The organism is Pseudomonas sp. SDO5271_S396, assembly GCF_054071795.1.
Genome location: NZ_JBSVWB010000024.1, coordinates 1 through 89699, shown reverse-complemented (window position 1 = coordinate 89699; position 89699 = coordinate 1). Strand labels below are relative to the sequence as shown.

78 protein-coding genes and 2 pseudogenes are annotated in these 89699 nt (G+C 60.8%); 45 read left to right on the top strand and 35 right to left on the bottom strand.

Features of this window, described 5'->3' with window-relative positions; genetic code table 11:
- Positions 1-106: 106 nt before the first annotated feature.
- From ACW9IN_RS17425 to ACW9IN_RS17400, 6 genes are all read right to left on the bottom strand, one after another.
- Positions 107-1576, bottom strand: coding sequence for an efflux transporter outer membrane subunit (locus ACW9IN_RS17425; protein WP_457367046.1), 1470 nt, complete (start codon positions 1574-1576; stop codon positions 107-109).
- Complete coding sequence (locus ACW9IN_RS17420; protein WP_457367045.1) at positions 1573-4680, bottom strand: efflux RND transporter permease subunit; 3108 nt, start codon at positions 4678-4680, stop codon at positions 1573-1575. Before ACW9IN_RS17420 ends, ACW9IN_RS17425 begins: the two co-directional genes overlap by 4 nt.
- Entirely contained in the window at positions 4677-7778 is a 3102-nt protein-coding gene (locus ACW9IN_RS17415) for an MdtB/MuxB family multidrug efflux RND transporter permease subunit (protein WP_457367044.1), read from the bottom strand. The genes ACW9IN_RS17420 and ACW9IN_RS17415 overlap by 4 nt, the downstream gene beginning before the upstream one ends.
- Entirely contained in the window at positions 7775-9079 is a 1305-nt protein-coding gene (locus tag ACW9IN_RS17410) for an MdtA/MuxA family multidrug efflux RND transporter periplasmic adaptor subunit (protein WP_457367043.1), read from the bottom strand. Before ACW9IN_RS17410 ends, ACW9IN_RS17415 begins: the two co-directional genes overlap by 4 nt.
- Before the next feature lie 232 nt (positions 9080-9311).
- Positions 9312-9812 (bottom strand): thiol peroxidase, encoded by a 501-nt coding sequence (gene tpx, locus ACW9IN_RS17405; protein WP_457367042.1) that lies wholly within the window; start codon positions 9810-9812, stop codon positions 9312-9314.
- Between the two features lie 145 nt (positions 9813-9957).
- Positions 9958-10359, bottom strand: a complete 402-nt coding sequence (locus ACW9IN_RS17400; protein ID WP_457367041.1) for a hypothetical protein — start codon at positions 10357-10359, stop codon at positions 9958-9960.
- 237 nt (positions 10360-10596) lie between these two features.
- Here ACW9IN_RS17400 and ACW9IN_RS17395 point away from each other — a divergent pair, with 237 nt between their 5' ends.
- From ACW9IN_RS17395 to ACW9IN_RS17345, 11 genes are all read left to right on the top strand, one after another.
- On the top strand, positions 10597-11886 hold the full coding sequence (locus ACW9IN_RS17395; protein ID WP_457367040.1) for a glycosyltransferase: 1290 nt from the start codon (positions 10597-10599) through the stop codon (positions 11884-11886).
- A 72-nt stretch (positions 11887-11958) separates the two neighbouring features.
- On the top strand, positions 11959-12864 hold the full coding sequence (locus tag ACW9IN_RS17390) for a helix-turn-helix domain-containing protein (protein WP_457367039.1): 906 nt from the start codon (positions 11959-11961) through the stop codon (positions 12862-12864).
- 314 nt (positions 12865-13178) lie between these two features.
- The gene (locus ACW9IN_RS17385) at positions 13179-14462 is read left to right on the top strand and encodes an ABC transporter substrate-binding protein (protein ID WP_457367048.1); all 1284 of its coding nucleotides are present in this window, start codon (positions 13179-13181) and stop codon (positions 14460-14462) included.
- Positions 14463-14670: 208 nt separating this feature from the next.
- Positions 14671-15597: a carbohydrate ABC transporter permease gene (locus tag ACW9IN_RS17380; protein WP_457367038.1), complete on the top strand. Its 927-nt coding sequence runs from the start codon at positions 14671-14673 to the stop codon at positions 15595-15597.
- Positions 15598-15607: 10 nt separating this feature from the next.
- The gene (locus tag ACW9IN_RS17375; RefSeq protein ID WP_017848429.1) at positions 15608-16438 is read left to right on the top strand and encodes a carbohydrate ABC transporter permease; all 831 of its coding nucleotides are present in this window, start codon (positions 15608-15610) and stop codon (positions 16436-16438) included.
- A gap of 36 nt (positions 16439-16474) precedes the next feature.
- Positions 16475-17578: an ABC transporter ATP-binding protein gene (locus tag ACW9IN_RS17370; RefSeq protein ID WP_457367037.1), complete on the top strand. Its 1104-nt coding sequence runs from the start codon at positions 16475-16477 to the stop codon at positions 17576-17578.
- A gap of 18 nt (positions 17579-17596) precedes the next feature.
- On the top strand, positions 17597-19078 hold the full coding sequence (locus tag ACW9IN_RS17365) for a mannitol dehydrogenase family protein (RefSeq protein ID WP_457367036.1): 1482 nt from the start codon (positions 17597-17599) through the stop codon (positions 19076-19078).
- A gap of 80 nt (positions 19079-19158) precedes the next feature.
- Complete coding sequence (xylB, locus tag ACW9IN_RS17360; protein ID WP_457367035.1) at positions 19159-20640, top strand: xylulokinase; 1482 nt, start codon at positions 19159-19161, stop codon at positions 20638-20640.
- A gap of 12 nt (positions 20641-20652) precedes the next feature.
- Positions 20653-21591, top strand: coding sequence for a carbohydrate kinase family protein (locus ACW9IN_RS17355; protein ID WP_457367034.1), 939 nt, complete (start codon positions 20653-20655; stop codon positions 21589-21591).
- Between the two features lie 84 nt (positions 21592-21675).
- Entirely contained in the window at positions 21676-21945 is a 270-nt protein-coding gene (locus ACW9IN_RS17350; protein ID WP_457367033.1) for a DUF2790 domain-containing protein, read from the top strand.
- A gap of 193 nt (positions 21946-22138) precedes the next feature.
- On the top strand, positions 22139-22396 hold the full coding sequence (locus ACW9IN_RS17345) for a DUF2790 domain-containing protein (protein WP_457367032.1): 258 nt from the start codon (positions 22139-22141) through the stop codon (positions 22394-22396).
- Between the two features lie 89 nt (positions 22397-22485).
- On the opposite strand, the gene ACW9IN_RS17340 is transcribed toward ACW9IN_RS17345, so the two are convergent.
- Positions 22486-22755 (bottom strand): DUF1652 domain-containing protein, encoded by a 270-nt coding sequence (locus ACW9IN_RS17340; protein WP_457367031.1) that lies wholly within the window; start codon positions 22753-22755, stop codon positions 22486-22488.
- Between the two features lie 384 nt (positions 22756-23139).
- Between ACW9IN_RS17340 and ACW9IN_RS17335 the strand changes: the two genes are divergently transcribed.
- Together ACW9IN_RS17335 and map are read left to right on the top strand one after the other, a co-directional pair.
- A complete protein-coding gene (locus ACW9IN_RS17335; protein ID WP_003173664.1) occupies positions 23140-23340 on the top strand; it encodes a ParD-like family protein in 201 nt (66 codons plus the stop codon).
- Positions 23340-24095, top strand: a complete 756-nt coding sequence (gene map / locus ACW9IN_RS17330; protein ID WP_457367030.1) for a type I methionyl aminopeptidase — start codon at positions 23340-23342, stop codon at positions 24093-24095. The genes ACW9IN_RS17335 and map overlap by 1 nt, the downstream gene beginning before the upstream one ends.
- A gap of 620 nt (positions 24096-24715) precedes the next feature.
- Here the strand turns inward: map and ACW9IN_RS17325 are convergent.
- Entirely contained in the window at positions 24716-26194 is a 1479-nt protein-coding gene (locus tag ACW9IN_RS17325) for a RimK family protein (protein WP_457367029.1), read from the bottom strand.
- Between the two features lie 202 nt (positions 26195-26396).
- On the opposite strand from ACW9IN_RS17325, the pseudogene ACW9IN_RS17320 reads away from it, so the two are divergent.
- Positions 26397-26840, top strand: a pseudogene (locus ACW9IN_RS17320) (GNAT family N-acetyltransferase); the annotation flags it as partial.
- Positions 26841-26881: 41 nt separating this feature from the next.
- On the opposite strand, the gene sfnG reads toward ACW9IN_RS17320, so the two are convergent.
- Positions 26882-27967, bottom strand: coding sequence for a dimethylsulfone monooxygenase SfnG (gene sfnG, locus ACW9IN_RS17315; RefSeq protein ID WP_457367028.1), 1086 nt, complete (start codon positions 27965-27967; stop codon positions 26882-26884).
- A 254-nt stretch (positions 27968-28221) separates the two neighbouring features.
- On the opposite strand from sfnG, the gene ACW9IN_RS17310 reads away from it, so the two are divergent.
- Positions 28222-29463: an acyl-CoA dehydrogenase family protein gene (locus ACW9IN_RS17310; RefSeq protein ID WP_457367027.1), complete on the top strand. Its 1242-nt coding sequence runs from the start codon at positions 28222-28224 to the stop codon at positions 29461-29463.
- Between the two features lie 98 nt (positions 29464-29561).
- On the opposite strand, the gene ACW9IN_RS17305 is transcribed toward ACW9IN_RS17310, so the two are convergent.
- Positions 29562-30347: a sulfite exporter TauE/SafE family protein gene (locus tag ACW9IN_RS17305; protein WP_457367026.1), complete on the bottom strand. Its 786-nt coding sequence runs from the start codon at positions 30345-30347 to the stop codon at positions 29562-29564.
- Positions 30348-30640: 293 nt separating this feature from the next.
- Between ACW9IN_RS17305 and ACW9IN_RS17300 the strand changes: the two genes are divergently transcribed.
- From ACW9IN_RS17300 to ACW9IN_RS17290, 3 genes are all read left to right on the top strand, one after another.
- Complete coding sequence (locus ACW9IN_RS17300) at positions 30641-31162, top strand: DUF3455 domain-containing protein (protein WP_457367025.1); 522 nt, start codon at positions 30641-30643, stop codon at positions 31160-31162.
- A 65-nt stretch (positions 31163-31227) separates the two neighbouring features.
- Positions 31228-31746: a sigma-70 family RNA polymerase sigma factor gene (locus ACW9IN_RS17295; protein WP_457367024.1), complete on the top strand. Its 519-nt coding sequence runs from the start codon at positions 31228-31230 to the stop codon at positions 31744-31746.
- A complete protein-coding gene (locus ACW9IN_RS17290; RefSeq protein ID WP_457367023.1) occupies positions 31743-32411 on the top strand; it encodes an anti-sigma factor in 669 nt (222 codons plus the stop codon). Before ACW9IN_RS17295 ends, ACW9IN_RS17290 begins: the two co-directional genes overlap by 4 nt.
- On the opposite strand, the gene ACW9IN_RS17285 is transcribed toward ACW9IN_RS17290, so the two are convergent.
- Entirely contained in the window at positions 32412-33713 is a 1302-nt protein-coding gene (locus tag ACW9IN_RS17285) for an ATP-binding protein (RefSeq protein ID WP_457367022.1), read from the bottom strand. It lies immediately after the preceding gene.
- Positions 33714-33716: 3 nt separating this feature from the next.
- Positions 33717-34418 carry a response regulator gene (locus ACW9IN_RS17280; protein WP_457367021.1) on the bottom strand — a complete coding sequence of 234 codons (702 nt, stop codon included), beginning with the start codon at positions 34416-34418 and terminating at the stop codon, positions 33717-33719.
- Between the two features lie 164 nt (positions 34419-34582).
- On the opposite strand from ACW9IN_RS17280, the gene ACW9IN_RS17275 reads away from it, so the two are divergent.
- From ACW9IN_RS17275 to ACW9IN_RS17250, 6 genes are all read left to right on the top strand, one after another.
- Complete coding sequence (locus ACW9IN_RS17275) at positions 34583-35740, top strand: efflux RND transporter periplasmic adaptor subunit (RefSeq protein WP_457367020.1); 1158 nt, start codon at positions 34583-34585, stop codon at positions 35738-35740.
- A 12-nt stretch (positions 35741-35752) separates the two neighbouring features.
- Positions 35753-38857, top strand: coding sequence for a multidrug efflux RND transporter permease subunit (locus ACW9IN_RS17270; protein ID WP_457367019.1), 3105 nt, complete (start codon positions 35753-35755; stop codon positions 38855-38857).
- Positions 38858-39024: 167 nt separating this feature from the next.
- A complete protein-coding gene (locus ACW9IN_RS17265; protein ID WP_457367018.1) occupies positions 39025-39666 on the top strand; it encodes a DUF1345 domain-containing protein in 642 nt (213 codons plus the stop codon).
- 76 nt (positions 39667-39742) lie between these two features.
- Positions 39743-40582 (top strand): AraC family ligand binding domain-containing protein, encoded by an 840-nt coding sequence (locus tag ACW9IN_RS17260; RefSeq protein WP_457367017.1) that lies wholly within the window; start codon positions 39743-39745, stop codon positions 40580-40582.
- A gap of 54 nt (positions 40583-40636) precedes the next feature.
- The gene (locus tag ACW9IN_RS17255) at positions 40637-41227 is read left to right on the top strand and encodes a LysE family translocator (protein ID WP_457367016.1); all 591 of its coding nucleotides are present in this window, start codon (positions 40637-40639) and stop codon (positions 41225-41227) included.
- A gap of 186 nt (positions 41228-41413) precedes the next feature.
- Positions 41414-41872, top strand: coding sequence for a hypothetical protein (locus ACW9IN_RS17250; RefSeq protein WP_457367015.1), 459 nt, complete (start codon positions 41414-41416; stop codon positions 41870-41872).
- A 67-nt stretch (positions 41873-41939) separates the two neighbouring features.
- On the opposite strand, the gene ACW9IN_RS17245 is transcribed toward ACW9IN_RS17250, so the two are convergent.
- The 3 genes from ACW9IN_RS17245 to ACW9IN_RS17235 all read right to left on the bottom strand — a co-directional run bounded on the left by ACW9IN_RS17245 (position 41940) and on the right by ACW9IN_RS17235 (position 47913).
- Positions 41940-44207 (bottom strand): autotransporter outer membrane beta-barrel domain-containing protein, encoded by a 2268-nt coding sequence (locus ACW9IN_RS17245; protein ID WP_457367014.1) that lies wholly within the window; start codon positions 44205-44207, stop codon positions 41940-41942.
- A 266-nt stretch (positions 44208-44473) separates the two neighbouring features.
- Entirely contained in the window at positions 44474-46483 is a 2010-nt protein-coding gene (locus tag ACW9IN_RS17240) for a hypothetical protein (protein ID WP_457367013.1), read from the bottom strand.
- Positions 46484-46683: 200 nt separating this feature from the next.
- Positions 46684-47913 carry a hypothetical protein gene (locus ACW9IN_RS17235; protein WP_457367012.1) on the bottom strand — a complete coding sequence of 410 codons (1230 nt, stop codon included), beginning with the start codon at positions 47911-47913 and terminating at the stop codon, positions 46684-46686.
- Positions 47914-48135: 222 nt separating this feature from the next.
- Here ACW9IN_RS17235 and ACW9IN_RS17230 point away from each other — a divergent pair.
- Positions 48136-48246, top strand: a pseudogene (locus tag ACW9IN_RS17230) (transcriptional regulator); the annotation flags it as partial.
- 30 nt (positions 48247-48276) lie between these two features.
- On the opposite strand, the gene ACW9IN_RS17225 reads toward ACW9IN_RS17230, so the two are convergent.
- A complete protein-coding gene (locus tag ACW9IN_RS17225; protein WP_457367011.1) occupies positions 48277-49902 on the bottom strand; it encodes a methyl-accepting chemotaxis protein in 1626 nt (541 codons plus the stop codon).
- A gap of 236 nt (positions 49903-50138) precedes the next feature.
- On the opposite strand from ACW9IN_RS17225, the gene ACW9IN_RS17220 reads away from it, so the two are divergent.
- The 3 genes from ACW9IN_RS17220 to ACW9IN_RS17210 are packed head-to-tail and all read left to right on the top strand — an operon-like array spanning position 50139 to position 52598.
- Positions 50139-51566, top strand: coding sequence for a nucleobase:cation symporter-2 family protein (locus ACW9IN_RS17220; RefSeq protein WP_457367010.1), 1428 nt, complete (start codon positions 50139-50141; stop codon positions 51564-51566).
- Between the two features lie 13 nt (positions 51567-51579).
- The gene (locus ACW9IN_RS17215) at positions 51580-52041 is read left to right on the top strand and encodes an LEA type 2 family protein (RefSeq protein WP_457367009.1); all 462 of its coding nucleotides are present in this window, start codon (positions 51580-51582) and stop codon (positions 52039-52041) included.
- Positions 52042-52046: 5 nt separating this feature from the next.
- Positions 52047-52598, top strand: coding sequence for a GNAT family N-acetyltransferase (locus ACW9IN_RS17210; protein WP_457367008.1), 552 nt, complete (start codon positions 52047-52049; stop codon positions 52596-52598).
- 202 nt (positions 52599-52800) lie between these two features.
- Here the strand turns inward: ACW9IN_RS17210 and ACW9IN_RS17205 are convergent, their stop codons facing one another.
- Positions 52801-53727, bottom strand: a complete 927-nt coding sequence (locus ACW9IN_RS17205) for a carbon-nitrogen hydrolase family protein (RefSeq protein ID WP_457367007.1) — start codon at positions 53725-53727, stop codon at positions 52801-52803.
- Positions 53728-53809: 82 nt separating this feature from the next.
- On the opposite strand from ACW9IN_RS17205, the gene ACW9IN_RS17200 reads away from it, so the two are divergent.
- Complete coding sequence (locus ACW9IN_RS17200) at positions 53810-54706, top strand: LysR substrate-binding domain-containing protein (protein ID WP_457367006.1); 897 nt, start codon at positions 53810-53812, stop codon at positions 54704-54706.
- Here the strand turns inward: ACW9IN_RS17200 and ACW9IN_RS17195 are convergent.
- Complete coding sequence (locus tag ACW9IN_RS17195) at positions 54696-54950, bottom strand: hypothetical protein (protein WP_457367005.1); 255 nt, start codon at positions 54948-54950, stop codon at positions 54696-54698. The two genes, ACW9IN_RS17200 and ACW9IN_RS17195, sit on opposite strands and share 11 nt — an antisense overlap.
- Before the next feature lie 163 nt (positions 54951-55113).
- Between ACW9IN_RS17195 and ACW9IN_RS17190 the strand changes: the two genes are divergently transcribed.
- On the top strand, positions 55114-55434 hold the full coding sequence (locus tag ACW9IN_RS17190) for a DUF883 family protein (RefSeq protein WP_457367004.1): 321 nt from the start codon (positions 55114-55116) through the stop codon (positions 55432-55434).
- Between the two features lie 36 nt (positions 55435-55470).
- Here the strand turns inward: ACW9IN_RS17190 and ACW9IN_RS17185 are convergent, their stop codons facing one another.
- Positions 55471-56508, bottom strand: a complete 1038-nt coding sequence (locus ACW9IN_RS17185; protein ID WP_457367003.1) for an Ldh family oxidoreductase — start codon at positions 56506-56508, stop codon at positions 55471-55473.
- A 174-nt stretch (positions 56509-56682) separates the two neighbouring features.
- Between ACW9IN_RS17185 and ACW9IN_RS17180 the strand changes: the two genes are divergently transcribed.
- Together ACW9IN_RS17180 and ACW9IN_RS17175 are read left to right on the top strand one after the other, a co-directional pair.
- Complete coding sequence (locus ACW9IN_RS17180) at positions 56683-58386, top strand: hypothetical protein (RefSeq protein WP_457367002.1); 1704 nt, start codon at positions 56683-56685, stop codon at positions 58384-58386.
- Positions 58387-58390: 4 nt separating this feature from the next.
- Positions 58391-61522, top strand: a complete 3132-nt coding sequence (locus ACW9IN_RS17175) for a dermonecrotic toxin domain-containing protein (protein ID WP_457367001.1) — start codon at positions 58391-58393, stop codon at positions 61520-61522.
- Positions 61523-61543: 21 nt separating this feature from the next.
- Here the strand turns inward: ACW9IN_RS17175 and ACW9IN_RS17170 are convergent, their stop codons facing one another.
- Complete coding sequence (locus ACW9IN_RS17170; RefSeq protein WP_457367000.1) at positions 61544-61813, bottom strand: PepSY domain-containing protein; 270 nt, start codon at positions 61811-61813, stop codon at positions 61544-61546.
- Positions 61814-61964: 151 nt separating this feature from the next.
- On the opposite strand from ACW9IN_RS17170, the gene ACW9IN_RS17165 reads away from it, so the two are divergent.
- The 7 genes from ACW9IN_RS17165 (at position 61965) to ACW9IN_RS17135 (ending at position 67994) form a co-directional block, all read left to right on the top strand.
- Positions 61965-62960, top strand: coding sequence for a FecR family protein (locus tag ACW9IN_RS17165; RefSeq protein ID WP_457366999.1), 996 nt, complete (start codon positions 61965-61967; stop codon positions 62958-62960).
- Positions 62961-63289: 329 nt separating this feature from the next.
- Entirely contained in the window at positions 63290-63748 is a 459-nt protein-coding gene (locus ACW9IN_RS17160) for a hypothetical protein (RefSeq protein WP_457366998.1), read from the top strand.
- Positions 63745-64296, top strand: a complete 552-nt coding sequence (locus ACW9IN_RS17155; RefSeq protein ID WP_457366997.1) for an adhesin — start codon at positions 63745-63747, stop codon at positions 64294-64296. The genes ACW9IN_RS17160 and ACW9IN_RS17155 overlap by 4 nt, the downstream gene beginning before the upstream one ends.
- A gap of 67 nt (positions 64297-64363) precedes the next feature.
- Positions 64364-65110 carry a hypothetical protein gene (locus tag ACW9IN_RS17150; protein ID WP_457366996.1) on the top strand — a complete coding sequence of 249 codons (747 nt, stop codon included), beginning with the start codon at positions 64364-64366 and terminating at the stop codon, positions 65108-65110.
- 62 nt (positions 65111-65172) lie between these two features.
- The gene (locus ACW9IN_RS17145) at positions 65173-65853 is read left to right on the top strand and encodes a C39 family peptidase (RefSeq protein ID WP_457366995.1); all 681 of its coding nucleotides are present in this window, start codon (positions 65173-65175) and stop codon (positions 65851-65853) included.
- A gap of 40 nt (positions 65854-65893) precedes the next feature.
- The gene (locus tag ACW9IN_RS17140; protein ID WP_457366994.1) at positions 65894-66643 is read left to right on the top strand and encodes a hypothetical protein; all 750 of its coding nucleotides are present in this window, start codon (positions 65894-65896) and stop codon (positions 66641-66643) included.
- Between the two features lie 49 nt (positions 66644-66692).
- Complete coding sequence (locus tag ACW9IN_RS17135) at positions 66693-67994, top strand: hypothetical protein (protein ID WP_457366993.1); 1302 nt, start codon at positions 66693-66695, stop codon at positions 67992-67994.
- Between the two features lie 112 nt (positions 67995-68106).
- Here ACW9IN_RS17135 and ACW9IN_RS17130 read toward each other — a convergent pair whose 3' ends face one another.
- Entirely contained in the window at positions 68107-69432 is a 1326-nt protein-coding gene (locus ACW9IN_RS17130) for a sigma 54-interacting transcriptional regulator (RefSeq protein WP_457366992.1), read from the bottom strand.
- Between the two features lie 346 nt (positions 69433-69778).
- Between ACW9IN_RS17130 and ACW9IN_RS17125 the strand changes: the two genes are divergently transcribed.
- Complete coding sequence (locus ACW9IN_RS17125) at positions 69779-70039, top strand: hypothetical protein (protein ID WP_457366991.1); 261 nt, start codon at positions 69779-69781, stop codon at positions 70037-70039.
- 66 nt (positions 70040-70105) lie between these two features.
- Here the strand turns inward: ACW9IN_RS17125 and ACW9IN_RS17120 are convergent, their stop codons facing one another.
- Genes ACW9IN_RS17120 through gnd form a run of 3 tightly spaced genes read right to left on the bottom strand, consistent with a single transcriptional unit; the run spans position 70106 to position 73430 of the window.
- Entirely contained in the window at positions 70106-70930 is an 825-nt protein-coding gene (locus tag ACW9IN_RS17120; RefSeq protein ID WP_457366990.1) for an HAD family hydrolase, read from the bottom strand.
- On the bottom strand, positions 70927-72450 hold the full coding sequence (gene zwf, locus ACW9IN_RS17115; protein ID WP_457366989.1) for a glucose-6-phosphate dehydrogenase: 1524 nt from the start codon (positions 72448-72450) through the stop codon (positions 70927-70929). The genes ACW9IN_RS17120 and zwf overlap by 4 nt, the downstream gene beginning before the upstream one ends.
- Complete coding sequence (gene gnd / locus ACW9IN_RS17110; RefSeq protein ID WP_457366988.1) at positions 72447-73430, bottom strand: phosphogluconate dehydrogenase (NAD(+)-dependent, decarboxylating); 984 nt, start codon at positions 73428-73430, stop codon at positions 72447-72449. Before gnd ends, zwf begins: the two co-directional genes overlap by 4 nt.
- A gap of 272 nt (positions 73431-73702) precedes the next feature.
- On the opposite strand from gnd, the gene ACW9IN_RS17105 reads away from it, so the two are divergent.
- The 3 genes from ACW9IN_RS17105 (at position 73703) to ACW9IN_RS17095 (ending at position 76177) form a co-directional block, all read left to right on the top strand.
- Entirely contained in the window at positions 73703-73879 is a 177-nt protein-coding gene (locus ACW9IN_RS17105; RefSeq protein WP_457366987.1) for a DUF6026 family protein, read from the top strand.
- Positions 73880-74033: 154 nt separating this feature from the next.
- The gene (locus ACW9IN_RS17100; protein ID WP_457366986.1) at positions 74034-75800 is read left to right on the top strand and encodes a phosphoethanolamine transferase CptA; all 1767 of its coding nucleotides are present in this window, start codon (positions 74034-74036) and stop codon (positions 75798-75800) included.
- Positions 75801-75955: 155 nt separating this feature from the next.
- The gene (locus tag ACW9IN_RS17095) at positions 75956-76177 is read left to right on the top strand and encodes a hypothetical protein (protein ID WP_457366985.1); all 222 of its coding nucleotides are present in this window, start codon (positions 75956-75958) and stop codon (positions 76175-76177) included.
- 92 nt (positions 76178-76269) lie between these two features.
- On the opposite strand, the gene ACW9IN_RS17090 is transcribed toward ACW9IN_RS17095, so the two are convergent.
- From ACW9IN_RS17090 to ACW9IN_RS17075, 4 genes are all read right to left on the bottom strand, one after another.
- Positions 76270-76761, bottom strand: coding sequence for a GNAT family N-acetyltransferase (locus ACW9IN_RS17090; protein WP_457366984.1), 492 nt, complete (start codon positions 76759-76761; stop codon positions 76270-76272).
- A gap of 164 nt (positions 76762-76925) precedes the next feature.
- Positions 76926-78038 (bottom strand): cell division protein ZapE, encoded by a 1113-nt coding sequence (zapE, locus tag ACW9IN_RS17085; RefSeq protein WP_457366983.1) that lies wholly within the window; start codon positions 78036-78038, stop codon positions 76926-76928.
- 15 nt (positions 78039-78053) lie between these two features.
- Positions 78054-78389, bottom strand: a complete 336-nt coding sequence (locus ACW9IN_RS17080) for a nuclear transport factor 2 family protein (protein ID WP_457366982.1) — start codon at positions 78387-78389, stop codon at positions 78054-78056.
- 53 nt (positions 78390-78442) lie between these two features.
- Positions 78443-79159, bottom strand: coding sequence for a helix-turn-helix transcriptional regulator (locus tag ACW9IN_RS17075; RefSeq protein ID WP_457366981.1), 717 nt, complete (start codon positions 79157-79159; stop codon positions 78443-78445).
- A 159-nt stretch (positions 79160-79318) separates the two neighbouring features.
- On the opposite strand from ACW9IN_RS17075, the gene ACW9IN_RS17070 reads away from it, so the two are divergent.
- Positions 79319-80365 (top strand): aldo/keto reductase, encoded by a 1047-nt coding sequence (locus ACW9IN_RS17070; RefSeq protein ID WP_457366980.1) that lies wholly within the window; start codon positions 79319-79321, stop codon positions 80363-80365.
- Positions 80366-80400: 35 nt separating this feature from the next.
- Here ACW9IN_RS17070 and ACW9IN_RS17065 read toward each other — a convergent pair whose 3' ends face one another.
- From ACW9IN_RS17065 to ACW9IN_RS17035, 7 genes are all read right to left on the bottom strand, one after another.
- Positions 80401-81843 (bottom strand): serralysin family metalloprotease, encoded by a 1443-nt coding sequence (locus ACW9IN_RS17065; RefSeq protein WP_457366979.1) that lies wholly within the window; start codon positions 81841-81843, stop codon positions 80401-80403.
- Positions 81844-82031: 188 nt separating this feature from the next.
- Positions 82032-84689: an aminopeptidase N gene (pepN, locus tag ACW9IN_RS17060; RefSeq protein WP_457366978.1), complete on the bottom strand. Its 2658-nt coding sequence runs from the start codon at positions 84687-84689 to the stop codon at positions 82032-82034.
- Between the two features lie 13 nt (positions 84690-84702).
- Positions 84703-85533 (bottom strand): DUF2797 domain-containing protein, encoded by an 831-nt coding sequence (locus ACW9IN_RS17055; protein ID WP_457366977.1) that lies wholly within the window; start codon positions 85531-85533, stop codon positions 84703-84705.
- Positions 85530-85790 carry a YeaC family protein gene (locus ACW9IN_RS17050; RefSeq protein WP_457366976.1) on the bottom strand — a complete coding sequence of 87 codons (261 nt, stop codon included), beginning with the start codon at positions 85788-85790 and terminating at the stop codon, positions 85530-85532. Before ACW9IN_RS17050 ends, ACW9IN_RS17055 begins: the two co-directional genes overlap by 4 nt.
- 16 nt (positions 85791-85806) lie before the next feature.
- The gene (locus ACW9IN_RS17045) at positions 85807-86676 is read right to left on the bottom strand and encodes a rhomboid family intramembrane serine protease (protein WP_457366975.1); all 870 of its coding nucleotides are present in this window, start codon (positions 86674-86676) and stop codon (positions 85807-85809) included.
- On the bottom strand, positions 86673-87647 hold the full coding sequence (locus ACW9IN_RS17040; RefSeq protein WP_457367047.1) for a metallophosphoesterase: 975 nt from the start codon (positions 87645-87647) through the stop codon (positions 86673-86675). Before ACW9IN_RS17040 ends, ACW9IN_RS17045 begins: the two co-directional genes overlap by 4 nt.
- Entirely contained in the window at positions 87644-88534 is an 891-nt protein-coding gene (locus ACW9IN_RS17035; protein ID WP_003217892.1) for an NAD(+) kinase, read from the bottom strand. Before ACW9IN_RS17035 ends, ACW9IN_RS17040 begins: the two co-directional genes overlap by 4 nt.
- A gap of 144 nt (positions 88535-88678) precedes the next feature.
- On the opposite strand from ACW9IN_RS17035, the gene ACW9IN_RS17030 reads away from it, so the two are divergent.
- Positions 88679-89626: a DUF1853 family protein gene (locus ACW9IN_RS17030; protein ID WP_457366974.1), complete on the top strand. Its 948-nt coding sequence runs from the start codon at positions 88679-88681 to the stop codon at positions 89624-89626.
- Positions 89627-89699: the final 73 nt, after the last annotated feature.

The window sequence follows — 89699 nt, the reverse complement described above, 5'->3', positions numbered from 1 at the left end:
TCAGCGATTACAGCTCTAACTGATCCACCGCTTTCGCGAGCAAGCCCGCTCCCACAATTTGGATCTTCTATATGAGGTAGATATCAAGCTGCTTATGCACACCCAACTACTCTTTAGCAACCACCCCCGCGTGCCCATCCCACCCTCCCCCAAGCGCCGCAATCAACTGCACACTCGCCACCAACCGCGTCTGCAACAAGGTCAACACCGTCCGCTCATTGCTCAATGCCGTCGCCTGCACCGTCACCACGTCCAGATAAGCGATCAACCCCGCCTTGTACTGGTTCTGCGTCAACCGCAACGACTCACGGGCAGCCGCCAGCGCTTCGTTGCTGACCACCGCCTCATCCTCCAGCACCTTGAGTTGCACCATGTAGTTCTCCACCTCGCGAAAACCATCCAGTACGGTCTGGCGGTACTTGGCCACGGTCTCGTCATAGCTGGCCACGGTACGATCGACTTCCGCCGAACGCTGGCCACCATCGAACAGCGTCATCGCCAACTTGGGCCCGACCGACCAGAACCGGTTCGGCAAGCTGATCCAGTCGGCATAGGTACTGCTGGAATATCCCCCCGCCAGGCTCAGGGTCAGGTCCGGGTAATAGGCGGCCTTGGCCACGCCGATGTTGGCGTTGGCAGCGATCACCGAACGTTCCGCCGACGCGATGTCCGGGCGGCGCTCCAGCAATTGCGACGGCAGGCCAACCGGTATTTGCGGCAAGGCCGGGATGTCCTTGCTCACCGCCAGGCTGAAGTTGGCCGGCGCTTCGCCGATCAGCACCGCGATGGCGTTTTCCAGTTGGGCACGCTGCCAGATCAGGTCGATCAGGCTGGCCTGGGTGGTCTTGAGCTGGGTTTGCGCCTGGGCCACCGCATCCTTGCCGGACACTCCGGCACGGTACTGGTTTTCAGTCATTTGCAGGGAGCGCTGGTAGGTGTCCAGCGTCGCTTGCAGCAAGCGGGTCTGTTCATCCATGACCCGCAGTTGCAGGTAGTCCTGCACCAGTTCCGATTGCTGGCTCAGGCGCATGGCCGCCAGGTCCGCGGAGCTGGCTTCGGCGGTGGCCTGGTTGGCCTCCAGGCCACGGCGCAACTTGCCCCAGACGTCCGCCTCCCAACTCACGCCCAACTGGGCATTGAGGGTATCGCGGATACCGCTGCTGGAGCTGCTGAGGCTGGCGTTGCTGCTGCCGGTACCCTGGCTGGCCCGGGTCTTGCCGACGTTTGCGTCCACCGTCGGGAAAAACGCGCCTCGGGCACTGCGCACCTGGGCCTGGGCCTGGCGGAAGCGCGCTTCGGCCTGGGCCACGGTCTGGTTGGACGCGTTCAGGCGGGTCACCAGGTCATTGAGCTGGCGATCGCCGTAAAGCTCCCACCATGCCCCACGGGCCAGCGCATCGCTGGGCGTGGCCTGGCGCCAACCTTGCGCCTCCTTGAACTGAACGGGCTCGGTGACGTCCGGGCGCTTGTAGTCAGGCCCGATGGCACAGGCGCTGAGCATCACCCCGCAAAGCACCAGGCTCGCCAGGCGCGAACCGCGGAACATGGCCAATCGGGTAAAGGTTGAATCGGTCATAGCGCAGTGTCCAGGGCAGCATCGGTACGCACGCCGCGCCAAGCGTTGAAGCGATGGCGCGCGCGATCGAGGTAGAGGTAAACCACCGGGGTGGTGTAAAGGGTCAGGATCTGGCTGAAGACCAGGCCACCGATGATGGTCAGGCCCAGGGGCTGGCGCATTTCCGCACCGTCGCCCGCGCCCAGCAGCAGTGGCAAGGCGCCGAGGATCGCGGCGAGCGTGGTCATCAGGATCGGACGCAGCCGCAACAGGCAGGCGCTGCGAATCGACTCCAGCGGGCTCATCCCGTCATGGCGCTCCAGTTGCAAGGCCAGGTCGATCATCAGGATCGCGTTTTTCTTCACCACGCCAATCAGCAGGAACAGGCCCAGCAGAGAGATCAGGCTGAACTCGCCGCCCAGCAAGTAGATCGACAGCAAGGCACCGACACCCGCCGACGGCAGCGTCGAGAGGATGGTCAGCGGGTGAATGTAGCTTTCATACAGAATGCCCAGCACCAGGTACACCGCCACCAACGCGCCGAGGATCATGAACGGTTGGCCTTTCTGGGTGGCCGCAAAGGCATCGGCGGTACCGCTCATCTTGGCGATCACATCCTCCGGCAAGCCGACCTTGGCAATCGCCCGCTCGATGGCCGCCGTGCCCTGCTCCACCGTGAAGCCCGGGGCGATGTCGAAGGCAATGTTCTCCGACGCAAACTGGCCTTCGTGGCTGACCCGGTCATCGGCCAGGCTGTTTTCGTAATGGGCGATGGTCGACAAGGGCACCCGCGCGCCACTCGACGTGATGACCTGCATCTGGTTGAGGGTGATCGGGTCCTGGGCGTATTTGGGGTTGACCTCCATCACCACCTGGTACTGGTTGAGGCTGTCGTAGATCGTCGAAATCTGCCGCTGGCTGTAGGCGTTGTTGAGCACCGCCGTGACCATGCTCATGTCGATGCCCAGGCGCTTGGCCTCGTCGCGGTCGACGATCAGGGTCACTTGCGCCGCGCCCCGGCCTTCACGGGCGTCGATGGCCGTCAGTTCCGGTAGCTCGCGCAGCGCGGTGACCACCTTTGGATACCACAGGCGCAACGCCGCGAGGTCGCCGCTTTGCAGGATGTAGGAATACTGCGCAGTGGTCTGGTCGCGGCTGCCGCCAAACTGCAGGTCCTGGTCCGCCATCAGGAACAACCGGCCTCCCGGTACCAGCGGCACCTCCTTGCGCAGACGCTCGATCACCGCCTGGGCGGAGATCTTGCGCTCGGCGATGGGCTTGAGGCGTACCAGCATCACCGCGTTGTTGGTGCCGTTGTTGCCGCCGATGAAGCCTGCCACGCTGAGCACCGCCGGGTCCTTGAGTACCGCCTTGCGGAAGGTCTCCATCTTCGGCTGCATCACGCTGAAAGACAGGCCGTCATCACCACGCACGAAACCGATCAACTGGCCGGTGTCCTGCTGCGGCATAAAGGTCTTGGGCACCACCACGTACAGCGCAATGTTCACGCCGATGGTCAGAAACAGGCTGAGCAGGGTCAGGCGCCGGTGGCGCAGCACCCAGTCGAGGGTGGTGGCATAGCCGGCCACCATGCGGTCATTGACCTTTTGGCTCCAGCGTTGCAAGCCGGTCATGTGGCCTTTGACATGGGGCTTGAGCCAGCGGGCGCAGAGCATCGGCGTGAGCGTCAGGGACACCACCAGCGACACGATGATCGCCGACGACAAGGTGATGGAAAACTCGCGGAACAGGTTGGTGACGATGCCGCCCATAAACAGGATCGACAGGAACACCGCCACCAGCGACACGTTCATCGACAGCAAGGTGAAGCCAACTTCCTGCGCCCCCAGGTACGCCGCTTTCATCGGCGGCACGCCCTCATCGATGTGCCGGGAGATGTTCTCCAACACCACGATGGCATCGTCCACCACCAGACCGGTGGCCAGGATCAGGGCCATCAGCGAGAAGTTGTTCAGCGAAAACCCGCACAGGTACATCACCGCAAAAGTCCCCACCAGCGACACCGGCACCGCCAGGGTGGGAATCAGAGAGGCGCGGAAATTGCCGAGGAACAGGTACACCACCAGCACCACCAGGATCACCGCGATCAACAGGGTCATCTCGGCTTCATGCAGGGTGGCGGTAATCACCGGTGAGCGGTCCATGGCCAGGCTCAATTTGACGCTGGACGGCAACACCGCCTGCAACGCCGGCAACTGCGCCTTGATCTGCCTCACGGTTTCGATGATGTTGGCGCCGGACTGGCGGTTGATCACCAGCAGCACTGCCGCATCGTTGTTGAAGAAACCACTGTTGTAGCGGTCTTCCACGCCATCGCTGATTCGGGCCACATCGCCCAGGCGCAGGGCCGCGCCGTTCTGGTAGCGGATCAGCAGCGGCTCGTAGTCCTTGGCTTTTTCCAGCTGGTCATTGGCCTGGATCTGCCAATTGCGTTCGCTGTCTTCCAGGGAACCCTTGGGTCGCCGCTGGTTGGCGTTGGCAATGGTGTTGCGCACATCGTCCAGGGCCACGCCGTACTGGTCGAGCGCCTTGGGCTCCAGCTCAATGCGCACCGCCGGCAGCGAACTGCCGCCGATCTGCACTTCGCCCACGCCCGGCACCTGGGACAGGCTCTGGGACAGGATGGTCGAGGCCAGATCGTACAGCTGGCCCTTCTGTAATACGTCCGAGGTCAGCGACAGCACCATGATCGGCGCCTGGGACGGGTTGATCTTCTTGTAGGTGGGCATGCTGCGCATGCCGCTGGGCAGCAGGTTGCGCGAGGCATTGATCGCTGCCTGCACCTCCCGCGCCGCGCCGTTGATGTCACGGTCGGAATCGAACGCCAGAATCACCCGCGTCGAACCCTGGCTCGAGTTGCTGCTCATGGTGGTGATGCCGGCAATCGCGCCGAAAGAACGCTCCAGCGGCGTGGCCACGGTGGAAGCCATCACCTCGGGGCTGGCGCCGGGCAGGCTGGCCGACACCACGATCACCGGAAAGTCGATCTGTGGCAGCGGCGACACCGGCAACAGGTTGAAGCTCACGCCGCCGAGCAACAGGATCGCCAGGCTCAGCAGCATGGTGGCTACCGGCCTGCGAATGAACGGTCCGGACAGGTTCATGATTCAACCGGCTCCAGGCTTTGCGGCTCTTTGCGCCAGCGACGCCCCAAGCGGTCGAAGTACAGGTAGATCACCGGCGTGGTGAACAGCGTCAACACCTGGCTCACCAGCAGGCCGCCGACCATCACCAGGCCCAGGGGCTGACGCAGTTCCGCGCCGGAACCGGTGGCGAGCATCAGCGGTACCGCGCCGAACAGCGCGGCCAGGGTGGTCATCAGGATCGGCCGGAAGCGCAGCAGCGCAGCCTGGTAGATCGCGGTCTGCGGGTCCAGGCCCTGGTTGCGCTCGGCGTCAAGGGCGAAGTCGATCATCATGATCGCGTTCTTTTTCACGATGCCGATCAGCAGGATGATGCCGATGATCGCGATCATGCCCAGGTCATTGCCGCTGAGCAGCAGCGCCAGCAAGGCCCCCACCGCCGCCGACGGCAAGGTCGAGAGAATGGTGATCGGGTGGATATAACTCTCGTAGAGCACGCCGAGCACGATATACATGGTGACCACCGCCGCCAGGATCAGCAGCAAGGTACTCGACAGCGACGCTTCGAACGCCTGCGCCGCACCCTGGAACTGGGTTTGCACACCGATCGGCATGCCGATGTCTTTCTGCGCCTGGTTGATCAGTTCCACGCCCTTGCCCAGCGCCACGCCGGGCGCCAGGTTGAACGACATCATCACCGCCGGGAACTGGCCGATATGGGCAATGGCCAACTGCGCCTGGCGCTGTTCCACATGGGCCAGGCTCGACAGGCGCACCTGGCCGCCATCGGTGGTCTTCACATGGATCTGGTCCAGCGCCGCCGGGCCCAGGGTTTCCCCGGACTGGGCCTGCAGCACCACGCGGTACTGGCTGGCCTGGGTGTAGATGGTCGAAATCTGGCGCTGGCCGAACGCGTCGTAGAGCGCGTCGGTGATGGTCGACACGCTGACACCCAGCCGTGAGGCGGCATCGCGATCGATCACCAGGTACACCTGGAGGCCCTTGTCTTGCAAGTCGCTGGCCACATCGGTGAGCTCCGGCAGCTGGCCGAGGGCGTGCACCAGCTTGTCGCTCCACAGCGCCAGCAACTCGGCGTCCGGCGAAGACATGCTGAATTGGTACTGGGTACGGCTGACGCGGTCTTCGATGGTGAGGTCCTGCACCGGCTGCATGAACAGGCGGATGCCTACCAGCTTGTCCATCTCCGGTTGCAGGCGGGTGATCACTTGGGCCGCGCTCAAATCGCGCTGGCCATGGGGCTTGAGGTTGATCAGCAAGCGACCGCTGTTGAGGGTGGCGTTATCGCCATCCACACCGATGTAGGACGACAGGCTTTCCACCGCCGGGTCAGCCAGGATGATCTTCGCCAGCTCTTGTTGGCGCTGGCTCATCGCGGCGAATGAAATCGACTGCGGCGCTTCGGAAATCCCCTGGATCACCCCGGTGTCCTGCACCGGAAAGAAGCCCTTGGGCACCACCAGGTACAGAAACACGGTGAGGCCGAGGGTGGCGATGGCCACCAGCAGGGTCAGCGGCTGGTGCTTGAGCACCCACTGCAATTTGCGCCCGTAGGCTTCGATCAGCCAGTCGATCCAGGCCCCGCTGGCCTTGTAGAAACGGCCCTGCTCTTCTTCCTTGGGCTCACGCTTGAGCAAACGCGCGCACATCATCGGCGTGAGGGTCAGCGATACCACCAGGGAAATCAGGATGGCCACCGCCAGCGTGATGGCGAACTCGCGGAACAGGCGCCCGACCACATCGGCCATGAACAGCAGCGGGATCAGCACTGCGATCAGCGACAGGGTCAGGGACACCAGGGTGAAGCCGATCTGCCTGGCGCCCTTGAGAGCGGCGGCCAGCGGGGTCTCGCCTTCTTCGATGTAACGGGAAATGTTCTCCAACATTACGATGGCATCATCCACCACGAACCCGGTGGCGATGGTCAGGGCCATCAGCGTCAGGTTGTTGATGGAGAAGCCCGCCAGGTACATCACGCCAAAGGTGCCGACCAGCGACAGCGGCACCGCGATGGAAGGAATGATCGTGGCGCTGACCCGGCGCAGGAACAGGAACGTCACCATCACCACCAGGGCAATGGCGATCAGCAATTCGTGCTGTACGTCAGTGACCGAGGCGCGGATGGTCTGGGTACGGTCGGTGAGTACCGTCACGTCGAGACCGGCCGGCAGGTTGTCGGTGATGCTCGGCAGCAGCGCCTTGATGCGGTCCACCACCTCGATCACGTTGGCCCCCGGCTGACGCTGGATATTCAGCAACACGGCCTGGTTTTCATTGGCCCAGGCGGCCAACCGTTCGTTCTCGGCGCCGTCGACGATCTGTGCCACGTCCTTGAGCCGCAGCGGCGCGCCATTGTTGTAGGCCAGGATCAACTCGGCGTATTGCTGGGGCGAAACCAACTGGTCGTTGGCGTCGAGCATCGACACCCGGGTGGGGCCGTCGAAGTTGCCCTTCGGCTGGTTGACGTTGGAGGCGGCGATCAGGGTGCGCACATCCGACAGGTTCAAGCCGTTGGCGGCCAGTGCTTCGGGGTTGACCTTGATGCGCACGGCCTGGCGCTGACCACCGGCGATGCTGACCATGCCGACACCGCTGATCTGCGCAATTTTCTGCGCCATGCGCGTGTCGACCAGGTCATTGAGCTTGGGCAGCAGCATGGTCTTGGAGGTAATGGCCAGGGTCAGCACCGGGGTGTCCGCCGGGTTGACCTTGTTGTACACCGGCGGTGCCGGCAAGTCCTTGGGCAGCAGGTTAGTCGCGGCGTTGATCGCGGCCTGCACCTGTTGCTCGGCGACATCCATGTTGATGTCGAGGTTGAAACGCAGGGTCAGCACCGAGGCCCCGCCGGAACTGGTGGAGGCCATTTGCGTCAGGCCGGGCATTTGCCCGAACTGGCGCTCCAGCGGCGCGGTGACCGCGCTGGTCATGACGTCCGGGCTGGCGCCGGGGTACAGGGTCATCACGCGGATGGTCGGGTAGTCCACCTGGGGCAAGGCGGACACCGGCAGCAAGCGATACGCGATAAGGCCGGCCAATACAATGGCCAGCATGCTCAGCGTGGTGGCGACCGGGCGAAGGATAAACAGCCGCGAGAGGTTCATGAACCGACCTTTTGCGCCTTGCCGGCGCTGGTGCCGGTCTCCCCTTTGGCGGCGGGCTTGCCTTGCAGGTGCTCGGTCGGGGTCGTCGGTACTTCACTGCTGTCGTTGACCACCTCGATTTCGCTGCCGTCCTTGAGGCGGTCGGTACCTTCCAGTACCACACGGTCGCCGGCCTTCAGGCCCTCCTTGATCACGGTGTTATCGCCATCGGTGTCACCGACGACCAACGACTGCACCTTGACCTTCTTGTCGCCGTCCAGCACGTAGACGAAGGTGCCGTTATTGCCGAACTGGATCGCTGCGGACGGTGCCAGCACCACGTTATGCAGGGTGTCGGCAAGCAGGTGCACATTGACGAACTGGTTGGGGAACAGCGCCTGGTCCTTGTTATCGAAGCGCGCCTTGAACTTCAGGGTGCCGGTGGTCACGTCGATCTGGTTGTCCAGGCTTTGCAGCACGCCGGTGGCCTGTTGCTTCACATCGCCACGGTCCCAGGCTTCCACGGGCAGTTTGTTGCCGGCATGGTAGCGGGTGAGCACGGTTTCGAGGGTGTTCTCCGGCAGTGTGAAGGCCACGCTGATCGGCTGGGTCTGGGTGATCACGGCGAGGGACGTGGTGTCATTGGCCGTCACCAGGTTGCCCACATCGACCTGACGCAGGCCGACCCGGCCACTGATCGGCGCGCGGATCCTGGTGAATTCGAGGTTGAGTTTGGCATCATCCACCGCGCCCTGGTTGGTCTTGACGGTGCCCTGGTATTGCAGGACCAGCGCTTCGGCGGTGTCCAGGGTCTGCTTGGCGATACTGTCCTGGGCGTACAGGTCACGGTAACGCTGCACATCCACCTGGGCGTTCTTCAACTGGGCCTGGTTCTGCAACAAGGTGCCCTGGGCCTGGAGCAAGGCGTTCTGATAGCTGCGCGGGTCGATTTCCGCCAGCAGGTCGCCGGCCTTGACCATCTGCCCCTCTTCGAAGGCGATCTTCACCAGTTCGCCGCCCACCCGGCTGCGCACATTGATGGTATTGAGCGCGGTGACGGTGCCCAAGGCCTTGTAATAAACCGGGAAGTCCCCCAACACCGCCGGCGCCACACGCACCGGAATCGGGCCGGTGGAACCGCCGAAGCCGGGGCGCATCATTCCCGATTTACCGGCATGCCCGGCGGGCTTCTGTGCGTCGGCATCCTTGTGGCCGCCGGGCCAGAACTTCCAGCACAGGGCGGCGATGACCAGCAGCACCAGCAGGCCGAACAACCAGCGACGGGAATTGCGGGGGGAAGATTGCATGGATTGATCAACCATTGGGCACGAGAACTTCTTTTTAAGGAGGCTGAAAGATAAGCACTGGTGCGCGTTTAGAAAAGCGCCTTTACCGGCTATTTACCTTGGGCTTACAACTTTTAACTTCTGACCTTAGTCCATCGGCTAATTCAGCTAAGCGTTTGACCCCAAAATAAAAACGGCCTGGACTAGGCCAGGCCGCAATCATGTAGCACACGTGTGACTGCCGGGCGACAGTCACGCGTTGAAACAGTTACTTCAAAACAGCCAGGGCTGCTTCGTAGTTTGGCTCCTGGCCAATCTCCGAAACCAGTTCGCTGTGCAGGACATTGTTGTTTTCGTCCAGTACCACGACAGCACGGGCGGTCAGGCCGCGCAGTGCACCTTCGGCAATGGCCACGCCGTAGTCGACAGCGAATGCAGCGTCGCGGAAGTCCGACAGGTTCTTCACATTTTCCAGGCCTTCGGCGCCGCAGAAACGTGCCTGAGCGAATGGCAGGTCGGTGGAGATGCACAGGACCACGGCGTTGTTCAGGTCGTTGGCCTGGGCGTTGAACTTGCGCACCGAAGTGGCGCAGGTCGGGGTGTCGACGCTTGGGAAGATATTCAGCACTTTGCGCTTGCCGGCGAAGGTGGCCAGGGTCGCGTCCGACAGATCGCCGGCGGTCAGCTTGAAGTCAGGTGCCTGGGAGCCGACTTGCGGCAGATCGCCTTCAACCTGGATCGGGTTGCCACGGTGGGTGACTTGAGCCATGAACAGAATCCTTATGCTGGGTTTATTGAAACGAATTCGAGAGGCCGAAGTTAACCACAAACTGCGATAAGCACCTATGGGCAATTGGAAAACGCGGGAGCCAACCCGGGCGCCCCCAACGCCCGGGTCAGCGTTGGCGATCCGGCTAGATCGACACCGTGTGCGTAGCAGTCGCCCGATCATCCGGCCCGGACAGATCGAATACAAACTCTGAAGTGAACGTCACCGAGTTAGAACTCGGAGCAAGCGCTACAGAACCCTGGGTCGGCCAACCGTGCCATGAACCATCCTGCTTGCGATCATCCGGCGAGTTAATCTTCCACTCACCGCCCGAGCTGCTTTTGGCCTTGAAGTTGATATTGGCGCTGTTTCGGGAACCATTGCCGGTAATCATGTACTCCTCTGTGGTCACCGTCAGCGTATTCGCCACGCGGCGCCAACGGATTCGAAGGTTCCCGGTGTGGCTGCTGATGCCTTTTGTCAGCGTATAGCTGTGCCATTCGGTTTCCACCGAGGTACTTTCTGGATGTGGGTTGTCCGTAGTCATTTGAGGCGTCTCCCTGGAAACGGCTGGTTTGGGCTCCCCCAACAACCTGCGTCAGGGCAGCCAACCGAACCTATCACCCCTCCCAAACGCCTGAATACTGTGATACCTGACAGTACCAAAGCTCAATTCGGCATGAGCAATCAAAGGCTAATCGCATTTGCCCACCACGCCATTTGCAAAAATCAAATGTGCTTTAATCGCCGCTTTTTTGCCGCCCCGATCAAGGATCCATGCTCAATGAATCAACCCGCCACCAAAGTCCTGGTCATTGGTTATGTCTGGCCGGAACCCCGCTCTTCAGCCGCAGGCGGGCACATGATGCAAATCCTTGAGAGCTTTCTGACGCAAGGTTGGGACATTACCTTCAGCAGCCCCGCCACAATCGGCGAACACAAGGCCGACCTGCCCGCACTCGGCATCGCTGAATGCGCCATCGAGCTGAATAACAGCAGTTTCGATGATTTTGTCCGCGAACTCGCCCCGGATATCGTGCTGTTCGACCGTTTCATGATGGAAGAGCAGTTCGGCTGGCGCGTGGAAAAATGCTGCCCGAATGCGCTGCGCGTGCTTGAAACTTCCGACCTGCAAAGCCTGCGCGACGCGCGCCATCAGCGCTTCAAGGACCACCTCAAGGCTCATCCCGACAGCGACGACTTCACCGTCCTGTTCGCCCCGGCGCTGGAAGATGAGTTCCGGCTGATGGCCGAGACCGACCTGGCCAAGCGCGAAATCGCGGCGATTTACCGTTGCGATATCAGCCTGATCATCTCCGACGTGGAAATCCGCCTGCTCACCGAACAGTTCAAGGTGCCTGGCGCCCTGCTCCACCGGTGCCCGTTGATGCTGGAGCCACCGACCGACGCCTTCGCCCCCTTTGAAGACCGCGCGCACTTCCTCAGCATCGGTAATTTCCGTCACGCGCCCAACTGGGATGCGGTGCTGTGGATGAAGAACAGCCTGTGGCCGCTGATCCGCCAGCAACTGCCGGGCGCCCACCTGCACATCTACGGCGCCTATACGCCGCCCAAGGCCACCGCGCTGCACAACCCGGCGCAAGGCTTTCATGTGATGAACTGGGCCGAAGACGCGCTGCACGTGATGAGCGCCGCGCGCATCTGCCTGGCGCCGCTGCGCTTTGGTGCCGGGATCAAAGGCAAGCTGGTGGACGCGATGCTCTGCGGCACGCCGAGTGTCACCACACCCATTGGCTGTGAAGCCATGGGCGACGATCAACCGTGGCCAGGCGTGATCGAACAGAGTGCCACTGCACTCGCCGCCGCCGCCGTGGCGCTGTACCAGGACCGCGAGCGCTGGACCGAGGCCCAGGAAAACGGGCGCCAGTTGCTGGCTCGCCGTTATGACCAAAACCTGCATGGCCCGGCGCTGGTGGCGTGCCTGGAGCGCTGCCGCAGCCGACTCGCCGCGCACCGCCGCGACAACTTCACCGGCAGCATGCTGCGCCATCACGCCCATAAAAGTACGCAGTACATGTCGCAGTGGATCGAGGCGAAAAACCGCATCGTGTAAACATCGATGCTGGCAGGTGCGCGCGCAAGGAGGCATTATCCTACGCAGCGACCACAATAAAGCGACGGCAGCATGACCCGAGCAGCGCGTATCACCGACCCTTCCTACGAGCTGATGGACGACCACAACGGCCTGTCCATCATCTATCGCCAGCACGGCTTCCCCTGCCCGCTGGTACGCTGGCACTTCCACAAGGAATACGAGCTGCACCTGATCGTCGCCAGCTCCGGCAAGGTGTTCATCGGCGACTATATCGGCAACTTCTACCCGGAAAGCCTGTTTCTCACCGGCCCCAATCTGCCCCACAACTGGATCAGCCAGGTGGAGGAAGACGAGGTGGTACCCAAGCGCGACATGCTGGTGAACTTCACCGACGAGCTGTTCGACAGCGGCTGCCAGATCTTTGGCGAGCTCAAGAGCCTGGCGCCGCTGCTGGAGCGGGCGCAATACGGCATCGAGTTTCGCTGTAAAAAGACCATCGCCCAGGCCATGACCTTGATGCAACGCATCGAAGAATCCAAAGGCATGGCGCGTCTGGGGCACTTCTTTATCCTGCTGGAGGCGCTCAGCGCCTGCGAGGACTACCAACTGTTGTCCGGCGTAACCACCCCGCAACTGGCGGATGAACACAGCATCGACCGCACCAACCGGGCGGTGGACTACATCTTTGCCCACTACGCGCGGGAATTGTCATTGGAGGAAGTGGCGGAATACCTGGGCATGAAGCCCACCTATTTCTCCCGGGTGTTCAAGCAGGCCACGGGGCGCACCTTCATCGAGTTCGTCAACCGACTGCGCATCAGCAAGTCCTGCGAACTGCTGGCCGACGGCGACAAGGCCGTGACCGATGTGTGTTTCGAGTCGGGCTTCAACAACATTTCCAACTTCAACCGGCGCTTTCAACAGCTCAAAGGCATGACCCCTTCCCACTACCGCCGCCTGGCGGTGCAGCGGTTGACCGAGCAGAACCTGGCCTGAGCGCAGCACTGAACTGCTTTTCTGTGGGAGCTGGCTTGCCTGCGATGCAGACACTCAGGAGTGTCAGGTGGACCCTGTCGATGCCATCGCAGGCAAGCATGCTCCCACAGCCAATCAAAACGCAGTGCAAAAAAGTATCAGTGCCAGTGCTCCCAAGGATTTGTCACAACGTCGTTTGAAGGCTGTAATCAACGCACACTCTTCCAGCTGTTGTGGAAGACACAACAACAATAACTGTCCTTCTGTAGCCCCTGGGCGCAGAAATGGAGTGCGCGATGAAGTTCACAGCAAAAGCACTGCTTGTTTCCACCTGCATGACCACCTGCATGACCCTCAGCGCCGTCAGTTTTGGCGCGCAGACCCTGACCATTGCCACCGTCAACAACAGCGACATGATCCGCATGCAAAAGCTCTCGAAAACCTTCGAGACCGAGCATCCGGAGATCAAGCTGAATTGGGTGGTGCTCGAAGAAAACGTACTGCGCCAGCGCCTGACCACCGACATCGCCACCCAGGGCGGACAGTTCGACGTGTTGACCATCGGCATGTACGAAGCTGCACTCTGGGGTGCCAAGGGTTGGCTGGAGCCGATGAAAGACCTGCCGGCGTCCTACGACCTCGATGACGTCTTCCCATCGGTACGCGACGGCCTGTCCGTCAAGGGTTCGCTGTACGCCCTGCCGTTCTACGCCGAAAGCTCGATCACCTATTACCGCACCGACCTGTTCAAGGACGCCGGTCTGACCATGCCCGAGCATCCAACCTGGACGCAGATCGGCGAATTCGCCAGCAAACTCACCGACAAATCCAAAGAGCAGTACGGCCTGTGCCTGCGCGGCAAAGCCGGTTGGGGCGAGAACATGGCGCTGATCACGACACTGGCCAACGGCTACGGCGCACGCTGGTTCGATGAGAAGTGGCAACCGGAATTCAGCGGTCCTGAATGGAAGGATGCGCTGAACTTCTACGTCGACAACATGAAGAAATCCGGCCCGCCGGGCGCTTCCAGCAACGGCTTCAACGAAAACCTGGCGCTGTTCAACAGCGGCAAATGCGCGATCTGGGTCGATGCCAGCGTGGCCGGTTCGTTCGTGACCGACAAGACTCAGAGCAAAGTGGCCGACCACGTCGGCTTTACCTTTGCCCCTCACGAGAAGACCGACAAGGGCACCTCGTGGCTGTACTCCTGGAGCCTGGCGATCCCGACCAGTTCCAAGGCCAAGGACGCCGCCAAGGTGTTCACCAGCTGGGCGACCTCCAAGGAGTACAGCCAGCTGGTGGCCAAGACCGACGGCATCGCCAACGTGCCGCCAGGCACGCGCAAGTCGACCTACAGCGATGAGTACATGAAGGCCGCGCCGTTCGCCAAGGTGACGCTGGAATCGCTGAAAGTCGCCGACCCGACCAAACCGACCCTCAAGCCGGTGCCGTATATCGGTATCCAGCTGGTGACCATTCCTGAGTTCCAGGCCATTGGCACCTCGGTGGGCAAGCTGTTCTCCGCGGCCCTGACCGGCCAGCAAACGGTGGACCAGGCCCTGGCCGCTGCGCAAAACACCACCGAGCGTGAAATGAAGCGGGCCGGCTATCCCAAATAAAGCGGACACGCCGCTGTAAATGTGGGAGCGGGCTTCATGCAGGAACTGCTTTTAGGTGGGAGCTGGCTTGCCTGCGATGCAAGCACCTCGGTCTGTAAGACAAGCCGAGTTGAGGCTATCGCAGGCAAGCCAGCTCCCGCAAAAGCCCGCTCCCACACTGACCGCGCTTCGACTTTAGTTCTGCATGTACCTGACTGGTTGTGACCCTATGAATACCAACACTGCCCAAGTGCAAACCGCCGTGCCGGCCACGCCGCGCAAAACCCGCGTGGCCAACCCGGGCTGGTTTCTCGTCAGCCCCTCGGTGGCCTTGTTGCTGCTGTGGATGATCGTGCCGCTGGGCATGACCCTGTATTTTTCGCTGATCCGCTACAACCTGCTCTATCCCGGCGAAAACGAGTTCGTGGGCCTGGAAAACTTCACCTATTTCATCACCGACTCCGGGTTCCTGCCCGGTGCCACCAATACCTTGTTGCTGGTAGGCAGTGTGCTGCTGATCAGCGTGGTGTTCGGCGTGTTGATCAGTGCCTTGCTGGAGGCCAGTGAGTTCTTCGGTCGTGGCCTGGTGCGGGTGTTGCTGATTTCGCCGTTCTTCATCATGCCCACCGTCGGTGCGCTGATCTGGAAGAACCTGATTTTCCACCCGGTGTCGGGGATTCTCGCCGCCGTGTGGAAGCTGTTCGGCGCCGAGCCCGTGGACTGGCTGGCCCATTACCCGCTGCTGTCGATCATCATCATTGTGTCGTGGCAGTGGCTGCCCTTCGCAATCCTGCTGCTGATGACCGCCATGCAGTCCCTCGACCAGGAACAAAAGGAAGCCGCGCGCCTGGACGGTGCCGGCGCCATCGCGATCTTCTGGCACCTCACCCTGCCCCACCTGGCCCGCCCGATTGCCGTGGTGGTGATGATCGAAACGATCTTCCTGCTCTCGGTGTTCGCTGAAATCTTCACCACCACCAATGGGGGGCCGGGCTACGCCTCGACCAACCTCGCCTACCTGATCTACAACCAGGCGCTGGTGCAGTTCGACGTGGGCATGGCCTCGGCCGGCGGCTTGATTGCCGTGGTCATCGCCAATATCGCGGCGATCATCCTGGTGCGGATGATCGGCAAAAACCTGACTGACAAGCCTTGAGGGCCGCGCCATGACGCTTCAACAATCCCGCCGCCTGCAAAGCCTGTTGCTCGGCACCCTGGCCTGGGCCATCGCAATCCTGATTTTCTTCCCGATCTTCTGGATGGTGCTGACCAGCTTCAAGACCGAAATCGACGCGTTCGCCACACCGCCGCAGTTCATCTTCACGCCGACGCTGGAGAACTACCTGCACATCAACGAGCGCAGCAACTACTTCAGCTATGCGTGGAACTCGGTGCTCATCTCGTTCAGCGCCACCGCCCTGTGCCTGTTGATCTCGGTGCCGGCCGCCTACTCCATGGCGTTCTACGAAACCCAGCGCACCAAGGGCACCCTGCTCTGGATGCTGTCCACCAAGATGCTGCCGCCGGTGGGCGTGCTGATGCCGATCTACCTGCTGGCCAAGAGTTTCGGCCTGCTGGATACCCGCATCGCGCTGATCATCATCTACACCCTGATCAACCTGCCGATCGTGGTCTGGATGGTTTACACCTACTTCAAGGACATTCCCAAGGACATCCTCGAAGCCGCCCGCCTGGACGGCGCCACCCTGTGGCAGGAGATGGTCCGCGTGCTGCTGCCGATCGCCAAGGGCGGCCTGGCGTCCACCGTGCTGCTGTCGCTGATCCTGTGCTGGAACGAAGCGTTCTGGTCGCTGAACCTGACCTCGTCCAACGCCGCGCCCTTGACCGCACTGATCGCCTCCTACTCCAGCCCCGAAGGTTTGTTCTGGGCCAAATTGTCTGCCGTGTCGACCCTGGCCTGTGCGCCGATCCTGATCTTTGGCTGGATCAGCCAGAAACAGCTGGTGCGCGGTTTGTCGTTCGGCGCCGTGAAATAACGGCCTTTCAATAAAAATTCCAAGCGGAGGCCCATCATGGCCAACCTGAAAATCAAGAATCTGCAAAAAGGCTTCGAAGGCTTCTCCATCATCAAGGGCATCGACCTTGAGGTGAACGACAAGGAATTCGTGGTATTCGTCGGCCCTTCGGGCTGCGGCAAGTCCACGCTGCTGCGCCTGATCGCCGGCCTGGAAGAAGTCACCGACGGCACCATCGAGCTGGATGGCCGCGACATCACTGAAGTGACCCCGGCCAAGCGCGACCTGGCGATGGTGTTCCAGACCTATGCCCTGTACCCGCACATGAGCGTGCGCAAGAACATGTCGTTTGCCCTGGACCTGGCCGGCGTCGACAAGAAGCTGGTGGAAAGCAAGGTCAGCGAGGCCGCGCGCATTCTGGAGCTGGGCCCGCTGCTGGAGCGCAAACCCAAGCAACTCTCCGGTGGTCAGCGCCAGCGCGTGGCCATTGGCCGCGCCATTGTGCGCAACCCGAAGATTTTCCTGTTCGACGAACCGCTGTCCAACCTCGACGCCGCCCTGCGCGTGCAGATGCGCCTGGAACTGGCGCGCCTGCATAAAGAGCTGCAAGCCACCATGATCTACGTGACCCACGACCAGGTCGAAGCCATGACCCTGGCCGACAAAGTCGTGGTGCTCAACAGTGGCCGCATCGAGCAGGTCGGCTCACCGCTGGAACTGTATCACCAGCCGGCCAACCTGTTCGTGGCGGGTTTCCTGGGTACGCCGAAAATGGGTTTCCTCAAGGGCAAGGTCACCCGCGTTGAAAGCCAGGGCTGCGAAGTGCAACTGGATGCCGGCACCACCATCAGCCTGCCCCAAAGCGGCGCCAGCCTGAGCGTGGGCAGCGCCGTGACCCTGGGGATTCGCCCGGAGCACCTGGAAATCGCCGCCCCGGGCCAGACCACCCTGACCGTCACCGCCGACGTCGGCGAGCGCCTGGGCAGCGACACCTTCTGCCACGTCGTCACCGCCAACGGTGAGCCGCTGACCATGCGGATTCGTGGCGACATGGCCAGCCAGTACGGCGAGAAGCTGCAGTTGCACCTGGACCCGGCGCACTGCCATCTGTTCGACACCGAAGGCAAAGCCGTGGCCCGCCCACTGCGCGCCGCCGCCTGATTTCGCGAGACTTTGCCGATGAAACTGAATAAACAGAACCTCACCCAACTGGCACCGCAAGTGAAGCTGCCCGCCTACGCGATTGCCGACACGCGCCAGGGCATCGCCCATATCGGCGTCGGCGGTTTCCACCGCGCGCATCAGGCGTATTACACCGACGCGCTGATGAACACCGGCGAGGGCCTGGACTGGAGCATCTGCGGTGTCGGCCTGCGCGCCGAGGACCGCAAGGCCCGCGACGACCTGGCCGGCCAGGACTACCTGTTCACCCTGTACGAACTGGGCGACACCAACGACACCGAAGTACGCGTGATCGGCGCGATCAGCGACATGCTGCTGGCCGAAGACAGTGCCCAGGCGCTGATCGACAAACTGGCAGACCCGGCGATTCGCATCGTCTCGCTGACTATCACCGAAGGCGGATATTGCATCGACGACAGCAACGGCGAATTCATGGCCCACCTGCCGCAGATCCAGCATGACCTGGCACACCCGGGCGCACCGAAGACCGTATTCGGCTTCATCTGCGCCGCGCTGACCCGGCGGCGTGCCGCTGGCGTTCCGGCGTTCACCGTGATGTCCTGCGATAACCTGCCGCACAACGGCGCCGTCACCCGCAAGGCCCTGCTGGCCTTCGCCGCCCTGCACAATGCCGAGCTGCACGACTGGATCAAGGCCAACGTGAGCTTCCCGAATGCCATGGTCGACCGCATCACACCGATGACCAGCACCGCCCACCGCCTGCAACTGCACGACGATCACGGTATCGACGACGCCTGGCCGGTGGTGTGCGAGCCCTTTGTGCAATGGGTGCTGGAAGACAAATTCGTCAACGGCCGCCCCGCCTGGGAAAAGGTCGGCGTGCAGTTCACCGACGACGTGACGCCCTACGAAGAAATGAAGATCGGCCTGCTCAACGGCAGCCACCTGGCCCTCACCTACCTGGGTTTTCTCAAGGGCTACCGGTTTGTGCACGAGACCATGAACGACCCGGTGTTCGTCGCCTACATGCGCGCCTACATGGACCTGGACGTCACGCCGAACCTGGCGCCGGTGCCTGGCATCGACCTGACCGACTACAAGCAGACGCTGGTGGATCGCTTCTCCAACCAGGCGATTGCCGATCAGTTGGAGCGCGTTTGCTCCGACGGTTCGTCGAAGTTTCCCAAGTTCACCGTGCCGACCATCAACCGCCTGATCGCGGATGGCCGTGAGACCGAGCGCGCGGCGCTGGTGGTCGCAGCGTGGGCGCTGTACCTCAAAGGCGTGGATGAGAACGGCGTGAGCTACAAGATCCCCGATCCGCGTGCCGAGTTTTGCCAGGGGCTGGTGAGTGATGACGCGTTGATCAGCCAGCGCTTGCTGGGAGTGGAGGAGATTTTCGGCACAGCCATTCCCAACTCCCCTGAGTTTGTGGCAGCGTTCGAGCGGTGTTTTGTGAGCTTGCGTGACAACGGCGTCACCCAAACCCTGCAAAACCTCCTGAAGAAACCGGCTTGAAAATGTGGGAGCAGGCAAGCCAGCTCCCACAGCCGATCGGGTTTCCACTTCAACAAAACAATACTGCTGAGCACTCCACCATGACCCAGCGAAACCTCTACTTGGGCATCGACTGCGGCACCCAAGGTACCAAGGCCGTTGTCCTCGATGCGTCCAGCGGCCAGGTGCTGGGCCTGGGCGCTGCGGCGCACACGCTGATCAGCGGCGTCAATGGACGTCGCGAACAGCACACCCAGGAATGGCTCAACGCCTTTACCGAAGCCACCCACCGCGCCCTGCAACAGGCCGGCGTGGATGGCCAGCACATTCTGGGCATTGGTGTTTCCGGCCAGCAGCACGGGTTGGTGTTGCTGGATGACCAGGGCCAGGTAATGCGCCCGGCCAAGCTGTGGTGCGACACCGAAACAACGCCCGAGAACGATCGTCTGCTGCAACACCTGGGCGGTGAAAGCGGCTCACTGGAGCGTCTCGGCGTGGCCATTGCGCCGGGCTATACCGTATCCAAACTGCTCTGGACCCGCGAACAACACCCCGGCATCTTCGAGCGCATCGCCCATATCCTGTTGCCCCACGACTACCTCAACTACTGGCTCACCGGTCGTGCCGTGGCGGAGTACGGCGATGCATCGGGCACTGGCTATTTCAATGTGCGCAGCCGCGAATGGGATGTGGCGCTGCTCCAGCACATAGACCCCAGCGGGCGTCTGGAAGCGGCATTGCCCGAGCTGATCGACGCCAACCAGGTGGTCGGGACGGTGCTGCCAGCCGTTGCCGAACGCTTGGGCATCAACCCCGATGCCATCGTTTCCAGTGGCGGCGGCGACAATATGATGGGAGCGATTGGCACCGGCAATATCGCCCCCGGCGTGATCACCATGAGCCTGGGCTCTTCGGGGACCGTCTACGCCTTTGCCGAACAACCGAACGTGAGCCCCGAGGCCTCGGTCGCCACCTTCTGTTCGTCCAGCGGTGGCTGGCTGCCGTTGATCTGCACCATGAACCTGACCAATGCCACTGGGGTGATCCGCGAGTTGTTCGACCTGGACCTGACGGCCTTCAATGACCTGATCGACCAGGCCCCCATCGGCGCCGACGGCGTGACCATGCTGCCGTTCCTCAACGGCGAGCGCGTACCCGCCCTGCCCCACGCCACCGGCAGCCTGCACGGGTTGACCATGACCAACCTGACCCGCGCGAACCTGTGCCGCGCCGTGGTCGAAGGCACCACCTTCGGCCTGCGCTACGGCCTGGACCTGCTGCGCCAGACCGGCCTGCAAAGCCAGAGCATCCGCTTGATCGGGGGTGGCTCGAAAAGCCCGGTGTGGCGGCAGATGGTCGCCGATATCATGAACACCGAAGTGATCTGTACCGAACAGAGCGAAGCCGCGGCCTTGGGCGCGGCGATCCAGGCGGCGTGGGCCCGGACCGGCGAGCCCCTGGCCAGCCTCTGCGACAAATGCGTAAGCGTCGACCCGGCCAGCCGAACCCAACCGGTGGCCGAGCATGTGAGCGCCTATCAACAGGCTTACGAGCGCTATCAGCAGCTTGTGGCAACCCTTTAAGAGCGAACGACTATGTATCTGGTGTGCGGCGAAGCGCTGTTCGATTTTTTCAGTGAGGAAGATGCCAGCGGGCAGGCTTCCAAGGTCAATTACAAGGCGATTGCCGGCGGCTCGCCGTTCAATGTGGCGGTAGGCTTGCGCCGCCTGGGCATCGAGGCCGGGCTGTTCGGCGGCCTGTCCACCGACTTCCTCGGCCGACGCCTGTTACAGGTGCTCAAGGATGAAGGCGTCAGCGAGCGCTTCCTGGTGGAGTTCGCTGCGCCGACCACCCTGGCGATGGTGGCCGTGGGTGCCAACGGCTCGCCCCAGTACAGCTTTCGCGGTGAAGGCTGCGCCGATCGGCAACTGGACGTCGTGCACCTGCCGACGCTGGGCGATGACATTCGCGGGCTGCATGTGGGCTCGTTCTCGCTGGTGGTGCAGCCGATCGGCGACGCCCTGCTGAACCTGGTCAAGCGTGAGAGCGGCAAGCGCCTGATCAGCCTGGACCCGAACGTGCGACTCAACCCGCAGCCCGACATCCAGCTGTGGCGCGACCGCGTGGCCGAACTGGTCAAGCATGCCGACCTGATCAAGGTCAGCGACGAAGACCTGCACCTGCTCTACCCCGACCAGTCGCCGGAGAGCGTGTTGCAAGGCTGGCTGCAACACCGTTGCCAACTGGTGTTCCTGACCCGCGGCGGCGATGGCGCCAGCGTGTTCAGCCGCCAGCACGGGCACTGGTCGCAGCCGGCGGTGAAGGTGGTGATGGCCGACACGGTGGGTGCCGGCGATACCTTCCAGGCCGCCCTGATCGCTTGGCTGACCGAGCACCAGCTGGATTCGGTGACTGGCCTGCAACAGCTCAGCCGTGGACAGATCGACGCAATGCTCGGCTTCGCGATCCGCGCCGCCGCCCTGACCTGCGGCAAGACCGGCCCGGACCTGCCGTATCGCCAGCAGCTTGGATGAAGGTTTTGTCAGCCAGGCAAACTTTAATCGATGGTTAATCCCGCAAGCCGACAGTGAAGTCCTACCTGCTTGCGGAGATCCACCATGAAACTGCGTACTTTGATACTGGGCGGCGCACTGGCACTGGCAACGGTGTCAGGCCTGGCCCAGGCTGACGATCAACAACCCGATGCCAAACCGGTGCCCTACCAGTACGGCATGCCGCTGAATATCGCCAAGGTGCTGGCCATGAACGAGGCCCAGACCAACGACTGCAAGGTCATCGACGCGGACATCAAGTTCGTGGACACCGCCGGCAAGGTGGAAGACGTGGGTTACCGCAAACTGTCGGATGCTTGCAGTTTCCAGAACTGAACCTGGAAAAAACCGGCTATTTCGTAGGACGCTTTCCTCTAAAACGTAGGGAAATTCTCAGAAACTTCAATTTAATCAATGATTAAGCTTGATGAACAACAGTGAGCTCGACCGCCCCTGCACCGGTTGCAAACCGACGGGGCGGCCACCGTTTCATCACGTCGATGAGGCGGATCACTGATGGAGAAACCCCATGAAACTGCGCAACCTCTTCCTGCTTGGCGGCATTCTGACAATCACTACTCTGGCGACAACCGCACAGGCTGAATCAAAGCCCGTGCCGTATCGCTATGGCATGCCCCTGGATATTCGCAAAGTCATTGCCATGAACGAACCGAACACTCCCGAGTGCAAGGTCATCACGGCGGACATCAAGTTTCTGGACAAGGCCGGTGAAGTCCGACATGTGAGTTATCAGAAATTGTCCGACGCCTGCATGCTTCAGAACTGAGTGCGGGGCGCGAACGAATGGCAAAACGATGATGGAGCCGTATTGGGCCTGGCGTTTCTCCAGGCCCTCCGGTTTTTTGCACAGCCTGCCTAGTAGTAGCCTCGCCCTCCCACGCGTTGCAGGATCGGCGCTTGGGTATGTTTCAGGTCTTCGCGCAACCCGGTGATCAGGTTGCAAATGGCTCGACTGCTGTCGAGTTTTTCGGCATTGATGCCTTTGACTTCCAGATCCACTCGGTCACGGTCGCGGTCGTCATAGACCTTGATCGTCAGCGAAGCATCTTCGGCTTTGGTGCACTCGCACCGTTTAGGCAGGAAACTTCCTTCAATAATGCTGCGAAGTTCTAATTCCGAAAGCATGGCCAACCTCTCCTTTTTTGAGACCGCCAATCGATTTTATGAACCGCCGGACTGCTCGCAGGCGCCTTGCCTGCCACGTCTTGCCAGCCTTGGAAGACGCTTACAACACCCAAGCCTACTCGGCAAAATCCTACAGCGTTGTAACCTTTCCTCATAACCAGTGCGGTTTTTCAGCTAACTCGCTGCGTTTTTACATTCAGAAACCAAACCTTCGTCGAACTCCCGGGATTAAACGTTTAATCCAAGCGTTCCTGACAGCCCACCTGCTGGGTCATCCCTCAGCCGGCAACATGTCGCAAACTTTCAACCCGTTGATGAACGGGGGTTTACTCGAGATATACGAAACATATACGCTTTGTATATCCACCTGACACAGTGAACCCTATGGGCATCGTCAAAATCACCGACCAACTGCACGAACAACTGCGCCTGGCCAGCGCGGCCATGGACCGCTCCATCAACGCCCAGGCTGAGTTCTGGATCAAGATCGGCCTGCTCGCCGAACTCAACCCCAGCCTGCCTTACAACGAGTTGATCAACAAACTGTTGCTGGACAAACCTGATCTGATCCGAGGGCGCAGTTGATGATCAAGACCGCCCCGCAATTGGCCGTGATGCGTGAATCCGGGCGCCTGCTGGCGCAAGTGTTCAGCATGCTCGACGGTTTTGTCGCCGCCGGCCGCTCCACCCTGGAGCTGGATGCCGCTGTCGAAACCTTCATCCGCAAAGACCTCAAGGCCCGCCCCGCCAGCCTGGGTCAGTACGACTACCCCTTCTGCATCAACACCTCGATCAACGAGGTGGTATGCCACGGCATGCCCAACGCCAGGGACGTGCTCAAGGACGGCGACATCATCAATATCGACATCACCCTGGAAAAAGGTGGCTTCATCGCCGATTCCAGCAAGATGTACATGATCGGCAACGTCTCGCCCAAGGCACGGCGCCTGGTGGAACAGACGTTCGAAGCGATGTGGGCCGGCATCCGCCAGGTCAAGCCTGGCGCGCGCCTGGGCGATATCGGCCACGCGATCCAGAGCCACGCACAGGCCAATGGCTACAGCGTGGTGCGCGAATACTGTGGTCATGGCATTGGTCGGCAGATGCACGAAGAACCGCAGATCCTGCATTTCGGCCGCCCCGGCACCGGGCTGGAACTGCGCGAAGGCATGGTATTCACCGTGGAGCCGATGCTCAACCAGGGCAGTGCCAAAGTGCGCAACCTCAAGGATGGCTGGACAGTGGTCACCCGTGACAACAGCCTGTCGGCGCAATGGGAACATACCGTGGCGGTGACGGCGGACGGTTTTGAGGTCTTGACCCTGCAACCGTCCAACTGAGCGACCCTACACCCTATGGGAGCAATTGTCTTGGCAGATTCTCTGTCAGCCCTGCCACCGTCATCGCAGCGGTGCGGCGATCCGACAAGCCAGCTCCCACAGAACCTCTCTATTATTGGCGAGAAAACGCCCGGTGCGATGGCCCTGCTGACAGCATTTCTCTAGCCTCTGCCTATCCCTGTGGGAGCTGGCTTGCCTGCGATAGCCGTACATCAGCCAACAACGTTGGCGACTGACACTCCGCCATCGCGGGCAAGCCCGGCTCCCACAGTTGGCCTCTATTACCTGTCAGATTGCATTCCAGATTCAGTCGAGGAATCTTGCCAGTCGGTCCGCTTCCGAGCCGAGCACAAGCCCGCTCCCACACTGGATCTCTATCGCTGGTGAGAATGCACCCGGCGCGATGGCCCTGTTGACGGAGCTTTTTCAGCCAATGCCATCCCCTGTGGGAGCTGGCTTGCCTGCGATACGGTACACGCGGTGTTTCAGGAGCACCGCAGTGATGCCATCGTAGGCAAGCCAGCTCCCACAGGGGATCAGTGGTCACACAACATTGGCGCCACCCGCTATTCGTTTCAGCCCCAATACCCTCAGCCCGAAAACGCTGGATCATCGCCGGCTCACCAGACCTGGCCCTGACGCTTGAGCTCCAGGCGCCTGACGAACTCCTCCAGCACCAGGCCATAGAGGTCGTCCTGCAAGTAGGCGTCTTCGATACCGGCGTCCAGGTTGGGGTTGTCGTTGACTTCGATCACCACCACTTTTTCGCCGGATTGCTTGAGGTCGACGCCATACAGGCCATCGCCGATCAGGTTGGCGGTCTTCACCGCCAGTTCCACCACTGCCCGGGGCGCTTCATGGACAGCCAGGGTTCGGCATTCGCCGTTGATGTCCTGGCCGATAGCCTTGTGGTTGTAGATCTGCCAATGGCCCTTGGACATGAAGTACTGACAGGCAAAGATCGGCTTGCGGTTGAGCACGCCGATGCGCCAGTCGTACTCGGTGTAGAAAAATTCCTGCGCAAGCAACAGCACCGAATGCTCGAACAGCTCGGCGGTGGCCTTGAGCAGCGCGGCCTGGCTCTCGACCTTGATCACGCCACGGGAGAAACAACCGTCGGGGATCTTCAGCACCAACGGGAACCCCAGGCGCTCGCCGACCCGCTCGAAGTCTTCCGGTCGTTCCTTGTAGAGAATTTCGGTGGCGGGCATGCCCAGTTGATGGCTATTCAGCAGATCCGTGAGGTAAACCTTGTTGGTGCAGCGCAGAATCGACGTCGGGTCGTCCATCACCACCAGGCCTTCGCTTTCGGCTTTTTTGGCGAAACGGTAAGTGTGGTTGTCGACGCTGGTGGTCTCGCGGATCAGCAGGGCATCGTATTCGGCCAGGCGGGAATAGTCCTTGCGTTCGATCAACTCCACGTCGATGCCCAACCCTTTGCCTACCCGGATGAAATTGTCCAGGGCGCGGGCGTTGGACGGTGGCAACTGTTCCTGGGGGTCGTGGAGGATCGCCAGGTCATAACGGGCCAACCGGCGTGAACGGGGCTGGCGCCAGATCTTGCGGCTGAAGTTGTCAAGGGCGTGGGCGAACTGATCTTCCTGATCATCGCGCAACTTGTGCAAGACCCCGGACTTGACCCCTTCGATATGCCAGCCGTTATTGCGTTTGAACTCAACTAACAGAATCGGGCAGGGAAATACTTCAAATAACTGACGGGCCAGCTCCTGCAACGGTTCTATTGTGGTTTTTCCAAAATAAAGGGTCAGGGTAAACCCTTCGGTATTGCTGTAAAGATGATGACTCAAGGCTTTATCCAGGGTTTTATCCAAGTCATCCAGCGCCAGACCGTACAGCGACTTCCTGGTCAATTCACTGATCGTGCGTACCGACGGGATCACCTTGTGGCCACGGGCCTCAGCCAACAGCGAACAATAGTAGCCATGCCCCAGGTACTTGTAGCTGCGGCACAGGTTGATTACCTGGACGCGTTTGCCCGCTTCGTTTTCCCGAGACTGCTCCAGGTATTCCTGGGCCGTGACAATGTCTTCGCTGGGGAAGTAAGAAGCCCAATCTTCCTTGCGCTCGACAATAATCATGACCTGACTTGCGCCTTTGGAGGCAGCCGAAAAATAACCCTGGGAAGTGATTGTCGTTGCGACGGTTTGCCCGGATACTTCACGCCAATGACCTTGTACCGCCGACATAGTATTTGATCCGCTTTAGAGAACTCGACCTTTTCTATTAAGCACGATCTTTTGGAGAAGTCCCGTTTCGTTACGCAACTTTTACGGCGGTCATATGGCTCTTCTCTTTCGTGTTGCAACCCCCGGCGATGTGCCTGAATTAATAGCACTGGAACAACACTGTTTTATCAGCGACCGACTGTCATCGCGCAGTTTTCGGTGGATGGTCAGCCGCGCCCATGGGCGGCTGCTGGTGGCGGAAAGTGACGGACGCTTGCTCGGTTACGCCCTGGTGTTGTTCCGTCGCGGCACTCTGCTGGCGCGGCTGTATTCCATCGCCATCGCCGAGCCTGCGCGCGGCCTGGGCCTCGGCAAACAGTTGCTGGCCCGGATCGAGGCGTGTGCCGTTGAACAGGGTTGCACCGGCCTGCGCCTGGAAGTGCGCACCGACAACCCCAGTGCGCTGGCCCTGTATGAACGCAACGGCTACCGGCGCTTTGCCCTGGTCGACGACTATTACGAAGACCACACCCCGGCGCTACGCCTGGAGAAGCGCCTGGAGCGCTGAGCCGCTGTAGTGGCAGCGGTCCCAGAAGTGCATCAAGCCACCTGCCTGGCACCGGCCTTGGCCTCCAGTTCGCGCACCAGCGGCAACACGCGCTTGCCGAAGTATTCGACCTCTTCCTGAAAGTGCAGGAAGCCCGCCAGCACCAGGTCCACCCCCACAGCCTTGAGCGCGACGATGCGTTCGGCGATCTGCTGCGGGGTGCCGATCAAATTGGTCTTGAAGCCGTCGTTGTACTGCACCAGGTCCTCGAAGCTCGACTTGGCCCAATTGCCCTCGCCCTCCGGCGAAGCCCGGCCCGCTTGCCTGGCGGCGTCACCAAAGGCGTTCACCGCGTCGGGGTCGGCCTTGTCGATGATTTCTGCCAGCACTGCGCGGGCTTCTTCCTCGGTGTCGCGGGCGATGATGAACGCGTTCACGCCGACCTTGACCGAATGCTGATTGGCGGCCGCCTTGGCACGAATATCGTCAACCTGTGCCTTGATGCCCTCAGGCGTGTTGCCGTTGGTGAAGTACCAATCCGATACCCGCGCCGCCATGTCCCGCGCCGCGCGCGAACTGCCACCCTGGAACACTTCCGGCCGGCCGATGGGCTTGGGCTTGAGGGTGTAGTGGTCGAAGCGGTAGAAATCGCCCTTGAAGGTGAACGCGTCCTGGCTCCAGATGCCTTTCAAGGCCCGGATGAACTCTTCGGAACGGCGATAACGCTCGTCGTGCTCCAACCAGTGTTCGCCGATGGCCTGGAATTCGCCCTTGAACCAGCCACTGACAATGTTCACCGCAATGCGGCCATTGGTCAGCTGGTCGATGGTCGCCAATTGCTTGGCCGCCAGCGCCGGTTGCCAGGGGCCGGGCAGGATCGCGGCGATGACCTTGAGTTTGCTGGTCGCAGCCAACAGCGCATGGCTGAACGCCACCGACTCATGCTGATTTTCCGCACCGTAGCCGGCGGTGAAGCGGATCTGGGTGAGGCCGTATTCAAAGCCGGCCTCTTCAGCCAATTGCGCCAGTTTGCGGTTGTAATCGATACCCCAGTGGGTGCGTTGTTCGATCTTGCTCACCACCAGACCACCGCTGACGTTGGGCACCCAATAGGCAAATTTCACAGCTTGCTGACTCATCGCACGGTACCTCGCACAAGGGGATGTACCCAGGCTTGAGCAGCAAGCGTGCCAGCGCGGGGAAACGCCCATGCCAGGGGCATTCGGGATGATTGCGGGGTACCGACGCCCCTGTCGCAGAGCGTGCCGGTTTGTCGATCAGCTGTTGCCAGGGCAACAGTGGACGACCGTCACGTCCCGTAAATATGCATGCCGGAGCCCGGCACGGACTGTGCAATCCCCTTTGCATCGATCACTGCCCAGGAACCTTGCCCATGACCGAGCAACACGTCATCAACCCGCTGTCCACCGGCGTCGACTACCCCACGCTGGCGGCGCGCTTTCGACCCATCTTCCAACGCATCGCCGATGGTGCCGTAGCGCGCGAGCAAACGCGCACCCTGCCCCACGAACCGATCCAATGGCTGAAAGAGGCCGGGTTCGGCGCCGTGCGCGTGCCAGTGGAATACGGCGGTGGCGGCGCCTCGCTGCCGCAGTTGTTTGAGCTGCTGATCGAGTTGGCCGAGGCCGACTCGAATGTGCCTCAGGCGTTGCGCGGGCATTTCGCGTTTGCCGAAGACCGCTTGAATGCGCCGCCCGGCGCTGGCCGCGACCTGTGGTTCAAGCGTTTCGTCGACGGCGATATCGTCGGCTGCGCCTGGACCGAAATCGGCAACGTCGCCATTGGCGATGTGGTCACCCACGTCAGCCCCGATGGCGACCGCTGGACGCTCAATGGCGAAAAGTTCTACAGCACCGGCAGTCTGTTTTCCGACTGGATCGATGTGTACGCCCAGCGCAGTGACACGGGCGCCGATGTGATCGCCGCCACCCGTACGCAGCAGCCGGGCGTGGTGCAGAGCGATGACTGGGACGGTTTCGGCCAGCGCACCACGGGCAGCGGCACCACACGCTTCAGCGATGCAGTGGTGGAGGCGGAGAACGTGATCGACTTCGCCACGCGGTTCAAATACCAGACGGCGTTCTATCAATTGGTGCTACTGGCCAGCCTCGCGGGCATCGGCCGCGCCGCACTGCGTGATGTGGCCCATCAGGTGCGCAGTCGCACACGCATCTACAGCCATGGCAATGCGCCCCATGTCAGCCAGGACGCGCAGGTTCAGCAGGTGGTGGGTGAAGTGGCTGCACTGGTTTACGCCGCCGAGGCCAGCGCGTTGAAAGCGGCAGTGCCGGCGCAGCGGGCGTATGTGGCACGGTTCGGCGGGGATGCGGCGCTGGAGCGCGAAGCCAATGTGGCTGCGGAGATTGAATCGGCGACGGCGCAGGTGGTGGTGTCGGAATTGATCCAGCGAGCGACCAGCGAATTGTTCAATGCGCTGGGGGCTTCGGATGTGCGTCAGGGTAAAGCGCTGGATCGGCATTGGCGCAATGCGCGGACGGTGTCTTCACATAACCCGGTGATTTACAAGGCGCGGATTGTGGGGGATTGGGTGGTGAATGGGACTGAGCCGCCGTTTGTCTGGCAGATTGGGAATGGGCCGGGGGTCACGTCGTGAAGGAGATAGACGCCTCGGTGAATCAGGCACACCCCGTTGAAAGCATCGCAGGCAAGCCAGCTCCCACAGTTGCCTCGCATCGACGGCTATCCCTTCAATCAAAACGCCAACTTATACCCAATACTCATCAACATCACCGCCAGACAAGGTCGCAGCACGCCATCAGGCACTTTGCCCGTCATATGGCTCCCGAGGTAAATGCCGGGCAACGACCCCATCAACAGGAAACCCAGCAACTGCCAATCCATATTGCCCATGCTGGCATGCCCCAACCCCGCCACCAGCGTCAAAGGCACGGCATGGGCGATCTCGGTCCCCACCAACCGGCGGGTCGCAAGAAACGGATACAGGATAAACAGCGCCACCGTACCCAGAGCCCCCGCACCAATGGACGTCAGGGCCACCATGGTGCCCAGGATCGCTCCGGTCATCACGGTGAGCGCGTTGAGATTACGCGGGTTCATGCTGTAGTCGTCGCCGGCATGGCGCTGGGCAAACGCCAACAGCCGGTTCTTGAACAGAATTGCCAGGGCCGTCAGCAGCAACACCACACCGAGGGCCTGCTTGATCACCGCGTTCATGGCACTGGGGTCGGTGTGCAGGCTGGCCAGGAACCACAATGTCAGCAGCACCGCAGGCACACTGCCCAGGGTCAGCCAGCCGGTGATCGACCAGTCGATGTTCTTGTTCTTGCTGTGCACCAGCACCCCACCGGACTTGGTGATGGCGGCGTACAACAGGTCGGTGCCCACGGCGGTGGCCGGGTTGATGCCAAACCACAACAGGATCGGCGTCATCAGCGAGCCCCCGCCCACACCGGTCATGCCCACGATAAAACCCACGATCAGGCCCGCAATTACGAAACCACCATTACCCACATCCATTACAGCTACCTGCGGCCTTATAAATTTCTGGCCGCAGGATAGCGATTTTTCTTATAACGACTTATATCAATATGATCTGACTTTATGCCTTTCAGTCCAGGCGGCGGAAAACATAGGCCCGGGTCCTTGTTGAGCAGACGCATGAACTCCCGTCGTTGCCAATCTCTCCTCGGGTAACGCGGGCCCCCTAGTGCACACTCGCGAGTTTATTTTTTGATGGCTGCATCCAGTCCGGCGGCTCAGGGGTAGTCCTGTCAGCAACCCTGCTGTTCGACTGAAATGGAGAAGCACCCATGAACGCTAAAGCATTGTTCTGCCTGACCGCCCTGCTCGCCGCAGCACCCGCCGCCTTCGCCCAGACCGGCTTGCCCGACAGCATCAAGGTGCCGGACGGCCACAAGGTGGCGCTGGAAACTACCGGCGTCGGCGAAATCACCTACGAGTGCCGGGACAAGGCCAACGCCGCCGGCCAGACCGAGTGGACTTTCGTCGGCCCCAAGGCCGTGCTGAATGACCGCAGTGGCAAGCAGGTGGGGACTTACTTCGGTCCGCCCGCCACCTGGCAGGCCCAGGACGGGTCGAAAATCACCGGCACCCAGTTGGCAGTGGCGCCGTCGGGAGCGGGCAACCTGCCGTATCAGTTGGTCAAGGCCAACCCGGCTGAAGGCAAGGGCGCCATGAGCGGCGTGAGTTACATCCAGCGTGTGGCGCTCAAAGGCGGTGTGGCACCGAGCAGTGAGTGCACGGTGGCCAATAAAGGCAAACAGGAAGTGGTGAAGTACCAGGCCGATTACATCTTCTGGGCGGCCAACTGAGCAAAGTCGACTACGCTGCCCCCACAGGTGATCAAAGCGCGGTTCGCCGCCTGGGGTAGCACGACGTGTTTGAGTTCGACTACGAAGCTTGTCTGCTGGCCTGTGCACAGGGTGATCAGCGCGCCTTGCGCAGGCTCTATGAACAAGAGAGCAGCCACTTGCTCGGCGTGGCGTTGCGCATTGCACGGAACAAGGCCCTGGCCGAAGACATCGTGCATGACGCATTCATCAAAATATGGCGCGGTGCCGGCAGTTTCGACCCCGCGCGCGGCTCGGCCCGTGGCTGGGTATTCAGCGTGACCCGGCACCTGGCGCTGAATGGGGTGCGCAACCATTACCGGGAAGTCCCGCTGGGCGAAGAGCACGAGCAAAGCACCACCGATACCTTTGAATTCAGTGCACGTACCGGGCAGATTCACACCTGCCTGGCGCAGCTCGACCCGGTCCGTCGCACCTGTATCCTGCATGCCTATGTCGACGGTTATTCCCACAGCGAAATCGCCCGGAAACTCGACACCCCGCTGGGGACCGTCAAAGCCTGGATCAAACGTAGCCTCGCCGCGCTGCGGGAGTGCATGGCATGAACAGCCCGTTGGATGAACTCGCCAGTGAATATGTGTTGGGCACCCTGCCCGCCGAACAGCGCGCCGAGGTGGAACGACGCCTCACCCACGACGCCGAATTACGCGCGGCGGTGGATGCCTGGGAGCAGCGCCTGCTGCCCCTGACCGCGTTGGCCGAGCCAGTGCCTCCCTCCGCCGAGCTGTGGCGCCGCATTGAGCGTGCCATCGGCCAGGCCCCCGCTCGTTGGTGGGACCTGCTTGTCGTGTGGCGCGGACTCGCCGCTGCCGGACTGGTGGCCACCCTCACTTTGGCCACACTGCTGCTGATCCGCCCGCCCGCCGCTGAGCCGTCCTTTGTAGTGGTGCTGATGGCACCGCAAAGCCAGGCACCGGGCTGGGTGATCCAGGCCAGCGATGACCAGCGAATTCAGTTGATTCCGCTGGGCGTGATGGAAGTACCTGCCGACAAGGCCCTGGAGTTCTGGACCAAGGCGGATGGCTGGCAGGGGCCGGTGTCCCTGGGGCTGGTCAAGCCGGGGCAGACGCTATCGCTGCCGCTGGACAAACTGCCGCCGCTTGCCCACGACCAGTTGTTCGAGATGACCCTGGAAGACGCACGCGGCTCACCGACCGGCAAGCCCACGGGGCCGATCCAGGCGATCGGCCGCGCGGTCAAGGTGCTTTGATCAGCTGACGCTGGGCAACCACACCCGAAAGCGCGCGCCCCCCAAGGGCGACGCCAGGGCCGTCAACGTACCGCCCTGGGCTTCCAGGGCGCGTCGGCTGATGGCCAGGCCCAGGCCGAAGCCGCCCGTGGCGCGGTCGCGGCTGCGGTCGAGACGGTAGAACGGTTCGAAAATGCGTTCGCGCTGGTCCGGCGGAATGCCGATACCGTCGTCATCCACCCAGATTTCACAGCCCCTGGGACACACCTTCACGCCCACCTGGATGCGTTTTTCGCAGTAGCGCGTGGCATTGCGCAGCAGGTTCTGCAGGGCACGGGCCGTCAGGCGCGGGTCGAGGCTGAAGCGCTCTACCGCGCAGTCGAGGACCACGTCGATGACGATCTCGGGGTTCTCCAGTTCGTCGTCGACACTGCCCAACACGCTGTCGATAAACTCATCGAGCATCACCTCGACCCGTTCCGGCAGTTGCGCGGGGTTTTGCAAGCGGCTGTAGGACAGCAATTCCAGCACCAACTCGTCCAGCTCGCGAATATGCGCCACCAGGCTTTGCAGGCGCTCGCGGCTGGCGGGAGGCTGGTCTTCGGACAACGCCAGGGCCAGGCCGAAGTCCAGGCGCGTCAGCGGCGTGCGCAGTTCGTGGGACACCGCATTGAGCAAGTCGCGCTGCTGGTTGAGCAGGCGCTCGATGTCGTCGGCCATGGTGTCGAACACCGACGCCAGGCTACCGATGCTGGAACTGGCCGGAATGCGTGTGCGCTCGGTCAGGTTGCCCTGGCCCAAGTGCGCGGCGGTGCTCTTCAGGCGCTCCAGGTCCCGCCAGTGCGGCCGCAGCCACGCCAACAGGCAGGCCAGCAGCGCGGCACCGATCAAGACATTCATCGACCAGTACAACAGGTTCATGTCCAGCGGATCGGGCGGAATGGTCAGCTTGACCACGAACTGCTGGTTGATTGGCGAACTGACTTCCTCCATCCAGCCCCAGTCGCCCAGGCGAATCACCGGTTTGCCCTGCTCCAGCAGTTGCTCTTCTTCCGGGGTGTAGCTGGCGTCCTGACGCAACAGCAACTGCACTTTCAGCGGCGCAAAGTCGCGGCCCAACTGCTCGGTCACCTGGGACCAGCGCTCCACCGGCGCACGCAGGTATTGTTTGACGATGAGCTTTTGCGTCCCGCGGGACTGCTCGACGTTGTAGTCGAGGTAGCGATGTTGGAAGACCTGGATCACCAGCTTGGGGATCAGGAAGATCGCCGCACTGTAAGTCACGATGGTGATGAGGTAGAGCCGCAGCAGCACACGAAACATGGATCAGCATTCCCACTCGGAGCGGCTGAACAGATAGCCCTTGCCCCACACCGTCTTGATCTTGCGCGCTTCGCCGGCATGGTCGTCGAACTTGCGGCGCAGCTTGGAGATGGCCACGTCCACCGAGCGGTCGGTACCGTTGAACTCGATACCGCGCAGGCGTTGCAGGATCTGGTCGCGACTGAGCACTTCACCGGCATGCCGCGCGAGCACCACCAGCAGGTTGTATTCGCCGCTGGACAACTCCACCGGCTGGCCGCGCCAGGTCACCGTGCGCTCCGACAGGTCGATGCACAGGTTGCCCATCAGGATCTGGTCATTGGCCACCTGCGGTTCGGACAGGCTGCTGCGGCGCAGCAGCGTTCGCACACGGGCCAGCAGCACACGCGGCTCGCAGGGTTTGGTCACGTAGTCATCGGCGCCCATCTCCAGGCCCAGCACCTGGTCATGGCTGTCGTCGCGGGCGGTGAGCATCAGGATCGGCAGGCCCGCCGAGTCGGCGCGCAGCAGACGGCACACCTGCAAGCCGTCGAGGCCGGGCAACATCAGGTCGAGGATCACCAGGTCCGGCGGGTCGAGCCGCGCACGTTCGCGCACATGGTCGCCCCGGCTGAGCACGCTGACTTGATAGCCATTGCGCTCCAGGTAGCTGGCAATCAGCTCGGAGAGTGCGGCGTCGTCTTCCACCAGGAGGATGTTGGGCATACAGATGTTTCCAAAAAATACGATTTTGCAGGATTGTGCAAGGATATACGCCCGCAGCCGGCTGTGGGCCTTGCCTTACATTTCTTCACAGACGCTGTACACAGCTTCACAGCACCCCGATAACCACGACCTTAGGATGCACCGGTCACTATCGGGATAAGAGCATGTCGAAGAATCTGTTTGCGCCGTTTTGCCTGCTGGCCTTCACGCTGGCCTTGACGGGCTGTGGCCGTTCCGACGCCGAGGCGCCGCAAATGCCCCTGGCCAAGGTGCGCGTCGAAACCCTGCAAGCCAAGCCGCTGTCCATCAGCAGCGAACTGAGCGGGCGCATCGCCGCGCCGCGCATCGCCGAAGTACGTGCACGGGTGGCGGGCGTGGTGATGCAGCGGGTGTTCAAGGAAGGCCACGATGTGAAACAGGGCGACGTACTGTTTCGCATCGACCCGGCGCCGTTCAAGGCCGACCTGGACAGTGCCCGGGCGAATTTGAGCAAGGCCGAGGCCAACGCGTTCCAGGCACGCCTGCAAGAGCAACGTTACAGCCAGTTGGTGGAAGGCAACGCGATCAGTGGCCAGGACTACGACAACGCCCGCGCCGCCGTACGCCAGACCAACGCCGAGGTCGCCGCCAGCCAGGCCGCCGTCGAACGCGCCCGGCTGAACCTGGGCTACGCCACCGTGACCGCACCGATTTCCGGGCGCATCGGCCGGGCGCTGGTGACCGAAGGTGCACTGGTGGGCCAGAACGAAGCCACGCCCCTGGCGATCATCCAGCAACTGGACCCGATCCACGCCGACCTCACCCAGTCCACTCGCGAATTGAATGACCTGCGGCGCGCCTTCCGCGCCGGCAGCCTGAAACAGGTGGGTCAGGACCAGGCCAAGGCCACATTGATCCAGGACGACGGCAGCCTGTACCCGTTACCGGGCAAATTGCTGTTCGCCGAGATCAGCGTCGACCCGGGCACCGGGCAGATCATCCTGCGCAGCGAGTTCCCCAACCCGGACCTCGACTTGCTGCCCGGCAGTTTCGTGCGGGTACGCCTGGAACAGGCGGTCGACAAGCAGGGCCTCAGCGTGCCGCAACGCGCCATCACCCGCGACAGCGCCGGTGTGCCCATGGTGCTGTTGCTGGACGCCACGCAGACCGTGAGCCAGCAACCGGTGGAACTGGGCGCGGTGATCGACGACCGCTGGGTGGTCAGCAGCGGCCTCAAGGCCGGCGACCGCATCGTCGTCGAGGGTTTGCAGCACGCGCGCCCCGGCGACAAGGTCGAGGTGGATGACAGCCCCGCCCCGCTTGCCCAGGCCACCGGCCATTAAGGATCATTGACCATGCCGCAGTTCTTTATCGACCGCCCGATCTTTGCCTGGGTGGTGGCCCTGTTCATTCTGCTGGCCGGGGTGCTGGCCATCCCGCAATTGCCGGTGGCCCAGTACCCCAACGTGGCGCCGCCGAAAGTGGAAATCTACGCGGTGTACCCGGGCGCGTCGGCCCAGACCCTGGATGAAAGTGTGGTCAGCCTGATCGAGCAGGAGCTCAACGGTGCCGATCATTTGTTGTATTTCGAATCCCAGAGCAGCCTGGGTTCGGCCACCATCACCGCCACGTTCCAGCCGGGCACCAACCCGGAAATGGCCCAGGTGGATGTGCAGAACCGTCTCAAGGCGGTGGAGCCACGCCTGCCCCAGGCGGTGACCCAACAAGGCTTGCAGGTGGAGAAGGTGTCCGCCGGTTTCCTGTTGCTGGTGACGCTGACCTCCAACGACGGCAAGCTTGATGACGTAGCGCTCAGCGATTACCTGGCGCGCAACGTGATGAACGAACTCAAGCGCGTGGAAGGCGTGGGCAAGGCGCAACTCTATGGCGCCGAACGCGCGATGCGCATCTGGATCGACCCGCAGAAGCTGATCGGCTTCAACCTGACCCCGGCGGATGTGAACGCCGCGATCAGCGCGCAGAACGCCCAGGTATCGGCAGGCAGCATCGGTGATCTGCCGGGTACCCACACCCAGGAAATCACCGCCGCGATCCTGGTCAAGGGCCAGTTGTCGACCCCGGCGGAATTTGCCGAGATCGTGCTCAAGGCCAACCCGGACGGCTCCACCGTGCGCATCGGCGATGTGGCGCGGGTAGAAGTCGGCAGTCAGGAATACCAATTCTCCACGCGCTTGAACGGCAAGCCGTCCACGGCGGTCAGCGTGCAGCTGTCGCCCGGGGCCAACGCGTTGAACACCGCAACGCTGGTGCGCGCGAAGATGGACGAGCTGTCGCGCTACTTCCCGGCCAACGTGGAATACAAGATTCCGTACGACACCTCGCCGTTCGTCAAAGTCTCGATCACCAAAGTGGTCTACACCCTGCTGGAAGCGATGGCGCTGGTGTTTGCGGTGATGTTCCTGTTCCTGCAGAACGTACGCTATACGCTGATCCCGACACTGGTGGTGCCGATTGCACTGATGGGCACCTTCGCCACCATGCTGTTGCTGGGCTTCTCGATCAACGTGCTGACCATGTTTGGCATGGTGCTGGCGATCGGCATCCTGGTGGACGATGCGATCGTGGTGGTGGAAAACGTCGAGCGGATCATGGCTACCGAGGGGCTGTCGCCCAAGGACGCGACCAAGAAAGCCATGGGCCAGATCACCGGGGCGATCATCGGCATTACCCTGGTGCTGGTGGCGGTGTTTCTGCCGATGGCGTTCATGGCCGGCTCGGTGGGGGTGATCTATCAGCAGTTCTCGTTGTCGATGGCGACGTCGATCCTGTTCTCGGCGTTTCTCGCCCTGACCTTGACCCCGGCCCTGTGTGCCACCCTGCTCAAGCCGATAGCCCCAGGCGAACACCACGCCAAGGGCGGCTTCTTCGGTGCGTTCAACCGACGCTTCGAACAACTGACCGACCGCTATGAGGGCTGGGTTGCCTACGCCCTCAAGCGCAGTGGCCGTTACTTGCTGATCTATCTGGTATTGCTGGTGGGCCTGGGCTGGATGTTCAGCCGCCTGCCCTCCTCGTTCCTGCCGGTGGAAGACCAGGGTTACACCATCACCGATATCCAGCTACCGCCAGGCGCCAGCAAGAACCGCACGACGCAGGTGGCCGAGCAGATCGAGGCGCATAACGCCAGTGAGCCTGGAGTGGGCGATACCACCATGATCATGGGCTTCAGCTTTTCCGGCTCGGGGCAGAACGCGGCGCTGGCGTTTACCACGCTCAAGGATTGGTCACAGCGCAGCAGCCAGGATTCCGCCTCGGCGATTGCCGACCGCGCCAACGCAGCCTTCAGCGAACTCAAGGATGCGATTGCCTATGCGGTGCTGCCCCCGCCAGTGGACGGCCTGGGCACCTCCAGCGGTTTCGAGTTCCGCTTGCAGGACCGTGGCGGCGTTGGCCATGCGGCATTGATGGCGGCCCGTACCGAATTGCTGGCGGCTGCCGAAAAAAGCCCGATCCTGGCCAACGTGCGTGAAAGCGCCCTGGCCGACGCCCCGCAAGTGCAGCTGGAAGTGGACCGCAAGCAGGCCAATGCACTCGGTGTGTCCTTTGCCGATGTGGGCAATGTACTGTCGTCGGCCATCGGTTCGAGCTACATCAACGACTTCCCCAACCAGGGCCGTATGCAGCGGGTGGTGGTGCAGGCCGAAGGCGACCAGCGCAGCCAGGTGGCCGACCTGATGAAGATCCACGTACGCAACAATGCCGGGAAGATGGTGCCCTTATCGTCCTTCGTCGAAGCCCGCTGGACCCAGGGCCCGACGCAATTGACCCGCTACAACGGCTACCCCGCCATTGCGATCTCCGGCGAAGCGGCGCCGGGGCACAGCACCGGCGAAGCGATGGCGGAGATCCAGCGCCTGGTCAACCAGTTGCCGGCAGGGCTGGGTCAGGAGTGGACGGGCCTGTCATTGCAGGAACGCCTGTCGGGCAGCCAGGCGCCTTTGCTCCTGGGCTTGTCGTTGCTGATCGTGTTCCTGTGCCTGGCGGCCTTGTATGAAAGCTGGTCGATTCCCACATCGGTGCTGCTGGTGGTGCCGCTGGGCGTTCTCGGTGCGGTCATCGCGGTGGCATTGCGCGGTATGCCCAACGATGTGTTCTTCAAGGTGGGCTTGATCACCATCATTGGCCTGTCGGCGAAGAACGCGATTCTGATCATCGAATTCGCCAAGGATCTCTATGACCAGGGCGAAGACCTGCTCGACGCCACATTGAAAGCCGCGCGCCTGCGCCTGCGGCCGATCATCATGACGTCGCTCGCCTTCATCCTCGGCGTAGTGCCCCTGGCAATCGCCACCGGCGCCAGCTCGGCGAGCCAGCAGGCGATTGGTACCGGGGTGATCGGTGGGATGATCACGGCGACCCTGGCGGTGGTGTTCGTACCGGTGTTCTTTGTGGTCGTGATGAAACTGGTGAAGAAACGCCCCCGCCAGCCTCATTCTTGAAGAGGACACGGTCAACAATGTGGGAGCGGGCTTGCCCGCGAATGCGTAGTGTCAGGCGATACCTATGTCACTGGCCCTCCGTCTTCGCAGGCAAGCTCCCACAGAGGTTATGGGTCGTGTTCGGGATCAGGTACAGTCTGCTGACACATAGTCAGTTGTGAGCCGCCATGTCCTTCCTCGCCCGCACCCATCCTCGCCTCTCCGCCGCTGCCGTACTGGGCATTGCCGTGGGCTTGCTGGCGCCGGCCGACACCGTCATCAGCAAAATTCTCATCGGCTGGAACGCCGGCGTCTGGACCTACCTGCTGTTGATGCTGTGGCTGACCATTCGCGCCAAGGCGCCGGACGTCAAGCGCATCGCCGAGGTAGAGGACGAAAACGCCGGGCTGGTGCTGTTCATGGTGTGCATCGCCGCAATTGCGAGCCTGGCCACCATCACCTTCGAACTGGTGGGCAGCAAGGACCTGGCAACCTCCGAACGCCTGTTGCATTACGGCTTTACCGGGTTGACGGTGATCGGCTCGTGGCTGTTGATCGGGGTGATCTTCAGCGTGCATTACGCCCGCCTCTATTACACCTGGGACGGCAAGGAACCCGCCCTGCGGTTTGCCGAGGGCCTGACGACCCCCAACTACTGGGACTTCCTGTACTTTTCCTTCACCATCGGCGTGGCCGTGCAGACCTCCGATGTGGGCGTCGCCACCCGGGATATGCGCAAGGTGGTGCTGGGGCAATCGTTGATCGGCTTTCTGTTCAACACGGCGATTTTGGGTTTCTCGATCAACATCGCCGCCGGGCTGTTCGGCTGACGCTGCACAAACCTTCTAGACGCCTGACGAATGCCCGGCGCCCAATGAGCCTCACGTATTCCCGACCCGGTGATTTATGGCCGCGCACAATTGGATCGACCTGTCCCAGGACGCCGACACCGGCATCGAGACCCTGCGCGCGCATTTCGAGGGTCACGCCTACGACCCGCACTGGCACGACAGTTATCTCATCGGCGTCACCGAGCAAGGCGTGCAGCAGTTCAATTGCCGTCGCACCCGCCACCACAGCGTGCCCGGCCAGGTGTTTCTGGTAGAACCCGGCGAACTGCACGACGGCGACGCGCCCACTGTCGACGGTTTTACCTACCATATGCTCTACCTCGACCCGCAGTGGTTGTCGCGGGAAGTGAGTGCAGTGTTCGAGAAGGCACCGGCGAACAGCCAGCTGAGTGTTGTCAGCACGTTGATCAATGATCCACGCCTGGCACACGCCACCAGCCATGCCTTCCAGACCCTGCACAGTGGTGAACTGCGCATCGTGCGTCAACGTGCCATGGACCAGTTGTTGGAACAGCTCACCGGGCAACTCCATTGGCGCTCTCGCTACCGCGACGACCCGCGTCTGCCGCTGGTAGCCCATACGGCTCGAGAATACCTGCATGCGCACCTGCACCAGGACGTGGGCATGGATGACTTGGCGCTGGCTTGCGGTGTCGATCGCTTCCGCCTGACCCGTGCATTCAAGAGCGCATTTGGCCTGCCGCCCCATGCTTATCTGGTGCAATTGCGCCTGGCCCGCGCCCGGCACCTGCTGGCCAAGGGGGAGCAACCCGTCGACGTGGCGATTGCCTTGGGTTTTGCCGACCAGAGCCACCTGGGCCGCTGGTTTGTGCGTGCCTATGGCCTCACGCCCGCTGCGTACCGCAAGCGCTGCTCAAATCTTCCAGACAGGTGACACGTCCGCTTGTGAAAATCGACGCCCTCGATTGATCTTGCGGAGTCTCCTGCGATGCTGGCGTTTATCTTGTTCGCCTTTGTTGCTTCAATTACCCCCGGCCCCACCAATATCCTGGTGTTGAGTCACAGCGCACGTTACGGCTTCAAGGCGGCGTTGCCGATCATACTGGGGGCTTGCGCGGGTGCAGCAGGGATCGTGCTGTTGGTGGGCAGCGGCGTCGGCCAATCCCTGGTGCAGGCGCCCCGGGTACAAGCTGCGATGCAATGGCTCGGCGTGGCCTGGTTAAGCTACCTGGCGTGGCAGATATTCAGCGCACCCGCGCAGGCCATTGATGTGCCGTCCGCACAAAAGCGACTGGGTCTGAGAAGTGGCGCCAGCCTGCAGTTGATCAACCCCAAGACCTGGATGATGGCCTTGGCGGTGGTCAGTGTGTTTGCGAGTAACGAAGCGGGTCGCCAGGAGCAGGTGTTAACGTTGTCGCTGGTATTTTTTTTGACTGCCTTGCCCTGTCTCATGACTTGGGCAGTACTGGGTGCGAGTTCGAGTAGGGCGTTGCGCTCGACAACGGCCATGCAATGTTTCAACCGTTGCATGGGTTTGCTCCTGCTGGGTTCAACTTGGCTGAGCGCACTCATCTCATAATAAAAAAGACCTCGTTATCAACTTACTACGTCAACCTGCGCAAAAAGGAGCAACAGGCACGGATTGCCAATGGTGTGTACCTGTTAGATCTGACAGTTTACAGGGCCGACACGCTGTTATCTGATGCTCGTACAGAGCCCTCGATGACTCTGGAACGCCTACATCAACGGCCAAGGAGAAGTCATCATGCCCGCAACTTCCCAAGCACTAACGTCAGCCCAACAAGCGAAAATACTGCCTAAAAAACGCTCGGCAATCGGTAAGTATGACGTCATCATCAATTCACAGCCTGAAATCTTTCAAACAAAAACCCTGGTGCATGATGCCCAATACGCCATCTATAAGCTAAAAGGACGGCAGGCGGACAACACGACAATCATCAAGGAAATACTCATTCAGTTACCCGACACCACTCGCCCCGCCAGCATAGATCTGGCCAAGCAGGATGAGCATGGTGCGCAGGTTTGGTTCTCGGCCAAATCACCCGACGGGCATTACACCTTGAAGTGCATTTCAGGGACATTGATCATTTCAACGATATCCGGTGGTCCCCTTGCGATGAAAGGTTCACTGGCTGCGCTTACTGAGAAGACGACCTTCGGGCAAGAATTTTTCGTCCAGGTTTCCTTTGACCTAACGACCTGATGATGTCACTGCACAAGCAAACAAACGCCCGTCTCTTTCGAGACGGGCGTCATAAACGGATAAGCGCTTACCAGGTGTAACGAACACCAACGTTGGCGCCCCACGGCTGTTCTACTTTACCGCCGCTGCTGTGTTCGAGGTCCGCATGCAGTTGCAGGTTTTTCGAGAGTTTCACCGCGACACCCGCTCCGAATTCAGCGCGAGAGCCGGAAAGGTCGTTGTTGAACACATTGTTGTTCACCTCAACCTTATTGTTATTGGCAAACTCATGCACCATCGCTGCACGTAAGTAAGGCTGCAGTACACTGCCGCTGTCGAGCTGGATATCACGCCCTACTGTCGCACCTGCCTTGGCCATGATCGAACGCGTACGCTCACCGTTGGCTTTGAGACCGTTATCCAGATTGTAATTAGCCCCCTGGATCACTACCGTAGACATCTGGGCGTAAGGTTCTACGAAGAAACCATCGTCCAATTTGATGTTGCGACCCACTTCTGCGGACAGCCCGCCCCCCGTGTTGCTGTAGGAGCCTTTGGTAGTGGTGCGGTCGCTCAAGCCCACCTTGGACTCGTTGTTGAATCGGTTGACCTTCGCCACCGCATCAAAGTAGAAACCACTCTCTTCGTCCATCCAGGTGGCATAAGCACCCACGTAGTAGCTCTTCACGTTGCCGGAAGTACCACGGTTGAGGTCCAGATCCGAGGTACTGTGACCGGCCATCACACCTACCAGCCACTGGCTGTCGGTCAGCGGCATATCGGCACCCAGCGTGAAGCCTTGCTGATTCTGTTTGTAGCCCACGCCTGTGCCCTCGGCGACTGTGTATTTATTGCCGTAAGCACGTACCCACATGCCAGCCTGACCAGGCTCGAAACGCAACTCACCCATACGCGTACGCAAAGACGTTGCTTCGCCATACCAAACGGTCGGAGCCGTGTTGAACAGTGCCAGGACCGAACGGGTGCCCGGGCTGATCACGCGATTGTTAGGGTCGAGGAACCAGTCGGTACCTTCCTTCTTCAAACCGTACGAATAGGCCCCTACGTCCACCACATCACCGACCAGGGAAAAGTTCGCGTCACCGCCGCCGGTATGCACCACGCGGATTTCTTCCGGGTTGACCGGCTCGGCACCACTGGCCGCGAGCAACAGGCTGTGATCGCCCGTGGCGTTCCCGGTGATGTTCAGGAAGTCGGTGGTGCCATTGGCAAAATCGGTCCCCATTACGAAGGTACCGTTGCCATCGAGGCTATCCAGATCCAACTGGTAAAACGCATCGGTATCACCGAATTTAACCGTACCACCTGCCAGGCTGAGAGCGCCTACCTGGCTGTCGCCGGTCATCTCCCAATAGGAGGCGTCGCCCACGCTGAGCGTAGAGACATTCTGCAACTGCCCCGTCAGGCTGGCGTTATTTTGCAGGCTCAGATGCGCAGTGCTGCCGGCCTCGACTATCACATTTCCCGTCAAGTGGCTGTTGTTTACGTTCATGGTGGCCGTTGCGCCGCCATCCACTTCCAAAATCGTGCCATTGCCGCCGGTCAAGGTGGACCCATTGCGCACCTCAATCTCGACAGTCGGCATATCCCACGGACTACCGCTGACCAGAATGGCCGAACCGCTGCGCCCTTCGACATGGGAATTATCCAGCACCAAATGGCCGACATCGTCGCCGTTGGGTTGGTTGCCCACCACAACACCGTTCTTGCCACCGATCACAGTGCTTTGACTGGCAGTTACCGTCGCCGCGCCGTCCAGCCAGATACCAAAACTGTCAGCGCCGGTGCCTTCCACCAACGTGTTTTGATTGAGGTGCAACTCACTGTTGCCAAAAACCAATGCGCCGCCGAGCGCGCCCTTGATCGTGCTATTGAATACGTTTGCAACGCCCCCCTTGAGGGAGTCGTAGCTCTGAAATGCCTGCAGACCGAAATTCGAATGGCTGATCAGGTTACTGTTGGTGATAGTCGCATTACTATCATCCAGGCGCACTGCGCCCCACAACGTATTGTTCGACTCAACGTGCGCGCCATTCAGGTCGACGGTGGAGCCCTGGGTGGCGCGAATGTCGTCCACTCGGCTGCCAGCATTTACGATCAGCGCCGAATCATTGACCACAATACGATCTGCAGTAGCGCCATTGAGCGTTAATACAGATTTGTCATCCAATTGCCAATCATTGACAACTTCGCTGCTATCAATGGTTTTTTCTTCGCCGATTAAATGGCCTGCCTGTGCAGTCGTTTGAACCGATACAAACATAAAAAACGAAAGGGTTGGAACTTTCATCATCTTGCTCAAGGGTTTGAGCTCGAAGTTAGCTAACATAGACATGGTGTTCACTCTTTGGGTAGAGCCTCTGAAAACGGTTTGGCTCGTTCTCTCGGAATGGAGCCTTGCCGGTGCGACGCAGAGGTTACGCAGCGAACATACCCAACACTGTAGGAATAATCTGAGTAACAAATTAAACGTACTGAAGTGATAAAAGCACTGACCCCATCAGGTGAAACACGCAGGAACAGCCAACCCAGACAATGAACAACTGGCAGATGCACAACAGGGAAGCCAATGCTTCCCTGTTGTTTTCCATTTGAGTAACGTTAAGGGAACGCAACACCGTCGCAATACGAGTCAGCCTCCGAAAAAATCGTATACACCTCTGCCATAGCCCCGTGACCGGTCGCCCCACTCGAAAGTACTGTCGTATAAGTCATCTCGATCGGCCCATAAACTGCCTGCGCCAGGAATGGGCGGTAAGGCACCCGGACAACCCGGTCGGTGGTCAAGTCAGCGGCGTTGACTGTAATGGGGACAGCCAGCGTGAATGGGCCTGTCGGAAGCGCCGGGTGCTGGTTAGTCAAGGTAAGGTTTATCGTCAATGTATTACCCGCCACCAACCTTGTGTCGGCAGGAATCACGACCTCGACATAATGGGTCGTGGCTGGCGATGGGTCGGCTCTCAACGATGCACACGTCCAAAGACCAAAGGCGAGGTTACCGAACTCAGCAGCATCGAGTTCTTCCGTCACTGCGTCGATCACGTCCACAAGGGTGTCAAGGGACAGGTTCTCATTGGTCGTGCCGGGGCCGGTAACAATGTAACGCACCGGTATGTCCTGGCCATTGCCGTGATTGACTAACAGGCTCCAAGGCACCGTGAAGGTGAAATCCCCGGTTATCGTGCCACCCAGGTTGAACGGTCCGACTCGCTCGCGGCTGGCGCCCCACTCCACCCAGATATCGTTCATGCCGTGGGGCAGCGCAGCGACGGTCCAGAGTGGAATGGTGATGGTGACCGGTTGATTCGCATGGGCGATTCGCAGCGTGTTCAATTCGGTGGATCCTGCACCGAATACCTGCAGCAGATTCAAATTGGGGTTTGGGTCACCTGGCTCGAGAGTGCCTGGCAGTGTTGCCCCTTCCACCGAAAAATCAAATCGCCGGGTGATGGGGGGAATAGGGATAAACAGGCCATTGCGTTCAATGCGACCGTCAAACGTGACTGGCATCGGGCCCAGTGTCGCCGTGTAGGCGGCCTTTAGCGCAGCGTTCAGACCGTAACCAGTATTATCGAAGGTCACCGGGAACGTAATGAGCGCGGGAGATTGCGCGAGATAGGGTTGTGCTGCCACGCGCATTTCGTACAGGTCCAACCCTGGGACAGCATCGGGGTGATCAATGACTAAAGCTGTAATTCCCGCGACATAGTCATCTATATCGAGCAAATCATCCGTACTACCGCCATCGGGTGCATCAGCCAAGGGGAAGAACAAGGGAAAAGGCACCGGATCGGGCAACAGGAGCACCGTGCGAGAGTCTGCAATAGAGGGCCGACTGAGGTTACCGGCAAAGTCTTCAATGACGTAAATAAGGTAATACAGCCCACCGAGGACAATCGTCGAAGAAGGTATCAAAAAGGTGGCACCTGCCGCGGTCATGGGCACCCCGGCACCGCTGACCAGGCTAGGGGGAGTCGGGAACATATCCGGACCAAAGTAAATATGGACACGATCGCCGTCTTCGAATCGGCCGCTCACAGGGCCGTAGGAATTCGCAGGGATACCTACCTCCACGCCGGCATGAGTTGCCAGAAAAGCACTGTCAATTACCGTTCCCACAGGAACGTTGTCGAAGGTGGGAACGTCCGGTTGCTCCCTCGTCAGCGCTACGGCGTAAGGGGCAATGACATCCACATTCAGTGGGCAAGGGAAGGATTCCTCGCCGGTTGGACCTGGCACGCCCCCCGCATTTCGGTACTGAACCGTCCTGAGTTCGTAGCGGTTGTGAGCAAACTCCGGCGCGGGTGCAGGCACAAACTTGTCAATCGTTGTGATCGGGGGATTCGGCGGAGCGGGTGTGCTACCTGGTTCAATCTGGAAGGGAGGCAGGAGAACAGTCCAGGGCCCTGTGCCACCCGAGGTTGTACGCCACTCGATACTGATCCAGTCATTTCTTAGCGTAACAGCTCCGACACGGCACTCCACGGTGATGCCAACACTCGCATTCGAACTATGAATCAAGCCGTCCGCAGTCCTGATTGTCTCAGCAATGGTGGGCGCATTAACAATCAGCGGCGCTTTAGGGTTAGTGACGATTGGATTGCTGCTCATTTTTTGCTCTCCTGTGCATTTTAAGTAGGCGTCGCCTAAACACTCAAAAGTCCCCAAGGGCCGACATCATTGTTTCAACCCGATAAACAACTGACCGATATTCAAACTGCGGCAACACTGCTCCAACTGCCAGTGATTCAGATCCTGGTCGAAGGCTTTAAGAACGCTGCGGCTAGGCTCCTGCGGCGATAGCGGCCGGATCAAGGCTCCGGTGCATTGCCATCGATCCAGCAATACAGCGTGGGTGGATCCGTTGTAATCACCACCCGATCAAGTTTCGTGTATCTAAACGCAGATATCCCCACCACGAACTGTCCCCTGGACACCACGAAGCAGGCCCTGCCCCCCGCAGTGTCTTTCAGTGGTCGAATCACACGTTCGACGTCAAGGATGTCGAACGTGCAGCCCCCCGCGTCGGCCACTTCGTCCCAAAAATGTGTGAGGGTCAGCGCGGTATCGGCAATTGGGTTTTGATCTGGCGCGCGGGCATACCCCTGAAACCGCATCGTGAGCAAATCCCCGTGCTCGAAAGCAGGATCAGCATCAACAAGAACCTGGACCCTGGTCCACATCGGCGGCTGGCTGGTGCACGTTATGTAATACGCGTGATGCGTTTCTGCCTGCGGAAAACGTGGGCGGGCAAACAGGATGGGGGGCCCCGTCAGCTGAAGCGTCGCCTGTGCTACTTGAGAGAATTGCGGGTTGAGATTGCCCGCATAGTCCTGCAAGCGATAGAAACAAAAAATCAGCAGGGCACCCGGGAAACTGCGAAATACATCCGCAGGAACAAGCACACTAATCGGCCCGGTTGCATTCGCAATTGGAGGAGAAATCAGGGTTGGAGCACCTGTTGGCAGCGTGTCCATATCTGAAAAATAAAGCAGGACTCGGTCATTTGCTGCCCGCCCTGAGTAGCCCTCTGGAATTTGCATCGGCACAAAAGGGTTACTGATCAAATAGGCGTCAGTAATGGGATCGGCGGGATAGATGGCGGGGGCAAGCAGACCGACTCCGGGGAATTCCCGGTCGATCGTAAACGTTACGCTCTCAGACGGTTCAAACGTCGGGTTGGACGGGTCCAGGTTGTGGACGCGAAAGCTTAATTCAACCACTGCACTGCTCAACAAGTAACTGGCAGGGATGGTTGCGTAAAGTGGAAACGGTGTGGTGTCTAGCACCTCAATGGTTGATTCCGGGACATCAATGGGGTTCGCACCGACCACATGCCAGACAAATACAACGTATTGACGCATTCCAGGCGGTCTGATGGGCCATGGTATTTCAATTTCTACTTCCAAGTCGGTGTCGTTATACAACGCAGGAAGCACATTGCCCGGCAGTAGGCGAATCACGTCTGGCGCATCCAGAACCAACACCCCGCCTGAAGGGGGTCCACCAACATTTGCCTGGCCTGAGCTTGAAGCTTTCATCCCAACCTCCTGTCCATTCACATCGTGCTTGCAGCAACAAAGTGAGGGTGTTTGAGGTTGATTGAATACCTGAAGCACGCTTGCGGATACTGTCAGAACTCACAGGTAGCTCTACCGTTTGTCGCGGTCCATCAAAAGGATGAGCTTTCTTCTGGTTCGAGATTGTTTTGACAAACCGGCCCGACCGATGCGCTTCTGAAACCGGTTTCAAGCCTGGTGGCGTGCAACACCGAAGGCTTAATCGCAAATACCCTGGGCCATCACCTCGACCAATTGCTCGAACTGCAAAGGGAGATGTTCCTGGTGCTGGTGGATCGTAAGGTCGACCCCTTGCAGGAGTCGACTCCTACAAGGGGGGGGCTGTCAGATCACGAACCGCGCCACCATCGCGTTCAGGTCCACCGCCAGGCGCGACAGCTCATGGCTGGCCGCACTGGTCTGGTTGGCACCGGCTGCCGACTGGGTCGCCAGGTCACGGATGTTCACCAGGTTGCGGTCCACTTCGCGCGACACCTGAGCCTGCTCTTCCGACGCGCTGGCGATCACCAGGTTGCGCTCGTTGATCAGGCTGATGGACTGGGTGATCTGCTCCAGGGCCACACCGGCAGCACGGGCCATTTCCAGGGTGTTCTGGGTGCGCTGGTTGCTCTGCTGCATCGACTGCACCGCTTCGCCGGTGCCGTTCTGGATGCCGGCGACCATCTTCTCGATCTCCTGGGTCGACTGCGCCGTGCGATGGGCCAGGGCCCGCACTTCGTCGGCCACCACCGCAAAGCCGCGCCCGGCCTCGCCTGCCCGTGCCGCTTCGATGGCGGCGTTGAGCGCCAGCAGGTTGGTCTGTTCGGCAATCGCGCGAATCACGTCCAGCACTTTGCCGATGTCACGGCCCTGGGTGGCCAGACCTTCGATCAGGGTGGCGGTGTTTTGCACGTCCTGGGTCATGGTCTGGATCGCGCCGACGGTTTCCACCACGCGATCACGCCCTTCCCGCGCGGCCTGGTTGGACTGGCCGGAGGCTTCGGAGGTCGACACCGCGTTGCGCGCCACTTCTTCCACGGCTGCGGTCATCTCGTTGACCGCCGTGGCGGCCTGGTCGATTTCGTTGTTCTGTTGTTGCAGGCCCTTGGAGGCCTCTTCGGTCACGGCGCTCAGTTCTTCCGCTGCCGAAGCCAGTTGCGTGGCCGAACCGGCGATGTGCTGGATGGTCTGGCGCAAGTTGGCTTGCATGGTAGCCAGGGCGCCCAGCAAACGTGCCGGTTCGTCCTTGCCATCCACATCAATGGTTTTAGTCAGGTTGCCGCTGGCGATGGTTTCGGCCACCTCCACCGCTTTGCGCAATGGCGTAACGATGCTGCGCGTCAGCAACCAGGCGAGCAGGACAGTCAGCAGCGCGGCAACCACCGACACGGCAATCACACCGCTGATCGCACCCTGGTAGCTCTGCCCGGCCTCCTCGTCGGCCTCCTTGGCGTCGGCGGCGTTGATGGCGATCAGTTTGTTCAGTTGTTCGCCCATCTGGTCGGTGCCGTCCTTGATACGGGAGTTGATCAGGGCGCGCATCTCATCGACCTTGTTCTGCCTGGACAGCGCCAGCATCTCGGCCTGGGCCTTCAAGTAGTTCTCCAGCGTGGCCACGAACGTCTTGTACAACGCCGCTTCTTCGGTGCCGGCAGGCAGTGCCGCATAGCCGGCCTGGGCGGTTCTGACCTTGTCGGTCAAGACGCCCATGCGGGTTTCGGCCTCCTGCAGGCCGGCAGGCTCGCGGTTGACCAGCACACGGAACGACAGGATGCGCAGGCGCAGGACGTTTTCCGTGATGTTGCCAAGGTAGGTGACGCTGGGCAGTTGTGTGGCGCTCATGTCCACCGAAGACTGACGGATCTGCGTCATGCGGTTGACCGCAAACACCCCCAACAAAACCACTAACAACGCAATGAACGCGAAACCGAGGAAGGCTCGAGGGGCAATATTCAACTGACGGAGGGACATAGGGGCTGCTCTCAAGAAGTAGTGTTTGCGAGCTTCCCTGCCGCGAAACGCTCAGTCAGCGTCAACGCGCCGCTCTGAGCTTTGGCCGCCACTGTTGTCATTGGTCTGTGGGCCTAAACCAGATATCGGCAGGGCCCGGGATTTTATGCAGGGTCTTCATAAATAATTTTTTACACTTCTGACGACCGGTCATTTCTGGCATCCTGCGCCTCCATTTTCTGACCCGAGCCCGCATTTTGTCTGACGCTCAAGCCCCCCGCCCGCGCTATAAATCCGACCTGATCTACGGCCTGGAAGACCGCCCGCACTTCACGGCGGCGATTTTTGCCGCGCTGCAACACGTGCTGGCCAGTTTTGTCGGCATCATCACCCCGACCCTGATCGTCGGCGGTGTACTTGGCCTGGAAAGCGAAGTGCCGTACCTGGTGAGCATGGCGCTGTTCGTATCGGGGTTGGGCACCTTCGTGCAGGCGCGCACGTTCGGCCCGGTGGGCTCAGGGCTGTTATGCCTGCAAGGCACCAGCTTTTCGTTTATCAGCGTGATTCTCAGCGCCGGGTTCATGGTCAAGGCGCGAGGCGGCGGCACCGATGAAATCCTCTCGACCATTTTTGGCATCTGCTTTTTTGCCGCTTTTATCGAAGTGGTGCTCAGCCAGTTCATCGGCAAACTGCGCAAGCTGATCACCCCGGTGGTGACCGGCACCATCATTACGCTGATGGGCCTGTCGCTGATCAAGGTGGCGGTCACCGACATGGCGGGCGGTTTCGGTGCCAGCGACCTGGGCGCCGCCGGCAATATGGGGTTGGCGGCCCTGGTGCTGCTGACCATCGTGGTGCTCAACCGCTTCAACAACGCGTTTTTGCGCCTGGGCTCGATCGTGATCGGCCTGACCCTGGGGTTCGTGGTGGCCTGGTGCCTGGGCCGTGTGGACATGGCGGCGTTGCCCCAGGTGCCGCTGATCAGCGTTCCCGTACCGTTCAAGTACGGTTTTTCGTTCGACTGGGTGGCGTTTATCCCGGTGGCGGTGATTTTCCTGATTTCCCCGCTGGAAGCGGCCGGTGACCTGACCGCCAACTCGATGATTTCCCAGCAGCCTGTCAAGGGCCCGCTGTACATCAAGCGCATCAAGTCGGGCCTGTTGGCCGACGGCCTCAACTCGGCGATGGCCGCCACCTTCAACAGCCTGCCGATGGTGACCTTCGCCCAGAACAACGGGGTGATCCAACTGACCGGTGTGGCCAGCCGCTACGTGGCGTACTTCATCGCCGGCCTGCTGGTACTGCTGGGCCTGTTCCCGGTGATCGGCGCAGTGCTGCAACTGATGCCCAAGCCGGTATTGGGAGGCGCGACGCTGATCATGTTCGGCACCGTGGCGGTGGCCGGGATCAAGATCCTCGCCGAAGCCGGGTTGCACCGACGCAACGTGCTGATCGTGGCGATTTCCCTGGGCATGGGCCTGGGCGTGGCCGCTGTGCCGGAAGTACTGCGCGAACTGCCCAAGGCGCTGCATAACATTTTCGAATCGCCGATCACCGTGGGTGCGTTCTGTGCAATCCTGCTGAACATTTTCCTGCCGGAAGAGTTCATAGAGCTGGAAGAAGATGAATTCGATCCGGAGTCCTCTACCCTCAAAGTGATGCAGGATCCGGACGTCACAAAATAGGAGCACCCCGTCGATGCGCAAACTCATGGTTCTATCGTTACTGCTGCTGACCCTGAGCGCCTGCGCCCTGTTCCCCAATCGCGACCCGGTGAACATCAACGTGGTGGGCATTGAGCCCCTCCAAAGCCAGGACCTGGAAGTGCGCTTCGCCGTCACCTTGCGGGTGCAGAACCCGAATGAAACGGCGATCGACTACAACGGCGTGGCGCTGGACCTTGAGGTCAATGGCCGGCCTCTGGCCTCCGGGGTGAGTGACCAGAGCGGTACCATCCCGCGCTTTTCCGAGGCGACGTTGAGAGTACCGGTGAGTGTTTCGGCGTTTTCCGTGCTGCGTCAGACCCTGGGGCTCAGCCAGACCCAGAGTTTGAACAACCTGCCCTACGTGCTGCGCGGCAAGTTGGCCGGTGGCCTGTTTGGCACCCAGCGTTTTGTCGACCGTGGCACGCTTGACCTGCCGAACACAGCCACTTGGTGATCGCCATGCAACCGACGCTCTACACCGAACGATTGATCCTGCGCCCACTGACCCTTGACCATGCCGACGCCATCCAGCAGATATTTCCCCACTGGGAAGTGGTGCGCTACCTCAATGACGAAGTGCCCTGGCCTTACCCCGCTGACGGTGCGCGCAGCTTTCTGGAAAACGTGGCCTTGCCCGGCATGGCACGAGGCGAGCAATGGCACTGGGCGATCAGCCTGAAGGACTCACCTGACACGTTGGTCGGCAACATCAGCCTGTTCGATACCGAAGACGACAACCGTGGCTTTTGGCTCGGCCAGCCATGGCACGGCCAAGGGTTGATGACCGAGGCTTGCGCGGTGGTGACTGACTACTGGTTCGGCGTGCTCGAACGCGCGGTGTTGCGCGCGCCCAAGGCAGCCCCCAACCAGGGCTCGCGGAGGATTTCCGAACGTGGCGGCATGCGCTTGGTCAAGACGGTTGAAGGCCACTTTGTCGAAGGCAGTTTCCCACGGGAAATCTGGGAAATTACCCGCGAAGAATGGCTGAACTCCAAATCCTCCAATCCATGAAGATCCACTCTGTGGCTTGTCGGATCGCCGCACCGCTGCGATGACGGCGGCACAGCCGACAGAGATGCTGTCTGACCCACCGCTTTCGCGGGCAAGCTCCCACAGGGGATTGAGGGTGGCTGGAAAAACGCTGCTAGCAGCGCCATCGCGCCGGGCGCTTTCTTGCCAACAATAGAGCGCCCACATTTTCCCCACCCTATTGTCAGTCCTTGATGAAGCGCACGCCCGGTTTGGCCCGCTCATCCACACTCAACTCGAACACATCCGGCCGCGCATAGTGCCCCACCACGTCATAGTCATAGCGCGCCCGCACCAATTCATCGGTGTCGATCCGCGCCGTCAACAGCCCCGCTTTCCCCACCAGTGGCCCGGCCAGGATGTCGCCCATGGGCCCGACAATCACACTACCGCCGGCAATCAATGGACGGTCTGACGGCCAATTGGCAATGTCGACACCCAGCGCGTCCGGCGAAGCCTGCACCTGGCACGCGCTCACCACAAAGCAGCGGCCTTCATGGGCCACATGGCGCATGCTCACCTGCCACATTTCGCGTTCATCCACGGTGGGTGCACACCAGATGTCCACGCCTTTGGCGTACATGGCCGTGCGCAGCAGCGGCATCATGTTTTCCCAGCACACGGCGCCGCCGATACGCCCCACCGCCGCATCGATCACTGGCAATGTCGAGCCGTCGCCCTTGCCCCAGATCAAACGCTCGGTGCCGGTGGGCATCAACTTGCGGTGCTTGGCCACCAAGCCACCGGTAGGCTCGAAATACAGCACCGTGCAATACAGTGTGTTGCCACTGCGTTCGATCACACCCACTACCAGGCTTGCGCCCGTGCGAGCCGACAAGCCGGCCAAGGCGTCGGTCTCGGCGCCGGGCACATCGATGGCATTGGCAAAGTAGCGAGCAAAGGCTTCGCGGCCTTCCGGCAGGCGGTAGCCCAGTTGAGTGCCGAAGGCTTCACCTTTGGGATAGCCGCCCAGCAGCGCTTCTGGCATGACCACCAGCTGCGCGCCGCTACGGATTATTTCGTCCTCGTAGCCGAGGATTTGCGCCAGAGTCTCGCCCTTGCCGCCCGGCAAGGCACCGATTTGCAAGGCCGCCACAGTAGATACAGGCATTACGATCACTCCAACATCAGGGGGTTGCCCATTCTCCGGCCAGCCAGGATCATGAATAAAGCCCACCTCAGTGCTGAATGATATGAACCAGACAAATATCGCCCAAATTGACCTGAACTTGCTGAAAACCTTTGAAGCGCTGCATGACGAGTCCAGCGCCAGCCGCGCCGCCGTGCGTCTGGGCGTGACGCAGTCGGCCATCAGTGCAGGGTTGCGGCGTTTGCGCGAGGTGTATGGCGACCCTTTGTTCGTACGCACCGGACGTGGACTGGCGCCGACATTGCGCGCCAATCAGTTGAAACCGGTGATCAGCGAGGCACTGGAGCGCTGCCGGCAAAGCCTGGCCATGGTCAACCCGGATAACCAGCAGTATCAGGGCCGTTCCGTGGTGCTGGGGTTGTCGGACGATTTCGAGATTGCCTACGGCCGGCGACTGATGGAAGAGATCGCCCGGCGCGCGCCGAAACTGCGGGTAATTTTCCGTCAGACCCATAGCCAGATCGTCGCCGGCGCCCTGCTCGACCGTACGCTGGACCTGGCGATCACGGCGGGTGGCTTTGCCCACGGCAGGCTTAGCCGGCAGGTGCTGGGAGAAGGTGATTACCGTTGTCTGGTGGATTCAGAGCAGGCCAGCATCAGCCTGGACGAGTTCGTCGCCCGTGAACATGTGCTGGTGTCATCCGGTGGGTTTATCGGGATTACCGACGAAGGGCTGGCTGCACAGGGGTTGAGCCGACAGGTGTGCGCCTCCACCAGCCACTTCGCGGCGCTGCCGTTTCTGCTCAAGGGCAGCCGGGCCGTGGCGACCATCCCGGGGCATGCAGCGCAGGCCATTGCCGACCTGACCGGCCTGCACGTACTGCCCTGCCCGCTGGCATTGCCACGCTACCCGGTGGAGTTGGGCTGGCGCACCCAGGCACAGCTGGATCCGGTGATGCTGAAAGTACGCGAAGCGATTGTGGCGAGCTTTACTTGTTAGCCGCCATCAGCTTGTTGACCTCACTGCGCACCATGTTGGAGAACTCCGGTGGAGACATGCCGTCGAGTTCGGCGCGGACCCACTCGGCCCATTTGCCCTTGCGCTTGGCACGCTCGCCGAACAAGCGCGTCGCTTCGCCCTTGGCCTTGCCCAGGTTGGTTTGCCACAGCTCATAGAGACGGGACTTTTCATCCTCCAGCTCGGCGCGCTCGGCGAGGGTCTTGTTGGCCAGATTGAAGCTCATGTTGAATTACCTGCTGCACAAATGGAGGACATCTTACACTGTAGGTCGAAATTTCCTGATTCGGATTTTGCCCGGAACCACACCCGGGCAAAAAAACTGCAACTTTTGCCGCCGCGCGACACTCCATTGTTCACTGTCACATTCACCTGCAAGGAGACACCCAATGGCTCGCAAATCCGCTGCCCAAGCCGTCGAAGACCAAATCAAGGATCAAGCTTTCAGCGAACTGGCCGCGCTGATCGAGGAATCGGACAAGCTGCTCAAAAGCAGCGCTTCCCTGGTGGGTGAAGAAGGTGAAACCCTGCGCGAGCAGGTCGCCATCAAGCTCAAGCAAGCCCTGGACTCGGTGTCCAACGTGCGCGAGCGCAGCAAGCCGGTGGTGGATGCCACCGAAACCTATATCGGTGGCCATCCGTGGCAGACCGTCGCGATTTCCGCCGGCTTTGGCCTGGTGGTTGGCCTGCTGCTGGGTCGCCGCAACTGATCGACGCCGGCTGCGCCTGAACGGGCGCAGCCGGTTTTACTGTCCGGCCAACGCCCGCAAGCGCGCCAACTCGTCAGCATCCACCTCGATACCCCGCTCGTCAGACTTCACCCGCGTACGGTGACGCCGATCCCCCGGCAAGCGCCGCAACCCTGCAGCATGCATCTGCCGCACCAGTTCCTGGCTGCGCTCGGCGAACGATTGCCCGGCGGTCTTGCTCGGGTCGATCACGATCAGCAATTGACCGGTCCACGGCGTGCGCGCGCCGGGATGGTCGGCCCAGCTGAATTCGAACGAAAAGTTGCCTCCGGTCAACGCCGCCGCCAGCAGCTCGACCATCATCGACAAGGCCGACCCCTTGTGCCCGCCAAAGGGCAGTAATGCGCCACCTTCCAGCACGGCTTTCGGGTCCTGGGTCGGCTGGCCAAGGCTGTCGACGCCCATGCCCGGTGCCAGTCGCTCGCCCTTGCGCGCAGCGATCTGGACATCGCCGTGGGCGATGGCGCTGGTGGCCAGGTCGAACACGATCGGTGGGCCATCGGCACGGGGGGCGGCAAAGGCAATGGGGTTGGTGCCGAACAAGGGACGGTCGGCGCCATGGGGCACCACGCAGGTCATGCTGTTGACCACGCTCAGCGCCACCAGGCCCTCCTCGGCGAAAGGCTCGACGTCAGGCCACAAGGCGGCGAAATGGTGGGAATTGTGGATGGCCAGCAAGGCGATACCGGCGCTGCGGGCCTTTTCCACCAACAACGGGCGCGCCGCTTCCAGGGCCGGCTGGGCGAAGCCATTGCCGGCATCCACGCGCACAAAGCCGGAGGCCACATCGCTGACCACGGGCACGGCCTTGCCATTCACCCAGCCGCTGGCCAGGGTGCTGAGATAACCGGGGATGCGAAAGATACCGTGGCTGTGGGCGCCATCGCGTTCGGCGCTGGCGCAGTTGTGCGCAAGGATCGCGGCCACATCGTCGCGGGTGCCGTGGCGAACGAAGATGGCGTGGAGCAAAGCCACCAGCTCAGCGAAGCCGATAATGGCGCTAGAACTGTCAACTACCGTGGGCTGGGTAGACATCTGAAGCTCCGATTTTATGATTGGAAGGGGCTACGGGCGTGAAATCCAGACCTGTGATTAAACAACGCGGCCAGCGCCTGCTGTCAATGCCGATCACGGCAAATATCTACCGTCCTGGCCCTCACCTGCCGGTCTAGCCTGTGGATCCATTTTCCCCGGCACTGGAGACCGGACATGGCGCGGGTCAATCCCCCCTATTTTTTCGATGAATTCCTCAGGCCGCACAAACGCAACCAGCCCACACCCCGCGAGCGCCTGCTGGGTTTGACACTCAAGGACCTGGACTGGCTGAACACCCTGTATTACGCCACCGACAAGGCTCGGCAGAACCCAACACTGCGCGAGGCGCCCATGAAGGTCGAGAAGCTGACCCTCAGCCAGGCCGGCGGTGTATCGGTGCCAGTGGCTGGGGTGTTCATGATGAGCCCCAGCCCGGATGAAAACAAAGCCGTGCTGTACACCCCCTACGGTGGAATCGAGGTGTTCGACAGCCGTGAGTCACTGCTGAACAGCCTGACAATCGATATCAATAGAAACCCTCAAGTCAATGATTTACTTAAATTTATAGCCATAAGAAAGCGCCGTTCCATTGTTCCCGGCACGGCACTGACCTTGACGCCCGAGACGATTGAGGGCGCGGTCATGGAAGACCAGGAGCAATCGATCCAGGCCAGTCAGCAGCAGAACCTGCGCGACATGCTGGACGCATTGCGCCAGATTCCTTCCCTGCAAGAGATGCTGGATACCCTCCTGGGCATCATGGCACGCGCCGACTTTCCGGGCCTTGATCAACGCGATACGCGCATGGATGTGTACGCCACCGACGCGCTCGATTCGGCCTGGATCGCATCGATGCCATTGAGCCAGGCACTGTTGCAGTTCTACGTAGCGCAAGAATGGCCCACGGGGCAAACCCGCCGTTTTATCAACCCGCGCCACGTTACCACTGATCACAATCAAACCCAGGCGCGCTGGCACCGCCTGGTGGAACAGACCTGCGGCACGTTCTCGGCGCTGCTCGACAGCCTGTTGCAGACCTACTGGAATACCGAAGTCAGCCCACACTTCTCTCGCCTGGCATTTTTTGCCGAAGTGCTCAGCGAGGCCTTTCGTGCCGACCTGCTGCTCAAACGGCAGGCGGGTATCGTGTCGTCGCAGGACAGCCTTCGGCTGCAAGCCCTGATCTCACCCGGCCAGAGCACCGGTACCGCACACAGCAATGCATTGCGCGTTGAAAAAGTTCGCCTCGACGCCCCCTACCAGCCGGCAGTCGAGCTGGCAGGAACCTTGATGATGGGCGGCAGTCCTGCCTACCTGTATACCCACTCGCGGGGCCTTCAGGTGCTCCACGACCTCGACGACCTGCAGGCGACCCTGCTCAGCCTGCTCAAGGCCGACGGTCATCAGGATGAGTGGCTCAACTTTCTGTCCCTGGACGAGCGCGCGGTGTTTCTCGACCTCGATCCGGTGCGGGTCAGCGGAACACCGATCGACGGCGATGTGTTCAAGACGCTGGCAGAAGACATCATGATCAAGCAGTCGAGCAACCTGGAGCATGCGCTGGCGCTGTATCGTCGCAGCGACGGCAACATTGATCCGGGCGCCTTGCTCGACTGTGCCCTGGACGTGCGCAGCCTGCTCGACCCGCGCCTGCGGGCGCTGGACGCAGGCGGGCGCTGGAGTCTCAACCCGGTGTCCCGCCAGGAGGGGCGCCTGGCTACCGTCAAGGCTGAACACGCCAAACGTGCACTGCCTCGTCTGCAGGCCATCGACGCGGCCCTGATGGCCAGTTTCAACAACCCCCCCCACATTGCAGGCGCTGACCGCCCATGCGTTGTGCCGGCAATTTCTCGCCCATCACCAACCTCACCTCAGTGACGGAATGCTGGCGGGGCTGCGCAGCGAAAGCGAACTGGCGCGCCTGGACAATACACTGAGCCTGCGGGCCCACGACATACTCCACACGGTGCTCAACCCCGAAAGCCTCGTCCGGCTGACGCGCCACGGCTTGAACGGCTTTTTGCCGGACGCTTTTGGCTTGACGCTGAAGGTGGGCGCCGCCCCTTCCCTGTTGGCCCTGGCCAATTGTTTTGTCCTGACCGAGCGCGGCGGTGTTGACCCCAGGCAGTCGGGACAGGCCCTGCTATGGACACCGGGGCGGGGTCATGAAGCCTTTGCCTCGCTTGACCACCTGCGCGAGACATTGAGCCAACGCCTGAAACATCCCGACCAGCGTCAATACTTGCTGGAAAACCTGCCTGCCAGCCAGTGCGTGCCGCACCAACCTTATGAGCCGGGTCCACTGCAGCGCATCGATGAAAATCTGCTGCACAACCGCCTGCGCAGCTACGCCGACACGGTACACGACGGCATCGCTCATCGGCTGGGCATGGGCCTGAGCGCAGGGGCGCTACAGGGCAGCCTGAACGATATTCTGCGGCATGCGCCCCCCACCAACCTCACGCGCGCCATGGCACTGGCGCAGTCCATCATTCATCGACAGGCCCTGCCCGCCTGGTTGGGCATGGCCGCGCCCGATGAACAACTGCTGCACGCTCAGTTGCTGGAGCAACAACGCCTCAGTGCTGTCGGAGGGCAGGATTATCTGCATGGCATCGTCCCGTTGCGCGAGCATGTCAATCACACCCTGACAGCACTGCTCAACGCCCGGTTTCCGGAACAGGAGAACAATCCCGACCATGTGCTGATCCCCACGCGGCTGGGGCTGGAGGGCACCGCTCAGACACTGACCGATTTCGCCATGGGCCACTTGCCGAACCTGACGGCCGACCACATTCGCCCGCGCTCCCGTAGCGCTGCGCCATTGCCGACGGGGCTGGACGGGCACGCCGTGATGCAACTGGTGCAACAGTTGGGCCTCAAGTCGTTCTACCAGAAATGGCTCGACACTCACCTGGACACCCAGGCGGTTGAGCGGCGTCAACGATGCACGCTGTTCTGTCGGCAACTGCCGTGGCAAGTGTTGCGACACGCCCATGAAGAGCACTTGGAGGAGCGATTGTCCGACGCCGCCTGGGGATTCGTCCGGCAGATCTTCGATATGCCCGACGCCGTCGCACGCGATGCCATCAACGGTGTCACCGCCCTCATTCGCCCACTGGAGTTGATCGCCACCGCAGGGGCTGCCGTGGTGCGCGCGACCGGTCTCTACCTGATCGGCCCCCGCCCCGGCGAACCTGGCCCGCAGGTGCTGTACACCCCCTATCGCGCCAGGCGGGTATTACAGGAGTACACCGATGAAGCAGACCTGCTGCGCGAACTCAACAGCCCCGGTGAGTTGCAGGACTGGATCGCGCTGAACCTTGACGCCGCGCATCAGGCGACTTACCGCAATCTCTGGCGGGAGGCGCTGCACGGTTCGGTGCCGGACATTCGCTTGGGCAGCCATCCGATCGCCGGCAGTGCGCTGTTGCGTCTGTTCGACGACAACACCATGCTGCTGAAGCGAATGTTCGAGAACCAATTCGAACCGCTGGGCCGGCGGCAATGGGAGGCGGTGGTACGCCTACTGGAGAAAGGCGCTCCCGGCGCTGTGTCATTCATGGCCGGCAAACTCGAAATTCCAAATGTACTCTGGCGTAGCTACTCACTGTTCAAGGACGCCGCCGAACACTTGCAACAACGGCGCTGGAACGAAGGTTTGCGCGCGTTTATCCGGGGCGTGGCGCAGATGGCCGCGCTGCGCAAGGAGGCCGATTACTTTTTGCCTGACACCGACGCCGCCCCAGCGCCCACAACCATCAGTGACTGGCTGAAGGCGCCGCCACCCACCGCCGCGCACTGGGGCGACATTGCCTTGACCGCGCCTCTGCGTACACGCCTGCAGCGATTCGAGACCCACAGCGTCGCCCTGAATACCCTGACAAAAAGCCTGTCGACCCATGTTTATACCGACAACTCGACCCGACAGGCCTATGTACCGGTGGCGGGCAAGGTCTACCCGGTCAAACGTGGCGGCACGCGCTGGTGCATACACGACGGCGAACAGCAGGGCCCTTGCGTGCAACACAACGCCGAGGGCAAATGGGTGCTCGATCTCGACAGGCTCGACCCGCGCTTCGGCAAGACCCTGTCACGCTACGCGGACCGGGTGAATACCCGCATTGCACAGCGCCAGACCATCAATATCGAAGCCCATGGGATGCGCGAAATTGCGGCGCTGTCCAGCTGGAAAGCCCGCTGCATCAATGAAGCGCTGAACGTCGCGACCTACTACGCGGTGACCAGCAAGCGCAACCTGGTTCACTACGCTGGCGAGCGGGATCCTGCCAGCCGTCTGGGGCGCTTTTTCAGCGAACTGTTCGGCGTGCATCGAGTGACGCCAGCACAATTGATCCGCATCGAAACCAGCCTCGATGCCGTGCTCAATGCGCTGGTGGATCCGACGCTGACGCGACCGGACTCGATGCGTTTCGTGACCGGCACCAGCCGCTGGTCTCCGGAAGACACCTACGCGTTCACCCTTCCGGACGACGCCGAACACAAGATCTATCTGGTGGACCGCTTTTTCGACCCCAGGATGGATATCTACCAGAACCGGTTGACCGTCCCCTTCGACATCTCTGCGCATGCCCGCGCGGCCACGTTGATTCACGAATTGACGCACGTGACGTCTCAAACCGAGGACATCGCGTACCTGGACAGCATGCGCCCATTCCATGACCTGATTAACACCAACGTGCTGGGTGCCGCCGTGCTTCGCACCGACCTGCGGGTATTGCGCAGTACCGCGCTGTCCACCCTGACGCCCGTCGATATGCTGTTCAAGAGCTGGGACGCCTACGCCGAGACGTGGGAAGACCTGGGCAGCCATTCACTGACCCGATCAGCGCGCAACACTGTTCTCAAGCTCGCGGGTGCCAAGACCCTGGATGAGGCCAGACACGTGTTCATGAGTGACGAAGACAAGCGCATCGACATCATTCTGGCCAATGCCGACTCGATAGCCTACTTGATCACGCAGTTGGGACGGGAACTGGAGGCAGGGGCCTGAAGCGGCCCCTGGCGAGGGGGATCAGTCTTTTTGATCACGCAGGATATTGCCGGAGGTGCCGTCGATGCGTGCTTCATACACGGTGCCATCGGACTTACGCCCTTTGACTTCCCAATAGCCGTCGTTATCGGCTTCAGCCTGGTAGACCTCGATGTAGCCAGCCTTGGTCTTGGCCACTTCGATAGCCTTTTCGATGGTGATCCAACCCGCTCCGGGCTTGTCTGCCAGGGCTGCGCCAGCGCTCAGCAAGGCGGAGGTTGCACACAGGGCGATTAAGGTTTGCTTCAACATACTCGTACTCCTTGGGGGATGACTGACAAATGTCCTGAATTTTTTAGGTGCTTTCAAACGAGAATAAGTTCCAATTGATGTGCAATCGCCATGACGGCTGTTCTCGCCGTCGGCCTGTGGAGGTTAGAATGCGGGAAATCAGGATGAGTCAATGAGCGAAAAGTCCCTTTCCGAAGCCGAATACGACGCTATCACCGACGCCGCCGCGCATTGGTGCATGCGTCTGCATGCAAACGATTGCACGACGGCGGAACGTCAGGCCTTTGAGCAATGGCACGATGCCCATCCCCTGCATGCGTTTGAATACGCGGCCATGCTGGAAATCTGGGACGTCGCCGATCATCTGCCCCGCAGCGCACCTGCACCGATGGTGATGCCCCTCAAGCCGCGCCGCCGCTTGCGTACCTATGCAGCGGCGGCTGCGATTTGCCTGGCAGTACTGCCATTGGCGGCATTTACCGGTTGGGAAGCCGGTTGGCTGCCGAGCGCCTATCAACGTTTCGACGCCTCGAACGGTCTGCGCCAGATCACCCTGGGCGATGGCAGCCAAGTGGAACTCAACGTCGGCACCGAGTTGGTCTACAGCAATTACAAGGACCAGCGCCGTGTCACGCTGAACAAGGGCGAGGCGTTTTTCAAGGTCAGTCATGACAGCACGCACCCGTTCATCGTGCACGCCGGCGAGGGGCAGGTGCGTGTCACCGGCACCCAGTTCAACGTGTGGAAGTACGAAGACCAGGTTCGGGTGATGCTGCTTGAAGGCTCGGTGCAGATTTCCAGCAGCCCGTTGCACGCCGGTGTCCCCCTGACACCCGGCATGCAGGCCAGCTATCAACACGGGGACGCCAGCCCCCGTGTCGCTGCGATCAACCCCAATGACTCCGCCCTGGCCTGGCGCCAGGGCAAGCTGATTCTCGACAACCTGGCCTTGGCCGATGCGTTGCCGCTGATCAATCGCTACCTGAACAAGCCGGTAATGCTGGCCGATGCCAGTACCGGCGCGATTCGTATCGGCGGCATCTACAACATCAATGAGGTCAACAACCTCGTCCCGTCCCTGCCCAAGGTTCTGCCGGTCTACCTGACCCAGAACCAGGACGGCAACCCCGTCCTCAACGCCATCCCGCGTAAAGCCCCCAAAGGCTGAGCCCTTGTCGTCAGGCCCAGGCGTATACGCGCCTGAAGTGTCCATTTTTTTTACAGCGCCCTGCCCTGAACCGCCCATGGTGTACGGATTCATGCTTTTGTCATGGGCAGTGTTACAGCGTTGATACAGGCAGGTGAAGCGGTTGCGCAGTGGCTGCGCAGACAGGCGTTCGAAGGGCGCTGTCTCACGGCTGATACAGCCTCGTGATCATTTTGCCGCGAACTTTTCGCAACGCTTTGATTAATCAGGACAAATAAAAAGCGGCACGGCTTCTGCTCTATCCCTGACAGCGCTGTTTAGGGTCAGCGCGAAGAATAAGGAAGGCCGCCGTGATGACACTCACTCAAGGTTCGATGAACGTACTGCTGGCCAGCTGTGTACTCAGCGCCAGCATCAGTCTTCCGACCCTGGCGGGTGACGGCGTGATCGTGACAGGCCGCGATGTACAGGCCCACATGTATGGCCGCGCCGCCTTCGGCCCGGACCCGTATCCCCAGACCGCCAATGTGAACCCCAGCCGTGAAGTCCTCGGCGCCCTGTCGGGCGAGCTGAGTGACCGTGACTTCGGCAGCGTCAACAGCGGTTTGAGCATGACTCGCGCACTCCAGCCCACCGGCAACCTTTCCACCTTGAGCGCCACGCAAAACAGCATGTCCACGCTGGGCGCCGGCGCAGCCGCCAGCCGCTCGGGTGGCAGCGGCAGCATGGGCGGACAGATCAGCGATTCGATCCAGCGTGGCCTGGCGCCCCTGAACAACATCGGCGGCATGCTGGGAGGCAAACAATGAACCGTTCCCTGCTCCTGCTGGCCCTGCTGACCAGCGCCTCGGTGATGGCGGACAACACCGCCGTGATCAACAACAGCGGCAAGGCCTACCAGGGCAACGTGATGATCAACCAGGCGGCGGGCAATCAGCAGCAAACCACCAACAATCGCGCCGTCGCGCTCGGTGGCCAGGCCACCACCCGCACCATCCAGAGGATGGACGGCACCGTCGACCCTTCCCTGAACGCCAAGGCGGCGATCGAGGGCACCTCTTTTACCAATGGCAACGGCATGTTGGGCGTCAACCAGTCAGCCGGGGCCAATAACCAATTAGTCAATGCGGTGCGGATCAGCGTCAATCCTGGCCCGCAAAGCGTTGATGACAGCGTCCTGTTGCAACAGAACACGACGACGCTGGCAACCGACTCAGGGCTCACCCCCACCACTGGCAGCCGCCAGGTCGTGACAAGCGACCAGGCCTTCACCGGCAGCCGAGGAGTGATACAGGTGAACCAGAGTGCCGGGGTGGGGAACCGAGTGGCTAACACCCTGGGCATCACTATCAAGTAAGCGCTTGGTAGCACTAGCTAGACCGTACCAACACTTAACCAACTAATTAGAAGCAAGGAGAAACACCATGAAACCTCAAATGGCTCTGAAACCAATGGTTTTCGCTCTGGCCGCACTCATGGCTGCTGCTGCTCAAGCAGGTGGTGGCTGGCATCCTGCGCCTCAACCTACCGGCGTGGTTGCCTCAGTGGTTACGGATGTGCAAAACAGCATCGGCAACAAGTATGACGACACCAAAACCGAAAACAACGCTTCTGCCGATGGCTCGGTGACTTTCAACAGCGGTAATACCGGGGTCAACGTTCAAGCCGGCAGTGGCAACCAGGCCGACAACTCGGGCGCGATCTCCAGTGCCAAGGGCGACTTTGCCACCGTGTTCGCCGTGGTCGATGTGAACCAGAACAGCGGCCTGAACAACTTCGTCAGCAAAGGCATCCAGAACAACGCCTCGCTGGATAATTCCGCTAACCATAACTCGGGCAACCTGGGCTACAACGGCCAGGCCGGTCAGGGCAACCAGGGCAAAAACAACCTGGCGATCACCACAGCAGATGGCAAAAACATCGCCGCGGCCGCCAACACCGAGCAAAACTCGCTCGCCAACAACTACCTCAACACTGCGGCCACCAGCCACGGCTATGGCCATGGCAGCAAGCCTCAATACGTGTCGAATAACGCCAGTCTCGACAACTCGGTCAACAACAACGCCGGCAACGTGGGTGTGAACCTGCAATCCGGTTCTGGCAACCAGGCCAGCAACAGCCTCTCTGTAGGCCAAGGCTGCAGCGTCTGCTCCAGCGGCGTGCGCTTCTGATGCAACGAGGGCCTTGGCAACAAGGCCCTTTTTAATTCCAGTGTCCATCAGGTCATACGATCATGCGCCTCGCGACCCTCACCCTCTTGATGTTGCTCACCGGCCCGACCTGGGCAGGCACCATGGCGATCTCCGCCATGCCTGGCGGTGCAGTCATCTACAAGAAGGTCGAGAGTATCCGGGAACGCCGGTTCGCCAACCTGGTGGAACAGAAAACCGATTTCAGCTGCGGTGCTGCGGCACTCGCCACCATCCTGCGCCAGGGCTACTGGCTGGACGTCGACGAAGACCACGTCATCAAAGGCATGCTGGTCAATGCAGACCAGGACCTGGTTCGCACCCAGGGTTTTTCCATGCTGGACATGAAGCGCTACCTCGAAAGCATTGGCATGCGTGCCCGGGGCTACAAGATCGGGCCGGAAACCCTGGTGACCGTGAAGATCCCTGTGGTGGTGCTGCTGGAAATTCGTGGCTACAAGCACTTCGTGGTGTTGCAGCGCGCGGACAAGGACTGGGTCTATATCGGCGACCCGGTGCTGGGCCACAAGCGCTACGCACTCGATGACTTCGTCAAGGGCTGGAATGGCATCGTCTTCGCCGTACTGGGTGAAGGCTATGACAAGGCCAACGCCCTGCTCGACCCGCCGATGCCGCTGACCGCCAAGAACCAGTTGAATGAGTTCAGGCCCGTAGGCGATGCCGAGCTGATGGATTTCGGTTTCATCCAGAGCGACTTCTTCTAAAAGAAGCGCAATAAGGGGCAGGACGCTCCAGGAGCTGAAGATGAACACTTCCCGTTGGCTGACGGTCTTGTGTCTGGCAGCCTCAATGCCCGCTTATGCTTCATCGGGGTTCAAGCCGATCGAGCTCAAGGATTCGGAAATGGCCGAACTGCGCGGCCGCTACGTAATGCCGGGGCGAATCATCAGCTTCGGTATCGTCATGAGCAGCACCTGGACCAACGCCGTGGGTGACACCATCACCGGCACGGCCAGCATGCAGGTCGACAAGACCACCATCACTCCGCAGTTCTACGTCCAGACCTATGGTTCCTCCGGCACCGGCAATGGCCAGCAGCCAACGGGCACCGGCACCGTCGTCGGTGGCGCCGGCCTGGGCAGCGGCCAGGGCGTGACCCAGAGCGTCCGCGCGGCGGGCGATGGCAACACCGCCAACAACAATGTGGGCATCACCGTCACTGAAAACGGTTTTGCCCCGTCCAATATCGCGCAATCCGGCCAGGTGCTGGTGGCGGGCGGCGTGGTCACCGGCACCAGCGCTGCCGGCGACATTGCGGTTTCCGCCAAGAACGGCGGCCTGCAGATGGCCATTCAGGCCAAGAACAATCAGGGCAACAGCCTTCAACAGATCGGGGGCGGCAACGTCTTGCAGGGGACGGTACTGACCGGCAATACCAACTTCGTCAATAACATCACCCAATTGAATGTCGTGATGGGCAATAACGGACTGAACAACCCGGCGTTGAACTGCAACCTGGATCAACTCAAAGGCCTACGCACTCTCGGTTATTGAACTACGCTGACCCTCGACACTTAAGCATTAGAAAAGGACGGCTTATTTCATGCATCGATCGTTATCGCTACGTGCGGTGGTCTGTTTAAGTACGCTCTTGCCCGCATCCGTTCTGTATGCCGCGCCAGATGCCGATATCGAGACCCTCAAACAGGAACTTCTGGAACTCAAGCAGCGGTACGAAGTGCAACAGAAAGCCCTGGCGGTGCTGGAACAACGGGTGCGCCAGGTAGAGGATCAGCCGGCCACTCCGGCGCCCAAGCGCCTGGCCAAGTCCCCGGCTGACTTTCAGCGAGCCAGCGGCGCGACGGTCGCCGGTACCGGCGCCGCAGCGGCATCGGGCGGTGCAGGTGGCGGCAGTTCCTATGGCCAGGCCCTCAAGGACGATTCGGCGCCCGCGCAAAGCGTCAGCAACCTCTACAACGAGGCCAGCGGCTTTTTCGGCAATGGCAAGTTCAGCTTTGAAACCGGCATCACCTATGCGCGTTACGACGCTCGCCAGCTCACGCTCAACGGTTTTCTGGCACTGGACTCGATCTTCCTCGGAAACATCAACCTGGACCGGATCAAGGCCGACAACTGGACCCTGGACCTGACCGGGCGCTACAACGTCGACAACCGCTGGCAGTTCGACGTGAACGTGCCAGTGGTGTACCGCGAATCCACCTACCAGTCCGGTGGCGCCGGCAACAACGCCAACGCCACCTCGGAAGAATCGGTCAGCCGCGACCCGACCATCGGCGACGTCAACTTCGGCGTGGCGTACAAGTTCCTGGATGAAACCCCTTCCCTGCCGGATGCGGTGGTGTCCTTGCGCGTCAAGGCGCCTACGGGTAAAGAACCGTTTGGCATCAAGCTTGTGCGTTCCACCGCCAACGATAACCTGTATGTGCCGGAAAACCTGCCGACAGGCAACGGCGTCTGGTCGATCACGCCAGGCATCTCGCTGGTCAAGACGTTCGACCCGGCCGTGCTGTTTGGCTCGCTGTCCTACACCCACAACTTCGAAGAGTCGTTCGACGACATCAGCAGCGACGTCAACCAGAAGGTCGGTGGCAAGGTTCGCCTGGGCGACAGCTTCCAGTTCGGCGTCGGTGTGGCCTTCGCCCTGAACGAAAAGATGAGTATGTCGTTCTCGGTGTCCGACCTGGTGCAGCGCAAGAGCAAGCTCAAACCCGACGGCGGGGACTGGCAGTCGGTGGTGTCCAGCGATGCCAACGCTGGCTACTTCAACGTGGGGATGACGATCGCGGCGTCGGATAACCTGACGATCGTGCCGAACCTGGCGATCGGGATGACGGATGATGCGCCGGACTTTACGTTTAGCCTGAAGTTTCCGTATTACTTCTGACTTGGCGGGACACGGAGCGTCCAGGGAGGCGTTCCCACGCAGAGCATGGGAACGCTCAAGGAAAAGCCCCGCAACGATAAGGGTCGTTGCGGGGCTTTTCGGTTTACCCGCCCTAGCGGATCTGGTGTTTGTGCAGCAACCGGTAGAACGTGGGCCGGGAAACCCCCAGCACGCGGGCCGCGACACTCAGGTTGTCACTGTGCCGGTTGAGCACATCGCATAGCGCCTGGCGTTCGGCGCGGTGCTTGTAATCTTCCAGTGTAGACATCGGGGGCACGATTGCCTGTTCGCCTTGCAAACCCAGATCGACGGCTTCGATCTGTCGCCCTTCGGCCAGCACCAGGCCACGGCGCACGCGGTTCGCCAGCTCACGCACATTACCCGGCCACGGGTGCTGCCCCATGGACACCAGCGCGTCTTCACTGAAACTGCGCGGGCGACGTCCGGTTTCCTGGCTGTAGAAGCGTGAAAAATGGTTGGCCAGCAGGGCCACGTCGCCATGACGGTCGCGCAACGGCGCGGTCACAACCTGCAAGACATTGAGTCGGTAGTACAAGTCTTCACGAAAGCTGCCCTTGGCCACAGCCGCTTCCAGGTCGACGTGGGTGGCGGCCAACACTCGCACATCCACCGGGATGGGTTGGCTGCCACCCACGCGCTCGATCTGTTTTTCCTGGAGGAAACGCAACAGGTTGGCTTGCAGCTCCATCGGCAAATCGCCGATTTCATCCAGAAACAGCGTGCCGCCATGGGCCGCTTCTATGCGCCCGACCTTGCGCTGATGAGCCCCGGTAAACGCGCCTTTTTCGTGGCCGAACAGCTCGGACTGGATCAGGTGTTCGGGGATCGCCCCGCAGTTGATCGCCACGAACGGCTTGGCATGACGTTGGGATTGACGGTGCAGGGTCTTGGCCACCAGCTCCTTGCCAGTACCGCTGTCACCGCGGATCAGCACCGGAGATTCAGTGGGCGCCAACTTGGACAGCAATTTGCGCAGTTCACGGATCGGCCGACTGTCCCCGAGCAATTCATGCTCGGGCTCGTCCACCGCCACGGGGCCCTTGCCGCGCAGCCGCGCCATGCCGAAGGCACGGCCCAGGGTGACCTGAACCCGGGCCACATCGAAAGGCAAGGTATGGAAGTCAAAGAACCACTCGCAGACGAAATCCCCGACGTTCTGCAAGCGCAAAACGTCCTGGGTGAGTACGGCGATCCACTCGGTGCCACTGCGGCCAATCAGCTCCTTGACTGCTTCGGGGCGCTCCAGATGGTAAGGCTGCAGGCGCAGCAAACCCACGTCACAGGAACGATCACCGACCGACTCCAGGGCACAGCTGTCCACTTCCCACCCCGCCGCCCGTAAACCCGGCAATAACCCATGGCAGTCGGCGCACGGGTCGACCACAAGCAAACGGCGCTGAACGGGTGTGACAACCATGACTAATCCTTGGCGTCAAAATTGTTAAAGTTATTAAGAAACAAAGGTTTGTAACGCCTGATGCTAACCCTAGCAAGGTATTGACGCTTCTCTTGTACCGTTTCGCTATAAGTGTTGGCAAAAAGCCATTTAGCGCTGTATCAGCCGATAAAAAGTTGGCGCGCGCCGAAACTTTCATTCAGCTTTCAAAACAGCCGCTTACATGACTTTGATCAGGGAAAGTTAAAATTTATCGCTCTAACATGTGACCCGTACCCCCGCATCGCGCATCAGTACAAGTAACCCGCCGCACGGTCAGCCCAACCGCCGGCACTCACTTGAATGGGCAATGAGAGAGAAGACCCACATGAACGCCCCGCTCCGCATCAACGAAGCTCTTTTGATCGCAGACCGTGCTTTCCAGCCCTTTCAGTGCGTGGCCTGGCACGATGGACATGGCGCCCTGAGCCTGAGCGTCATCGACCGCACCAACAACCGCATCGGCAGTCAACAACTGCCTTCGAGCGCCTATACCGACCCGGCCCAATTGGAAGACTTGCTGTTGCAGGCCCGCGCCGAGCTCGATAAAGATGGCTACCGGCTGCAATCCTGGGCAATGCCCAAGTAAGCCTGTACAGCAACTTGCGCTCGGAGGGTTCACTGAGCGCAAGTTGCCGCGTTAGAGCAACTATCGTTATTGCGTGGCGAGAATAAACCGCTCGATGGCTTCCGCCGCACCGTCCTCGATATTGCTGCCGGTGACCACATTGGCCTGACGTTTGACGGCTTCTTCCGCCTGCCCCATGGCGATCGACAAGCCGGCGACATGAAACATCGCCGGATCATTGCCACCATCGCCAATCGCCACTGTCTGCTCGAGCGGTACCCCCAGGTGCGCAGCCAGGGTTTTCAAAGCCTCGCCCTTGTTGGCCAGCATGGCCGTCACATCCAGGTACACCGGCTGCGAGCGCGAGACTTGCGCCAACCCTTGCACCTTCGGCTGTAACCGAGCTTCCAGCTCAACCAGCAGCTGAGTGTTGTTACTCGCAGCGACGATCTTGTCGACCCGGTCCAGGTACGGCTCGAAACTTTCGACCACTCGCGGTCCGTAGCCCAGGCCATCGGCCTCGCGCGCCACCATGGGCCCGGGCGGATCGCGGCGCAGCCACTCCCCGTCCGCGAACAACCAGACCTCGACGTCCGTTTCCGGTGAAAACAGCGCCAGGGTCACCAGCGCCGCTTCTGCCGGCAGATAGTGCGCCACCAGCACACTGCCATCCGGGTTGATCAGCGTGCCGCCATTGAAGCCTGCCACCGGAATATCGATGCCGAACGCTTCCACCATCTGCAACATGGCCCTCGGCGGCCTGCCACTGGCCAGGCTGAAAAACACCCCGGCGTCGCGCAGCGCGCGCACCGTGTCGATGGTGCGCTGGCTGGGCAGGTGATCGGGACGCAGCAGAGTGCCATCCATGTCACTCAACACAAAACGGATGGGATGAATCGCTGCATCACTCATCCGAGGCTGTGCCAGGTGCGGCCGTCACGGGCCAGCAGCGTGTCAGCCGCCGCCGGGCCGTCCTCACCTGCCTTGTAGGTCTGGATTCCGCCATCCTCCTTCCATGCATCGAGAAAGGGTTGCACCGCCCGCCAACCGTTTTCGATGTTGTCGGCGCGCTGGAACAAGGTCTGGTCACCGGTCATGCAGTCGTAGATCAGGGTTTCGTACCCTGTCGACGGCTGCATCTCGAAGAAGTCCTTATAGGCGAAACCCAACTCGATATTGGCCATTTCCAGGGTCGGCCCAGGCTTCTTCGCCAGCAGATCGAACCACATGCCCTCATTGGGCTGGATCTGGATTTTCAGGTAGGTGGGCTTGAGCTCATCGACATCGGTGTCGCGGAATTGCGCATAGGGCGCCGGCTTGAAGCAGATGACGATCTCGGTGTCGCGGATGCTCATGCGCTTGCCGGTGCGCAGGTAGAAAGGCACGCCCACCCAACGCCAGTTATCGATCATCACCTTGAGCGCCACGAAGGTTTCGGTGCTGCTGTCCGGCGCCACGTTGGCCTCTTCGCGATACCCCGGGAGCTGTTTGCCGCCGATTTCACCGGCGGTGTACTGGCCGCGCACCGAATTGGCCCGCGCCTCTTCCAGCGACCAAGGACGGATCGCGCCGATCACCTTGGCCTTTTCGCCCCGCACGGCATCCGCGCCAAACGCCGCCGGCGGCTCCATGGCGACCATCGCCAGCAACTGGAACAGGTGATTGGGCACCATATCCCGCAAGGTGCCGGTCTTTTCGAAGAAATTGCCTCGGGTTTCCACACCGACGGTTTCGGCCGCGGTGATCTGCACGTGGTCGATGTAGTGGTTGTTCCAGAACGCTTCGAACAGCACGTTGGAGAAACGGCTGATCAGAATGTTCTGGACCGTTTCCTTGCCCAGATAGTGGTCGATTCGATAGATCTGCTTCTCGCTCATCACCTTGAGCAAGCTGGCGTTCAGTGCTTCGGCGGTGGCCAGGTCGGAGCCGAAGGGCTTTTCGATAACCACGCGACGGAAACCCTCTGCGGTCTCCGCCAACAGGCCGGCGCTGCCCAGGCGCTGAACTACGTCGCTGAAGAAGCGCGGTGCGGTGGCCAGGTAGAACACGGCGTTGTCGGTGCCACTGTCGGCGATTTTCTTGCCGATGTCGGCGTAGGTGCTGTCGTCGAGGAAGTCGCCCTCGACGTAGCTGATGCCTTTGGCCAGCTGGGCCCATAGCTGCGGGTCCAGTGCGTTATCCGCGTTGCCGCGAACCTTGCTCGCGGCTTCGGTGCGAATGAAGTCTTCGAGTTTCTTGGCAAAATCGGCATCGCTGATGGCGTTGTGATCGACCCCTACAATGCGCAGGCCGTCGCCCAGCAGCCCGTCACGGCTAAGGTTATACAGCGCCGGCATCAGCAGACGCTTGACCAGGTCGCCATGGGCGCCAAACAGAAACAACGTGGTAGGTGGGGCAGGTTCGGCCTTGGGTTTCTTGCCGTGGGTCGTCATTTTTTGGGCGTCTCCACGTGACCACCAAAGCCGAAGCGCATGGCAGAAAGCATTTTGTCGCCGTAGGTGCTCTGTTGGCGCGAACGGAAGCGGGCGAACAACGACGTGGACAGCACCGGTACCGGAACGGCTTGCTCCATGGCGGCCTCGATGGTCCAGCGACCTTCGCCACTGTCGGCGACGGAACCGGAGTAACCGTCGAGTTTCGGGTCGGTGGCCAGGGCATCGGCGGTCAGGTCCAGCAGCCACGACGACACGACGCTGCCACGGCGCCAGACTTCGGCGATGTCGGCGACATTCAGGTCAAAGCGCTGGTCCTCTGGCAGGTTTTCCGAGTTTTTGGTCTTGAGAATGTCGAAGCCTTCGGCGAACGCCTGCATCATCCCGTATTCGATGCCGTTGTGGATCATCTTCACGAAGTGCCCGGAACCTGCCGGGCCTGCGTGGATGTAGCCGTGCTCGGCGCGGGGATCGGCGCTGGCGGAACGGTCCTTGGTGCGCGGGATGCTGCCCAGGCCCGGGGCCAGGCTCTTGAAGATAGGGTCGAGGCGTTGCACGGTTTCGGTGTCGCCACCGATCATCATGCAGTAACCACGCTCCAGGCCCCAGACACCGCCAGAGGTACCGACGTCGACGTAGTGCAGGCCTTTTTCCGACAGCGTCTTGGCACGACGCACGTCATCCTTATAGTTGCTGTTGCCGCCGTCGATGATTGCGTCACCGTCTTCCAGCAGCGTACTCAGCTCGTTGATGGTGTCTTCGGTGGGCGCGCCCGCCGGCAGCATCACCCAAACGGTGCGCGGCTTTTGCAAACCGGCGACCAGGGACTTGAGGTCGGCGACGCCCGTAGCGCCCTCCTCGCTCAAGCCTTTTACAAAGGCTTCGTTACGGTCATAAACAACGGTGGTGTGCCCATTGAGCATCAGGCGCCGCGCAATGTTACCGCCCATGCGGCCTAGTCCGATAATCCCCAGTTGCATGTGCTGATGCTCCTAACTACTCAAAAAATGTGTGACATAGTTTATAGCGCAATGACGCCAATGAGGGTTAGTCCAGAGCGGATACGTGGAGTTTCATGACAATAAAGTGGCCATCGTTTCACCATTACGGCAGGCAAAGTCACACGACCATCAAAAATAAAAAAGTTCCCTTGATCCAAAAAAGAATTCAGAATTACCTCCGACTGCTGCCGAGAACCTCGACTCAAGCGTTCTGGCACACCGCGACACACCGGCTATTTGCGAGGTAAGCAATGAGCACAGCACAAATGACCCGCCCGCCACAGACCCTCTACGTCACCATCCGCCGTGATGAATTGCGCCAGTTGAAAGACGAGCGCGATCAGTTGCAACAGGAAGTCATGCGTCTACGCTCGCACCTGCAAGGCCAGCTGGACCAGCCGTCCAGTGCGACACCGGCACTCTGCTGAGCCGCGTCATCGTTTTGTAAGATTACCCTTACAAAAATCTCACAAAGTTTTCACACGCCCCTCCCGATACTCCCGGCCCCAACGGCCACCCCGTGCAAGGGTGGCCTCTGTTGCGTGCATCCCTGCGCGCCACTTGGCATTTATCGGGCTGGAGATGGCGATGTTCAAACGCAGCACCACGACTGCGAAAGGCTTTGATTGGTCTGGCCTCGGCTGGCTGTTCCTGTTTTTCTGGTACTTCTCGGGGATTACCCAACTGCTGATCCAACTGACCGGTACTTCCGGCTTCAGTGGTTTCCGTCAGGCCTTCTTCATGAGCGCGCTGTGGTTGGCGCCCATGCTGTTGTTCCCACGCCGCACTCGCCTGCTCGCCGCCTTGATCGGCGTGGTGCTATGGGCGTGTTCCATGGCCAGCCTGGGCTACTTTTTTATCTACCAGCAGGAATTTTCCCAAAGCGTCATCTTCATCATGTTCGAGTCGAACATCGCTGAAGCCGGTGAATACGCCACCCAATACTTTGCCTGGTGGATCGTGCTGGCGTTCATCGCCCACACCGCCGTGGCGATCTTCCTGTGGAGCCGCCTGCGCCCGGTGTACCTGCCTCGCGGTCAATCCTGGCTGGCAGCGGCGGCCATTGTACTGGCCGTGGTGGGCTACCCGCTGGTCAAGCAGATCGCTACCAGCGACAACATGGAGCAGGCCATCGACCGCTTCGAAACCCGCATCGAGCCGGCGGTGCCCTGGCAGATGATTGTGGCGTACCGTCGTTACACCGAGCAGTTGGACAACATGCAAGGCATGCTCACCAGCGCCAGCCAGATCCCGCCCTTGAAGAACCTCAAGGATAGTATGGCCGGCCAGCCCTCGACCCTGGTGCTGGTGATCGGCGAATCCACCAATCGCCAGCGCATGAGCCTCTACGGCTATCCACGCAACACCACGCCGGAACTGGACAAGTTGCGCGACCAATTGGCGGTGTTCGACAACGTCATTACCCCGCGCCCCTACACCATCGAAGCGCTGCAACAGGTGCTGACCTTCGCCGACGAAGAAAACCCCGACCTGTACCTCAAGACACCGTCGATTGTCAGCGTGATGAAACAGGCCGGCTACAAGACCTACTGGATCACCAACCAGCAGACCATGACCAAACGCAACACCATGCTCACCACCTTTTCCGAACAGGCCGACGAGCAGGTATACCTCAACAACAACCGCAACCAGAATGCTCGCCAGTATGACGGCGACGTACTGGAACCGTTCGCCAAGGCCATGGCCGACGGCGCCGAGCGAAAATTCATCGTGGTGCACCTGCTCGGCACACACATGAGCTACCAGTACCGCTATCCGCCGACCTTCGACAAGTTCACCGACCGCCAGGGCGTGCCTGCCGGGGTCAGCGACGCCCAGTTGCCCACCTACAACAGCTATGACAATGCGGTGCTGTACAACGACTTCGTGGTCTCGAGCCTGATAAAGAGCTACGCGAAGGCCGACCCCAATGGCTTCCTGCTGTACCTGTCTGACCATGGCGAGGATGTGTTCGATTCCGCCGGCCACACCACCCTGGGGCGCAACGAAGGCAAGCCGACCGCGCCGATGTACACCATTCCGTTCATGGCCTACGCCTCACCGAAATGGCGTGAAAACCACGACTGGAATTTTGCCGGCGACCTGCAGCGCCCGTATAGCAGCTCGCAGTTGATTCACACCTGGGCTGACCTGGCCGGATTGAGCTTCGATGAACTGGACCGCAGCCGCAGCCTGGTCAGCGACAGTTTCAAGCCGCGCCCGCTGATGATCGGCAATCCTTATGAGCGCCAGCAGAAAGGTTTGATCGATTTCAGCCTGATCAAACCCAAGAAGGTCAACACCACGGAAGTCGCGATTCGCGAAGCGGCACCCGCTGCCGGCAAATAACTCAATCACACTTTCCCCCGCCCCAAAGTTAACGAAATCGTTAACTTTGGGGCTGCCTTGAATTAATTCCCACTTAATAAGCCCCGTTCATAGTTGCCCCATGAATCTGATCAAGGACCGACCGGATACCGATCACTTCTAATGGGAACACTGCCATGAAACTCTCCACCTTGATGCTTGCCAGCCTGATGACCCTGACTTCCGTTGCCGCCTTTGCAGAAGGCAGTTCGGAGCGTTCGAAGGAGTTCTACAACAACTTCACCTTCATGCAGCAGCAACTTCACGGCACTAACGAGCAAACAGCATCTGCAGACGGCAAGAACTTGCAGCCGACCACGGCAGAACAAGCCGGTGCCGAGCAACAACCGAACAGCTGATTCAACGGTAATACCCTGTGCCACTCCGCTCCTGTGGCAAAGGTTAATTTGGCGCCATTTAATGGCGCCTTTTTTTGTTTTTCATACGGACCCTAGAGCGGTTTGCTCCAGAACAACATGCCGCCATACGCGGGATCGAAGGTCGAATCGCCAAAACCGAACTTGCGATAGGCCGACTGCGCCACCGCATTGCCCTCAAGCACCTCCAGGGTGATCTTGCAGCAACCGCGCTGCCGGGCGATTTCCTCGACCTTCTGCAACATCTTCTGACTCAGGCCCAGGCCACGATAAGCGTCCATCACGACCACGTCGTGGACATTGACCAATGGGCGACAGGCGAAGGTCGAAAACCCTTCAAAACAATTGACCAGGCCCGCCGGCACGCCGCCGACAAACGCCAGCACACTGAACGCATGGGGACGTTTGGCCAACTCGCCCGGCAACTGCTCCAACAAGTCGGCCGGCAGGCCGTGCCCTCCACCCATCGGATCCTCTGCATAATGGTTGAGCACCCGGCCAATGGCTTCGGCATGCACGGGGTTGGTGTAGCTGGCTTGCAACACCAGAATGTCTGGGGTGTCCATGTGCGTCCTCAATCACGACTGCAAGGGAATCGGTTCCCTTTGAGGGGCATGATTGTAAGCGTGGACCCGACAACAGATGAAGGAGATTAACCACAAATCACTGCCTGAAAATGCGAAGGATGCGCACTGCAAAACCCGTGCTGGGGCCGTTTCTGGACTCTTTCCTACAGGCTCGAACCAAAGCGGCTCAGTTGCATTTCCTGCAAGCGGCTCAGGGTGCGACGAAAGGGAAACTCCAGGTAACCTTCGGTGTACAAACGTTCGAGCGGCACCTGTGCCTCGATGAATAACGGCACCTTTCGGTCGTAGCACTCGTCCACCAGCGCGATGAACCGCCGCACACTGTCATCATGCACCGACAGCTCCGGCAATTCGCGATCACCCGCCACCACCCGTTCTACGCCATCTTCCGTGCCTCGGGCGATCCGCCCCGGACGTTTTTGCGCGCTCAGGCACGGCACTTCGCCCAGCAGGATCGCCTTGAAGCGGTCACACAACAGCATGAAATCCATCGCCGCCAAAGGCTGCTCGCAAAGATCGGCGTAACGGCACCAGAGCAGCGAGTCGCTGGATTGCACCGTGACCAGTAAGCGATGTCCGACGGCGATCGGGCCACGGGTCACCACCTGCCCTTCAGCCAGTTGCCTGAACAACGTTGCCAGTGCCTCGGGCTGGTTAACCCAGTACCGCTGCACGCCAGCCCCTGGATGCAGGCGATGATCCTCACCGCCATCCACGGCAACCACCTGCATGTGCCGTTTGATCGCGGCAATGCCTGGCAAAAAGCGCTCACGGTTGAAACCATCGGCATATAGCTGATCAGGAGGCTGATTGGACGTGCAAACCATCATCACACCTTCCTCGAACATCACCTGAAACAACCGGCCCAGGATGATCGCATCACCGATGTCATTGACGAACAACTCGTCGAAACACAGCACGCTCACTGCCTGGCTCAGCTCTCGAGCCAGCACCCGCAACGGGTCCTGAACACCGGTGAGCTGGAACGAGCGCTGGTGTACCCAGCCCATGAAATGATGAAAATGCTGACGCCGCGCAGGCACGCGCAGGCTCTGGTAGAACTGATCCATCAACCAGGTCTTGCCCCGCCCTACCGGGCCCCACAGGTAGACACCATGGATCGCCGAACCGCCCTGATGCAACGCCTGGTGACACGCCTGCAAGACGCCCACCGCCTGACGCTGAGCATCGTCGGTCACGAAGCCCTGCTGGGAGATGGCATGTTGATAGGCGGCGAGAGGCGAGTCGAAAGTCATGCCTGCCAGTATGACTTACAGGGAGATATCCAGCCGCGAAATCTTGCCCTGCTCATTCAGGCGAAAGGTATAGCGCAGTTCCAACGGGCTGCCAGGGAAGTTGCCGGACACGATATTGCTGACCAGTACTTTGCCCGTGCGATGCTGCACGTTGAGCACTTCGACACGCGGTTGATAACGGCGCCCGGTGTCCTCCATCCAGCGAGCAATGGCTGCCGCACCGACCTGATGCTGCCCTTCATCGAACACGTTGGCATCCTCGGCAAAGCACTGGGGAATCGCCGAAGTGTCGCCCGCATTGGCCGCCGCGATATAGGCCACGATGGCCGGGGCCAGTTCTGGTTGAGACATGGCACAGCTCCTTTTTTTGATCATTTGTGGCGCCATGCTAAATCAGCGGTGTGTCAGTTTTTGTCAGGAGTGAACGGGCCGGATTCGTTCTGCTCCATCAACTTGCGCCAGTTGCGCAACAGGTCGCTGCGTCGCCCCGGATAGCGCTCGCCCTGGGCGTCGGCCGAAGCCACACGGTCGGTGCGAAAGGTGCGGTAGGCACCGCGCAATTCGCACCAGGCGACGATCACTCGCACCTCATTGAGAAAGCCCAGCGCCAGGGGCCAGATCAGCCGCTGGCTCTGGGTCTGGCTGGCGTCTGCGTAATCGATGTGCAACTTGGCCTGACTGCGAATGGCATCCCGAAACACATTGAGCGGTACGCGGTTTTCCGGGTAGCCGAACCCCGGCGGGCCCGGCAGCACCGTGGGGTTGCGCAGGGCTTCCTGGGCCACGGGGTCGAGCACGTCGGCGATTTTCGCCAGGGCATTGGCAGCGGCGCGGCTCAGCACATCATCCCCGCGCTGGTCGACGTAGCGCAGGCCCAGCACGATGGCCTCGGTCTCTTCGGCGTTGAGCATCAACGGCGGCAGGAACAGCCCGCTGCGCAGCACATAGCCGACACCCGCCTCGCCGAAGATCGGCGCGCCCAACGCGGTCAATTCGGCGATGTCGCGATACAGGGTGCGCTCGGACACCTCCAGCTGCGCCGCCAGTACAGCCGCAGTGACCGGACGTTTCTTGCCGCGCAGAGCCTGGAGCAAGGTCAATAGACGAGTGGTACGCGACACGTGGAAGCCACCTGAACGGAAAAGATGGCGCAGCTTAACAGAGGCCCCTGTCAGGAAATGTCAGCAGTAAAAATGCCCCTTGACGGAATAAATGAGCGCGATCATATTAATTACATGTTGCCAAACATTTAATCGAGTCGATCTGTCAGGAGTCTATGCATGCGCAATAAAGTCTTTGGCCGCCGCAGCGGTCTGCAGGTTTCCGAACTGGCCCTGGGTACCGGTAATTTCGGTACGGGCTGGGGCCATGGCGCCGAACGCGATGAAGCCAAGGCGATGTTCGACGGTTTCCTTGAGGCCGGCGGCAATTTCCTCGATACCGCCAACGGCTATCAGTTCGGCCAGGCCGAAAAGCTCTTGGGGGAATTTATCGCCTCGGAACGCGACAACCTGGTGGTGGCCACCAAATACACCTTGCGCACCCAACCTTCCGATGACGGCACCCTGCGGGTGGGCAACAACCGCAAAAACCTGGTGCGCTCGGTGGAGGAAAGCCTCAAGCGTCTGAATACCGACCGCATTGACCTGCTGTGGACGCACATGAGCGACAACGTCACGCCCATGGAAGAGATTCTGCGCGGCCTCGACGACCTGGTACGCGCCGGCAAGATCCACTACGCAGGCCTCTCCAACTTCCCCGCCTGGCGCATCGCCCGCGCCGATCTGCTGGCCGAAATACGCGGCTTCGCACCCATCATCGGCATCCAGGTGGAGTACAGCCTCGTCGAGCGCAGCGCCGACCGCGAACTGTTGCCGATGGCTGAAGCATTGGGTCTGGGCGCCACACTGTGGTCGCCACTGGGCGGTGGTTTCCTTACCGGTAAATACCGTGAAAGCCAGGGCGACGACCGCGCCAGCAAACTGGGCATACTGGTCCACGCCGAGAAGAGTGCACGTGAAACCGCCGTGCTCGACGCCCTGCTGGCGGTCGCTTCAGAGCTGGACGCCACACCCACCCACGTCGCGATCGCCTGGCTGCGTGAAAAAGCCCGACGCTCCACCACCGCGCTGATTCCGATCCTCGGCTCACGCACCCGCGCTCAGTTGGACGCCACCCTCAGTGCCTTGACCGTGCAATTATCCGCCGAACAAGTCACGCGCCTGGACACCGCCAGCGCTATCCCGCTCGGCGTCCCGCACGGGATCATCACAGAGCGCTTTCCCGTCGGTAAAGGCCCGGACCAACAACGACCGCCGGTAATCTGATCACCTGGGCTACTCCGCTAAGAAAGCCCATTTCATCAGGCGACGATATCACTGCGCTTCACATGCCCCTTGACCAGCACTTCGAAGTCTGGCTTTGCGTTGCCAGTGGTATCGATTTTCAGCGTACTAAAGCGTGTCTTGGCGTCGTAAGTCAGCATTGCCTCACCTGGCCGCCCTGTGAATGCAGCGACATACTTCAATTCAGGCTGGCCGCCAGCGAACCGAACGCTGGATACATCGATTTTGTCCTCGCCGCTGCGAAAATCCATGATGCGATCAGGCGCATCGGGCGTTGAATGGCTTGCGTCAGAAAACAAAAACGTGTCCTTACCCCTACCCCCCCAAAGCGTGTCTTGTCCAGCCCCACCATCGATCACATCGTCACCGGGGCCACCGTTCAGCCTATTGGCAGCCGGGTTACCGAGGATCCAATCATTACCCTCACCGCCGATAACATCCTCGATGACCACGCCCGGCGCAATGGATAAGTTGCCCTTCATCCCCCCAACGTCCGAATACGAACCCGCATTGAGGTTGATTTTCTGATCATCGCGATAACCGCTCAGGTTCAACGTGTCATGCCCGCCGCCATCCCAGATCGACGCCACCAGAGGATCGCCGGCGGATTTGACGGTGTAATAATCCCGGCCAGTATTGGAACCAAAGCCGTAGACGGTGTCACCTTTGCGGGTTTTTCTGTTCGGCCCGTAGAGCTGCTGGGCCGCGACGATATCGTCCATTTGCGGAGCAGACGCATAATACTGTTTTCCCCTTTTACTGAAATCCTGCCCCGTGTAAGTCTCATCCCAATAACTCATGATCGAATGCCCCTGAGTATCCTGGCCATACTCGGCCTCCTTCGTATACCCGTCACTTGGTCCACCATAGTGTCCAGGATGGGATAAGCCGATTTGATGCCCAGACTCATGGGTAAAGGTGTTGCGACCCTTACTGTTCACGCTAGGTGCGCGGTTGGCGTCATAGCCGCCTATTCGAAACCAGGCTTGCTGCTCATGCCCCAGCGGGTCATATACGGTGATAGCCTTTCCATTCGGGGCTTTCACACCCTCGATTTCCTGAAAGTTGCCAAACCGCAAATGTCCGTCGCCCGTCCCGTCATTTTCCTTCTCGGTAAATTTGACATTGGCGACATCTGACCAGGACTGTAGGGACCGTCGCATCTGAGCCTTCTGCTCAGGATTGAACTCACTGAAACCGATGAGCCTCGGCTGACTGAACGTCACACCAGGGAACTTGGCGAACGAATAGGAAAAGGTTGCCTTGCCGTCGCCGTCGCGGTCCGGCCAACGCTCTCTGCCCTTGAGATTTATTTGCTCGGCGGCCTGATCATGGGAGAAAGATGGTTTGCCATTAAGAACTTGACCCGGCACGCGCTCATCACGACGGGCGAACGCCTGCATCCGTTCGAATGCAGTACTGGGTGGAGTTGACGCAGGAGCCGCCTTGGTAATAGCCATATCAATATCCTTCTTTACAATCATTGAAGTGATTGAGGAACATGACATTGGTCTGTGAGGTGAACTGTAGGCGTTGTCGTCCACCTCAGTGGATCGAGCTGAAAAAACGTAGGAAAATCATCGGTATTGATGTAGGAAACAGATCAAAAAAGGCCTGCCATCCAGAGGGCAGGCCTTGGGATAGGCGCTTAAGCCAAGCTCTTGCTTACCACCTCGAACACATCGCTCGACAGTTCGCCGGACGCACGGATGCGCTCCAGCTCAGCTTTCATCAGCGCCTGACGTGCGCTGTCGTATTTGCGCCAGCGGGTCAGCGGCGCCAATTGACGCGAAGCGATCTGCGGGTTGAAGGCATTGAGCTGGATCACCAGGTCCGCCAGGAAGCGATAGCCCGAGCCGTCCGCTGCATGGAAGTTGATCAGGTTCTGCCCGGCAAACGCGCCGATCAGCGCGCGTACCTTGTTCGGGTTCTTGATGTTGAACGCCGAATGTTCCATCAGCGCCTTGACCCGCGCCAGACCGCCCGGCAAGACACTGCCGGCCTGCACGCTGAACCACTGGTCCATGACCAACGGGTTGTCCTTGAAGTTCTCGGCAAACACGGCCAGCGCCTGGGCCTTCTCTGCCTCGAACGGCGAATTCACCAGCACCGCCAGTGCGGTCAGGCGCTCGGTCATGTTGTCACTGGTGTCGAACTGCTCGATGGTCGCCGCCAACACTTCCGGCTTGCCGCTGAGCATCAAGTACGACAACGCGATGTTCTGCAACGCGCGACGGGCGAAATGCTCGGCCGCGGCGACGTACGGCGTCTGCCTGGACAGCTCGCGATTGGCCTGGTATCGCAACCACAGCGCTTCATGCAGATTGTCCGCCAGTTGCTTGCGGGCAAACTCGCGGGCGGCGTGAATGGCGTCCACATCCGCCACCTCACTGATTTCAGTCAGGTACGCTTCGCTTGGCAACGACAGCATTTCCGCGACCATCGCCTGATCCAGGCTATCGTCGCTCAATACCGTGCGCAGCGCGTCGATCAGGCGCTGATCCAGCTTCAGCGGTTGGCCCGCCTGATGCTGCGCGATCAATTCCTGCAACACCTGCACCGACAACTGCTGGCCAGCATCCCAACGGTTGAAGCCGTCGCTGTCGTGCTGCATCAGGAACATCAGTTGGTCGCGGTTGTAGGGGAAGCTCAGTTTCACCGGTGCCGAGAATCCGCGCAGCAACGAAGGCAATGGCTGCTCGGCAATGTCCACGAAGGTGAAGGTCTGCTCGGCTTCAGTCACCGAAATCACACGAGACGCACCACCCGCCGCGGCTTCACCGGCCAGGCGCAGCGCGATACCGGCGCCCTTCCCGTCCAGCAGGCCCAATTCCACCGGGATCACGAACGGCAGTTTTTCCACCTTGTCCGGGGTTTGCGGGCAGCTTTGGCGGAAAGTCAGGCTGTAGGTTTTGGCCGCAGCATCGTAGGACTCGCTGACCACCAGTCGCGGGGTGCCGGCCTGGCTGTACCAACGCTTGAACTGCGTCAGGTCGGCACCGTTGGCGTCCTCCATGGCTTTGACGAAGTCGTCGCAAGTCACGGCCTGGCCATCATGACGCTCGAAATACAGGTCGCTGCCTTTGCGGAAACCGTCGGCACCCAGCAAGGTGTGGATCATGCCGACCACTTCCGAACCCTTTTCGTACACGGTCAGAGTGTAGAAGTTGGAGATCTCGATAAAACTGTCCGGGCGCACGGCGTGAGCCATGGGGCCGGCGTCTTCGGCGAACTGGTGGGTGCGCAGGTACGCCACGTCCTGGATGCGCTTGACCGTGGCCGAGTTCATGTCGGCGGAAAAACCCGAATCACGAAACACGGTGAAACCTTCCTTGAGCGACAACTGGAACCAGTCGCGGCAGGTCACGCGGTTGCCCGACCAGTTGTGGAAGTATTCGTGGGCAACGATCGCCTCGACACGCTGGTGCGCGGCGTCGGTGGCGGTTTCGGCGCGGGCCAGCACGGCGCTGGAGTTGAAGATGTTCAGCCCCTTGTTTTCCATGGCGCCCATGTTGAAGTCATTCACGGCAACGATCATGAATATGTCGAGGTCGTACTCGCGGCCATAGGTTTCTTCGTCCCAGCGCATGGACTTCTTCAGGCTGGTCATGGCGTGCTGGCACTTGTCGATGTTTTCCGGCTCGACGTAGATACGCAGCGCGACTTCACGATCAGTCATGGTGGTGAAGGTATCTTCGACGCACCAAAGGTCACCCGCCACCAGCGCGAACAGGTACGCCGGTTTCTTGAACGGGTCTTCCCAAGTCGCCCAATGACGACCGTCTTCACCCGGCCCGCTGGCAATCGGGTTGCCGTTGGACAACAGGATCGGGTAGCGATGCTGCTCGGCAATCACCGTGGTGGTGAACGTGCTCATCACATCCGGGCGGTCGAGGTAATAAGTGATCTTGCGGAAACCCTCGGCCTCGCACTGGGTGCAGAACATGCTGCCGGATTTGTACAGGCCTTCCAGGGCGGTGTTGGTTTCCGGATGGATTTTTACCGTGGTATCCAGGGTAAAAGTCTCACTCTTGGGATGCACCGTCAGGTGACTGTCGGTCAGTTGATAATCTTCGGCCGTCAGTGCCTGATCGGCCAGATTGACGCTCAACAGCTCAAGTTGCTGACCATCCAGCACCAAGGGTGGCAAGCCCGCGCCACGCTCGAGGTTGCGGCGCATCACCAATTGCGCGTGAACCAGGCTGTGGTCCTCGAACAACTCGAAGGTCAGGTGCGTCTCTTCGATCAGGTAGTCCGGCGCCTGATAGTCCTTCAGGTAAATCATCTTCGGTTGTTCGGTGCGCATGGGTGGCATCCTTCTACTGATGCACGGCGAGCTGGTAGGCCGTGTACTTACGAATATTGATCACGCCGGTATCGAAGATCAGGTATTGGCCCTTGATCCCCAGCAGCGTGCCTTCGGCAATCGGGTTCTTGTCCAGGTTGAAACTGACGATCTTGGCCGGATATTGCTCTACCGGGTAGCGGATTTCGAGCGGTTCGATGTCGGTCACAGGCTGGATGGCCTGTAGGCCGAAGCGCTCCTGCAAGCCCAACAGGCCTTCGGCGCAGGCGGCGAAAAGCTCATCACGCACGTGCTTGAGGTCCACCGACGCAGCGTCCCCCTTGAGCAGCGCGCGCCAGTTGGTCTTGTCGGCCACCTGACTACGAAACAGGTCTTCAACGAAACCCGACTGCTGGCGAGTCGCTACGCGCATGATCGGCAGCGCCTGGCTCGCGCCCTGATCCAGCCAGCGGGTGGGCAGTTGGGTGGCGCGGGTGATGCCGACCTTGATCCCCGACGAATTGGCCAGGTAGACCACGTGATCGGTCATGCAGAACTTCTCGCCCCAGGACGGCTCGCGGCACGTGCCGGCGTCGTAGTGGCAACGCTCCGGGCTCATGATGCACAGGTCGCACTGGGCCAGCTTGGTCATGCAGGGGTAGCAATACCCCTGGCTGAAGCTGGTTTTGGTCTTGCGCCCGCAATGGCTGCAATGGATGGCCCCCAGATATTCGAGGCGCACGTGAGTACCGATCAACGGATTGACCGGCACCTCGGCATCACCCAGGCGAAACGCATATTGAACGGTCGGCTCACCGAGTTGCGCCGACATCTTGCTGACAGCACCGCGACCAATTTCAATCAATGGATCGCATCCGACTTGAACAGGATGTTCGCAATTGGCGCCGACTTGGACGCGCATTCCTGCGGCCCCATGTAGCCGGTGCGCTGGTCTTCCGGCAGATTCTGGATCTCCCAGGCGATCACCGCCTGCAGGGACAGCTCGCGCTGCTCGGCGGTGAGCTTGCGGCCATCGGACCATTTGCCGATTTCCACGGCGAGCTTGAGGCTCTCGTAGATATCCGGCGTGATGTTTTCGATCATTTCAGCAAAAGAGGTCATAAGACGCTTCCTTCTATCAAAGGGCGGCTTTGCGGCGGTTGTACAACCCGCCCAGCAAACCCGTCAGGCAACCGATAAGCAAGCCGCTCAGATGAGCCGCGTTGGCGATTTCGCCGAAACCGATCATGGAGATCAGCCCCGACATGCAGAGCACCAGCCAGATCAGCATCATCGCCAGCACCCCGCGAGGCAGACGATAGGCTGGGTTGGGCGACAATAATTGAAAAATCCAGCAATGCCCGAGCAGGCCGTACAACACGCCGGACAACCCGCCAAACAGGCTCGGGCCGCCGTAGGCGTATTGTGCGTAATTGGAAACCAGGCTGAACAACAGGGTCAGGCCCAGCAGGTTGATACTGCCTTGGCGCACTTCGATGCGCCGGCCCAACTCCCAGTACCACATGCCGTTCATGGCCAGGTGCAGGATGCCGAAGTGGATCAGCATCGGCGTGACCAACCGCCACCACTGCCCTGACGCCAGGCTGTCGGCCAGCGACGTGAACTGGATGTACTCGCCCATCACGCGAAACGGCAGAAAGGTCAGCCAGGCCATGGTTTGCAGGTTTTCACCCAGCAGCGTCAACGCCCCTACGAGGATGCTCGCCAGCAACACCAGCGCCGTGACCGGACCGTGCCGCAGTTGCTGCACAAAACCCGGACGCGTCACCGGCGCCTGTTCGGGAATGTCCAATTGCTGCTCCGGGTCACCGGCAGGAAACCGCTGGTACAACACACGCACGTCGTCGCTGAGGTTTTCCGGCACCCACAACACCTGCTCGCCCGACTCCTCGCTGACGCGATGGGGCACTTGCATGCGTTGCAGCAGTTGGACGAAGCCGCCCAGGTCGACGCTCAGGGGCAGGCGCAATACAGCCACGGCACTCATTGAATGACCTCGGGCCGCTCGACGTCGACCCACACGAATTTATTCGGGTCCAGGCGCGTCTCCTGGTCCAGGCGATACGCCGCCAGCTTGCCGTACAGCACCGCACTGTAGTCCAGGCAGGCCAGGTTCGGACGGATCGGCGCCGGTTTGCCGCTGCGCCAGTAGTGGCCGACGAACAGCAACGGCTCGTCGACACCGTAGCGCAGCAATGTGTTCTTTTCGGTGGACGACAACGGCATGCGCGCCACCGGCTCCGGCAGGGCGTCCGGTTGAAAGACGATATCGCCGTAGGTCTTGGGGTCGTCTTCCCAGAACTTGGTGCGGAAAAACGAACGCGTCAGGCCATCGCCACCCGTCAGCGTCAGGCCATCCGGCAGGCGCATGTCGGTGCCGCGCAGCAGGCGGTCGAACGCATTGCAGGCAAAACTGCCGGGCACCGCGGCCGCTTGAACAAAGTGCGGGTCGATGCAGCCATCGGGAAAAATTGCACGCAGCGGCTCGATCACACCGGCATCCCAGCACGCATGCACCACCCGGAAGCGACCGGCGTCGACGAACAGCGGCATGTCATAGAACCAGCCGAGGAAGTCATGCCAGTCAGCCGGATGCTGCTCGAATTGCGTCAGGGTTTCATGGATCAGGCGCGCATGGCGTGGCGTATGCTCTCGCACGAACTGCCGACCGCTGCCCGGCGGTGCCGGCGTGGTCCAACCCAGTGCATTGAACTCATGGTTGCCCATGATGCACAGCGCCTGACCGGCCTCGACCATGTCATGGACGATATGCAGCGCCTCGCGGATACGTGGGCCCCGGTCGATGATATCGCCGAGGAACACCGCCATCCGCGACGGGTGGCGCCACACGCCGCCCTGCTTGTGGTAACCCAACCGGTCGAGCAAGTGCTCGAGGGTATGAGCGCAACCGTGCACGTCACCAATCAGGTCGTAGCTACGCGCGGGATCGAGCATCAGTCGCCTCCACCCCCCAAGCGGCTGCCCCAGCCCAGCTTGGTGCGGCACACTTCGTAGTAGTTATGGTCCAGCGGATGGATCAGCCGCAGCTTCTGCGCCTTCTTGCTCACGGTGATGGTGTCACCGGGGGCGCAGGTGAAGTGGTTTTGGCCATCGCAGGACACCTGCGGGTAGATCTGCATGTCTTTGGATACCACGATTTTCAGCTCACTGTTGCCGTCGACCACAATGGGTCGGCTGGACAACATATGGGGGTACATCGGCACGATCACAATGGCATCCAGCTTGGGATGCATGATCGGGCCGCCCGCCGACAGCGCGTAGGCGGTTGAGCCGGTCGGCGTGGCGACGATCAGGCCGTCGGCCTTCTGGCTGCACACGAACTGGCCGTCGATGTACAGCTCGAACTCGATCATCCGGGTGGATTTGCCCGGGTGCAGCACCACGTCGTTCAGCGCGTCCCCCTGACCGATGGCTTCGCCGTGGCGGCGCACTTCGGCCTGGAGCAGGAAGCGGTTTTCCACCAGATAGTGGCCATCGAGCACCTTGGCTACTTCGACTTCCAGCTCATCGGGCCGGATGTCCGTAAGGAACCCCAGGCTGCCCCGGTTGATCCCCAGCACCGGCACATTATGCCGCGCCAGCGCACGGGCGGCGCCCAGCAGGCTGCCGTCGCCCCCCACCACAATCACCATGTCGCACACTTCGCCGAGCATCTTGCGCGACGAGGTCTGCAGGCCGTGGCCCGGGAGAATTTCAGCGATGGTGTCTTCGAGGATCACATGCAGGTGGCGCTCGAGCAGGAATTTTTTCAGTCGGCGGACGGTGTCCAGCACCTGGGTACTGCCCAGGCGACCGATGATGCCGATATTGCGAAATTGCTCCATGGGGCTCCTGCGGGATTCGGGGTGTGGCAAAAAGAAGGATTATGGGCGAAAGGCCGCGTCAGGCAAAACCCTTTGTCGCCGTGAAGGCTTGATGACAACGTTTCTCAGCCACCCACACACAGGTTAAACGGCTATGCTCGGACCATGACTGTGTTCCCCGATCTGCACAACCTGCCCCGCCAACTGCGCCACCCCGAGGTGCGCGACCTGGCGTGGGTGATGCTCGCCCCGCCGATGCTCGCGCAGACACCCTGGCCGCAGCGCCATCCGCTGGCCGGCAGCGACTGGGTGCAGGCCCCGGATCGCCTCGAACGCTGGCTGCGCCAGCTCGACCAGGACAGCAGCACCTTGCAGCAGTGGCTAAGCCTTTCACGCACCCGGCGCCTGGGCCTGTATTACGAGCGCCTGTGGCAGTTCGCCGTGCAGCATGCACCGGGCGTGGAATTACTGGCCGCCAACCTGCCGATCCGCCGCGCCGGGCATACCCTTGGCGAACTGGACATGCTGCTGCGTGATCGCGACGGCGTGCACCACCTGGAATTGGCGATCAAACTTTACCTCGGGCCCCAGGATGGCAACGGTCAGGACACGGCGCAATGGCTGGGGCCGGGCTGTCACGACCGGCTGGACCGCAAGCTGGCGCATCTGGCGCAGCATCAACTGCCGATTTCAATGCGGCCGGAAAGCCGTGAGGCGCTGGCTGCCCTGGATATCCAGCAATTCGATGCGCATTTATGGTTGGGCGGCTACCTGCTCTATCCCTGGCCCGGCCGGGCCGAAGCGCCCAGCGGTGCACACTCTCAGCACCTGCGTGGGCGCTGGCTGCATCAGCGTGACTGGCCGGCTTTCGTCGCCGACAGCCCGGCAGGCCGCTGGCAACCGCTGCCCCGGCATGCATGGCTGGCACCGGCGCATTACCCGGCGGATGAAGTCTGGAGCGAGGAGCGCATGCACGGCTGGCTGGCGAATCTGGACCCCATGGCGCCGGCGCAATTGCTGGTGCGGATGGTTCAGGTGGGTGAGGATTGGGAGGAAGCGGAGCGGTTGTTTCTGGTCGCGGACCTTTGGCCGAATGTGCCGGGTGCTGGCTGACGGCTTTTCGGTGTAGTCAGGGACGCCATCGCAGGCAAGCCAGCTCCCACATTTTGACCGCGCCGCCTATCAA

What these genes read in the sequence shown, in the direction of transcription:
- ACW9IN_RS17215 (WP_457367009.1), top strand. Translation starts at nt 51,580, where the DNA reads ATGCGCAAACTCATGGTTCTATCGTTACTGCTGCTGACCCTGAGCGCC.
- ACW9IN_RS17045 (WP_457366975.1), bottom strand. Translation starts at nt 86,676, where the DNA reads ATGAGTGCCGTGGCTGTATTGCGCCTGCCCCTGAGCGTCGACCTGGGC.
- ACW9IN_RS17165 (WP_457366999.1), top strand. Translation starts at nt 61,965, where the DNA reads ATGAGCGAAAAGTCCCTTTCCGAAGCCGAATACGACGCTATCACCGAC.
- ACW9IN_RS17335 (WP_003173664.1), top strand. Translation starts at nt 23,140, where the DNA reads ATGGGCATCGTCAAAATCACCGACCAACTGCACGAACAACTGCGCCTG.
- ACW9IN_RS17355 (WP_457367034.1), top strand. Translation starts at nt 20,653, where the DNA reads ATGTATCTGGTGTGCGGCGAAGCGCTGTTCGATTTTTTCAGTGAGGAA.
- ACW9IN_RS17365 (WP_457367036.1), top strand. Translation starts at nt 17,597, where the DNA reads ATGAAACTGAATAAACAGAACCTCACCCAACTGGCACCGCAAGTGAAG.
- ACW9IN_RS17240 (WP_457367013.1), bottom strand. Translation starts at nt 46,483, where the DNA reads ATGAGCAGCAATCCAATCGTCACTAACCCTAAAGCGCCGCTGATTGTT.
- ACW9IN_RS17415 (WP_457367044.1), bottom strand. Translation starts at nt 7,778, where the DNA reads ATGAACCTCTCGCGGCTGTTTATCCTTCGCCCGGTCGCCACCACGCTG.
- ACW9IN_RS17180 (WP_457367002.1), top strand. Translation starts at nt 56,683, where the DNA reads ATGGCGCGGGTCAATCCCCCCTATTTTTTCGATGAATTCCTCAGGCCG.
- ACW9IN_RS17285 (WP_457367022.1), bottom strand. Translation starts at nt 33,713, where the DNA reads ATGTTTCGTGTGCTGCTGCGGCTCTACCTCATCACCATCGTGACTTAC.
- ACW9IN_RS17290 (WP_457367023.1), top strand. Translation starts at nt 31,743, where the DNA reads ATGAACAGCCCGTTGGATGAACTCGCCAGTGAATATGTGTTGGGCACC.
- ACW9IN_RS17425 (WP_457367046.1), bottom strand. Translation starts at nt 1,576, where the DNA reads ATGACCGATTCAACCTTTACCCGATTGGCCATGTTCCGCGGTTCGCGC.
- ACW9IN_RS17340 (WP_457367031.1), bottom strand. Translation starts at nt 22,755, where the DNA reads ATGCTTTCGGAATTAGAACTTCGCAGCATTATTGAAGGAAGTTTCCTG.
- ACW9IN_RS17325 (WP_457367029.1), bottom strand. Translation starts at nt 26,194, where the DNA reads ATGATTATTGTCGAGCGCAAGGAAGATTGGGCTTCTTACTTCCCCAGC.
- ACW9IN_RS17175 (WP_457367001.1), top strand. Translation starts at nt 58,391, where the DNA reads ATGCTGGCGGGGCTGCGCAGCGAAAGCGAACTGGCGCGCCTGGACAAT.
- ACW9IN_RS17035 (WP_003217892.1), bottom strand. Translation starts at nt 88,534, where the DNA reads ATGGAGCAATTTCGCAATATCGGCATCATCGGTCGCCTGGGCAGTACC.
- ACW9IN_RS17275 (WP_457367020.1), top strand. Translation starts at nt 34,583, where the DNA reads ATGTCGAAGAATCTGTTTGCGCCGTTTTGCCTGCTGGCCTTCACGCTG.
- ACW9IN_RS17400 (WP_457367041.1), bottom strand. Translation starts at nt 10,359, where the DNA reads ATGACTACGGACAACCCACATCCAGAAAGTACCTCGGTGGAAACCGAA.
- ACW9IN_RS17305 (WP_457367026.1), bottom strand. Translation starts at nt 30,347, where the DNA reads ATGGATGTGGGTAATGGTGGTTTCGTAATTGCGGGCCTGATCGTGGGT.
- ACW9IN_RS17245 (WP_457367014.1), bottom strand. Translation starts at nt 44,207, where the DNA reads ATGTCTATGTTAGCTAACTTCGAGCTCAAACCCTTGAGCAAGATGATG.
- ACW9IN_RS17300 (WP_457367025.1), top strand. Translation starts at nt 30,641, where the DNA reads ATGAACGCTAAAGCATTGTTCTGCCTGACCGCCCTGCTCGCCGCAGCA.
- tpx (WP_457367042.1), bottom strand. Translation starts at nt 9,812, where the DNA reads ATGGCTCAAGTCACCCACCGTGGCAACCCGATCCAGGTTGAAGGCGAT.
- xylB (WP_457367035.1), top strand. Translation starts at nt 19,159, where the DNA reads ATGACCCAGCGAAACCTCTACTTGGGCATCGACTGCGGCACCCAAGGT.
- zapE (WP_457366983.1), bottom strand. Translation starts at nt 78,038, where the DNA reads ATGACTTTCGACTCGCCTCTCGCCGCCTATCAACATGCCATCTCCCAG.
- ACW9IN_RS17280 (WP_457367021.1), bottom strand. Translation starts at nt 34,418, where the DNA reads ATGCCCAACATCCTCCTGGTGGAAGACGACGCCGCACTCTCCGAGCTG.
- ACW9IN_RS17205 (WP_457367007.1), bottom strand. Translation starts at nt 53,727, where the DNA reads ATGCCTGTATCTACTGTGGCGGCCTTGCAAATCGGTGCCTTGCCGGGC.
- ACW9IN_RS17390 (WP_457367039.1), top strand. Translation starts at nt 11,959, where the DNA reads ATGACCCGAGCAGCGCGTATCACCGACCCTTCCTACGAGCTGATGGAC.
- ACW9IN_RS17030 (WP_457366974.1), top strand. Translation starts at nt 88,679, where the DNA reads ATGACTGTGTTCCCCGATCTGCACAACCTGCCCCGCCAACTGCGCCAC.
- ACW9IN_RS17235 (WP_457367012.1), bottom strand. Translation starts at nt 47,913, where the DNA reads ATGAAAGCTTCAAGCTCAGGCCAGGCAAATGTTGGTGGACCCCCTTCA.
- ACW9IN_RS17350 (WP_457367033.1), top strand. Translation starts at nt 21,676, where the DNA reads ATGAAACTGCGTACTTTGATACTGGGCGGCGCACTGGCACTGGCAACG.
- ACW9IN_RS17140 (WP_457366994.1), top strand. Translation starts at nt 65,894, where the DNA reads ATGAACACTTCCCGTTGGCTGACGGTCTTGTGTCTGGCAGCCTCAATG.
- ACW9IN_RS17310 (WP_457367027.1), top strand. Translation starts at nt 28,222, where the DNA reads ATGACCGAGCAACACGTCATCAACCCGCTGTCCACCGGCGTCGACTAC.
- ACW9IN_RS17105 (WP_457366987.1), top strand. Translation starts at nt 73,703, where the DNA reads ATGAGCACAGCACAAATGACCCGCCCGCCACAGACCCTCTACGTCACC.
- ACW9IN_RS17185 (WP_457367003.1), bottom strand. Translation starts at nt 56,508, where the DNA reads ATGTCTACCCAGCCCACGGTAGTTGACAGTTCTAGCGCCATTATCGGC.
- ACW9IN_RS17155 (WP_457366997.1), top strand. Translation starts at nt 63,745, where the DNA reads ATGAACCGTTCCCTGCTCCTGCTGGCCCTGCTGACCAGCGCCTCGGTG.
- ACW9IN_RS17130 (WP_457366992.1), bottom strand. Translation starts at nt 69,432, where the DNA reads ATGGTTGTCACACCCGTTCAGCGCCGTTTGCTTGTGGTCGACCCGTGC.
- ACW9IN_RS17090 (WP_457366984.1), bottom strand. Translation starts at nt 76,761, where the DNA reads ATGGACACCCCAGACATTCTGGTGTTGCAAGCCAGCTACACCAACCCC.
- ACW9IN_RS17150 (WP_457366996.1), top strand. Translation starts at nt 64,364, where the DNA reads ATGAAACCTCAAATGGCTCTGAAACCAATGGTTTTCGCTCTGGCCGCA.
- ACW9IN_RS17380 (WP_457367038.1), top strand. Translation starts at nt 14,671, where the DNA reads ATGAATACCAACACTGCCCAAGTGCAAACCGCCGTGCCGGCCACGCCG.
- ACW9IN_RS17125 (WP_457366991.1), top strand. Translation starts at nt 69,779, where the DNA reads ATGAACGCCCCGCTCCGCATCAACGAAGCTCTTTTGATCGCAGACCGT.
- pepN (WP_457366978.1), bottom strand. Translation starts at nt 84,689, where the DNA reads ATGCGCACCGAACAACCGAAGATGATTTACCTGAAGGACTATCAGGCG.
- gnd (WP_457366988.1), bottom strand. Translation starts at nt 73,430, where the DNA reads ATGCAACTGGGGATTATCGGACTAGGCCGCATGGGCGGTAACATTGCG.
- ACW9IN_RS17200 (WP_457367006.1), top strand. Translation starts at nt 53,810, where the DNA reads ATGAACCAGACAAATATCGCCCAAATTGACCTGAACTTGCTGAAAACC.
- ACW9IN_RS17065 (WP_457366979.1), bottom strand. Translation starts at nt 81,843, where the DNA reads ATGGCTATTACCAAGGCGGCTCCTGCGTCAACTCCACCCAGTACTGCA.
- ACW9IN_RS17225 (WP_457367011.1), bottom strand. Translation starts at nt 49,902, where the DNA reads ATGTCCCTCCGTCAGTTGAATATTGCCCCTCGAGCCTTCCTCGGTTTC.
- ACW9IN_RS17195 (WP_457367005.1), bottom strand. Translation starts at nt 54,950, where the DNA reads ATGAGCTTCAATCTGGCCAACAAGACCCTCGCCGAGCGCGCCGAGCTG.
- ACW9IN_RS17250 (WP_457367015.1), top strand. Translation starts at nt 41,414, where the DNA reads ATGCCCGCAACTTCCCAAGCACTAACGTCAGCCCAACAAGCGAAAATA.
- ACW9IN_RS17410 (WP_457367043.1), bottom strand. Translation starts at nt 9,079, where the DNA reads ATGGTTGATCAATCCATGCAATCTTCCCCCCGCAATTCCCGTCGCTGG.
- ACW9IN_RS17100 (WP_457366986.1), top strand. Translation starts at nt 74,034, where the DNA reads ATGGCGATGTTCAAACGCAGCACCACGACTGCGAAAGGCTTTGATTGG.
- ACW9IN_RS17270 (WP_457367019.1), top strand. Translation starts at nt 35,753, where the DNA reads ATGCCGCAGTTCTTTATCGACCGCCCGATCTTTGCCTGGGTGGTGGCC.
- ACW9IN_RS17050 (WP_457366976.1), bottom strand. Translation starts at nt 85,790, where the DNA reads ATGACCTCTTTTGCTGAAATGATCGAAAACATCACGCCGGATATCTAC.
- ACW9IN_RS17265 (WP_457367018.1), top strand. Translation starts at nt 39,025, where the DNA reads ATGTCCTTCCTCGCCCGCACCCATCCTCGCCTCTCCGCCGCTGCCGTA.
- ACW9IN_RS17095 (WP_457366985.1), top strand. Translation starts at nt 75,956, where the DNA reads ATGAAACTCTCCACCTTGATGCTTGCCAGCCTGATGACCCTGACTTCC.
- ACW9IN_RS17135 (WP_457366993.1), top strand. Translation starts at nt 66,693, where the DNA reads ATGCATCGATCGTTATCGCTACGTGCGGTGGTCTGTTTAAGTACGCTC.
- ACW9IN_RS17190 (WP_457367004.1), top strand. Translation starts at nt 55,114, where the DNA reads ATGGCTCGCAAATCCGCTGCCCAAGCCGTCGAAGACCAAATCAAGGAT.
- ACW9IN_RS17370 (WP_457367037.1), top strand. Translation starts at nt 16,475, where the DNA reads ATGGCCAACCTGAAAATCAAGAATCTGCAAAAAGGCTTCGAAGGCTTC.
- ACW9IN_RS17210 (WP_457367008.1), top strand. Translation starts at nt 52,047, where the DNA reads ATGCAACCGACGCTCTACACCGAACGATTGATCCTGCGCCCACTGACC.
- ACW9IN_RS17255 (WP_457367016.1), top strand. Translation starts at nt 40,637, where the DNA reads ATGCTGGCGTTTATCTTGTTCGCCTTTGTTGCTTCAATTACCCCCGGC.
- ACW9IN_RS17420 (WP_457367045.1), bottom strand. Translation starts at nt 4,680, where the DNA reads ATGAACCTGTCCGGACCGTTCATTCGCAGGCCGGTAGCCACCATGCTG.
- map (WP_457367030.1), top strand. Translation starts at nt 23,340, where the DNA reads ATGATCAAGACCGCCCCGCAATTGGCCGTGATGCGTGAATCCGGGCGC.
- ACW9IN_RS17170 (WP_457367000.1), bottom strand. Translation starts at nt 61,813, where the DNA reads ATGTTGAAGCAAACCTTAATCGCCCTGTGTGCAACCTCCGCCTTGCTG.
- ACW9IN_RS17260 (WP_457367017.1), top strand. Translation starts at nt 39,743, where the DNA reads ATGGCCGCGCACAATTGGATCGACCTGTCCCAGGACGCCGACACCGGC.
- zwf (WP_457366989.1), bottom strand. Translation starts at nt 72,450, where the DNA reads ATGACGACCCACGGCAAGAAACCCAAGGCCGAACCTGCCCCACCTACC.
- ACW9IN_RS17070 (WP_457366980.1), top strand. Translation starts at nt 79,319, where the DNA reads ATGCGCAATAAAGTCTTTGGCCGCCGCAGCGGTCTGCAGGTTTCCGAA.
- ACW9IN_RS17145 (WP_457366995.1), top strand. Translation starts at nt 65,173, where the DNA reads ATGCGCCTCGCGACCCTCACCCTCTTGATGTTGCTCACCGGCCCGACC.
- ACW9IN_RS17395 (WP_457367040.1), top strand. Translation starts at nt 10,597, where the DNA reads ATGAATCAACCCGCCACCAAAGTCCTGGTCATTGGTTATGTCTGGCCG.
- ACW9IN_RS17345 (WP_457367032.1), top strand. Translation starts at nt 22,139, where the DNA reads ATGAAACTGCGCAACCTCTTCCTGCTTGGCGGCATTCTGACAATCACT.
- sfnG (WP_457367028.1), bottom strand. Translation starts at nt 27,967, where the DNA reads ATGAGTCAGCAAGCTGTGAAATTTGCCTATTGGGTGCCCAACGTCAGC.
- ACW9IN_RS17080 (WP_457366982.1), bottom strand. Translation starts at nt 78,389, where the DNA reads ATGTCTCAACCAGAACTGGCCCCGGCCATCGTGGCCTATATCGCGGCG.
- ACW9IN_RS17375 (WP_017848429.1), top strand. Translation starts at nt 15,608, where the DNA reads ATGACGCTTCAACAATCCCGCCGCCTGCAAAGCCTGTTGCTCGGCACC.
- ACW9IN_RS17120 (WP_457366990.1), bottom strand. Translation starts at nt 70,930, where the DNA reads ATGAGTGATGCAGCGATTCATCCCATCCGTTTTGTGTTGAGTGACATG.
- ACW9IN_RS17385 (WP_457367048.1), top strand. Translation starts at nt 13,179, where the DNA reads ATGACCACCTGCATGACCCTCAGCGCCGTCAGTTTTGGCGCGCAGACC.